Annotated in this window: 93 protein-coding genes and 3 tRNA genes (1 of these 96 running past the window's edge); 50 read left to right on the top strand and 46 right to left on the bottom strand. The window is 43.1% G+C overall.

The window, feature by feature from the left end; all coding sequences use genetic code 11:
- Position 1 precedes the first annotated feature (1 nt).
- The 3 genes from I3254_RS05970 to I3254_RS05980 all read left to right on the top strand — a co-directional run bounded on the left by I3254_RS05970 (position 2) and on the right by I3254_RS05980 (position 1,652).
- A tRNA-Asn gene (locus tag I3254_RS05970) sits at positions 2-77 on the top strand.
- 190 nt (positions 78-267) lie between these two features.
- Complete coding sequence (locus tag I3254_RS05975; RefSeq protein ID WP_057761113.1) at positions 268-597, top strand: hypothetical protein; 330 nt, start codon at positions 268-270, stop codon at positions 595-597.
- A gap of 323 nt (positions 598-920) precedes the next feature.
- The gene (locus I3254_RS05980; protein ID WP_238052077.1) at positions 921-1,652 is read left to right on the top strand and encodes a hypothetical protein; all 732 of its coding nucleotides are present in this window, start codon (positions 921-923) and stop codon (positions 1,650-1,652) included.
- Between the two features lie 105 nt (positions 1,653-1,757).
- Here the strand turns inward: I3254_RS05980 and I3254_RS05985 are convergent.
- The 3 genes from I3254_RS05985 to I3254_RS05995 form a co-directional block, all read right to left on the bottom strand.
- A tRNA-Ser gene (locus I3254_RS05985) sits at positions 1,758-1,848 on the bottom strand.
- A gap of 92 nt (positions 1,849-1,940) precedes the next feature.
- Positions 1,941-3,089: a type I glyceraldehyde-3-phosphate dehydrogenase gene (locus I3254_RS05990; RefSeq protein ID WP_238052179.1), complete on the bottom strand. Its 1,149-nt coding sequence runs from the start codon at positions 3,087-3,089 to the stop codon at positions 1,941-1,943.
- A gap of 159 nt (positions 3,090-3,248) precedes the next feature.
- Positions 3,249-5,195 carry an AAA family ATPase gene (locus I3254_RS05995; RefSeq protein ID WP_238052078.1) on the bottom strand — a complete coding sequence of 649 codons (1,947 nt, stop codon included), beginning with the start codon at positions 5,193-5,195 and terminating at the stop codon, positions 3,249-3,251.
- 507 nt (positions 5,196-5,702) lie between these two features.
- Here I3254_RS05995 and I3254_RS06000 point away from each other — a divergent pair.
- The 9 genes from I3254_RS06000 (at position 5,703) to I3254_RS06040 (ending at position 17,244) form a co-directional block, all read left to right on the top strand.
- Positions 5,703-7,229, top strand: a complete 1,527-nt coding sequence (locus tag I3254_RS06000; RefSeq protein ID WP_238052079.1) for an aldehyde dehydrogenase family protein — start codon at positions 5,703-5,705, stop codon at positions 7,227-7,229.
- Positions 7,230-7,324: 95 nt separating this feature from the next.
- On the top strand, positions 7,325-8,353 hold the full coding sequence (gene adhP / locus I3254_RS06005) for an alcohol dehydrogenase AdhP (protein WP_238052080.1): 1,029 nt from the start codon (positions 7,325-7,327) through the stop codon (positions 8,351-8,353).
- A 320-nt stretch (positions 8,354-8,673) separates the two neighbouring features.
- Positions 8,674-9,000 (top strand): DUF779 domain-containing protein, encoded by a 327-nt coding sequence (locus tag I3254_RS06010; RefSeq protein WP_110923110.1) that lies wholly within the window; start codon positions 8,674-8,676, stop codon positions 8,998-9,000.
- 218 nt (positions 9,001-9,218) lie between these two features.
- On the top strand, positions 9,219-10,847 hold the full coding sequence (locus I3254_RS06015; RefSeq protein WP_238052081.1) for a GMC family oxidoreductase N-terminal domain-containing protein: 1,629 nt from the start codon (positions 9,219-9,221) through the stop codon (positions 10,845-10,847).
- Positions 10,848-11,306: 459 nt separating this feature from the next.
- Positions 11,307-12,947 carry an ABC transporter substrate-binding protein gene (locus I3254_RS06020; RefSeq protein ID WP_201548897.1) on the top strand — a complete coding sequence of 547 codons (1,641 nt, stop codon included), beginning with the start codon at positions 11,307-11,309 and terminating at the stop codon, positions 12,945-12,947.
- A gap of 195 nt (positions 12,948-13,142) precedes the next feature.
- Complete coding sequence (locus I3254_RS06025; protein ID WP_057761126.1) at positions 13,143-14,159, top strand: ABC transporter permease subunit; 1,017 nt, start codon at positions 13,143-13,145, stop codon at positions 14,157-14,159.
- Positions 14,160-14,292: 133 nt separating this feature from the next.
- Positions 14,293-15,207, top strand: a complete 915-nt coding sequence (locus tag I3254_RS06030) for an ABC transporter permease subunit (RefSeq protein ID WP_057761128.1) — start codon at positions 14,293-14,295, stop codon at positions 15,205-15,207.
- Position 15,208: 1 nt separating this feature from the next.
- Positions 15,209-16,276 carry an ABC transporter ATP-binding protein gene (locus I3254_RS06035; RefSeq protein ID WP_238052082.1) on the top strand — a complete coding sequence of 356 codons (1,068 nt, stop codon included), beginning with the start codon at positions 15,209-15,211 and terminating at the stop codon, positions 16,274-16,276.
- The gene (locus tag I3254_RS06040; protein WP_238052083.1) at positions 16,273-17,244 is read left to right on the top strand and encodes a peptide ABC transporter ATP-binding protein; all 972 of its coding nucleotides are present in this window, start codon (positions 16,273-16,275) and stop codon (positions 17,242-17,244) included. The genes I3254_RS06035 and I3254_RS06040 overlap by 4 nt, the downstream gene beginning before the upstream one ends.
- Before the next feature lie 27 nt (positions 17,245-17,271).
- Here the strand turns inward: I3254_RS06040 and I3254_RS06045 are convergent, their stop codons facing one another.
- A complete protein-coding gene (locus I3254_RS06045; protein ID WP_238052084.1) occupies positions 17,272-18,318 on the bottom strand; it encodes an NERD domain-containing protein in 1,047 nt (348 codons plus the stop codon).
- Between the two features lie 97 nt (positions 18,319-18,415).
- Between I3254_RS06045 and I3254_RS06050 the strand changes: the two genes are divergently transcribed.
- Complete coding sequence (locus I3254_RS06050; protein ID WP_238052086.1) at positions 18,416-19,543, top strand: Shedu immune nuclease family protein; 1,128 nt, start codon at positions 18,416-18,418, stop codon at positions 19,541-19,543.
- Between the two features lie 78 nt (positions 19,544-19,621).
- Here the strand turns inward: I3254_RS06050 and tkt are convergent, their stop codons facing one another.
- Together tkt and serS are read right to left on the bottom strand one after the other, a co-directional pair.
- Positions 19,622-21,619, bottom strand: coding sequence for a transketolase (gene tkt, locus I3254_RS06055; protein ID WP_238052088.1), 1,998 nt, complete (start codon positions 21,617-21,619; stop codon positions 19,622-19,624).
- A gap of 295 nt (positions 21,620-21,914) precedes the next feature.
- Positions 21,915-23,201: a serine--tRNA ligase gene (gene serS, locus I3254_RS06060; RefSeq protein ID WP_238052090.1), complete on the bottom strand. Its 1,287-nt coding sequence runs from the start codon at positions 23,199-23,201 to the stop codon at positions 21,915-21,917.
- Positions 23,202-23,699: 498 nt separating this feature from the next.
- On the opposite strand from serS, the gene I3254_RS06065 reads away from it, so the two are divergent.
- Both I3254_RS06065 and I3254_RS06070 read left to right on the top strand, forming a co-directional pair.
- A complete protein-coding gene (locus tag I3254_RS06065) occupies positions 23,700-24,359 on the top strand; it encodes a YcxB family protein (protein ID WP_101206317.1) in 660 nt (219 codons plus the stop codon).
- A 265-nt stretch (positions 24,360-24,624) separates the two neighbouring features.
- Positions 24,625-25,110 carry a Dps family protein gene (locus tag I3254_RS06070; protein WP_238052091.1) on the top strand — a complete coding sequence of 162 codons (486 nt, stop codon included), beginning with the start codon at positions 24,625-24,627 and terminating at the stop codon, positions 25,108-25,110.
- Between the two features lie 118 nt (positions 25,111-25,228).
- Here I3254_RS06070 and I3254_RS06075 read toward each other — a convergent pair whose 3' ends face one another.
- The 3 genes from I3254_RS06075 to I3254_RS06085 form a co-directional block, all read right to left on the bottom strand.
- A complete protein-coding gene (locus I3254_RS06075) occupies positions 25,229-25,933 on the bottom strand; it encodes a DUF2057 family protein (protein ID WP_102093671.1) in 705 nt (234 codons plus the stop codon).
- Between the two features lie 87 nt (positions 25,934-26,020).
- Complete coding sequence (gene hda / locus I3254_RS06080; protein ID WP_160022557.1) at positions 26,021-26,824, bottom strand: DnaA regulatory inactivator Hda; 804 nt, start codon at positions 26,822-26,824, stop codon at positions 26,021-26,023.
- 328 nt (positions 26,825-27,152) lie between these two features.
- Entirely contained in the window at positions 27,153-28,259 is a 1,107-nt protein-coding gene (locus I3254_RS06085; protein WP_238052093.1) for an AI-2E family transporter, read from the bottom strand.
- A 517-nt stretch (positions 28,260-28,776) separates the two neighbouring features.
- On the opposite strand from I3254_RS06085, the gene purM reads away from it, so the two are divergent.
- Together purM and purN are read left to right on the top strand one after the other, a co-directional pair.
- Positions 28,777-29,838 carry a phosphoribosylformylglycinamidine cyclo-ligase gene (purM, locus tag I3254_RS06090; RefSeq protein WP_238052094.1) on the top strand — a complete coding sequence of 354 codons (1,062 nt, stop codon included), beginning with the start codon at positions 28,777-28,779 and terminating at the stop codon, positions 29,836-29,838.
- Positions 29,838-30,530 carry a phosphoribosylglycinamide formyltransferase gene (gene purN / locus I3254_RS06095; protein WP_238052095.1) on the top strand — a complete coding sequence of 231 codons (693 nt, stop codon included), beginning with the start codon at positions 29,838-29,840 and terminating at the stop codon, positions 30,528-30,530. Before purM ends, purN begins: the two co-directional genes overlap by 1 nt.
- 161 nt (positions 30,531-30,691) lie before the next feature.
- Here the strand turns inward: purN and I3254_RS06100 are convergent, their stop codons facing one another.
- Together I3254_RS06100 and I3254_RS06105 are read right to left on the bottom strand one after the other, a co-directional pair.
- Positions 30,692-32,065 carry an NAD-dependent succinate-semialdehyde dehydrogenase gene (locus I3254_RS06100; protein ID WP_238052096.1) on the bottom strand — a complete coding sequence of 458 codons (1,374 nt, stop codon included), beginning with the start codon at positions 32,063-32,065 and terminating at the stop codon, positions 30,692-30,694.
- 401 nt (positions 32,066-32,466) lie between these two features.
- Complete coding sequence (locus tag I3254_RS06105; RefSeq protein ID WP_057761159.1) at positions 32,467-33,456, bottom strand: LysR family transcriptional regulator; 990 nt, start codon at positions 33,454-33,456, stop codon at positions 32,467-32,469.
- A 698-nt stretch (positions 33,457-34,154) separates the two neighbouring features.
- Here I3254_RS06105 and I3254_RS06110 point away from each other — a divergent pair.
- Positions 34,155-35,741, top strand: a complete 1,587-nt coding sequence (locus I3254_RS06110; protein ID WP_160022549.1) for an isocitrate lyase — start codon at positions 34,155-34,157, stop codon at positions 35,739-35,741.
- Positions 35,742-35,894: 153 nt separating this feature from the next.
- Positions 35,895-37,481 carry a CYTH and CHAD domain-containing protein gene (locus I3254_RS06115; protein ID WP_238052097.1) on the top strand — a complete coding sequence of 529 codons (1,587 nt, stop codon included), beginning with the start codon at positions 35,895-35,897 and terminating at the stop codon, positions 37,479-37,481.
- A 147-nt stretch (positions 37,482-37,628) separates the two neighbouring features.
- Here the strand turns inward: I3254_RS06115 and I3254_RS06120 are convergent, their stop codons facing one another.
- A complete protein-coding gene (locus tag I3254_RS06120) occupies positions 37,629-38,144 on the bottom strand; it encodes a L,D-transpeptidase (protein WP_179799649.1) in 516 nt (171 codons plus the stop codon).
- A 140-nt stretch (positions 38,145-38,284) separates the two neighbouring features.
- Between I3254_RS06120 and I3254_RS06125 the strand changes: the two genes are divergently transcribed.
- A complete protein-coding gene (locus I3254_RS06125) occupies positions 38,285-39,553 on the top strand; it encodes a hypothetical protein (protein ID WP_238052098.1) in 1,269 nt (422 codons plus the stop codon).
- A 145-nt stretch (positions 39,554-39,698) separates the two neighbouring features.
- Here I3254_RS06125 and I3254_RS06130 read toward each other — a convergent pair whose 3' ends face one another.
- Positions 39,699-40,937, bottom strand: coding sequence for an argininosuccinate synthase (locus tag I3254_RS06130; protein WP_057761167.1), 1,239 nt, complete (start codon positions 40,935-40,937; stop codon positions 39,699-39,701).
- Positions 40,938-41,272: 335 nt separating this feature from the next.
- On the opposite strand from I3254_RS06130, the gene pyrC reads away from it, so the two are divergent.
- The 4 genes from pyrC (at position 41,273) to I3254_RS06150 (ending at position 43,902) form a co-directional block, all read left to right on the top strand.
- Positions 41,273-42,343: a dihydroorotase gene (pyrC, locus tag I3254_RS06135; RefSeq protein WP_238052099.1), complete on the top strand. Its 1,071-nt coding sequence runs from the start codon at positions 41,273-41,275 to the stop codon at positions 42,341-42,343.
- A gap of 291 nt (positions 42,344-42,634) precedes the next feature.
- Entirely contained in the window at positions 42,635-43,294 is a 660-nt protein-coding gene (gene rnt / locus I3254_RS06140; protein ID WP_238052181.1) for a ribonuclease T, read from the top strand.
- A 282-nt stretch (positions 43,295-43,576) separates the two neighbouring features.
- Entirely contained in the window at positions 43,577-43,774 is a 198-nt protein-coding gene (locus tag I3254_RS06145; protein WP_134292217.1) for a hypothetical protein, read from the top strand.
- Between the two features lie 52 nt (positions 43,775-43,826).
- Positions 43,827-43,902: transfer RNA gene (locus I3254_RS06150), tRNA-Glu, on the top strand.
- A 239-nt stretch (positions 43,903-44,141) separates the two neighbouring features.
- Here the strand turns inward: I3254_RS06150 and I3254_RS06155 are convergent.
- From I3254_RS06155 to I3254_RS06205, 11 genes are all read right to left on the bottom strand, one after another.
- Positions 44,142-44,750 (bottom strand): BLUF domain-containing protein, encoded by a 609-nt coding sequence (locus I3254_RS06155; protein ID WP_238052100.1) that lies wholly within the window; start codon positions 44,748-44,750, stop codon positions 44,142-44,144.
- 235 nt (positions 44,751-44,985) lie between these two features.
- The gene (gene ispD / locus I3254_RS06160) at positions 44,986-45,714 is read right to left on the bottom strand and encodes a 2-C-methyl-D-erythritol 4-phosphate cytidylyltransferase (RefSeq protein ID WP_238052101.1); all 729 of its coding nucleotides are present in this window, start codon (positions 45,712-45,714) and stop codon (positions 44,986-44,988) included.
- A 170-nt stretch (positions 45,715-45,884) separates the two neighbouring features.
- Complete coding sequence (locus I3254_RS06165; protein WP_057761172.1) at positions 45,885-46,193, bottom strand: septum formation initiator family protein; 309 nt, start codon at positions 46,191-46,193, stop codon at positions 45,885-45,887.
- A gap of 150 nt (positions 46,194-46,343) precedes the next feature.
- The gene (eno, locus tag I3254_RS06170; RefSeq protein ID WP_238052103.1) at positions 46,344-47,660 is read right to left on the bottom strand and encodes a phosphopyruvate hydratase; all 1,317 of its coding nucleotides are present in this window, start codon (positions 47,658-47,660) and stop codon (positions 46,344-46,346) included.
- A gap of 325 nt (positions 47,661-47,985) precedes the next feature.
- The gene (locus I3254_RS06175) at positions 47,986-50,343 is read right to left on the bottom strand and encodes a cation-translocating P-type ATPase (protein ID WP_238052104.1); all 2,358 of its coding nucleotides are present in this window, start codon (positions 50,341-50,343) and stop codon (positions 47,986-47,988) included.
- A gap of 235 nt (positions 50,344-50,578) precedes the next feature.
- Positions 50,579-50,803, bottom strand: a complete 225-nt coding sequence (locus tag I3254_RS06180) for a cation transporter (RefSeq protein ID WP_201578727.1) — start codon at positions 50,801-50,803, stop codon at positions 50,579-50,581.
- A 254-nt stretch (positions 50,804-51,057) separates the two neighbouring features.
- Entirely contained in the window at positions 51,058-51,315 is a 258-nt protein-coding gene (locus I3254_RS06185; protein ID WP_165598099.1) for a heavy-metal-associated domain-containing protein, read from the bottom strand.
- A 27-nt stretch (positions 51,316-51,342) separates the two neighbouring features.
- A complete protein-coding gene (kdsA, locus tag I3254_RS06190) occupies positions 51,343-52,218 on the bottom strand; it encodes a 3-deoxy-8-phosphooctulonate synthase (protein ID WP_201571001.1) in 876 nt (291 codons plus the stop codon).
- A gap of 215 nt (positions 52,219-52,433) precedes the next feature.
- Positions 52,434-54,068, bottom strand: coding sequence for a CTP synthase (locus I3254_RS06195; RefSeq protein ID WP_238052105.1), 1,635 nt, complete (start codon positions 54,066-54,068; stop codon positions 52,434-52,436).
- A gap of 191 nt (positions 54,069-54,259) precedes the next feature.
- Complete coding sequence (locus I3254_RS06200; RefSeq protein WP_238052106.1) at positions 54,260-55,324, bottom strand: porin; 1,065 nt, start codon at positions 55,322-55,324, stop codon at positions 54,260-54,262.
- 610 nt (positions 55,325-55,934) lie between these two features.
- A complete protein-coding gene (locus I3254_RS06205) occupies positions 55,935-58,133 on the bottom strand; it encodes a malate synthase G (protein WP_238052107.1) in 2,199 nt (732 codons plus the stop codon).
- A gap of 550 nt (positions 58,134-58,683) precedes the next feature.
- Between I3254_RS06205 and I3254_RS06210 the strand changes: the two genes are divergently transcribed.
- Positions 58,684-59,481, top strand: coding sequence for a tRNA-(ms[2]io[6]A)-hydroxylase (locus tag I3254_RS06210; RefSeq protein ID WP_238052108.1), 798 nt, complete (start codon positions 58,684-58,686; stop codon positions 59,479-59,481).
- Between the two features lie 177 nt (positions 59,482-59,658).
- On the opposite strand, the gene I3254_RS06215 is transcribed toward I3254_RS06210, so the two are convergent.
- The 6 genes from I3254_RS06215 to mtgA all read right to left on the bottom strand — a co-directional run bounded on the left by I3254_RS06215 (position 59,659) and on the right by mtgA (position 64,176).
- On the bottom strand, positions 59,659-59,859 hold the full coding sequence (locus I3254_RS06215; RefSeq protein WP_102092251.1) for a hypothetical protein: 201 nt from the start codon (positions 59,857-59,859) through the stop codon (positions 59,659-59,661).
- A 72-nt stretch (positions 59,860-59,931) separates the two neighbouring features.
- Positions 59,932-60,258, bottom strand: a complete 327-nt coding sequence (locus I3254_RS06220) for a hypothetical protein (protein ID WP_102092250.1) — start codon at positions 60,256-60,258, stop codon at positions 59,932-59,934.
- 66 nt (positions 60,259-60,324) lie between these two features.
- Positions 60,325-60,582: a hypothetical protein gene (locus I3254_RS06225; protein WP_238052109.1), complete on the bottom strand. Its 258-nt coding sequence runs from the start codon at positions 60,580-60,582 to the stop codon at positions 60,325-60,327.
- 63 nt (positions 60,583-60,645) lie between these two features.
- A complete protein-coding gene (locus I3254_RS06230; RefSeq protein ID WP_238052111.1) occupies positions 60,646-60,816 on the bottom strand; it encodes a hypothetical protein in 171 nt (56 codons plus the stop codon).
- 316 nt (positions 60,817-61,132) lie between these two features.
- Complete coding sequence (gene ppk1 / locus I3254_RS06235; RefSeq protein WP_238052182.1) at positions 61,133-63,277, bottom strand: polyphosphate kinase 1; 2,145 nt, start codon at positions 63,275-63,277, stop codon at positions 61,133-61,135.
- 212 nt (positions 63,278-63,489) lie between these two features.
- On the bottom strand, positions 63,490-64,176 hold the full coding sequence (gene mtgA / locus I3254_RS06240; protein WP_102092247.1) for a monofunctional biosynthetic peptidoglycan transglycosylase: 687 nt from the start codon (positions 64,174-64,176) through the stop codon (positions 63,490-63,492).
- Between the two features lie 297 nt (positions 64,177-64,473).
- Between mtgA and I3254_RS06245 the strand changes: the two genes are divergently transcribed.
- The 5 genes from I3254_RS06245 (at position 64,474) to I3254_RS06265 (ending at position 70,473) form a co-directional block, all read left to right on the top strand.
- A complete protein-coding gene (locus I3254_RS06245; protein WP_238052112.1) occupies positions 64,474-64,788 on the top strand; it encodes a glutaredoxin family protein in 315 nt (104 codons plus the stop codon).
- 488 nt (positions 64,789-65,276) lie between these two features.
- Positions 65,277-67,049, top strand: coding sequence for an L-lactate permease (locus tag I3254_RS06250; protein WP_101205167.1), 1,773 nt, complete (start codon positions 65,277-65,279; stop codon positions 67,047-67,049).
- Between the two features lie 91 nt (positions 67,050-67,140).
- On the top strand, positions 67,141-68,328 hold the full coding sequence (locus tag I3254_RS06255) for an alpha-hydroxy acid oxidase (protein WP_238052113.1): 1,188 nt from the start codon (positions 67,141-67,143) through the stop codon (positions 68,326-68,328).
- Positions 68,329-68,434: 106 nt separating this feature from the next.
- Complete coding sequence (locus tag I3254_RS06260; RefSeq protein ID WP_238052114.1) at positions 68,435-69,526, top strand: rhomboid family intramembrane serine protease; 1,092 nt, start codon at positions 68,435-68,437, stop codon at positions 69,524-69,526.
- A 134-nt stretch (positions 69,527-69,660) separates the two neighbouring features.
- Entirely contained in the window at positions 69,661-70,473 is an 813-nt protein-coding gene (locus I3254_RS06265; protein WP_238052115.1) for a MipA/OmpV family protein, read from the top strand.
- Between the two features lie 94 nt (positions 70,474-70,567).
- On the opposite strand, the gene I3254_RS06270 is transcribed toward I3254_RS06265, so the two are convergent.
- From I3254_RS06270 to fumC, 3 genes are all read right to left on the bottom strand, one after another.
- Entirely contained in the window at positions 70,568-70,915 is a 348-nt protein-coding gene (locus tag I3254_RS06270; RefSeq protein ID WP_238052118.1) for a hypothetical protein, read from the bottom strand.
- Between the two features lie 489 nt (positions 70,916-71,404).
- Positions 71,405-71,932, bottom strand: coding sequence for a peroxiredoxin (locus I3254_RS06275; protein ID WP_238052119.1), 528 nt, complete (start codon positions 71,930-71,932; stop codon positions 71,405-71,407).
- Positions 71,933-72,242: 310 nt separating this feature from the next.
- On the bottom strand, positions 72,243-73,646 hold the full coding sequence (gene fumC, locus I3254_RS06280) for a class II fumarate hydratase (protein ID WP_238052120.1): 1,404 nt from the start codon (positions 73,644-73,646) through the stop codon (positions 72,243-72,245).
- A 198-nt stretch (positions 73,647-73,844) separates the two neighbouring features.
- Here fumC and I3254_RS06285 point away from each other — a divergent pair, with 198 nt between their 5' ends.
- The 3 genes from I3254_RS06285 (at position 73,845) to I3254_RS06295 (ending at position 75,315) form a co-directional block, all read left to right on the top strand.
- Complete coding sequence (locus I3254_RS06285; RefSeq protein WP_238052123.1) at positions 73,845-74,495, top strand: 5-formyltetrahydrofolate cyclo-ligase; 651 nt, start codon at positions 73,845-73,847, stop codon at positions 74,493-74,495.
- Complete coding sequence (locus I3254_RS06290; protein ID WP_238052124.1) at positions 74,495-74,743, top strand: hypothetical protein; 249 nt, start codon at positions 74,495-74,497, stop codon at positions 74,741-74,743. Before I3254_RS06285 ends, I3254_RS06290 begins: the two co-directional genes overlap by 1 nt.
- A 155-nt stretch (positions 74,744-74,898) precedes the next feature.
- Positions 74,899-75,315, top strand: coding sequence for a hypothetical protein (locus tag I3254_RS06295; protein ID WP_102093054.1), 417 nt, complete (start codon positions 74,899-74,901; stop codon positions 75,313-75,315).
- A 119-nt stretch (positions 75,316-75,434) separates the two neighbouring features.
- On the opposite strand, the gene I3254_RS06300 is transcribed toward I3254_RS06295, so the two are convergent.
- Positions 75,435-76,796, bottom strand: coding sequence for a Na+/H+ antiporter NhaC family protein (locus I3254_RS06300; protein WP_238052125.1), 1,362 nt, complete (start codon positions 76,794-76,796; stop codon positions 75,435-75,437).
- A gap of 434 nt (positions 76,797-77,230) precedes the next feature.
- Between I3254_RS06300 and lon the strand changes: the two genes are divergently transcribed.
- Both lon and I3254_RS06310 read left to right on the top strand, forming a co-directional pair.
- The gene (gene lon, locus I3254_RS06305) at positions 77,231-79,834 is read left to right on the top strand and encodes an endopeptidase La (protein WP_238052127.1); all 2,604 of its coding nucleotides are present in this window, start codon (positions 77,231-77,233) and stop codon (positions 79,832-79,834) included.
- A 361-nt stretch (positions 79,835-80,195) separates the two neighbouring features.
- Positions 80,196-80,753, top strand: a complete 558-nt coding sequence (locus tag I3254_RS06310) for a superoxide dismutase family protein (protein WP_165598522.1) — start codon at positions 80,196-80,198, stop codon at positions 80,751-80,753.
- A gap of 225 nt (positions 80,754-80,978) precedes the next feature.
- On the opposite strand, the gene topA is transcribed toward I3254_RS06310, so the two are convergent.
- Entirely contained in the window at positions 80,979-83,645 is a 2,667-nt protein-coding gene (gene topA / locus I3254_RS06315; RefSeq protein ID WP_238052128.1) for a type I DNA topoisomerase, read from the bottom strand.
- A gap of 283 nt (positions 83,646-83,928) precedes the next feature.
- Positions 83,929-84,525 (bottom strand): hypothetical protein, encoded by a 597-nt coding sequence (locus I3254_RS06320; protein ID WP_179797808.1) that lies wholly within the window; start codon positions 84,523-84,525, stop codon positions 83,929-83,931.
- A 357-nt stretch (positions 84,526-84,882) separates the two neighbouring features.
- Here I3254_RS06320 and I3254_RS06325 point away from each other — a divergent pair, with 357 nt between their 5' ends.
- A complete protein-coding gene (locus tag I3254_RS06325; protein ID WP_227684749.1) occupies positions 84,883-85,422 on the top strand; it encodes a DUF2799 domain-containing protein in 540 nt (179 codons plus the stop codon).
- Positions 85,423-85,647: 225 nt separating this feature from the next.
- On the opposite strand, the gene I3254_RS06330 is transcribed toward I3254_RS06325, so the two are convergent.
- The 3 genes from I3254_RS06330 to I3254_RS06340 all read right to left on the bottom strand — a co-directional run bounded on the left by I3254_RS06330 (position 85,648) and on the right by I3254_RS06340 (position 87,933).
- Complete coding sequence (locus I3254_RS06330) at positions 85,648-86,049, bottom strand: biopolymer transporter ExbD (RefSeq protein ID WP_025651314.1); 402 nt, start codon at positions 86,047-86,049, stop codon at positions 85,648-85,650.
- Between the two features lie 126 nt (positions 86,050-86,175).
- On the bottom strand, positions 86,176-86,865 hold the full coding sequence (locus I3254_RS06335) for a MotA/TolQ/ExbB proton channel family protein (protein WP_238052129.1): 690 nt from the start codon (positions 86,863-86,865) through the stop codon (positions 86,176-86,178).
- 108 nt (positions 86,866-86,973) lie between these two features.
- Positions 86,974-87,933 carry an energy transducer TonB gene (locus I3254_RS06340; RefSeq protein WP_238052130.1) on the bottom strand — a complete coding sequence of 320 codons (960 nt, stop codon included), beginning with the start codon at positions 87,931-87,933 and terminating at the stop codon, positions 86,974-86,976.
- A gap of 486 nt (positions 87,934-88,419) precedes the next feature.
- Between I3254_RS06340 and I3254_RS06345 the strand changes: the two genes are divergently transcribed.
- The 4 genes from I3254_RS06345 to I3254_RS06360 all read left to right on the top strand — a co-directional run bounded on the left by I3254_RS06345 (position 88,420) and on the right by I3254_RS06360 (position 92,669).
- On the top strand, positions 88,420-89,472 hold the full coding sequence (locus tag I3254_RS06345; protein ID WP_101205182.1) for an ABC transporter substrate-binding protein: 1,053 nt from the start codon (positions 88,420-88,422) through the stop codon (positions 89,470-89,472).
- 228 nt (positions 89,473-89,700) lie between these two features.
- On the top strand, positions 89,701-90,639 hold the full coding sequence (locus I3254_RS06350) for an iron chelate uptake ABC transporter family permease subunit (protein WP_101211980.1): 939 nt from the start codon (positions 89,701-89,703) through the stop codon (positions 90,637-90,639).
- A 96-nt stretch (positions 90,640-90,735) separates the two neighbouring features.
- A complete protein-coding gene (locus I3254_RS06355) occupies positions 90,736-91,821 on the top strand; it encodes an iron chelate uptake ABC transporter family permease subunit (RefSeq protein ID WP_238052131.1) in 1,086 nt (361 codons plus the stop codon).
- Positions 91,822-91,898: 77 nt separating this feature from the next.
- Positions 91,899-92,669 carry an ATP-binding cassette domain-containing protein gene (locus tag I3254_RS06360; RefSeq protein WP_102093045.1) on the top strand — a complete coding sequence of 257 codons (771 nt, stop codon included), beginning with the start codon at positions 91,899-91,901 and terminating at the stop codon, positions 92,667-92,669.
- 429 nt (positions 92,670-93,098) lie between these two features.
- On the opposite strand, the gene I3254_RS06365 is transcribed toward I3254_RS06360, so the two are convergent.
- The 3 genes from I3254_RS06365 to I3254_RS06375 form a co-directional block, all read right to left on the bottom strand.
- Complete coding sequence (locus tag I3254_RS06365) at positions 93,099-94,391, bottom strand: PepSY-associated TM helix domain-containing protein (protein ID WP_269117520.1); 1,293 nt, start codon at positions 94,389-94,391, stop codon at positions 93,099-93,101.
- Positions 94,392-94,543: 152 nt separating this feature from the next.
- Entirely contained in the window at positions 94,544-96,865 is a 2,322-nt protein-coding gene (locus I3254_RS06370) for a FepA family TonB-dependent siderophore receptor (protein ID WP_238052133.1), read from the bottom strand.
- A gap of 888 nt (positions 96,866-97,753) precedes the next feature.
- On the bottom strand, positions 97,754-99,841 hold the full coding sequence (locus I3254_RS06375; protein ID WP_238052135.1) for a TonB-dependent receptor: 2,088 nt from the start codon (positions 99,839-99,841) through the stop codon (positions 97,754-97,756).
- Positions 99,842-100,344: 503 nt separating this feature from the next.
- Between I3254_RS06375 and I3254_RS06380 the strand changes: the two genes are divergently transcribed.
- The 5 genes from I3254_RS06380 (at position 100,345) to I3254_RS06400 (ending at position 104,854) form a co-directional block, all read left to right on the top strand.
- Positions 100,345-100,620, top strand: a complete 276-nt coding sequence (locus tag I3254_RS06380) for a Trp family transcriptional regulator (protein WP_238052136.1) — start codon at positions 100,345-100,347, stop codon at positions 100,618-100,620.
- A 100-nt stretch (positions 100,621-100,720) separates the two neighbouring features.
- Entirely contained in the window at positions 100,721-102,139 is a 1,419-nt protein-coding gene (locus I3254_RS06385) for an anthranilate synthase component I family protein (protein WP_179797786.1), read from the top strand.
- Between the two features lie 72 nt (positions 102,140-102,211).
- Positions 102,212-102,859 carry an aminodeoxychorismate/anthranilate synthase component II gene (locus I3254_RS06390; protein ID WP_102090496.1) on the top strand — a complete coding sequence of 216 codons (648 nt, stop codon included), beginning with the start codon at positions 102,212-102,214 and terminating at the stop codon, positions 102,857-102,859.
- Between the two features lie 18 nt (positions 102,860-102,877).
- On the top strand, positions 102,878-103,612 hold the full coding sequence (locus I3254_RS06395) for a lysozyme inhibitor LprI family protein (RefSeq protein WP_238052137.1): 735 nt from the start codon (positions 102,878-102,880) through the stop codon (positions 103,610-103,612).
- Between the two features lie 288 nt (positions 103,613-103,900).
- A complete protein-coding gene (locus tag I3254_RS06400) occupies positions 103,901-104,854 on the top strand; it encodes an EamA family transporter (RefSeq protein WP_238052138.1) in 954 nt (317 codons plus the stop codon).
- Positions 104,855-105,234: 380 nt separating this feature from the next.
- On the opposite strand, the gene I3254_RS06405 is transcribed toward I3254_RS06400, so the two are convergent.
- The 4 genes from I3254_RS06405 to I3254_RS06420 form a co-directional block, all read right to left on the bottom strand.
- Positions 105,235-105,978 carry an amino acid ABC transporter ATP-binding protein gene (locus I3254_RS06405; RefSeq protein ID WP_057761251.1) on the bottom strand — a complete coding sequence of 248 codons (744 nt, stop codon included), beginning with the start codon at positions 105,976-105,978 and terminating at the stop codon, positions 105,235-105,237.
- A gap of 59 nt (positions 105,979-106,037) precedes the next feature.
- Positions 106,038-106,781 (bottom strand): amino acid ABC transporter permease, encoded by a 744-nt coding sequence (locus tag I3254_RS06410; protein ID WP_275949675.1) that lies wholly within the window; start codon positions 106,779-106,781, stop codon positions 106,038-106,040.
- Between the two features lie 14 nt (positions 106,782-106,795).
- Positions 106,796-107,632: an amino acid ABC transporter substrate-binding protein gene (locus I3254_RS06415; protein WP_238052140.1), complete on the bottom strand. Its 837-nt coding sequence runs from the start codon at positions 107,630-107,632 to the stop codon at positions 106,796-106,798.
- A 429-nt stretch (positions 107,633-108,061) separates the two neighbouring features.
- Positions 108,062-108,817 (bottom strand): UTRA domain-containing protein, encoded by a 756-nt coding sequence (locus tag I3254_RS06420; RefSeq protein WP_238052142.1) that lies wholly within the window; start codon positions 108,815-108,817, stop codon positions 108,062-108,064.
- Between the two features lie 341 nt (positions 108,818-109,158).
- Here I3254_RS06420 and hutU point away from each other — a divergent pair, with 341 nt between their 5' ends.
- From hutU to hutI, 5 genes are all read left to right on the top strand, one after another.
- Positions 109,159-110,868, top strand: coding sequence for a urocanate hydratase (gene hutU, locus I3254_RS06425; RefSeq protein WP_238052143.1), 1,710 nt, complete (start codon positions 109,159-109,161; stop codon positions 110,866-110,868).
- A 70-nt stretch (positions 110,869-110,938) separates the two neighbouring features.
- Positions 110,939-112,303 (top strand): YjiH family protein, encoded by a 1,365-nt coding sequence (locus I3254_RS06430; protein ID WP_238052144.1) that lies wholly within the window; start codon positions 110,939-110,941, stop codon positions 112,301-112,303.
- A gap of 120 nt (positions 112,304-112,423) precedes the next feature.
- A complete protein-coding gene (hutH, locus tag I3254_RS06435; RefSeq protein WP_238052145.1) occupies positions 112,424-113,986 on the top strand; it encodes a histidine ammonia-lyase in 1,563 nt (520 codons plus the stop codon).
- 27 nt (positions 113,987-114,013) lie between these two features.
- The gene (gene hutG / locus I3254_RS06440; RefSeq protein WP_238052146.1) at positions 114,014-115,069 is read left to right on the top strand and encodes a formimidoylglutamase; all 1,056 of its coding nucleotides are present in this window, start codon (positions 114,014-114,016) and stop codon (positions 115,067-115,069) included.
- 47 nt (positions 115,070-115,116) lie between these two features.
- Positions 115,117-115,343, top strand: the 5' portion of a protein-coding gene (gene hutI / locus I3254_RS06445; protein ID WP_238052147.1) for an imidazolonepropionase. Its footprint extends 1,126 nt past the window's final position; only the first 227 of its 1,353 coding nucleotides appear in the window; it begins with the start codon at positions 115,117-115,119; the stop codon falls past the right edge of the window.

Genomic DNA, 115,343 nt, shown 5'->3' on the forward strand with positions numbered 1-115,343 from the left:
TTCTCCAATAGCTCAGTTGGTAGAGCAACGGACTGTTAATCCGTGTGTCCCTGGTTCGAGCCCAGGTTGGAGAGCCATATACTAAAAACCTTCATCATAATTTGATGGAGGTTTTTTTATTGCTGCGTCTTTTATATTTACTTCTAATAATATTAGCACGGCTGTGGTGTTCTTTTAGACATTTTTGTTGTATGGTAAGATTAGTTTTGATTGGGTTCGTTTTTGTTTGAGTGCTTCGCTCTTACTCACTAAAAGTAATGGTTTATTATGATACCTGTACGTATAAAAAATAAGTTTTCTGATCATCCGCAAAAAATCATGCGCCCGATTAGTATTCGTTTGTCTGAAGAAATGATTGGCCTATTAGAAACGACGTCATCAGACTTAGGCTTTAAGCGCATTCAAGGGCTTATTCGTCTTTATATTCGTCAGGGCTTGGATCGTGACCATCAGGATTATACGCTCGCCCATGATGAAGTATTCATCGAAACGCTACGTAAGCGCGGCGTTAGCCAGCATATTATTGATGAAGCGATTGTAGTGACTCATAATAACAACATCACTCATCCGCTATCTGAGTTACAAGACAACGATTAAACAATTAATAGTATCGTTGCTAATTAATAGTAACGCTGCTAAATAGTATTAAAATAAAAAAGACCAAGTTTGCTAACGCGAGCTTGGTCTTTTTTGTGGCTGTTATAAAAGTCTAAGCATTACTGATATTTCTCTAACTCTCCTCTTGTTATGCCCTTCTTACATTTAATCTACAGTAAGTATGTTTTTAAGTACTCTGCGATATTTGCGGTTTTAGTTAGCCATAACTAAACACAACAGATGTTTAAACAAGGTATATTAAACATATAGTCGCGACTATTTATAAGGTTTTAACATAATAAAGATCTGTAAGGAGGGGTACGATGACGGGCTTACATCAGCGTTTCAACAAAACTTTGTTTTCAACCATGACGGTAGCAATGCTAGTGATTGCAACTGGCTGCTCATCGCCGCAGACTGATCCAAGTAAAACAACCATACCGACAGATTCAGACCAATGGCAAAAAAAGCTAGGGCAAACTTTTGAGCAATTGTCTGAGGCCGATCAACAAGTACTCAGCCGATATATGCTGCGCATGAAATTGAGCGACGCTTATGAATCAGGAGCCATGCCGCGCACCACTATTAAGCAAGCGCTGATACAACAGCGTGAATACGAGCGGCTGCATCCGAACAACCCAACGGGTAGGAAAAGTCCTATTGTCAAAGGTCAGGCAGCTAATGCTACCGCACAGATGTACCCTGTCGCCCTGCTACCTGTGAAAACCAGTGATAGCGATAGCTTAAATCAAGTCAAAATGCAGTTTATGCTATCTAATCATGGCAAAGGCGCAATAAAAAGTTTTAAAGGGACGCTGACCATGAAGGATGCCAACCTGACAAAGGGCAAAAACTTTAATGTGCCTTTGACAACGTTTGATCCACCTATCGCACCAGAACAGTCTGGCAAGATCATTATTGAAAGTAGCATTGAGGATATCAATGTCATGCGCGCTATCAAAAATGCTAGTGGCATCACTATCGAGATTAATAAAGGCATGCTTATTTTAGTAGACGATCAGATAATCGAATTTGAAAACTCACTGGTGAAGTAGCTGTACAACCTACTATTGAGGATTTTATAAAAGGTACTAATTAATACTTGTATCAATACCATAAAAAAAAGCCCCAATCATTGCTGATTGGGGCTTTTTTGAATTTGGCGGAGACGGAGAGATTCGAACTCTCGAAGGGCTATTAACCCTTGTCGGTTTTCAAGACCGGTGCATTCAACCGCTCTGCCACGTCTCCATTGGTGCATCATTATATAGATATCATTTTATAATGCAAGCCCCTAAACTAAAAAAATTCAATTAATTTTCGAATACTTGTAAATTGGTGCATTATCGCTTGCTTGAGGCCAGATGTAAGCACATATCGAGCAACCTATTGGCATAACCCCATTCATTATCGTACCATGCAAAAACCTTATATTGACCACCTACTTGCATAAGTTGCTGACCATCAATGATTAGCGACTCAGTCTGATGGATAAAGTCACTAGATACCAACGGCTCATCGGTATAAGCCATGATGTCATGCAAATGTGCCTGACTGGCAGATTTAAGTACCTCTCGTACTGTCTCGACATCGACATCTGGCGTATCAAATACAAAGGTGACATCAATCGCAGCCACATCGATAGTGGGCACCCGTATCGAATGACCATTTATTTTGCCGACCATGGCTGGTAGCACCCGTTCTGTCGCAGCGATACTACTGGATGTCGTTGGGATAATATTGTAGCCAGAAGCACGCGCCCGTCTGGGATCTCGATGCGCTTGATCGAGCACCGTCTGATCGGCGGTAACCGCATGAATTTCTGTCATCATAGCGGACTTGACGCCGAACGCTTTATCCAATGTGTCAATCAACGGTACCAATGCCTGCGTGGTACAAGAAACACTAGAGATAATCGGTAGCTCAAGCGTGAGCGCATCTGTATTGACCCCCATAACGATACAAGCATCCACATCATCGAATGGTGCTGCACCAATGATTACTTGCTGTGCGCCTGCATGGATGTGTAGCGTCGCTTGCTCATACGAGCGAAAATGCCCAGTACACTCTAAAACCACATCGACCCCTAGCGACTGCCAAGGTAGGTTTTGTGGATTGGGCTCTGAGAGCATATTAATGCAATAGGTCAGATTGTTTTTGGTGAGACAGAGCTCAGTCTTGCTCATATCACCTGACTCACTCTCTACAATCTCAGCATTGACCCCTAATCGACTGAGGCGGCCATGTGTGCTGTCAAACTTCAATAAATGCAATAAGATATCCGCTGGCGCTAAATCATTAATTGCCACTACATGAATCGCACGGCCCAACACTTCAAAGCGCTCTAACAAAGCACGAAGTACATTGCGCCCTATACGACCAAAACCATTGATAGCCACTCTCAATGGCTGTGAGTGCTCACCAGTGGTACGATACGTCGCCGCTATCGGGTCAGAGGTCAATTGATAAGTAGCGCTCGAAAAATCAGGCATAACATCGGACATAAAGGGTATCGCTATAAATGGGGGTAAAAACTGAGCGTTATCACGTTGAGTGCGCTAATGATTGCTGAATACTAAAAAATAGTAAAATTAAAGCCTATAAAAATAAAGGTAACAAAGTTATAGGCAATAAAATTATAGGCAGCAAAACTATGGGGTGATAAAAATCAATGCGAGGCGAATGGTATTGTAGTCAATGCTTTGCTTGAGATGATCATATATCGGACGCAGCTTGATGCTACCGTCATCATTGAAGTCATTTGGATTATTGGCGACTTTAATGGCGACATAGGCATTACCTACGGCTGTCATCACCTCATCATCTGGACGCAGATGATCGCAGGCAAGACTCGGATCTTGTGATTTTAGCTCACCGATATGGCGCATGATGGTTGATTGTGACAATTGACGTGCTTGTGAAATCTCCGCAATGGTCAAACTCTCCTCCAATAACACTCGGGTTGCACGCAAGGTGCTTTCTGACTTATCAGAGACCTGATTGCCCTGTTTTTGCTTTTTATCTATTTGCGCTTGCTGCTGTTCGCGGCGCTTTTTTTGTAGCGTGGCATAGGCATCAATCACGGATTGACTGAGCGTACCACCTGACTTTAAGACAAACTTCTCATGTGCCTGCTGCATGCTTTCTTCATCGAGCATGGCATAGTTGGCATCAGCTTCGTCAGACAGTACCAAAAATCGCTTGTCTGCGCCGCGTGCTAATGGATCAAGTTGCAAGCTCATGTCATTCATACCCAGCAGCTGCAATCCTGCCAGCGATTTGAGGCGTGACAAGGCCACATAGCCTTGCCCAAGCTCAAAGGTACGCGATAAATCAATCTCAGCCGCGTCAAGGGTCATGCCCTGGGATTTATGGATGGTGATTGCCCATGCTAGACAGAGCGGTACTTGTAAATAACTTGCCAGCACATCGCCCGTTTCATCTTCGATGATCCATTCTTCAGGTTCAGCGATGACTTCACGTCCGGAGTTTAGTCTAACCACAGGCATTTTTTGCGTCGCCGCTTTCTTTGCTTTTGGCTTATCGGCTTCTTTTTTAGCAGCGCTTTTTTTACCCTTGGTCGTCTGTTTATCCGTGGTTTCGTCAGTATCTTCACGGTCCGCATCAATGTTATTTTCGATCAATGCCTCACTGCTGTCTTTACTGTCATCCACTTTGACGGCAGCAAAACCAATCAGCTCACCCATCGTCCCATTAGACACGCCAAGCTCGGCATTGTTTTTGATAAACATGACCTTTGAGCCAACTTTTAGAATCAACTCATCTTGCGTACGTACGGTTTTTTTCAAGGTTTCAACCAGCTTGCTATCGCCAGTGGTCGTCGCCTCAAAGCGCATCATCTCGCCATCTAGAGACGCTAGTTCTTTGTCATTGATTTTATTGACATTGAGATTATGCGTGTAGAGACGGGTACGCTTGATATCGACGCTTTGGTCATGCGTGTTCTCTAAAGCGGCAATCGCCTCAAACGTCACTTCCTGACGACGGATTTGATTGAGAATATCATCTAGATCAAGCCCGCCATTCGCCGCGTCACTGACTTGTCTATGCTGCTCTGACAGATAGCAAATATGGAACTTGGCATCGAGCCACGCCTCAGACATAAAGGCAAATTTTTCACGATTGCTCTCGCCCTTGCTACCGATGGGCGGCAACTGAAAAAAGTCCCCTGCGACAACGACTTGTATACCACCAAAGGCTTTGTTATTTTTGCGGACATGCTTGAGGACTTGGTTGACCAAATTGAGCTGCTTGGCATGTAGCATTGATATCTCATCGATAACCAACACAGCCGTGTCTTTTAGTCTGTCTGCTAAGAACTGCTTGCGTGATAAATTTGTCAAATCTCGATCAGACAGCTCATCCTTGATACCAATACCCGACCAACTATGAATCGTTGTGCCGTTCATGTGTGTGGCAGCAATACCGGTACTGGCAGTCACCGCAACAGGCACACGGCGAGCGCGTAGATAATCAATATATTGATTGAGCGTATAGGTCTTACCTGAGCCTGCTGAGCCCGTTAAAAAGACATTTTGACCTGTTTTTAAGATATCGAGAGCAGAAGATTGACGCATAGATTCAAACCAGCCAGTAATGTGAAAAAAGAGAATAATAAAACCATCATCATAATGGAAAAAAACGCAACATTTGCCTAAAATCACCTAAAATTTGCGGGCTGTGCAACCTTGAGGTATCGACAATAAAATAAACAATTGTCAATAGAATATAGATAAAAAATGCTTTATTTTTTATAAATGCAAAAAATCAATAGCTTATCTTTTAATTTTGTCCGTAAAGTATCTGCTTTGATCATAAATACCAAGCCTATGCATTCTAGGCTTTACAGCAATAAAATCATGGCCATTAAAGCAAACTTCCTGTTATGTGTTAACTCATCAGTCATTATGAAATTTTAGTATGATTATCAGCAGAAGCCGAGTAGTATGAAACGTGTACAGAGAGCAATTGATGTTAATCAATCACAACATCAACTGATATTGTTTTGCGATAACAGATATTAGGATAGATAAAATTGCGCTTGTATTATCCGATAAAACAAACAACACAACAAGGAGTGTTTCATGCTGTATGCAAATCCCAATACGGAAGGTAGCCCTGTTCAGTTCCGCGAAAAATACGATAACTTTATTAATGGCGAGTGGACCGCTCCTATCGATGGAGAGTATTTTGATAACACAAGCCCCATTAATGGCAAAGTGATCTGTCAAGTGGCACGCTCTAAAGAAGCGGATATCGAAAAGGCATTGGATGCCGCTCACGCTGCTAAAGACGCTTGGGGCAAAACTAGCGTGACAGAGCGCTCTAATATTTTGCTTAAGATCGCTGATAGTATGGAAGCCAATCTAGAAGCAATCGCTATTGCTGAGTGCTACGAGAACGGTAAGCCCGTACGCGAGACACTGGCCGCCGATATTCCCTTAGCTATTGATCATTTCCGTTATTTCGCTGGTGCCATTCGTGCGCAAGAAGGCACACTGAGTCAAATCGATAACGATACCGTCGCCTATCACTTTCATGAACCCCTTGGCGTCGTCGGTCAGATCATTCCTTGGAACTTCCCTATCTTAATGGCCGTATGGAAATTGGCGCCAGCGCTTGCTGCAGGTAACTGTATCGTCCTAAAGCCTGCTGAACAAACCCCTGCCTCTATCCTGTTCATGCTTGAGACTATTGGTATCGCTGATATCTTGCCAAAAGGCGTGCTAAACGTCGTCAATGGCTTTGGTGTCGAAGCGGGTAAGCCACTTGCGTCAAATCCGCGCATCAATAAAGTCGCCTTTACAGGTGAGACCACCACAGGTCGCCTGATCATGCAGTACGCTAGTGAAAACATCATCCCTGTCACGCTAGAGCTAGGTGGCAAAAGTCCTAATGTATTCTTCGCCGATATCATGGACGAAGATGATGAGTTCCTAGATAAAGCTATCGAAGGCCTCGTGATGTTTGCGCTTAACAGTGGCGAGATCTGTACTTGTCCATCTCGTGCCCTTGTGCATGAGAGCATCTATGACAAGTTCATTGAGCGTTGTGTCGAACGTGTCAAAGCGATCAAAATGGGTAATCCACTGGATACCGATACCATGATTGGCGCACAAGCCAGCTCCGATCAGTTAGAGAAAATCCTGTCTTACTTGGATATCGGTAAACAAGAAGGTGCTGAGGTTCTTGTCGGTGGTGAACGTGCTCAGCACGATGGCGGTATCAGCGAGGGCTATTATGTGCAGCCGACGATGTTTAAAGGCACGAACGATATGCGTGTGTTCCAAGAGGAGATCTTTGGACCGGTATTGGCAGTGACAACATTTAAGGATGATGAGGAGGCGATGAGTATCGCTAATGATACGCTTTATGGATTGGGCGCAGGCGTCTGGACGCGTAATGTGCATAAAGCTTATCGCTTTGGTCGTGGTATTGAGGCAGGTCGTGTGTGGACCAATTGCTATCATCTGTATCCGGCGCATTCGGCATTCGGTGGTTATAAACAGTCAGGGATTGGCCGCGAGAACCATTTGATGATGCTCAATCATTATCAACAAACCAAAAATATGCTGGTCTCTTACGATCAAAATGCGATGGGCTTCTTTTAGGCCTATCCATAAAGCACCTTGTCATTGGTTGATAAGGTGTATGTAAGATGTTCACAAGACATCTAAATTCAAGAAATACAACAAGGAAGAATAGTATGAGTAATAAGATGAAAGCGGCCGTATTACATGAGTTTAATCAACCATTACAGATCGAAGAGGTTGATATTCCAACGCCAGGCGCTGGTGAGATTGTCGTCAAGATGCAGGCATCAGGTGTCTGTCATACCGACTTACACGCTATCGAAGGTGATTGGCCAGTAAAGCCAAGTCCACCATTTATTCCAGGACATGAAGGTGTTGGCTTGATAACGGCTGTAGGCGAAGGCGTCACGCATGTTAAAGAAGGTGATCGTGTTGGTGTACCTTGGTTGTACTCTGCTTGCGGTCACTGTACCCACTGCTTAGGCGGTTGGGAGACGTTGTGTGAACGTCAACAGAATGCAGGCTATTCAGTTAATGGTAGTTTTTCAGAATATGTTCTGGCCAATGCTAACTATGTCGGAATCATCCCAGAAGGGGTCGACTCGATTGAGATTGCACCTGTTTTATGTGCAGGTGTTACTGTATATAAAGGCCTTAAGATGACCGAAGCTCGTCCGGGTGATTGGGTCGTTATTTCAGGTATCGGTGGTCTTGGTCATATGGCAGTACAGTATGCAATAGCAATGGGACTTAACGTCGCTGCTGTTGATATCGACGATGAGAAACTTGCGTTTGCTAAAAAGCTAGGCGCGACTATCACAGTCAATGCTAGAAACACTGATCCTGGTGAGTATCTAAAAGAAGAAATCGGCGGCGCTCATGGCGTGCTAGTCACAGCGGTATCTTCTACTGCCTTTGATCAGGCAATCAGTATGGTCAGACGTGGTGGTACTGTCGTCTTTAATGGTTTACCAACGGGTGATTTCCCTGTCTCTATCTTTGATACCGTACTCAACGGTATTACTATTCGTGGCTCGATCGTCGGTACGCGTTTAGATTTACAAGAGTCGTTGAACATGGCCGCAGCAGGTAAAGTAAAAGCAACCGTTGCTGCTGAACCACTAGAAAATATCAACGATATTTTTGAGCGCATGCGTCAAGGTAAAATCGAAGGTCGCATTGTGATTGACTACAGTATGTAGTTATAGTTGATTCAGTTTAAAAGAGAGTCAAGGCAACCGAGCGCAGATGTATATGTGATACCTCAAGTGAGGTTAACGCTGTAACTCTTTTATAGAGGATTGACTATATTGCTTGTGAGATTCTGACATTGTCTTAATGCGTCACACATTTAATCACAAACCATCAGTCGTATCGTCTTCATTCACATGCTATAAATGATGTGAGTGAAAACGATACGGCTTTTTATATTCTCATCCAGTATGACACTTATACTTAATAAGACGCTCATAGCTAATGAGACGTTTTCTACAATTACATTCTATATGATAAGGAAATCATCATGAAAGTCAAAGCGACAGAGTCCTGTATAGACTTAATCGAACTACTGAAATCCAAGCACGGTGAGCTGATGTTTCATCAATCTGGTGGCTGCTGTGATGGTAGCTCCCCCATGTGTTATCCGCTAGGTGAGTTTAAGGTAGGCGGCCAAGATGTATTGGTCGGTGAGATTGCTGGTTGTCCATTTTATATGGGCAAGGCGCAGCACAAATTATGGCAAAATACGGATTTGACCATTGATGTGGTTGACGGGCGTGGCGCCAGCTTTTCGCTAGAAATCCCTGAGGGTAAACGCTTTATTGTACGTTCAGAAATTTGCTCAATATAAATGGCTGTTAGAGCAGGCCCTTATTTCGAAATGATGATAAATACTGCTAAATACCCTCAAAAAACCTATCAATAGGCTCCTATTGATAGTCTATCTTCTCTATCTACACGCTCTAGTCATTTTTATTTTATTATTTCGGCAAAATAGTAGATATTGTAAGACGTAAGTTATTTTGAAACGCTCGTTTTTATTAGCATGGATGCTATAAGGAATATAAAATGGAATTTGACAAAGCCTTTGATTATGTCATCGTCGGCGGTGGTTCCGCAGGCTGTGTACTGGCCAGTCGTCTCACCGAAAATCCAGACATCAGTGTCTGCTTATTAGAATATGGCGGCGATGGTAAAGATTTGGCCGTGCGTATCCCTGCTGGTCTGATTCTAATGGTTCCTGGCAAACCACTTAAGCTAAACAACTGGTGCTTCCATACTACCCCGCAAAAACACTTAAATGACCGACGCGGCTTTCAACCACGTGGACAATGCTTGGGCGGCTCATCTGCCATCAATGCCATGATTTATACACGCGGCAGTGCGCTAGACTATGAGCGCTGGGTAGATCAAGGCTGTGTGGGTTGGGGTTTTGACGATGTGCTGCCCTACTTCATCAAAGCTGAAAACAACGTCCATGGCAGTAGCGAGCTGCATGGCGATAGCGGACCGCTGCATGTCAGTGACTTACTCAGTCCACGTGACATCTCAAAGGCCTTTGTAGAAGCCGCCATTGCCAACGGTCTGGATCACAACACAGACTTTAATAGCGATAAGCAAGACGGTGCAGGGCTATATCAAGTCACCCATTTTCATGGTGAGAAACAAGGTCAGCGTTGTTCTGCTGCTGCCGCCTATCTACATCCTGTCCAAAACCGCTCTAACCTAACCGTCATCACTCATGCGCAAGCCAACCGTATCATCATTGAAGACAATCAGGCGACGGGCGTGGTCTACGAAAAAGACGGCGTTGAACATACGGTCATGGCAAACCATGAAGTTCTCCTATCAGGTGGCGCGTTTGGCTCACCCAAAGTACTGATGCTGTCAGGAATTGGCCCCGCAGAGCATTTGCAGGCGCATGGCATTGACGTCGTGGTAGACGCACCTGATGTCGGTGGTAACTTGCAGGATCACCTCGATGTAGTGTTCGATTACGAGGTCAATACGACTGATGTCATCGGTATTGGCATGGCATCGATTGCGACATTGACCAAAAGTATTCAGCAGTGGAGAAAAGATGGTACAGGGCTGCTGTCTACCAATTATGCAGAAGCGGGTGCGTTCTTTAGCGTCGGTGACGATCCAAAGGAGTGGCCAAATACACAGCTGCACTTTGTCATCTCACGCGTGATAGAGCACGGTCGCGATCTCAGACGCGGATTTGCTGTCTCTTGTCACAGTTGCTACTTACGGCCTGAAAGTCGAGGTACTGTCAGATTGGACTCAGCCGACCCTTCCGATGCTGTCTTGATCGATCCAAACTATCTATCACACCCGAAAGACGTAGAGTATATGGTAGCTGGTGCCGAGCGTACTCGAGCCATTATGCAAGAGTCCGCACTCGCTAAGTACATCACTGAAGACTACCCTGCCCCTTACCTCGAAAAAGATGGCATGCTCGGCTATATCCGAAATAAGTCAGATACCATCTATCACCCAGTAGGCACTTGCCGCATGGGCTCAGATGACAGCTCTGTGGTTGATTTGGAGTTGAAGGTACGAGGTGTGAGCGGACTACGAGTTATCGACGCTTCAGTGATGCCAACGCTTATTAGCGCCAATACCAATGCGCCAACTATCATGATTGCCGAAAAAATAGCCGATCTCATTAAGGCGAATCATGGCCCTATTTGATGCTGTATTGGGCAAACTGCTTATAGCTGATTGCTTTAAAGAGACATAACTTTATCATTTCTAATTGTTTACAATTAGTAAAATTGTAACTGGCTAGCAATTTAAAGGTATGTCTCTTTGCTATTGAAAATTAACAAACATAAAGCCATAGAATTTAGTATTTAATATCTTATTGATGCTAAATACGGCAAAACCGTGCACTTTTTATCAAAATTAGTCTATTTATAGCTTGCATTACCACAGATTAAGAGAGTATATTCTAACGACTTGTTTATATTTTTAGTTTCCATCTATATAATTTAAAGTTATAACAACCTTTAATATGTTTTATTTTGTATATATGAAACATTTTATAGATAGATGCTTTAGAGGTCACTAAACGCTTTCTCATCGTATTCATAATCGAGTACGAACATATGGATACATGAGTACCTACCTACCATTACATAGGATGTAATAATGCAAAAATCACTCTTCAAACTTACGATGTTGGCGACGTTTGTCTTAGGTATCAGCGCCTGTAGTGGAGACAACAAAACTACTGACGACTCTGCTGCTAGCTCAGACGCTAAAGCTGCCAAAACATTGCTATATTGCTCAGAAGGTAGCCCTGCTGGATTCGATCCAGCGCAATATACTTCTGGTACGGATTTTGATGCGAGTGCCTTCCCTATTTATAATGGCTTGGTAGAATTCAAAAGAGCGGAAACTGAGATTCAACCAGGACTTGCGGAGAGCTGGGATATTAGCGAAGACGGCAAGACTTATACCTTTAATCTACGCAAAGGGGTTAAGTTCGGTACAACTGACTACTTTACTCCAACTCGCGATTTCAACGCGGATGACATTGTCTTTACGCTAGAACGTATCACTGACCCAGACTTTGAATTTAACAAAGCTTATCCTGCTGAATTCCCATATTCGGTCGGCATGGGGCTACCTGATATTATCTCTAATATCGAAAAGGTTGACGACTATACGGTAAAAATTACCCTTAGCGAAACCAATGCGCCGTTCCTACAGAACCTAGCGATGCCTTTTGCTTATATTGGTTCTGCTGAGTACGCAGATCAATTGCTAGCCTCTGGCAATGCTGCTGATATCAATACTAAGCCAGTCGGTACTGGACCTTTCGTCTTTACCTCATATCAAAAAGACGCGCAAATTCGTTATACCAAAAACCCAGACTATTGGAATAAAGACGACATCTATATCGACAACCTAGTGTTTGTCATCACTAAAGACTCGGCAGTTCGTGCACAGAAAGTGCAAGCTGGCGAATGTCATGTGTCCGCTTATCCAAAACCTGCCGAAATCGAATCTGTCAAAAAATCAGGTAAAGCCACTGTTCTCGATCAGCCTGGCTTCAACGTCGGCTATGTCGGTTATAACGTAGAAAAACCTCAACTGAGCGATCTTAAAGTGCGTCAAGCATTAGATATGGCGATCAACAAAGACGCTATTATCAATGCGGTTTATCAGAGCGAAGGCCTCAAGGCAACCAATCCAATGCCGCCAACGCAGTGGGGCTATGATGAGTCACTTAAAGATGCGCCTTACGACGTCGAAAAAGCAAAAGCACTAATCAAAGAAGCTGGCGCGGATAATCTTTCTATCAATCTATGGTATATGCCAGTTCAGCGTCCGTACAACCCAAATGCCAAGCTAATGGCTGAAATGCTACAAGCAGATTGGGCGAAGATTGGCGTCGATACCAAGCTTGTGACTTATGAGTGGGGCGAGTACCTAAAACGCGCTGCTAAAGGCGAGCCTGATGTCATTCTAGCCGGCTGGACTGGCGATAATGGTGATCCAGACAACTGGCTTGGCTCATTACTGTCTTGTGACGCAGTCGGTGGCAATAACTACTCGCGCTGGTGTAACAAAGACTTCGATAATTTGGTGACCAACGCCCGTCAGATTAACAATCAAGATGAGCGTGTCAGTGAATACGAGCAAGCTCAGCAGATATTCAAAGAGCAGCTTCCTTGGACGACAATGGCGCATTCGGTAGTGACGGTATTCACCGCACCAAATGTGGTCGATTATAAAATCAGCCCACTTGGCTCAATACGCTTCGATGGTGTAAAAGTTGAATAACCTTGACTGATTAATTCCGTTACAACATAAGCAATTTATTCATTTTATTCATTCATATAAGTGCGGCTGGGTCAGATACTCTGCTCCAGCCGCACTTATATGAATGATATGAACAATATGAATTAAGCACTTTGTCACGGATCTCTTCATCATCGCTAATACTCTAATCATTGAACCACAACTATTGAGCAGCCCATGCTACTTTATATTCTGCGTCGTATTGCCATTTTAATACCCGTCTATCTTGGCCTAACGCTATCCACTTTTACTCTGATTCGTCTCGTACCTGGAGATGCGGTAGAGATTATGATGGGCGAGCGTATGGTCGATCCCGAGCTACATGCTCGTGCCTTAGAAAGGCTAGGATTAGACAAACCACTCGTTGCCCAGTATTGGGATTATTTGACTGGCATCCTAACAGGTGATTTTGGTCAGTCCTTTCGTACTCGTACGCCCGTATTACAAGACTTTTTTGCCCACTTTGTTCCTACTTTAGAGTTGGCGTTATGCGCTATTGTCATCGCTAGTGTCATTGGTGTCAGCTTAGGCATCTTTGCTGCCCTGCGCCGTGGTACATGGATTGATTACACCCTAATGTCAGGCGCGTTGGCAGGTTACTCTATGCCCATCTATTTACTAGGTCCCATCCTGACTGGTATCTTCGCTCATTATTTAGGTCTACTGCCCGTCGCTGGTGTGATATCTGTCGCACAGTTTTTAGATGTGCAGCCACTGTATGGCTCATGGTTACTCGGCTCACTAAGCTCGGGAGAACCTGGCGCGTTTTGGAACGTGGTCAAACACTTTATATTGCCCTCTATTGCTCTATCGACCATTCCGTTAGCGATGATTGCACGGATGACACGCTCTGCGATGCTAGAGGTACTAGATGAGGATTACGTGCGTACAGCGCGAGCCAAAGGTTTATCTCCACGCCGAGTGATACTAGTCCACGTAATGCGTAACGCCTTGATTACTGTGGTTACAGTCGTTGGCCTACAGATGGCAACATTGCTCGCAGGTGCCATTATTACCGAGACTATCTTTAGTTGGCCAGGCGTTGGTAATTGGCTACTCGATGGGTTTTTCACTCGTGACTACCCTATTGTACAAAACGGTATTTTATTGGTCGCCACCGCTCTGATTTTGGTTAGTTTATTTATTGATATTTTGTATGGTCTGATCAATCCACGTATTCGCCATACTTCTTAATTCAACATTGATAAATACTCACATTATAAATAGTGATGATTAGCGCTCAAGTGAAGTTTTAGCAATGCTTAGTACTTTTTTATGAATAAGATTCTAAAAAATGTCACTGCGCTAGCCACTATAGGAAATGCTCATGAAGCCTTCTGTTCTCCCCTCTGATGTCAATCTGATGGCAGCCACACCGCCGTCATCTTGGCAGCTATTTTTATCGACGTTCTGCCGAAACAAAGGCGCCGTGATTGGTTTTATCGTACTGGCATTGATGGTTCTAGTTGCCATACTTGCGCCTGCTATTGCCCCTCACGATCCTTACGAGCTGTTCACCGGTCAAGAGCAATTGCCACCTGCCTTTTTAGATGGCGGCAATGCGATGTTTTGGCTAGGCACTGATGATGCAGGCCGAGATACATTGTCTCGAGTGATGTATGGCGCGCGTTATTCATTATTTATCGGTCTAAGCGCAACGACTCTGGCGATGTTGGTTGGTATTTCTTTAGGTCTGAGTGCAGCATTTTGGCCAAAGGTCTGGGGCAAGGCGGTCATGTTGGTCAATGATATCCTGATGTCATATCCGAGCTTGCTATTGGCGATTATCATTGCCGCTATCTTAGGGCCATCTATGACCAATACGATTATTACGATTGCACTGGTCTGTACACCGCCATTTATTCGGCTGACTCGTGCCACAGCAATGGTAGAGCTCCAACGTGAGTACTTTATTGCTTCACAAGTGATGGGCGCTGGCGTGCTCAGATTGTTGTTCATTACTATTTTGCCCAACTGTATGGCACCGCTTATCGTACAGGCAACGATGATTTTCTCGTCTGCTATTTTAGAAGCGGGTGCGATTGGTTTCCTAGGTTTTGGCGTACAGCCACCTGATGCCGAATGGGGCGCGATGCTAGGTACGGCACGTCAATATATTCAAAGTAATGTTTGGCTAGCAATCTGGCCGGGTGTTGCTATTTTCTTGGCTGCACTATCGATTAACCTGACTGGTGATGGCTTACGCGATGCGCTAGATCCTAAATTAAAGCAGGTGACTTAAGATGACTGAACCATTAATTAATACGCCTATCACTCATACGTCTATGAATGGTGCATCAACAAAAGACTCACCATTGTTGTTAGATATTGAGAACCTGTCTGTCACTTTTGGACAAGGAGTGCGTGCCTTTCGCGCAGTCGATGATGTATCGTTAAAGATAACCCAAGGTGAGGTCATCGCTGTCGTGGGTGAATCTGGCTCAGGTAAGTCAGTCACTATGATGGCGCTGATGGGGCTGTTGCCACCTTCTGCGACCGTACGCGCACAACGAGTGGTCTTTGATAATAAAGATATGCTTAGTATGTCAGCCAAAGAGAGACGCGGCATCATTGGCAAAGACATCTCTATGATTTTTCAGAATGCCATGTCTTGCCTAAATCCAAGCTTTACGGTTGAGATGCAGCTAGGTGAAGTGCTACGCAAGCATCTTGGTTTACGAGGCGCAGCAGTACAAACACGCATCTTAGAACTGCTAGAGTTGGTCGAAATGCCCGATGCCAAAAACCGTCTCAAAGTCTATCCGCATCAGCTATCAGGCGGTATGAGTCAACGGGTTATGATTGCGATGGCCATTGCTTGTGAGCCAAAACTGCTTATCGCAGATGAGCCAACCACTGCGCTCGATGTCACGGTACAAGCGCAGATCATGGATTTGCTGAGCCGATTGCAACGCGAAAAACAAATGGCGATGGTATTGATCACCCACGACTTGGGACTGGTCGCACAAAACTCGCGTGATGTCGCGGTCATGTATGCGGGACAAGTGGTAGAAACCAGTACCGTACCGGAGATTTTCCAAAATCCTGCTCATCCTTATACCGAGGCATTACTGCAAGCCATCCCAGAGCTCGCTATCGGTCAAGACCGTCTAAACAGCTTGCCCGGTGTCGTGCCAAGTCAATATGACCGGCCAGCTGGTTGCTTGTTGTCTCCTCGTTGCCCTTATAAAGAGCCTGCTTGCGAAGTACCGCCACCTATTTTAGATACGCCCAATGGCAAGGTGCGCTGTATTGATTCTAATATTACTTCTCGCCCCTCTCACGCTGCTACCCTGGAGTCACAAGTATGAGTAATAAAGTGGTCCTAAAAGCAGACAATCTACACAAGCACTACCCAGTATCACAAGGTCTGGGCAAAGCAAAGGCCTACGTAAAAGCGCTCAATGGCGTCTCATTCGAGCTTGAAGCTGGCAAGACATTGGCCGTAGTTGGTGAGTCAGGCTGCGGAAAATCCACCCTTGCCCGCCAGTTGACACTGATCGAATCGCCTACACATGGTGAGCTATTTATCAACGATGAAGGCACCACAGGCTATAGCAGAAAAGCGCTAAAAGAGCTGCGTACTGAAATTCAAATGGTCTTTCAAAATCCTTATGGTAGCTTGAACCCGCGTCATACCATTGGCTATCAATTGACAGAACCATTGGATATCCATACCAAACTGTCTAAAGAGGAAAAGCGTGACAAAATCAACGAGATGATGAGACATGTCGGTCTACGTCCCGAACACGCTGGTCGTTATCCACATATGTTTTCGGGTGGTCAGCGTCAACGTATTGCCCTCGCCCGCGCCATGATGCTCAATCCTAAAATCGTCGTCGCTGATGAGCCAACTTCCGCACTCGATGTATCAATCCAAGCGCAAGTCTTAAATCTATTTATGGATTTGCAGGATGAGTATCGCACCGCTTACGTCTTTATCTCGCACAATTTATCCGTCGTGCGCCATGTGGCTGATGATGTGATGGTGATGTACTTGGGTCAGGCCGTCGAACACGGCCCCAAAGAAGCGATTTATAATGCGCCAAAGCATCCCTATACCATCGCGTTATTGGCTGCTGCCCCAACGGTAAATGGTCATAAGAATGATTTAACCCTACAAGGTGAGCTACCAAGTCCGCTCAATCCACCAAGTGGTTGCGCCCTACACAAACGCTGCCCCTATGCTAAGCAGCAATGCAGCGAAGTAGAGCCACAACTGCGCGAATGGGATGGTCGATTGGTTGCTTGTTTACGTTTAGAAGAGATATATGGTTAAGATGATTAAGGTTAAGATAATTAACGATTAATCAATATTCACCACACCGCGACACTTAGGAAATTTGCTACAACCAAAAAAGGCCTGCCCTTGATTCAGGCCTTTTTTTGCCACGCGCTTGATCATCTCACCGTTACATCTCGGGCAGGTTGGCGTTTGAATTAAATCAGCTGTATGGTCTATCACCTCAACTGTCGCAGAGGAACTCGCTGCTAATTCAAGCTCTACAACCTCAAACGGCGTAAGAAAAACCTTATCAGCAATATCGTGCGATGTAATTGTATGCTGAGTGCCTGCCTGCTGATTGTCCATACTATCAATTGGTAACGCGCTAGATTCAATCTCAGTCTGACCAGACCATCGATGCACTTCTCTACTTTTTAGAATAGCTCGTTTAGCGGTTTCTTCTACTATCGGCTCTGATACAGGCTTATTAGCCACTTTAGCAGTTGGTTTATCATTAGCGTTACCGCTAGGCTGCTTATTCGTATTCTGGCTTGGATTGCTATGCTTGGCTTTTAGATAGGCTTTATGCTCTCTATTGGTACGCCAAGACTTACTAAATCTATTGCTATTAATCTGCTCAACAATGGATGTGACCTCGTCTTCAGTCAGTAGCTTATCTTGCTTTTTCTTCACATACGAGACCATACCACTCGTCAATACATGCTCGGGTAACTCATCGCGGGTTTTTAATTCGCACTCACCGATAAAGGCAATCATCGAATGGAAGTAGCTCAGCTCCAAGCCTAATAAATCTGCGAGCGTCTTAATGTGCAAGTAGTTTTGGCGCAATGGGTTTTGGAATTTGAATTTACTTCCATTTTGGAAAACTTGTGTCCACTGTCTATGGTTCTCGCTACCATATATCCAGTCTTTATAGTTTTTCGTCTCAATCACAAAAATGCCGTACACAGAGACGATGATATGATCGATTTGTGTACTACCACCATTGGCCCTTGGTAAGGTAATACCGTTTAAACGGTGGTAGACGTCTTTTTCAAGCTTTAGCCACATGGCGACGTTGATGACGGTCTCGCCTAGGAAACCTTTAAAGCTGGATTTTAGGGACATCTCTTTCCTTAAACTAGAAAAATACTTAATACTATCGAGCATACTTATGATACATTCTAGTATAAACAATAGTCTATAAAAAAGAGATAAACCAATCATGTTTGATTTAACAAAACCCAATGAAGAAGAAATTATTTTCAATTCAAAACTGGATACAATCTATCAACATGAATTTGAAGGGGGAAAATTCTTTTCAATAATTTCTGAGGAAATTATTGAAAATGGATCAACTTACTTGATCAAACTCGCTTCAAGAACTCAGATAAAAATCATATTTAGCAAAAATAGTAGTGAAGCTCGAACACTGGAAATAGCAAAATTTGTTGGAGGAAAAGAAAAAGAAACTTTGCGTTTAAATAAAATTTGTACTGATCAACTTAAAGCCTTTTTATCTTTTCTAATTGATATTGATGTTAGTAGCTTTAATGAAAAGCAAACAACTCTTTCTTCAAATAACGATAATGCAGAAATATTCAAAAATTTTATGAAAATAATGGAAAATGGAGAAGGTGAAGATATTTTGAAGCAAATATTAGCATCTGATAATATCACATCTCATGACATTGTTAGCACTGGATATAGAAAATCCCAATTAGAAATATTTAGAATGCTATTAGATGAAGACTATATGTCTGAATATAAAAGAGAGGTTTTAGACAAACCAAACACAAAAGATGAAACAGCTTGGCAGGAATTTTTCACTTTAAACCAATGGATATTTGGTTACGGACTAGACTACCGATTCCAAGGTATATTGCAGAAAGAATTTCATGCTTCTGATACAGATGACGCGGGTAAAGACGGGGTAATATCAGATTTTTTACTTGGTGATAAGAGATTTACATCCTTCGTAGAAATCAAACTTCCTACTACTACTTTGTTCAAGAACTCTCAAAATCGAGCTGGTTGCTGGAAATTATCTCCTGAGTTACTTGACTCTTACTCACAAATTCTTGAGCAAAAAGCTTGTGGTGAAATAAAGGTAGAACAAAAAGAACTGTTTGACGAGGATGGAAAAACAATTACACAAAGTGCGTGCGACTCTAAAACTTTCTTAATTATTGGTTCGTTAACAAATTTAGAAGAGAGTAAAAGCTCTGACAAAGAAAAAAAGATAAAACTGAAAACTTTTGAATTATTTCGTAGAGACTCTCGAAACGTTGAAATCATTACCTATGATGAGTTATCTGAAAGAGCCAAATTTATCGTTGAACACAAATCGTAATTTTCCTACTGTATAGAATTGAAAAAGCCCTAAGCTGATCTAATTAGCTTAGGGCTTTAAAGTTATTCAAATAGTTTATTATACCAAACTATTTACCGCTTCAACCACAGCATCAGTCGTAATACCAAACTCTTTATATAGATCGCTAGCTGGAGCAGATTCGCCATAAGTGGTCATACCGATGACTTTGCCATCTAGACCAACGAACTTATACCAGTAATCTACATGCGCGGCTTCGACTGCGACGCGAGCACGGATATTGCTTGGCAATACCGCTTCACGATAGCTAGTATCTTGCTCAACGAAAATCTCAGCACATGGCATAGACACTACACGTACGCCAACACCATTTGCGCTCAATGCTTCGTACGCTTCCATCGCTAGGCCAACTTCTGAACCAGTTGCGATGATGATGGCTTGTAGCTCGCCCTGCTCTTTCGCCAGTACATAACCACCTTTAGTGATGTTCGCTACTTGCTCACTGTCACGTGCTTGATGTGGCAAGCTTTGACGGCTAAAGATCAATGCTGATGGGTTGTTTTCAGATTTGATTGCTTCTACCCAAGCGCTTGCAGATTCAGTCGCATCACACGGACGCCATGTACGTAGGTTTGGCGTGGTACGTAGGCTAGTCAATTGCTCAACTGGCTGATGCGTTGGGCCATCTTCACCAAGACCGATAGAGTCATGGGTATAGACGTGGATGACGCGCTGCTTCATCAATGCGCCCATGCGTACTGCGTTACGTGCGTATTCCATAAACATCAGGAACGTCGCTACGTAAGGGATAAAGCCGCCATGCAATGCGATACCATTGGCAATCGCAGTCATACCGAACTCGCGCACACCGTAATAGATATAGTTACCATCAGCGTCTTTTTCGATACCTTTAGCGCCTTTGAATAGCGTGAGGTTTGAGCCAGCTAAATCTGCTGAACCGCCCAATAGTTCTGGTAATAATGGCTGCAAGCTATTGATAGCATTTTGGCTCGCTTTACGACTAGCGACATCACCGCCCGCTTCTTGCGTTTGCTGAATATAGGCCTGTGCTTGGCGGTCAAAGTCAGCAGGCAACTCGCCATTTAGACGGCGTGATAGTTCTGCAGCAAGCTCTGGATAGGCTTTTTTATACGCTTCAAAGTCAGCGTCCCAGTTCTTTTGCTGTACATCGCCTTTGGCTTTAGCATCCCATGCTTCATAGATTTCGTCATCTAATTCAAATGGAGCATGCTTCCAAGATAGTGCATCACGGGTCAAGGCAATCTCGTCATCACCAAGTGGCGCACCATGACTAGCCGCTAGACCTTGTTTGTTCGGGCTACCAGCACCGATTGTGGTTTTGCAAATAATTAAACTTGGCTTAGCAGTCTCTGCAATCGCTTGCTCAGTTGCTTGCGTGATCGCATCGGTATCATGACCATCGACTTTGATCACTTGCCAGCCGTATGACTCGAAACGCGCTTCGGTATCATCAGTAAACCAGCCTTCGACATTACCGTCGATTGAGATGCCATTGTCATCATAGAAGAATACCAACTTGCCAAGCGCCAACGTGCCAGCGAGCGAGCACACTTCATGACTAATACCTTCCATCAAGCACCCATCGCCTAAGAATGCATAGGTATTATGGTCAACGATATTATGACCTTCACGGTTGAACTGTGCGGCTAGGGTTTTTTCTGCAATCGCAAAACCAACGGCATTAGCAATACCTTGTCCTAGTGGACCAGTCGTCGTTTCTACACCAGGCGTATAACCAAGTTCAGGATGCCCTGGGGTTTTTGAATGCAGCTGACGGAAACCTTTAAGGTCATCAACGCTCACATCATAACCTGATAAATGTAGCAATGAATAAATAAGCATCGAGCCATGACCGTTTGACAGTACAAAGCGATCACGGTTGTGCCAATTAGGATCAGCTGGATTGTGCTTCAAAAATTTGCGCCACAAAACTTCGGCAATATCAGCCATACCCATTGGCGCACCCGGATGTCCAGAGTTGGCTTTTTGAACCGCGTCAAACGACAGTACACGGATGGCATTGGCTAGTTTACGTTCGCTAATTGGAGCTGGCATAGAGTGTCCTAATATTCGAATGAGTCGTATAAAGATAAGAGGAGAGTTTACTCAGAGGATAATCCATCAAAAACGCGACAGGCGTCCTCAATGGATAAGCTATAAAATAAAAGTGCAATATTAACATATTTGCTATGAGCCAAGCCAAAAATGCGGTGACAAGACCGTTTATATTTAGCAATGACTCACATCAGTTTTGTTAAACGATAAGCAATGACGGACTTTGATTTAAGTTATAAATAACAAGCTGCGAGTGACCTAAGTGACAAGCAGCTCATTACTTATATTCAATCTATTAAACTGAAATAGTCTCAGCACCGCCCATAAACGGACGCAATACTTCTGGAATCATAATGCTACCATCAGCGTTTTGATGATTTTCCATCACTGCCAGTAGCGTACGACCCACGGCCAAACCTGAACCATTTAAAGTATGAGCTAAGCTGGTTTGCTTGCCATCTTTGATACGCGTACCCATACGGCGCGCTTGGAAATCACCACAGTTAGAGCAGCTAGAGATTTCACGATAGGTATCTTGGCTTGGCAACCATACTTCGATGTCATAAGTCTTTTGTGCGGCAAAACCCATATCGCCAGTACATAGCTGTACCGTGCGGTATGGCAAGTTCAACTGCTGCAAGATATATTCAGCCTGCCCTGTCATTGCCTCAAGCAAGTCATCAGATTGCTCAGCGGTACCGACATTGACCATTTCAACTTTTTCAAACTGATGCTGACGAATCAAGCCGCGAGTATCACGCCCGTGTGAGCCAGCTTCACTACGGAAACATGGTGTATGCGCCGTGAATTTTAATGGAAGCTCTTTAATATCCAAACGCTCGCCGCGTACCAAATTGGTCATTGGCACTTCAGCGGTTGGAATAAGGTAAAAATCCATCTCATCGTTATTGGTGTGATTGCTTAGCTTAAACAAATCATCTTCAAACTTAGGCAGCTGACCCGTACCTTTTAAGCTATCGCTATTAACGATATAAGGCACATAGGTCTCAAGATAGCCGTACTTCATCGTGTGCGTGTTCAACATAAATTGAATCAACGCTCGATGCAATTGCGCCAATTGTCCTTTAAGCACGTTAAAACGGCTACCAGTCAATTTGGTCGCTGCCTCAAAGTCCAACATACCAAGTGTCTCACCGATGTGTGTATGATCTTGAATTTCAAAATCAAACGTACGCGGCATGCCCCACTTACGCACTTCTACGTTATCATCTTCTGACGTACCGACTGGTACATCCGCCGCCGGAATATTCGGAATTTGCAAAGCCGCTTGAGTGATGCGCTCTTGTAGCGTACGTAGCTCGTCTTCCGCAGCTTTAATCTCACCGCTAACGCTTTGCATCTCAGCCAATAGCTCACTGGCATCTTCGCCTGATTTTTTTAGGGCACCTACTTGCTTTGCACCAGCATTACGGCGCGATTGCAACTCTTCGGTTTTGACTTGTAGAGACTTACGCTCGTTTTCAATCGTCTGCCAGAACTCCATATCAAGCTCATAACCACGGGTGGCTAGCTGCTGTTGTAGGTCGCTTAAATCGCCGCGTAAGAGTTTCGGATCAATCATAGTAGTTGCCTGTAACACTAAAGGTGAGTAAAAGGTTTAAAAGTATTATTAATAGAGTAATTGCCTAGCGCATCGCTATCACGGTCTTTGTGATAACCGGCTATGACGTTATGTTTTATATCAACATATCTGGTAGTCGCTATAATACCAAGACACGGCAGATTTGACCATGTTTTGGATATCTTTGACTGCTTTTCCCTGTTTTTGGCTGACTTTCTTTAGGTTTTGTTCATTATGCTAATCGCTTATAGCAAGCTATTCTGTTTTTAATTGCTCACTTTTGCTTTCGTCTAGTCTGAATAAACTGAGTATAGAGCGTGAACTACGTCATTAATATAACATCTATCCGTGAACAGTCTTGCTTATATGTTTCATTTAGGAGTACTTTTCGGTAAGATAAGCGCATACCTTTATTCACTTCTAGCCAAGTACAGCATTGCTGCTTCGCTTTGGCAGTTTTAATCCAACGCTTTTAATATAAGTATTTGAGAAACCTTTATGGCCTTGTACCCCTACACGCTCCAACCTGTCGCCTTAAACCTAACTGAGGCTGAATTCCACCAAGCACAGTATGAACTGTTTGCCAGTGCCAGCCCGTCTTTTGGTTTATCAAGCTTTAAGACCAAAGAGTGGATCATCATGGCAGTGGTTGTGGTACTTGCTATTGCAGGACTTATCTTTGTAACAGGCTATTCAACCATTATCTTTTGGTTAATGCTGGTTGGTGTGGTGATATATCTATTGGCGCGTACTTTAGGTTTTAAATGGTACGTAAAAAGAGAGTTTGACAAACAAGTGGCCGACCAAGAGATGCCAGATGAAATGCGCCAAATGAAGTTAGGTGTACAAAAGCATGGTCTAGTCATGGCGATGCCAAGCAACCAGCCTGATATGATGAAAAACTCGCAAATGCGCGGTATGCAAATGCGTGCAGGCGCAACTCAGCAAGCGGTTATTCCTTGGACCTCTATCAAGAGCTGGGATGAGACTGACGACTATATCTTTATGATGTTTGAGCTAAAAGGTCAGCAAGGTAGCCAAATCGTACCGAAACGCTTGCAAGCACAGAAGTTTCCTATCGATACGATACGTCAACATTTACAAGAAGTGGTTCCCGTTAAAGGCTTAAATCCTGAAAACTTGCAGCCACCAGCGTAAATGTAATGAGGTCTCTCTATCGTTTAGAAAAACAGTAAAGAGACTTGGTTTTAGTTTTATAAAACCAATCGTAAAATTGTATTTATTAAATTTAACTTATTAATAATAGTTTGCTATTATTATAAGCATCAAAGGAAGAGATAGAGTTTATATTGATAGGTACAGATAAAAACTAAAGTATTTTCGCTGTATTTCAATTGATTAGAGTCTTTATTCTTCTTTATTTATTATCATATAACTACACTCACACTATAAGGACAATACTATGAGCAATTCTAATAACGCTACTAACCAGATCGGTCTAGAAAAGGCAGACATGAGCGAAGTCATCGCCCAATTAAACAATCTACTATCAACGTATCATGTGTTTTATTTAAACGTACGTGGATATCATTGGAACGTAAAAGGTGAGCACTTCTTTACCTTGCATCCAAAATTTGAAGAGCTATATACGTCACTACAATTACAAATTGATGAAATCGCTGAGCGTATCTTAACTTTGGGTGGTACACCACTTCACGCTTATAGCGATTTTACGCAGCATACTAGTATTAGTGAAGACAAAAACGTCAAAGATGGCACAAGCTGTGTCAAAGGCGTAGTCACTGGCTTACAAGCGTTAATTGCAGAGCAACGCCAAGTATCAGCGTTAGCAGAAGAGAGCGAAGACCAAGGTTCAGCTGACCTAATCGATGCTTACGTACAAGAGCAAGAAAAACTGGTATGGATGTATAACGCGTTTTTGGGTTAAGAATCGTTAGATTTTACTAGGCTAAATTTTAATAAGCCTAATGATCATCAAATACTAAATAATAAAAAAGCACCTAATTAGGTGCTTTTTTATTGTCTATCTTTTAGAAAAGACTGTTTTATTTTTCGATCCATTGACGCATTTTTTCACGTTCAGCAGGCGTGGCTTGTAGCCATACTTGCATAAACGTATCTAACGTACTAGTAGAAGTATTTACGCTAGATGTTTGCTTAACAGTGGTCGTGCCAGTGTTGACGTTGCTAGTAGAATTTACTACTGGTTGATCTAAAGAGGCGATAGCACGTTGGTTCTGTAACTCTGCATCACCTGCACCGCCGAACACGCCGCCTAGCGCTTTACCAAGGCCTGAAAATAGACCACCTTGGTTACCGGCCATACTTTGCTGGCTAGCAATGACAGTATTGTTTTGTTGCACAGCGAGCGTAGGCTGCTTGGCATATTCTCTAGCAGCTTCATAATCTTCTGGTTGATTAGGCATAGTCAAACGATATGTTTGATTGTCGGCCAATTGTGCCGTCACACTGACATTACCTGAACGCAAATAATCATGCTCATCACGACGCAAGTTATATAAACGGTCATACTTAGCAGTAATAGCATGTTGTCCAGGCTGTAACGTAAATGTTTTCTGCAGCGGCTGAAAAGCGCTCTGCTGAATTTCCTGTCCATTAATAGCGGTTACTTTGATATGGTCATCAACCTGTAGGGTCACTGCTGCCTGTGACAACATAGAGACCGAGGCAGCCCCCACCAACAACGTGCCTATCGTTAATTTTTTTAGCAAAGAAGCATTCGATTTCATAAGTTATTCCATTAATAGTAAAAGCGAGTTGGACAAAAGATTCGTATTCTTACGGTTATTCATTTTTTGCTGCTAAAAGTCTTGCTGCTAAAAATCAAGTGGCATCGTATGTTGGTCTTGATCAGGCGTGTCGTTATCTACTTGCGTCTCTTGAGCGATATCCGCCAACTCTGCGGCAAGCGTTTGCTCATCAATGGTACGCAGAGCATCACTTATGACTGCTTTTGAGATGTTACTGCGACCAAGGTTAGAGAACATTGGTTGAATATAATTAAGTACTTCCATCATCGCACCGATACGATGCGGTCCATCAGTTAGTAAGTGATCAATAATTCGATCGTCAAACTGCCATCCGCGCCGACGCAAAATAGACTGTAATAGTGCTTGTCTATCTGCAAAATCATGACCAGTAGGCACTTTAAAGGTTGGTGCTTGTGCCAAACGCGTCATTAAATCTCTTAACTGAAATGGTAAATCATCAGCGGGTTTATTAGCGGCAAACAACAACTGGCGTTGCCCTTCTCGACTACGATTGATCAGGTGAAATAAAGCTTCTTGCCACTGACTGCTTTGCTCAAGCACTTCCAAATCATCAATGGCGATAAGATCAAAGTTTTCTAAAGATGATAGTACGTGGACATCTGTATGAATCAGCTCATTAAGGGACAAACAGATAGCCGATTTGTCCATCTCGACAAATGACTCGCAAATAGCAGACAGCAAATGAGACTTACCTGTAGCAGGGCTACCAAACAGATATAGTTGACCGATCAGGCCGACATGTAACTGCCGTACTGCATCAATAATCGACATCCAACCGGGACCGGCAAAGTCGCTAAGACTTGCATCGTGCTTAATGTCCAGATTGAGACTTAGCTGTGCTTCTGCCATGAATCATCAACTCGTGTTACGTAGTGCAATGGAAAAATATAATAAAAAAGATAGATTGTTTTGAGCTGTATTCATTATTATCAATACTAGCCGATACAACTGTAGTTAATGGCCCTATATCCTTTGCAAAAATAGGTCAGTCACTTTGTCGAAAACAACGTTAGCAAAACTGGTACTAAAACGGTTGATACTATCAACACTGCGCCTATATATAACATATTTACAAAATAACTGACAAGTCTTTTACCCATTAAGCCTTATCAATCATTGCGTTCCTATCTTGATATTACATATCAATCTTTATCTAGTGCATTCAATAATAAGATAATTATCTTTTTTCAAACAATGCCAGTTGTTTACGACCTTTATAAAAGTCAGTCGTTCGATAATAGCTGTATAAATGGCGGAACAACACATTTAAGACAGCCGACACAGGTAAGGCAATAAGCATACCGACAAAACCTAATAGGCTAGCGCCTGCCAATACAGCAAATATTACCCATAGTGGGGATAGACCAATCTTATCACCTAAGAGTAACGGCTGCAGGATATAACCCTCTGCAGCTTGTCCAATCAAGAACGCACCTACGACCAATGACAAATACGTCCAGTCCAATCCGAACTGAAATAGGCAGGCGATAATAGCCGCGATAAAACCAATACCAAATCCTAAATACGGTACAAAACTGGCAATGCCTGCTACCATACCAATGATAAGCCCAAGCTCCAATCCAATGAGCTGTAACTGTACGGCATAAATAGCGCCTAGCAACACCATCACCAGCAATTGACCTTTGATAAACGCCATCAATGCCAGATCACATTCTTTAGCTATTTCAGTCACTTTTTGACAATAAGCCCCTGGTATCGCCATCTTCCAGTTATGCAAACGCTGATCCCAATTAAATAGAAAATAAAAGGTCAAAATAGGCACCAATACAATCAGACCTGCATTATTGATGAAGTTCATACTTGAGGTCAGTATTTGGCTCATCATGGTACTAGCATCAGCGAACTTATAATTCGTTTGCATATAATCGACGAGGGTATCAGAAAATTCTTTCGACTCTAGTTCAGGCAGTTTGATACGAGTATTACTATTGAACCACTCTCGTACGACTTGGTTATACCAATTAAATATCTTTGGCAAATAATCCCACGCCGCTTGCAGCTGATGCCATAGTGTCGGTACTAACCACCATAATAATAACGCCATCCCTAAAGTAATCGTCGAGTAGACAATAATAATCGCGACCCAACGCTTGATATATTTTGATAGGCGCTTGACTAGAGGGTTAAATAGATAAGCCAATATGAAGGCAAAAACGAAAGGCACGATGACGGGCATCATTAAATACAAGAGAAACACAGCCACCACTAACGCCACGACAATAAATAAACGCCGAAAAAAAGGATCTATTGGTTGATTCATCATGGCAAGTAATCCCATAGTTGGACGAGGTTAAAAAAGTGACAGGTTTGAAAAAGTGACAGGGAGTCAGTAATAGCGATTTCTAAATGATATAACTACAGCCATCACTATGTATCACTAGGCGAATTTCCTTCTTTTCTCATTAGTTTTAGCTAGCTAAACTGAGACGTATCAACGTTCCTAAAAAATCTAATTTTTGATAAATTTATGTTTAGTAGTTTTTATTCTGTCAATTACATTTGAACTTGTATTAAGGTCATTATTGACAATAAATTTAGCGTTCTATTATCGCAGAGTACAACAAAAAATCAGTCATTTTTTGTTTCTTAACGGCTTATTTGCCACTTAATGCAAATCTTAGTCAAATATTGGCAAGTTGCTTTGCGAGTACGGTCTGTTTTTGGGTATAATGCGCGCACTGTCTTTAAACTTTGCTTTTGAACTTTATAACGCTAATTTTTGCGTGCTCAATTACTTTACCTTCTAATCCCAATTATCTATCCCCAACTGTGAGATGACTATGAGTGACAAGCCTTCTTTAAGCTACAAAGATGCCGGTGTTGATATCGATGCAGGCGATGCTTTGGTTCAGCGAATCAAGTCCGTTGCAAAAGCCACTACTCGTCCTGAAGTCGTGGGTGGACTTGGCGGTTTTGGTGCGTTATGCCGCATCCCAACAGGTTATACTTCACCATTATTGGTTTCTGGCACTGATGGCGTCGGCACCAAACTAAAATTGGCGCTACAGCTGAACCGTCATGACACGATTGGTATTGATTTGGTCGCAATGTGCGTCAATGATCTACTGGTTTGCGGCGCAGAGCCATTATTTTTCTTAGATTATTATGCAACTGGTAAGCTCGATGTCGATGTAGCGGCGACTGTCGTGACTGGTATTGGTGATGGTTGTAAACTTGCTAACTGTGCGCTTATCGGCGGTGAAACTGCTGAAATGCCAGGCATGTATCAAGATGACGATTACGATCTAGCTGGATTTTGCGTAGGCGTGGTTGAAGAAGCAGAAGTCGTCACTGGTGAAAATGTCGCAGAAGGCGATGTACTGATTGCACTTGCCTCAAGTGGCGCGCATTCAAACGGCTATTCATTGGTTCGTAAAGTCATCGAAGTTAGCGGTGTGGATGTTACGAGTAGCGACGAGCAACTAGACGGTCAGCCTATTCAAGATGCTCTAATGGCTCCTACCCGTATCTATGTAAAAGCAATCAAGGCATTACAAGATACGCTTGGTAGCTCAGCTTTACATGCGATGTCACACATCACAGGTGGTGGTCTAACGGACAACCTGCCACGTGTACTACCTGATAACCTAGCAGCGAGCATCGATACCAATAGCTGGCAGTTCTCAGAACTATTCACTTGGCTACAGACCCAAGGTAATATCGCGCAGAGCGAGATGTACCGTACCTTTAACTGCGGCGTTGGTTTTGTCATCGTTATGCCAAAAGACAAAGCAGAAGCTGCTATCCAGACCTTGACTGATGCGGGCGAAACAGCTTGGCAACTAGGTGAAATGATCAAACGCAGCACTGATGGCCAGGCGGATGCAGTGGTGTACCGTTAATGTCAACTGATAATGCAAGCCAGCCTATCAAACCATTACGCATTGCTGTTCTAGTCTCAGGAAGTGGTAGCAACCTGCAAGTGTTAATCAATGCAATGCAAGCAGGTGCGCTACCGATTGAAATCGTTGGTGTCATTAGTAACCGTGAAGATGCTTATGCTTTGACACGTGCTAAAGATGCCAATATTCCAGTTGCGGTATTGTCACACGTTGCTAATGGTAAACGTATGGGCATCAAAACATTTGAAACCCATGCCAATGAGCAGCTAATAGCATGGCAACCTGACTTAATCGTCTTGGCCGGATTTATGCGCGTACTAAGTGGCGCATTCATCGATAATGTACCAGCGCCCATGATTAATCTTCACCCTTCTCTACTTCCGGTTTATAAAGGTTTAGATACTCACAAACGAGTCATACAGTCTGGTGAACGTCGTCACGGTTGTAGTATTCATAAAGTCACAGCGGAGCTTGATGCGGGTCAGGTATTGACTCAAGCTGTATTGAATGTCGATATTAACGACACTGCAGAGAGCTTACAGTCACGGGTACAGAAACTTGAACATCAATTGCTGCCTTGGACGATTTTACTACTAGCAAAAAACGTATTATCACTTGAAGCAAATAATACACCATCGCAAACGGAGACTTACCTACCGACGTTACCTTTGCAATTGCTTATAGATGGATAAAAATCTCAGCTCATTAAGCTGCTTTTAATACCACTTTATATAGCGCAATAAAAAGCCCAGCTACTCGTAATGAGTAACTGGGCTTTTTTATTTGATAACTATTTATTATTTAAAATCGTAAATAGTTATTTATTTAGCTAATTCGTCTAATCAGTTCATTCTTAAAATACGTGAACTGCTTTAATGTTGACAAATTCTTTGATACCGAAGCCACCATGCTCACGGCCATAGCCTGAGTTTTTCACGCCACCAAATGGTAGTGCAGGATTGGCAAGACCATAACCATTGATATAGACCATACCAGTATCGAACTGCTCACGTGCTAGACGCACGGCTTTCTCTTCGTCTTTTGAGAAAATCGCGCCACCTAAACCATAACGACTGTCGTTAGCGATGCGCATTGCGTCGTCTTCATCTTTGGCACGAATCAACGAAGCGACAGGGCCAAATAGTTCGTCATCATATGCAGGCTGACCTTTTTCGACGTTCTCTAGGATAGTTGCTGGATAGAAGCTACCTTTACCTTCAGGTACTTTACCGCCAACAGCAATCGTTGCACCCTTAGCAACACTCTGCTCTACTTGCTCATGTAGCTGCTCACGCAAATCTGCACGTGCTAATGGACCGATATCTGAGCTGTCATCCATTGGATCACCCGCTTTGGTACCTTCAAATTTCTCAACGATACGCTTGCGGAATTCGTCATATACGCTATCGACTACGATAAAGCGTTTGGCTGCTACACAAGTTTCACCGTTATTAATTAAACGTGCTTGAGTACAAATTTCTACAGCAGTTTCGATATCAGCATCTTCTAATACGATGAATGCATCATTTGAACCTAGCTCTAATACCGCTTTCTTAATCGCCTTAGCTGCTTGCTGTCCAACGATCACGCCTGCTTTGTCACTACCTGTTAGTGTCACGCCACGTACTTTGTCATTGCCAATCAATGCTTCTGATTGATCATGGTCAATGATAATCGTACGGAATAAATCACTTGGTAATTCAGACTCGTGAAGAATTTTTTCAATTAATAGACCAGAACCCGTGACGTTAGATGCGTGTTTTAGCAGAACACTGTTACCCGCCATCAAGTTTGCAATGGTATAACGGAATACTTGATACGCTGGGAAGTTCCAAGGTTGCATACCATAGATGACGCCGATTGGTTGATAAGTCACGATACCTTTTTTCATGCTTTCGATATCTCGCTCATCATCTGCAAGCGCAGCAACACCGTTTTCAGCAGTGTAATCACAAATTGCTTTACAGAGATCTACTTCTTGCTGACTTTGACCATAGAGCTTACCGCGCTCTTCGGTCATAAGCTTAGATAGCTCCTCCTTATACTCCATCAGTTTGTCACCGATGGACTTGATGACACGCCCACGTTCTTCATGACTCACAGTACGCCATTCTAAGAATGCATTATGTGACGCGTCGACAATCTTGTTAACTTCGTCGTTGCTCATGTAATCATAATTTTTAATGTCTTCGCCCGTTGCTGGGTTAACAGTAGTAATATCTGACATGTAGATGTCCTTATTATTCAAATTTATATTTGGGATTTATAATCGGGTTTATTGCCACTTGTAGTTATTTTGCTGTGACAGTTTTAATTATTAAATTTACGTCGATAGCACAGTCTATTGGTAGCTCGTTTTCTATCTGCCGTTATCTTAACAAGCTATTTGATTAAGAGTTTTACAATATATTGTGAAGTGTGTTGAAGATGTTAATAGTGTGACTGACTTATTAAGTATAACTGAATATTATATATTAACTACTAAACGCTAGAACACAAAAAACCAGCCTAGTGGCTGGTCTAATAACTATATAGAGTGGGATCTAAAGAGAAATACTTTTATTAAAGATTCAGATAATCAGGAATATTCCGCTCTGATAAAAGATAAGTCCAACTCACACAAACCAATCAAAACAAATGGTTAATCACCGGTATCTCTTGTGGTGGATTTTCTTCTTCAGCAACGACTTGTCGTGCCACATGCATAATTAACTGACGTAACCAACGATGGGCTGGGTGATGCTGCAATAGAGGTGACCATGCCATCGTAAGCTCAAACTCAGGAATAAAAAACGGCGGATCTTCCATCATGATACTGTCGTTATTTGCCTGCATTCTTGCCACACGCGTAGGCAAAGTCGCTATCAAATCTTTATTTGCTGCAAGCATAGCAGGCATTTGATAATGTCGAGTAAAGACACTGATTTGGCGTTTTTGCCCAAGGCGCTGCAAGGCCTGATCGATAGACCCTAGTCCACCAGATTTCTCTGGATTAACCCCAAAGCCCACGCCCATCCCTGTTTTAGATACCCAAACGTGCTGTGCTTTAAGGTAGTTTTTCAAATTGAAACGATTCGCATAAGGACTGTCAGAAGATAATAAGCAACTAAAAGTATCACGCCATACTAGAACCTGATGAAAGCTTTGAGGTATCTCATTAAAACGGTTAATCGCTAAATCAACTCGTCCCTGCTCCATATCTCGATAAGAGACGTCTGATGGAGTCAAAAAGTCCAAAATCACATTAGGCGCTTCAGAACGTAGTGCTTTTACTAGCTTAGGTACTAGGGTCGCTTCGGCATAATCCGATGTCATAATACGGAACACACGAGAGGTACTATAAGGGCGGAATTCGGTACGTGGCTCCAACACTTGAGTCAAGTCAGCGAGTATCTCACGGATACGTGGCTGTAGCTCAAGGGCGCGTTCAGTCGGCGTCATACCCTCAGATGAGCGTACCAATAATGGATCATTAAACAGCTTACGCAAACGGCGCAAGATATTACTCATAGCAGGCTGAGTAATCCCAAGCTGCTCGGCTGCGCGAGTAACGTTTTTTTCTCGTAGCAACACATCTAGATGGACTAATAAATTTAAATCAACCCGCTGCAAATTCATATTTGGTTCTCTTGGCTTTTGAATAAACGCCATATTAAGGCTGGCATTTGTAGTGCTGCTACGGTGATTTGTGCACTATCACAGCATAATTTCATTATTTTTTACTAATTTGGTTCTAGTTTTTCCTGATAGATCTGCATTATAACTCATTCAACCTATCGTAAGACCCTGTTATATAAACATTATATCATACAGAAATACCAAAGATAACTATCATAAATTAGATAAATCTTGGTAAGGTGGTTATAGTGAGTTCTATAAAGGATTTGCAGCATAGAGGACGAACGTTAGGTTCATAAGCTGTTTTTATCCGATTAAATATTATCGCTAAGTAATATATTAATGGTTTTTATCAGTCGTTAAATACGGTTAATTGACCTCATTATTGTAACATCTCTTGCTACCAATTATGACATCACTGCCTATTAAGTATTCAGATACCTTTTAGATATATAGTGAGAATCGATAAATATTTATAAACCAGCAATTATTTTCAACTGTTGAGTTCAGCAAATTTCTTGTAATAGCCTAGCGGTTTGTTTAGGGTAAATAGAGCTTCGATAGATAAAAGATAGACCAAATTTTGAATATTACTTTTTAGTACAAAGGTTTTAGTAAAGCGGATTTTAGTAAAACGACAGACCCATTATTTTAACAATTAACTTATTTGTTTTTACACCCCACCAAGGAGACTATAAATGTCAACTGCATATAAATCAGCGATCGACTTAGTACGTGAATTAAAGCAAAAGCACGGCAACTGGCAGAACATTAGCGAAGTTGATGCTGCACGTATGATGTCACAAAACCGTTTCAAAACGGGTTTGGATATCGCAAAATATACTGCAAAAATCATGCGTCAAGACATGGAAGATTATGACAATGATACGTCTCAGTACACGCAGTCTTTAGGTGCATGGCATGGTTTTGTGGCACAGCAAACTATGTACGCTAAGAAAAAATATTTCGGTACGACCTCTAAAACTTACATCTACCTTTCAGGTTGGATGGTAGCTGCCCTACGCTCTGAGTTTGGTCCACTACCTGACCAATCTATGCATGAAAAAACGTCAGTACCTAAGCTAATCGAAGAAATCTACACCTTCTTACGTCAAGCAGATGCTAAAGTATTGAACGACTACTTCCGTGAGCTAAACGCTGCTGAAGAAGCTGGCCAAGATACTTCTGCTATCCTAGAAAAAATTGAAAACTTTGATTCACATGTTGTGCCAATCATCGCTGATATCGATGCAGGTTTTGGTAATGAAGAAGCTACTTACCTATTGACTAAGCAAATGATCGAAGCTGGTGCTTGTGCTATTCAGGTTGAAAACCAAGTATCTGATGCTAAGCAATGTGGTCACCAGGCTGGTAAAGTAACTGTACCGCATGAAGACTTCATCTCTAAGCTAAACGCTATCCGTTATGCATTCCTAGAGCTTGGTGTTGAAGACGGCGTTATCGTTGCTCGTACTGATTCTGAAGGCGCATCACTAACGCAAAAAATCCCAGTATCAAATGAGCCAGGCGACCTTGCTTCTAAATACATCGATTTCATCGAAATGGAAGAAGTAACGCTAGAGAATGCTCAAGAAAACGACAGCTTACTTAAGCACAACGGCAAACTAGTACGCCCAGTTCGTCTACCTAACGGTCTATATCAGTTCCGTGAAGAGACTAACATTGACCGTGTTGTACTTGACTGTGTAACAGCTCTAGAAAACGGCGCTGACCTACTATGGATCGAAACACCGACTCCAGACGTAGAACACATCAAAATGATGGTTGACCGTATTAAAGAGCAACAGCCTAAAGCCAAGCTTGTATACAACAACAGCCCATCATTCAACTGGACGCTTAACTTCCGTAAGCAAGTTATCGCTCAGTGGGAAGAAGAAGGCAAAGACGTCTCTGCATACAATAAAGATGACTTGATGAGTGCTGATTACGACGGTACTGAACTTGATGCAGCCGCTGACGTAGCCGCTAAAAACTTCCAACGTGATGCGTCACGTGAAGCTGGTGTATTCCATCACTTAATCACGCTACCGACTTACCACACGACTGCTCTTAGCGTTCATGAACTTGCTAAAGGCTACTTCGGTGAAGAAGGCATGCTTGCTTATGCAGCTGGCGTACAGCGTAAAGAAATCCGCGAAGGTATCTCTTGTGTTAAGCACCAAGCAATGGCTGGTTCAGACCTTGGCGATGACCACAAAGAAATCTTCTCAGGCGATAACGCTCTGAAAGCTGGCGGCGGCAAGAACACGATGAACCAGTTCTAATAACTGACAGACTAGCAGTATTTATCAAAAAACCGCCCTACATCATGTAGGGCGGTTTTTTATTGCGGTTTAAATAATCAGAGAATGGTAGACTAATAATTGTTTATCACAACCATCGATCAGAGCCATTAGTCAGAATTATTAGGAGCTAATATGCAAGAGATAGAGCTGAAGTTTTTGGTACCAGAGTCACGACTAAAGGGATTAATGCGTCAAACGCACGTTAAATCCTCACAAGTGATGCAACTGGCTGCACACTATTACGATACGCCTGACCAACAGCTTGCACAGGCAGGTATCGGTCTGCGTATTCGCAAAGAAGGCGATACATGGGTACAAACCATTAAAGCTGGTGGGGATGGTATCGCGGCACGCTTGGAGCACAATGCCGTACTCGATAATGAGCAAGTACAAGCGATGCTCGATAATAATGAGCTGATGCCTGATTTAGCGGTATATCAAGACACTCCAGTCGCTGCAGCATTGGCTGACTTTAAACTTAAAAAGCTAGCGAAGACGCTAACACGACTTTATGTTACTGACGTCAAGCGCACTACGCGGTTGCTAACAGAAAGTAATGAGGATGAAACCGATAATTGTATCGAAATGGCTTACGATCAAGGAGAGATTATTCATGGTACTGATGACTCGCTACGCAAAGCCATTCAAGAGATAGAGTTTGAACTGGTATCAGGAGATTTAGATTTTCTATTTACGACTGCCAAAACATGGTGCAAGCGCTATAAGCTGTGTCTATCTACCGTGACCAAAGCTGAAAACGGTGGCTTACTTATTAACGGACAAAATCACAGTCCAGCGGTCAACGCAAATCTAAGTCAATTGCAAATAGACAAAGACAGTAGTGCGCCTGCCTTTATACGTGCGGTCGTACACAATTGCTTATTGCAGATACTACCAAACAGCAGTGCTATCGTCGCTGGAAGCATTGATGACGAGCATGTTTTGCAGGTAAGCATTGGTCTTGAGCGCTTGCAGGCTGCGTTAACAGCATTTGATAGCTTTTCTGACGAGATCAATCCTGACTGGCTACCGATACTAAAGCAAACCTCGTCGTTGCTGGACAATTATTACCAACTCACTCATATCAATACCTATATCGAGCCTGAGCTACAGGCACTCGGAGCCCCTGCTGTTGATTGGACGACAGATATCGAGAACATAAAAATCACACCGATCAATACGCTGCAAGCCAATGACTTTCAGATAACCTTGCTAGAGCTGATTGCCTTTACTATGAGCGACCCCAGCATTGAACCTCAGACTGATCAGCTTGCCCGCGATAAGCTAACGAAAGTCCTTTCTAAACAATATAAAAAATGTCTTAAAACCAATAGAAAAGCTGACGAAGTAAGTGTTGCTGAGCTTGTGAGCGATGACACAAATGTAAGCACAAATGTTGCTGATAATGACCAACCTGAAAGCGACCTGCTTAGTCAATTAAAAGATTTGCGTTACATCAGTGAATTTTCCACACCTTTACTAAGCAAGAAAAAAGCTAAAAAGAAAACCAAACGTTGGCTAAAACGGCTAATAAAAGCGCAAAAAGCGTTAGAACAACTGAACGATGATAATCAATATCAGCAGTTTTATGAATTGAAATCAACAACAGATGCTAATGCTTTATATGGTGCAGGTTGGTTCGCTGCCATACTGACTGATGACCAAAGTCATATTGATGCACGTTTAGCAAAATTTGCAGACAGCTCAACGTTTTGGTAGAAGTAGGAATATTACGTTTATGACGGATACTGATTTCATAAAGTAAAACCACTCCATAAAAAAGACAGCTTGTTATATAACAGGCTGTCTTTTTTTATTGTGTTGAAATAATTTCTGTCAGCGCCATGGCTAAATGGGCAACACGTCCTAATTAGCCACAATCGTAACAGGCATACCCTCTTCTACTTGCTCAAATAATTCTACAATATCTTCATTACGCATACGGATACAGCCATGTGATAGCGGAATACTCATTGGTTCAGTATCTGGTGTACCGTGAATATAGATATAGCGCTCATAAGTATCACAACCACCTTGGCCATTGCTACCTTTGTTTAACCCTTCTTCAAGACCGCTTAACCAAAGAATACGGCTCAATATCCAGTCACGCTTGGGATGTAGCTCACCAAGATTTGCATCGTATATCTCACTTGTCGGCACACGCCCGACAAATACCGCATTCATAGGCTCACTACCACCTATTTTCTGTTCAATGACATGCCTACCGAGCGGCGTGCAACCACTATCCTGCTGACTACCAATACCATTCTTTGCAGTGGAGACTACGTATCTCGCAACCTCAGTCTGCTGCTGGTACATCGTTAATGTTTGCTCAGCGATATTAATCATGAGTTGTTTATCAAGCGTCTTATTATTGGTCATAAATGCTTCCGACTATCAGTCATTCATCAGATTACTATCAAGGTTATTAGTAAAATGATTGAAAATTTCTATTATCAAGGGATTGTATCAAGACATTTGGCACCGTAATATAGGGGCACACTTTTTGATGCTAGCAGATTATGACGACTATTTCACCGACACGTGTGTCGATGTATGATTTTTTATATCATGATACCCAGCCTATGCTGTCACTTTTGGCCGATGCGGCACAGCTCTCTCTACCGCAAGCTCGCTTAGGGATGGATGCCAGTCTACAAGCCATCGTAAGTGCATTGCTCGCCTATCAGCAGCGTCATCAGGGACAAGCAGTCAGCAAAAAGCTGTTTAGTCGTAGTGCTGTCAAAGAGTTACGACAGTATAACTCAATGAACTTTGCAACCATTAGCGCCACACTCTACCATCGTCACGATGCAGCAGATGCTGTATTTAGTGATAACGCCCGTGTCATAAAGGCAAGCGAACATATCGCTGAGAAGATTGATGCAACGATGCAACAGGCTCAAACTCTACTCACCTCATTGTGCGTGATTGTGCTGCGTGAATTGGCTATCCTGACAGAATACAGTCAACTAGACAGTGATGAGATCAATAAATGGTTTGCGCTACAACCACAGTTTTTATCAGCGGCACGATTTAGCCCAAAGCATGCGCATACTTCATCTGCTGAGACAGAAAGCAATAGTGACCTGCCCAAATCAACTACTGAAGCTGTTGAAGCGATAGAGAACAACTCAGAGAGTAATGCGGAGCGTACGTTATTAAATGCTGAGCAGCTATCAAGCACTCCACCTTCTTTTGATCCTTACTGGTATGAGCTGACTGGATTCAAACCTGAAAACTATGAACCTGTGCAAGACATGCAAATGGCAACAGGCAATTACCTAAAAGCCATTGGGCGCTCACCTGACAATCTACAGCAGGGTCGTCACAACGATATGCTGGTATTTACGGAGATGCATGCCGTTGCCTTACCACATCAACGTTGGTTGTTACAGTTGGCCAAAATCTCAGATATCTATCTCAGCCGAAATCGACTGCGCGTTAACTCTGAACCAGCCAATCCGCCTAAACCGCCTTTAGTAAGTTTGGGATTAATCGGCGGCAATAACGACAATACACCGACCACCACTAGTGAAAAGCCCATCGAGTATGAGGCTTCCACACCGCTATGGAAAAATCCTGTCATTCTTATCATCATACTTGTCGTTGGTGTCCTTGGTGCACTCGCTACCTTGAAATACCAATCGCAAAAATCTGACGGTGCGATCCTGGCAACTGAAGAAGTATTAGAACAAGATGCCATTGATGAGCGCCAACAGCAAGATGTAGCCATTGTAATGGTAGACGAAGATGAATCTAACGTTACAGAGACAGAAAAAGCTGAGTAAAAATCTTTACTATTAAGACAGCTATTCTAAAAGTGATGGTTTTAGCAATCATTTACTAACCATAAAAAAAGAGACCCTATCAACATAGAGTCTCTTTTTTATTATGCGATCTAAGTTATGAATTGGCTATCAGTAGCCCAAAAACTTACTTAGATAAATCGCGACCACGGCTAGCTTCGATAGCTAGACGTAAGCCATTTAGACGGATAAAGCCTTCTGCGTCTTTTTGATCATAAGCGCCCGCATCATCTTCGAAAGTAGCAATTTTTTCATCAAATAATGAATCGTCAGACTTACGACCAACAACGCTCACGCTACCTTTATACAGTTTTACACGTACGGTACCGTTGACGTATTCTTGTGACTTGTCAATCAATGCTTGTAGCATCATACGCTCAGGGCTGAACCAATAGCCATTGTAGATGATTTTTGCGTAGCGTGGCATGAGCTCATCTTTTAGATGGGCAGCTTCACGATCAAGCGTTAGTGATTCGATACCGCGATGCGCTTTTAGCATAATAGTACCCGCTGGCGTCTCGTAGCAACCACGTGACTTCATGCCGACGTAACGGTTTTCAACGATATCTAAACGGCCGATACCATGTTTGCCGCCGATTTCGTTCAGCTTAATCATGACTTCATAAGGCTTAAGTGCTTCACCATCGATAGCAACGATGTCGCCTTTTTCGTATTCTAGTTCTAGATATTGCGCTTCATCAGGTGCTTCTTCTGGGCTAACAGACCAGCGCCACATATCATCTTCTGCTTCAGTATACGGTTCTTCTAGGACACCGCCTTCATAAGAGATATGCAGTAAGTTAGCATCCATTGAGTAAGGAGATTTTTTCTTATTGCCCGCATAATCGATTGCGATATCATGCTCTTCAGCATACTTCATCAAGCTTTCGCGGCTTGATAGATCCCACTCGCGCCAAGGAGCAATAGTTACTACGTCTGGTGATAAGGCGACTGCACCTAGCTCAAAACGAACTTGGTCATTGCCTTTACCAGTCGCACCATGACTGATAGCATCGGCGTTATGCTCTTTAGCAATCTCAACCAAACGCTTGGCAATCAATGGGCGAGCAATAGACGTACCTAGCAAGTACTCACCTTCGTAAATGGCGTTAGCACGGAACATAGGAAATACATAATCACGAGCGAACTCTTCGCGCAAATCTTCGATATGGATATGCTTGATACCCATTGCTTGAGCTTTGGCTCGTGCTGGCTCAACTTCTTCGCCTTGACCGATATCAGCGGTAAAGGTGATTACTTCCGCATCATAAGTTTCTTGTAGCCATTTAGCGATGATTGAGGTATCAAGACCACCTGAATAAGCCAAGACGATTTTATTGATATTTTTTGGATCAAGTTGAGCCATGAAGAACTCCCATTATGAAATATAGTTTTAGAAAAGGCGACGATCAAATCAAAAGCAAGTCGAACGATAATTACCTGCTCAGTGTACATCATATTTACTATGGGCAAAAGTCTAACTGCCATAAGGCGTGCGCTTTTGACTTAAATTCTAGTCAACCTCATTTTTGCCATTAGAATTTAAACATCGTTTAACGACAAGATATTAATCTTAGCTCGATGAATTATGTACAGATATCTAGCCTTATATTTAGTCAAGTGGGCAAATCTGTTATGATAGACCCACAGTATTACTCCCTTTTGTTTCCTTTATTTGACGATATAGAGCGCTTTGACACTATGACTGATTCGATTAGAGAATTGACCATCCTTCAGCCAGATGACTGGCATATTCATTTGCGTGACGATCTCGCTTTGAGCACGACCGTACCTCATGCAGCAAGCAGCTTCAACCGTGTCATCTGTATGCCTAACCTTGTGCCTCCAGTCAAAAATGCGCAGGATGCGATTGCCTACCGCGCACGTATCATGGAGAAATTAGCAGCAAGTGATTTAAGTCTTGAGCGCAAGTCAGCTTTTGATCCACGTATGACTCTATACTTAACGGATAATACCACTGCCCAAGATATTGAGTTGGCAGCGCAGTCAGGTATCGTACAGGCAGTCAAACTCTATCCTGCTGGGGCGACTACCAACTCCGCAGACGGCGTCACCAATATCAATGCCTGCGTCGATGTCTTTGAAGCACTAGAAAAGTACAATCTACCTCTACTGATACATGGCGAAGTAACCCAAGACCATATAGATATCTTTGATCGTGAAAAGCGTTTCTTAGACGAAGTATTAGCACAAATTATCGTGAAATTCCCTACGTTGAAAATAGTAGTAGAGCACATCACTACCAGCGATGCGGCAGATTTTGTATTGTCACAAGGCAACCATGTTGCTGCCACTATTACGCCGCAGCATTTGATGTTTAACCGCAATCATCTATTGGTTGGTGGTATCAAACCGCACTTTTATTGCCTGCCTATCTTAAAGCGTGAAAGCCATCAAAAAGTGCTATTAGATGTGGCTACTAGTGGTAATCCAAAGTTCTTCTTAGGTACTGACTCTGCGCCACATGCGACAGACAAAAAAGAAGCCGCTTGTGGCTGTGCAGGTTGCTATAGTGCAGCCACGGCGCTGCCTTTGTATGCGACCGCCTTTGATAGTGTTGGAAAAATAGACAAGCTTGAAGGTTTTGCCAGTCGTTTTGGCGCTCAGTTCTACGGCTTACCTCTAAATGAAAGTACTATCACGCTTGTTAACACGCCTATGCAAGTACCGACTGACTATCCTTATTTTGATGGCGCATCATTGACGCCCTTGATGGCAGGTGAGACGTTACCTTGGTCAATTAAGGCTTAACGCCTGCAAAGCTTAGCATTCAATAAACGACCTATTATTTTATCCTATGATATTAATGATACCTTTGTAGTAGATTTCTTTGTACTAAAGGTGCAGTTAGTATCATAGGATGCTTATTTCTTATTCAATATATTAGTACGACTGATAAAAGTGATTTAACTTTATATGACCAATCGAAACATAGCGACCTTGCCTGACCAAGACTTATCACACCCTAAATCTGCCAGTCTTAATGCTACTCTAAATACTTCTCCGAAAGATGCAGCTTCAGAGACAGATGAGCAAGCGCCTATGGCCTTGAAAGACCGCTTTCGCAAGTTCTTGCCTGTCGTCGTCGACGTGGAAACAGCAGGCTTCAACGCCCAGACCGATGCCCTGTTAGAAATTGCCTGCATTCCCGTCTTGCTAAATGAGCAAGGTGTATTTCATCCAGGTGAAGCTTTTAACGCTCATATCGAGCCTTTTGAAGGCGCAAACTTAGAGCCAAGCGCCCTTGCCTTTACCGGTATTGACCCTAAAAACCCAATGCGCAAAGCCATTGCTGAAGATGAAAAGACAGCATTGCGCCGAATCTTTAAAGGGTTAAAAGACGTACGCCGTGATGAAGAATGCCGTCAATGTGTCTTAATTGGACATAATGCCCATTTTGACTTGGCCTTTTTGAATGCAGCTGTGCTACGAACCAATAGCAAAAATCACAATCCATTTCATAACTTTTCAGTATTCGATACCGTAACCCTATCAGCTTTAGCATTTGGTCAAACCGTCCTAGCACGCGCTTGTAAAGCAGCAGGATTGGAGTTTGATGGCAAGAATGCTCACTCAGCTCTGTATGACACTCAAAAGACTGCTGAGCTATTCTGTCATATACTAAATAACTACCCTATGTTGTCCAATGCGCTGCACAATGAAGACGCGAAAGAAGAGTCAGCTGATAGCGACAGTCAATAAGTCACATATCCTATATTGCCAATCATACATAATAGTGCTATTTGTAATACTTGATGACTTTGACATCTTGATTTGGCAATCAATAGGGATATGATTGATATCATAATATATAGACGGAACTATTTTAGTGATGACAGACGTAGTTTTTCTATTCGATACGAATAACTGTCTGATGATAAAATATCACATCTTAAACGATGTAGTTATATCCTATAGATGGTTTAAGTTGCTCACACTGTCTTGATAGTAAGCATTATCAAGATTAATAGGAGGGACTTTATTATGGATCCACAGCTCAAGTTATGGGGCACCATTCTCGGCTATATGCTTCTTGCATTGACGATTAGCGCCTGTACTTCTTTATGGATTCGCTATCATTTAAAGCGAAATGACCTACATCCTCGTCGCGCAATTAAAAAAAGATATTTAATTTTAAAAAGACGTAGAAAAAGGCTTGACAGGAAGCGCCGTCGCTATTAAAATACGCACCACTTCAGCATAAATGGTGAAAGCAGTTGAAGTGTTGTTACTAGTCCCCATCGTCTAGAGGCCTAGGACACCGCCCTTTCACGGCGGTAACGGGGGTTCGAATCCCCCTGGGGACGCCACTATTTGGCGTCACTTGTTAGCACTATTGCTTAGCATTAGATTAGACTAACAAGCGTACCACCAAAAACCCAGTTCATGATTTATTATGAACTGGGTTTTTTTATGTCTGTCATTAAAAGCCAACTTATTCCTTTAAATAAAAAAGCCAGCATCAATTGAATGCTGGCTTTTTCTTTTGGTTGTCTTATTAATTATAAATATAGCTTGGCTCAATGGGAAATTTATTCATATCTATCGATTACAAGAGTAACCATAGCAACGTAGCCACTATCATCAATCCCAATATCGTCTGGATTAAAAAGAACGCCTGATGCTGCCCTACAACTTTACTTAGAGTCACCCCTAGCGTGCTGTATTTGACAGGAGGCGTATCAACGTTACCTGTTCTCGTTTGCTCTTCATAGTAGCCTTGCAATATGTCTAAGAACTTCTGCCACTCATTAGAATCCCATTCATACGGCTTAAATGGCATTAACTTTTTAAGCTCAGGCTCTTTAGTCATCCAACGCTCAAGGGCAATCGAACGTAATGACCAACCGGCAAAACGGCGTTTGGTAATTTCAGAAAAATCTAAAATCTTTAATTCTTTATGTCGATCATCCACCAACAAACGATTTTTTAGATTGGTTAGTGCCTGCTCTGAGCCTTCGACACACTGTAAAAAGTAGCCATTGCCATAGCAAAGAATACCTGTGATATTATCTATTTGATTGCGTTCAACCGCGGTCTCTGAGATATCATTAAGCGTGCTAGGACTTGAAAGACCAGTAGAGGTAATCCGGCTTATATATACAAGCTGGCAGAGATCTGGCGTTACTGGATTTGTTGAATCGTTGATTGTTGACAATCAGCTTCTCCCTATTATCAGGTAAATGTCGCTAAAACAATCATACTAACTTCAGAAAAAATATAGAGACAACATAACTAAGCGTAATGAATCGGTCTGATATATTATTGATTTTATAAGTTTTTATATTAATTGTATTAAGTTAGTTACATCATAGGTTAGTTTGGTCATTAAAGCAACCTATTACTGGACAAAGGAGTAAAGCTGATGCTCGTTAGCGGAAGCAGAGTTGAAACTAAGACTGAAGCGCCATAATCGCTGTTAACAGTACCGCATCATCAGGATAGGTCAGTTTTATATTTTGGCGACTACCAGATACTAAGCGTATTGGTAAACCTAGTTGTTCAAAAGCACTGGCTTCATCTGTGATGCTTAGCTGATGTTCAAACACATGATTTAGGACTTTTTTTAATTGACCTAAGCGGAATACTTGCGGGGTTTGTGCTTGCCACATGTTGATACGATCAATAGTAGATTTGGTATAAGAATGTGGACGACTCTCTTCTGCGGAGGTAGCTTGCTGATAGGAAGCTTTTAACGTATCGGCCACTGGTGTCGCTAGAATAGCGCCGTAAGGCTCCAGCATCGCTGCTTCAATCACTTGATCGATATCTGAACTTGGTACAGCAGGACGTGCTGCATCGTGAATAAGCACCAAATCTGAATCATCAGCACCTGTCTGACTAATCGCTTCAACGCCCGACTGTACTGACTGCCAACGCTCTGCTCCGCCGACTGCATAGCGTATAGGAAGTGCAAACTCTAATTGTTGAGCCATGCCGTCATCGGCTGATATGACCAATAGACACTTGTCAATGTAATCACTACAAGCAAGTCGTGCCACGCTATGCTGCAATAGCGTCTGACCTTCTAGCATTGTATATTGCTTGGCGATAGACGCACCAAAACGGCTGCCGCGACCAGCTGCGACGATCATGGCATGTATATTAGGGGTTGTATTCATAGTGATGTACTCATGGTTTGAGCCCATGACAGTATATGTAAAGAGGAATAAAGCAGATGTTAAGTATGATGAATGGTGTTAGATAATAACAACATTATGATGCTGCATCATGAAAATTAATTCATGTCGTAAAAATTAGTGTATTCGTGAAAGCTAGTGTACTTATAAAGCTAATAGTTGCTGTGCGTGGTGGGTGCGGTGGATACTTGGACAAAAGTCTCATTGGGTTTGATTAAACCTAAATCTAAGCGAGCATGCTCTTCTACGGCCTCAAGTCCCGTTTTTAAATCTTGAACATCGGTGCGTAGTAAGTTGTTTGCTGCAACTTGATTGTCATTCAAACGTTGTTGCTCTTCGATTTGAGCTGTCAACTTATTGTGTTCAAATCGGCCATTTTCACCCAACCAATACTGATATTGCAATCCTAAAAGCACTGCAACGGCTAAAGCAAGTAGTATAAATTGGCTAAAATATTTCATAAGGTGATAACGCCAAACGGTATAAAAGAGGATAGTAAAATTTAAGCTGATTAGGCGATATACAAATGATTATATATCGCCCAAATATTGACTTCAGCTAATGAGTCTAGGCTTTTCAACGTATATTACGCTAAAAAGCCAGTCAGACTCTTAGCCACGTAGACCGATAAACTCTTCACGGCCACGATAGCTTGCACGTACTTGCTGCTCGATACGTAGCAATTGGTTGTACTTCGCTACGCGGTCTGAACGACATAGTGAGCCAGTTTTGATCTGGCCTGCCGCTGTACCAACTGCCAAGTCTGCAATGGTGCTGTCTTCCGTTTCACCTGAACGATGTGAAATGATGGTTGCATAGCCATTTTTCTTAGCCATATAAATCGCATCTAGCGTTTCTGACAAGGTGCCAATTTGATTAAATTTAATCAAAATAGCATTGGCAATATGCTTATCAATACCTTCTTGCAAGATTGTAGGATTGGTTACAAACAAATCATCACCAACCAATTGGACTTTATCGCCAATCTGCTCGGTCAAATACTTCCAACCATCCCAATCCGACTCATCAAGACCGTCTTCGATAGAGATAATAGGATATTGACGTGCTAGCCCAACTAGATAGTCTGAGAACCCTTGGCTATCAAAGGCTTTATTACCTTCACCTGCCAAGACGTATTGACCGTTTTTGTAAAATTCACTAGCTGCACAATCTAGCGCAAGATGAATATCTTCACCCGCTTTGTAGCCAACCTGCTCAATCGCTTGCATGATAACCGTGATGGCTTCTTCGTTGCTACGTAGGTTAGGTGCAAAACCACCTTCATCACCAACGGCAGTGTTGAGACCTTGTGATTTCAACACAGACTTTAAGCTATGAAAAATCTCTGTACCAGCACGCAGCGCTTCTGAGAAGCTAGTGAAGCCTACAGGCTCAATCATAAACTCTTGAATATCAACGGTGTTGTCCGCGTGCTCGCCACCGTTCAAGATGTTCATCATCGGCACAGGCATGGTCAACGACGTTTGATTACGTAGATTGGCAATGTATTGATGTAATGGCAGATTCTGTGACTTGGCTGCCGCTTTGGCCGTCGCAAGTGACACAGCTAGCATGGCATTGGCACCCAAGCTTTCTTTGTTTTCTGTACCATCTAGCGCAATCATGGCATCATCAATGGCCTCTTGCTCAGTCACATCTTTGTCAATCAAGGCACTGCGGATTTGACTGTTGACATTAGAAACGGCTTTTTTGACGCCTTTACCCATATAGCGAGATTTGTCGCCATCACGTAACTCAAGCGCTTCACGTGAACCTGTTGATGCGCCACTTGGCGCCGCAGCACGGCCGACAGTGCCATCAGCTAAGATCACATCAGCTTCGATAGTTGGGTTGCCGCGCGAGTCTAAAATTTCACGAGCGCGAATGTCTTTAATTGCGGTGACGTTGTTGGTTTCTTCAGCGTACATAATGTCTGTTAATTCCTTTGGTCATGCCAAGTTTGTGAGATAAATAACGGCAGCTAGCATACAAAAAAGATAAAGAAAAATATCATATAGCCAATACACCTAGAATCCCTTCAAGCCTTTCTGCCATATGACTATATTTGCATATGATGGAAAGCTTATTGAACAGATTAACGGTTGGCTATCGTGCTTGGCATCATAGCATATATTTTATCAAACTTCCCTTATCTTACACTGACTTGCGATCATAAATATCATCATAGATAGGTATATCTCATATAATTGTTTGGTCTGCGTTGATGAAATATCAGCGCTACTATAGCAATTATTATTTCGCTAAACGCGTTTCATTGGTGTGCGGGGCAGATACCGTATTATCTAACTCAACCTCTGTCTTAAACCGTGTCAATCGTAGTGCATTCATGAGTACTGAGATGGAGCTAAGCGCCATCGCAGCGGCAGCAATCATCGGATTTAAAAACCCAAGCGCAGCAAGCGGAATACCAAGACAGTTATAAATAAAGGCAAAAAATAGATTTTGCTTAATATTGTGTAGCGTTGCTTGAGCGATTTTTTGTGCCGCATCGATATGCATGAGCGACTCACCCATGAGACGTGCAGAAGCACTATGCTGAGCGACATCAGTCCCCTCAAACATCGCAAAACTGGCATCAGCAGTAGCCATCGCTGGCGCATCGTTGACGCCGTCTCCTGCCATCGCTACCTTATGACCAGCAGTTTGCAATAGTGCAATTTGGCTGGCCTTGTCACGTGGGCTCATCTTGCCATAAGCCTTATCAATACCCAACTGCCCTGCTACATGATCGACGACGGACTGCTTATCACCACTCATCAGAATCACATTAATACCTGCATTTTGTAGTGCAGCGATTGCTTGCGGCGTATCTGCCTTTAAGTCATCGGCTAAGGCAAATGCACCTAATGGCTCATCATTGATACTAATCGCAACGGTACTAGCAATTTGCCATACTTTTGGCATGAATCTTGGCAACGTCAAGTTCGCAAACTCTGCCGTACCCACTTTTACTAATCCAAGCCCTTCGATATTTGCTTGTATACCAGCGCCTTTTATCACACTGATGTCAGTCACATTAAATAGATTTAATTGACGGTCTTTAGCTGTGTTTACCAGAGCAGTTGCTAATGGATGACTGGCATGCGCCTCGACACTGGCTGCAATCTGCAATACATCGTCCACAGCAAGCGATTTATCCACCATGACATGATCGACGATAGTAGGTTTGCCAATAGTCAATGTGCCTGTTTTATCGAGTACTACCGTATCGATATTACCTGCTACCTCAAGACTTTGTGCATCCTTGAACCACACACCATGACGCGCGGCAACGCCCATACCAGCCATGATCGCCGCTGGCGTGGCCAGACCAAGCGCACAAGGACAAGCAATAACCAACACCGATACTGCGTGCATTAGTGCAGTATCAACCATACCTGTCAGCCACCATGTGACTCCAAAGGTAACCAACGCAATCGTTACCACTACAGGGACAAAAATAGCCGTTACTCGATCCGCGAGTCGCGCTAGATTGGCTTTTGAACCTTGTGCATCACTCAATGCTTGCACCATATCACCCAGCTTAGTATCACTGCCCTTCGCACTGACACGGTATAGCAGACTGCCATTCTCTACCAAAGCACCTGCCAGCAATCCATCGCCTTGTTCTTTTTTGAGAGCTACCGACTCGCCAGTTAAATGACTCTCCACGCACCAGCCGCTGCCTTCTATGACGGTACCATCTGTAGCGACACGGCTGCCTTGTTTTGCACGTAGGACGTCATCCACTTGCACATCAGATAACGCAATATTATGAAATTCACCATTTAACTGCTGCTGCTCTACTTCATCAGGTGTCAGTGACAATAATAAATCAATACTGTTTAGGCTGTGCTTCTTGGTACGTTCCTCAAGATATTTACCTGTACGCACAAAGGCAATGACCATCACCCCTGCTTCAAAATATACGGCTGGGCTGTTAATGGCACCGTGTCCGCCCAGATGCCCACTTTGCAATAGGCTGTTTAAAGTACCATCGCCATGCGTGAGCCAAAGATAAGTCGAATACGCCCATATCGTCACGGTACCAATGACCACCAGCACATCCATATTGGCAAGGCCACCTTTTATAGATGCCCATGCGCTCTTATAAAACGGTAACGCTAAGCCAAACTGTACTACAGTCGCTAAAATAAATTGCACCCAGACTGGCGGCATCCACACCATACCAAAACCCGCCAACATACCTGCCATACCCACCAAAAATGGCACCAAACAAACCCATAATCCGATTAAACGCCATGGGTATTGAGTGGCAGTATCTTCGTCAGTCTGAGCAAATAAGCTATCGGCTGCCTGCACATTAGCCACAAAGCCTGTTTTATTCACCCACTCTGTCACCTGTTCGGGCGTCGTCTGGGTTGGATCATAATCAACATTGGCGGTCTCGCCAGCGAAACTTACACTTACCTCATACACCGAAGGCTTTTTGTTAAGCACCTTCTCGATTCTTGAGGCGCAGGCCTGACAAGTCATGCCATCAATCGCCAATTGCAAATGCGCGCGTTGCGGTGTCAGTGGCGTGTTGGACTCAACATCAGTTTCGATATCATAAGACTCATTTTTGGTAGTACGGGTGGTATCGTTCATAAATAAAACTCGTCATGGTGCCTATAAATTTGTAGGAACCACGATAAAATATCAGTGGGTGGGCAAAAAATTCAAATAAAGCAATTGGGTAATATCGTATTCAGTATGATTACTTTAGAGAAGTAGCAATGTATTAAAGTATCGAGACTGAAGACTCATAATCGTTAATCATTAAAAAACCAGCTATCATGCGTGTAATAACATGTTAGCTGGTTCTGTAAATAAGTGATGAGATTTATGAATTAGCAACTGTCGCCTCAAATCCTGCATCATCAATAACTGAAGCAATAGCCTCTGCACTGGTTTTGCTATCATCAAAGGTTATCGTCGCTAGGTTATCAGCTAGGTCAACGGTAATAGTTTCTAATCCATCAATATCAGCTGTTGCTGTATGTACGCTTGCTACGCATCCGCCACAAGTCATACCGTCAATTTTAATAATACGTGTTTGATCTGCCATATTGGGCTCCTTATTTTTATTAGTAATGAGCAACTCTAATAGTGATTCTGTTAATGCTTACTTTGATATTTTTTAAGTTATCAAAGTAAGAGCAACTATCAAAGCTACATTAAATAAGCATAAGCCCTATTATCCTCGACAACAAGGCCGTTTGGTTGTTGCTTTATTAACGAAATGCTATTAACGAGACAGTAACTTATTAATAAAAACGTAAAAGAGCGCATCAACAAATTTATAGCAATAGCTATTTGTAATTATAAATCGTTATGGTGCGGGTTCTGTGGTGAATCAATCGGAAATGGCTGAGTCACATAGTCCACCATACTAATCGCTGCTGTTAAGGCATGGATACTAGTATCTGTATCATCATAGCTTACCGTTGCGACATTATGCTTAGGATCCAAATTAATAGCCGTCACGCCTGAGATGTTTTTAAGCACAGTCATTACGCTATCTAAGCCTTCTTCATCGTCAATATTTTCGATGCTTACTTGCGCCATCTGAATTGCCATTGTATAGCCCTCTTATTACGTACCGTATCAATGAGTATCCAATACTTCAAAACCTTTGACCAAATCATCAATTTGCTTAAGCTGACGTAAGAACGGCTCTAGTTGGCTCATACGCAGCGCACATGGACCATCACATTTTGCAGTTTCTGGGTTTGGATGCGCTTCTAAAAACAACCCTGCCAACCCTGTAGCCATACCTGCACGGGCAAGCGTTGTAATCTGCTCACGACGTCCACCAGCGCTATCACTACGTGCACCTGGCTGTTGTAAGCTATGCGTCACGTCAAAGAATACCGGTATATCCATCTGCTTCATGGTATCAAAACCAAGCATATCCACGACCAGATTATTATAACCAAAAGCACTACCACGCTCACAAAGTATCAATTTATCATTACCACCCTCTAGGCATTTATTGACGATATGACGCATCTCGTGAGGAGCCAAAAACTGCGCCTTTTTGATATTAATAATGGCATCTGTTTTTGCCATCGCATGCACTAGATCTGTCTGACGCGACAAAAATGCAGGTAGCTGAATAATATCGGCCACTTCAGCGACGGGTGCTGCTTGATGTGGTTCATGCACATCAGTGATAATCGGTACTTGGAATTTTTCTTTGATCTGACCTAGCCAATCGATACCCTGCTCTAAACCAGGCCCACGATACGAATGCAGACTTGAGCGGTTGGCTTTATCAAAGCTCGCTTTAAAAACATAGCCGATACCCAAGCGCTGGCAAATATCAACGTACTGCTCAGCAATCTCAAATGCCAATTCTTTAGACTCTAAAACATTCATACCACCAAACAATACAAAAGGCTGGTCGTTACCAATTTTAATCGTATCGTTATTAGGAGTGTTGAGCGTGATATGTGATTGTGCGGTCAATAAATTTTCCATGAAGCCACTACCTCTTATTTTGTTATTAATATCTCTATCCCATATTGTAACCGATAGGCTGATTAAAAAAAGTATGCAAGCGTAATTAGAGATTATTAATGAGGATATTGACTGTTTAATAATGTCCAGCAGCTTGGATTAAGCAAAAAAAAGACCAATCCGAAGATCAGTCTTTTTTATAATAAACGCTTTCAATATACATTACATTTTGAGAGCTATTTTGCTTCGCTATGGTTCTTAGCCGCTTTTACAAAGCTGTTAAACAATGGATGACCACCACGTGGTGAGCTAGTAAATTCAGGATGGAACTGTACAGCAACAAACCATGGATGCTCAGAAATCTCAACCGATTCTACTAAATGCTGCTTGGCAGAATAACCAGATATCGTCATACCTGCTTGCTCTAGCGGCTCGATATAACGGTTATTCATCTCATAGCGATGGCGATGACGCTCAGTGATATTGCTCGCACCGTAAATTTGGCTTAGCTTACTACCAGAAACCAGCTCTGCTTGCTGTGCGCCTAGACGCATCGTGCCACCAAGGTCTGAATCATCACTACGAATCTGTAGCTCGCCGCGCTCATCTAACCACTCAGTGATCAGACCAATGATAGGCTCAGCTGTCTTACGATCAAACTCAGAAGAGTTGGCGTTAATATTAAGTACGTTACGTGCGTACTCAATCACAGCCAGCTGCATACCAAGACAAATGCCTAAATATGGAACATTGTTTTCACGAGCATAAGTGATGGCTTTTATCTTGCCCATCGTACCGCGCTCACCGAAACCGCCTGGTACTAAGATAGCATCAGCATCGTTTAGCTGCGCAAGTAAAGTATCATCATCTTCTAGACGTTCAGCGTCGATATAGTCAATCTTCACATCTACTTTATGAGTGATACCTGCGTGTAGCAATGCTTCGTTGATAGACTTATAAGCATCTGGTAGCTCAACATATTTGCCGACCATCGCAACAGTCACTGTTCCTTCTGGATTCAACTGTGCTTCAACCACTCTGTCCCAATCGCTCAAATCAGCTTCAGGCACATCAAGACCGAAACGCTCACAGATTAGATCATCAAGATCTTGCTCATGCAATGTACGCGGTATCTGATAGATACTCTGCGCATCTTCACACATAATAACCGCACGCTCTTCAACGTTAGTAAATAGCGCAATCTTGCGACGGTTGTCTTGTGAGATATGATGGTCAGAGCGGCAGATTAAGATATCAGGCTGTAGGCCAATAGATCGCAGCTCTTTTACTGAATGCTGCGTTGGCTTAGTTTTGGTCTCACCCGCACTAGCAATATACGGTACCAAAGTAAGATGCATTAGCATGGCTCTATTGCGGCCAAGCTCTACTTGCATCTGACGTACGGCTTCCATAAACGGAAGTGATTCGATATCACCAACGGTACCGCCAATTTCGATAATAGCGATGTCATACCCTTCGCCACTGGCAAGGATTTTGTTTTTGATTTCATCAGTAATATGCGGAATAACCTGTACAGTACCGCCTAGATACTCACCACGGCGTTCTTTATTCAATACATTCTGATAAATACGGCCACTGGTAAAATTATTACTCTTACTCATTTTTGAGTGACGCAAGAAGCGCTCGTAATAACCCAAATCTAAATCGGTCTCTGCGCCATCTTCAGTGACGAATACTTCACCATGCTGAAACGGGCTCATTGTACCTGGATCAACGTTAATATACGGATCCATTTTGGTCATCGTGACAGTCACGCCACGTGCTTCTAAGACCGCTGCAAGAGAAGCTGCGGTGATACCTTTTCCTAGTGAGGACACTACCCCACCGGTCACGAATATAAACTTGGTCATAGTACTCTGTCGGTAATTGGTAAAGAAGGATTTTACTAAAAATACGCCATAAAATATAGGGCAAAAATGCAAACTGTCTGAAACTCTTATGTTTTCGTGCTGGTAGCAAACATTTTTCTATTATTAAAACGCTACGCAACAAAAAACTCACCCCGAAGGATGAGTTTTTTATTCAGATTCTAATGGTTAGATTAGAATAAGTATTCTAGACCACCACCAACTACTACTACATCAACATCACCTTTACCGCCTACATAAGGCTTATCGTCTGTACCTGTAGGTTGGACGTTTTCAGCTTTGTTCATACCCGCATAAGCATGAGCGATGATGTTGTCTTTGAAGAAGTATTTACCCCCGACCACTATTTGGTCTGAATCAGCGTTGTCGACGCCATCTAGGTTCGAGGTATTGTTGTACTGAGTATAGATGGTTGCTGGACGAGCAAAGTTGGCTAAACCCATTGCTGCACTAAGAACAAAACCTTTCTCTTTTTCGGTATCACCCTCGTAGTCAAAATCTGCTACTTGATACAATGCACCTAAAGTAATAGGAGCGGCCATGTATTTACCTAGATCGACAGTCGCTGTACCACGGATGATATCACCATCGATGTTTTGATCTTTATCATATGCCACACCAGCAGTAAAGCCAGTACCTTGATCAAACATCATTGCAGCGCCGAATCCGTCATCTTTGTTGCCATTTGCTTCATCAGAACTATACATTACAGAAAGCTGTAATGGTAGGTTATTATATTTTGGAGTCTTCCAAACAATTGAACTCTTAATACGGCTACTATCAGCCATATTTAAGCCACCTTGCGACTCATTTGACTCAAGTTTGTTACCACCTAAATTATCCCAGTAACCGTCATTTACGATTACATTATTTACATAATCTAAAGTAGATTGGTTTTTACCAGCACGGATCTCACCAAAGTTTTTGTTCACGACACCAAGATATGTATCACGGTTAGTGAAACCATCTTTATCACCGTCAACACGAGTACCATACTCTAGCTGATAGATAACGTCAGTGTTGGCAGTTAAGGCTTCAGAGCCTTTGATACCGATACGTGAAGAGTTAGAGTTAATCTCTACAGTGTCTTCATCATAATCATTCGTGCTACCAGCTGCATCAAACTCAGCATTTACATAGTCGGCAGTAACAAATGCTTTACCATATAAGGTAGGAGCGGCATTGGCTGCAGAAACAGATAGAGCAGCAACGGCTGTAGCTAAAAGTAGTTTTTTCATGGGGTATCTCCACTTTACAATTGTAGTAATGAGCAAGCTGTTATTAGCTGGCGCCCATAATGGTATCGTCACAAATCCTCAAAGATATAATGTGTAACTGGCTACCGAGATTAGTCAGAAACAAGTGTGGCGAAGTTCTATTACAGTAAGATGAAAAAAACCATGATTTACATAACTGGGATTAAAAAAGTAACTGCCATGTAATCTTTAGTTTTTATCCTTCCATTGCGTAACATCCGTTACCAAACTCATACTTCGAATACAAGCATAACAACTTTGACATAATTTGCAACATATTTTTTTGCCTTTTCGATACAACTATTATCAAATAACAGATACTTTATTTTATTTGAACGATTGTGAAAAAACTTCTACTTACTCAATTAGATACAAATAATATTGGTTAATACAATTACTAATATTCTTAAATTTTTATAATAGACATCGAATAATAGTCCAAAATAAAGCGCTACTTACTAAAAAATAAATAGCGCTAATTAAGAAGTTAATAATCTATTTGAGCAAATTTATCAGTTACAAACGAGCAAGACTGACTGGCATACTTGCTCACCAAATGTGCTCAAATACCTGTCATATTTAGTCTATTGTTCTAAGCGTTTGCTTTGAGATCCAAACGTGCTTGATGCAACAATGGCTCAGTATAACCACTAGGCTGTGCGCGGCCTTTGAATACTAAATCACAGGCGGCTTTGAATGCATAAGAGCTATCCAAGTTATCTGCCATTGATTGATAGTCATCATCGCCTGCATTTTGCTCATCGACGACCTTGGCCATGCGTTTCATCGTATCCATCACTTGCTGCTCACTAACCACGCCATGATGCAACCAGTTGGCAATATGTTGGCTTGAGATACGCAAAGTAGCACGATCTTCCATGAGACCGACATCATTGATATCAGGCACCTTGGAGCAACCAACGCCTTGATTTACCCAGCGTACGACATAACCCAAGATACCTTGAGCATTGTTTTCAAGCTCTTGCTGCTTTTCTTCATCAGTCCAATCGGTATTTTTCGCTAATGGAATGGTCAAGATATCATCCAAGCTAGCACGCTCGCGTGATTTCAGCGTGTCCTGTACATCAGCTACGCTGACTTGATGATAGTGTATGCTATGCAAGGTAGCGCCCGTTGGTGATGGTACCCATGCAGTGCTAGCACCAGACTTAGGATGAGCAGCCTTAGTATCCATCATCTCTTTCATCTCATCAGGCTTGGCCCACATGCCCTTACCGATTTGCGCACGACCTTGTAGGCCTGTCTCTAGACCGATATCGACGTTCCACTGCTCGTAAGCAGGCTGCCATGCTTGCGACTTCATCTCGCCTTTTGGTACAAATGGACCTGCATTCATGCTGGTATGCATCTCGTCACCAGTACGGTCTAAGAAACCTGTGTTAATAAAGATAACGCGCTCTTTGGCTTGGCGGATTGCTTCTTTTAAGTTGACCGTCATACGGCGCTCTTCGTCCATGATGCCGATTTTGAGCGTATTGCGTTCTAGACCTAACAGATCCTCTGATGCATTAAATAAGTCATTGGCCATTTTAACTTCTTCAGGGCCATGCATTTTTGGCTTCACGATATACATTGAGCCTTGACGCGAGTTTGATAGCTCGTTTTTGCCTTTAATATCATTAAGTGATAATAGGGGCGTGATTAGGCCATCCATTAAGCCTTCAAATATTTGCTCTTGGCCCTCGCCTAGATCGACTAAGATGGCAGGGTTCTGCATTAAGTGACCGACGTTACGAATCAACAATAGCGAACGACCTGGTAAGATCAGCTTGCCACCATCTGGCGTGTTATATTCACGATCTGGATTTTGCTTACGCGTACGCGTTTTGCCACCCTTTTCAAAGGTTTCCTGTAGGTCGCTATTCATCAAGCCAAGCCAGTTACGATAGACTTCGACTTTTTCTTCTGCATCTACCGCAGCGACTGAGTCTTCACAATCCTGAATGGCTGTCATAGCCGACTCAAGCAGTACGTCCTTGATGTTTGCTGGATCGTCTTTACCCACTGGATGATTACTATCGATTTGAATCTCAGCATGCAAGCCGTTGTTCTTTAACAGTATACCTGTAGGAGTTTCAGCGTCACCGACAAAACCGACAAACTTAGCCGTATCTTTTAGCTCGGTACTGCTATCACCTTGTACGACTTCTAGCTTGCCATCGACTACTTTAAAACCAGTCACATCATTGTAAGAACCTGATGCTAGTGTAAAGTGCTCATCTAAGAACGCTTTAGCGTAAGCGACAACAGCAGCACCGCGAATAGGATTATAGCTACCACCCGCTTCTTGACCATTTTCACTACTGATAACATCGGTGCCATACAAAGCATCGTATAAGCTACCCCATCGCGCATTGGTCGCGTTAAGCGCATAACGAGCGTTACGAACTGGTACGACTAGCTGCGGCCCTGCGATGTGTGCAATTTCGTCATCGACGTTTTTGGTATCAACCGTAAATGCTTCGCCTTCAGGTAGCAAATAACCAATTTCTTGTAGAAATGTCTTATAAGCTGGATAGTCGATTTCGCCATCTTTTGCAGGATTATCTAGATGCCATTGGTCAATTTGCGCTTGAATCTTGTCACGAGTCGCAAGTAACGCTTTATTACGCGGGGTAAACTCTTTAATAACCTTTTCGAAACCTGACCAATAATCGTCTGAATCCACACCGACTTTCGGTAGTACTTCGTTTTCAATAAAGTCATATAACTGCTGATCGATGGCAAGACTGCCTTTTTGAATACGATTGGTGTTAGAAGACTGGCTCATATTGTTATCCTTATCTGTTCGTGAGGGGTACTAATACTGAGTTGTGACAGTAACTGTTTAAGATTTTTTAATCTTATGAGGTTTAAACGTTCATATCTCATTCGTTGTGGAATATTTGATTCTCTAATTTTTCTGAGAAGATATATCTGCAATTTTTATGTTCTAATGAAAGGCAATCTATTGATATCAGGTTTATTCTTTACTAAGAGCGAATCATAAAAGTAAGACGAAATGCTTAAAGAGCAAAATCTCATCCTACTATCAAATAATAAAATTAACAAGGAAACACCATTCACTAAGTAAATACTTAGGCTGTTTAATAATGATAATGTATAAGTGGCCTACTCTAGAAGCTATAATCATCATCCAGGAACTAGATGCCGCAAAGTTAATATAAACAGTAAGTAATCATTGATATCTTTAATTATGCTTAATCGTTATCTATTAATAAACACCTATTGATGACTGTCAGTTATTTAGCATCGTATCTAGGTCAGACTAACGATATAATTACTGGTATTACCATTCATAAATAAAGCTTCCTTAAACTATGACTATCAATCAACAAGACCTCGCAACATTACAATCAATAGCAAATACTATAGATAACGATAGTATCGAAAAAAAATCTGTCGAAGAAAATGTTTCTCAAACTGTAAATAATAGTACTAGAACAGATTTAATCGAAAAAGAGCTGCCTGAAGAAGACAGTGTCGATATTACGCATCTACGTACTCCTATAAAGGTAGACTTATCTCCTGTTTATAATTTCTTAGGTGCTCGAACCACGCAATCTTGGGTAAATGCCGCGATTGCAAACCTACCTATGATTATTCAAGACCATGCCAACTGCGAAAAAAAGGCCGCTGGTACTGCGATGAATTTGATATTTCGTTATGAGTTCTCGTATGACTTGCAACGTAAACTCGCACAGCTGATACGCGAAGAGATGCTGCACTACGAGCAAGTACTGGGTATCATGAATGAGCGCGGCCAAGAGTGGAAATATCTAAGTGCTGGACGCTACGCCAAAGGTATGTTGAAGCACAAACGCACTTACGAGCCAGCAGCGATGGTCGATGTATTGATAATCGGGGCATTTATTGAGGCGCGCTCTTGTGAGCGTTTTGCAGCATTGGCCGAAGTCATCGATGATGAACGCTTAGCGAAGTATTATCGTTATCTACTCAAGTCAGAGAGTCGTCATTTCGAAGATTATCTTGCACTCGCTCAATCATTATCAGATGAGAATATCGATGAGCGAGTTGCTTTCTTTAAGGAAGTAGAGGCTGAATTAATCAGTAGCCCAGATGCTGAGCTACGTTTTCATAGTGGTACACCTGCTTAAAACCCACGCCTTACCTAAATATGTCTACCTATATAATGTAGAAAGTAAAAACATAGTAAGCAAAAAGGCACTGTGTTTGATACGAGTTGTATACTCTTACCAAACACAGTGCCTTTCTATTTATATACAAATGCGTATTTATGTACAAATACTAATAGCTATTGATGTAGTGAGTTTTTACTTTTTATCTTCCATCAATGGACTGTCATACTGTTTGTTACTCTTGGCGACATTATGCGGATCATGATCTTCCGTAGCCTTTTCTGCTGCGGCTGGATTTGCTTTTTGTAATGCATCATCAGGGACAATACCATTATTGTCATCTGCATCTTTTAAGTTATGATCACTATTGACGCTTTCATTATTTGAGTTATTCATTGGTACTCCCTACTATAATAATTACTCGTCTAACCCCAGAAACGCTATATATCTATCGAAATTGACACATTTTTAGTCTTTCTCATCAGGATTTAAAATACGAGTCTGTGCGTTATCGATATTGGCATAACGATTTAGATCATTAATACCTTCACTCTTCGGTGCTGCACTACCGACAGTATCTTCATTGATATTGTCATCAAACGCGGTACTGCCCTCTTGATCACGGCGATCTGGTTGGCGCGCTGGATTGTCATTATCATTTACGTGTTCTGAGTCGACCACAGATTCATCAAAAGTATCAGTCCCTTTGTTCTCAGTAGTATTTCTTTCAATTGCACTATGATCGTCAGATCCTAGTACCTTTGTCTTGTCTATTGCTGAGTCTTTGGCTTGCATTATCATATCCTCTTTTTATATTTATAATTTTATCGATTTGGTTGGCCCGCTGTTATCTATAGTCCTTTACTCATTACCTTTTTGGCTCAAGTCGTAGGCACTTAGTTCTGCTGCGTTCTTGCCACCTGCTGGAAGATTCTCTTCTTTACGTGGATCAGCATACACCTCGTCAGTCTCTTGCGAGTCTTGCTCAGGGCCATCGATTTCAGGCTTATGCTTGCGCCCTGCATAGCTATCTTTAGGGTTTTCTAGTTCACTAGCAGCAGGGTCATCCACGATTACTTTTTCTTCTGTATCTGTTGCTACTGGTTCTTGCATAGTCATGGCGTATCCCTCGCTTTATTATTGGTTATTATTAATTATTAGGTCGATGTTTGATGTCGTAGATTACTTATCAGTACGTAGATCATCATCAATAAAAGGCGTTTGCTCTTCTTCGCTTAACGATTCAGGGGCGTCGGCTTTTTTATTCTCTGCTAAGTTTTTTTCAACTTCCTGACCATTTACCTGTTCTGCAGCTTGCTTGATATCTGAATTGTCATCGTTAGTAGTACTCATGGTTTATTTCCTATTCTTGTGATTTGATTAGACGGCTTTAGACAGTCAAATAGATATACATTTTGAACTTATACTAACGCCCAAATGAGTAACCAATACTTCTCAAATAGCGTCGGAATTGATATTAATTATAGGTATGACCTTGGGTAATGCACCAGTGTACTGCCGTATCAATATGTGAATAATTGTGAGGTTGCAAGTCAGTTTGTAACTTTTGCAATTGGTGAGCACAAAAAAACCAAGCACCAGTATTTACCAGTGCTTGGTTAGATAGACAATCGAATAGCTGATTATCGCCTAAAGGTGCTTTTACGAATTAGCTAGACTCTTCGACACGATTGATCGTTTTTAATAAATGCTCTTGTGCGACGTGTGGCTCCTCACCTGCTGCTGGCTGTGATTGCTGCCAAACGCCAGTGCCATCAAGTGTCCACGCTTGCGTATTATCCTGTAAGTAGTTAATTAAGCCATCTTGATAAATCTGCTTAAACAGTTTCTTGTTCTCAATCGGGAACGCCACTTCTACGCGATGGAATAGGTTACGATCCATCCAGTCTGCACTACCGCAGTATAGACGCTCATCGCCATTATTATAGAAATAATAAACGCGCGTATGCTCCAAAAACCGACCGATAACAGAACGTACTGTAATATTTTCAGAGAGTCCTTTTACTTGCGGACGTAAACAACACATAGACCGTAAAATCAGCTCAATCTTAACGCCTGCCTGCGAGGCATCATATAATTTATCAATGAGGCGGCGCTCAGTGAGCGCATTGGCTTTTATAATGATATGAGAACGTTTACCCGCTTTGGCATGAGCGATTTCATCATCGATAAAGCTCATCAATTTCTCATGCAAAGTAAACGGTGCATGTAATAGTTTTTTGAGGTTGGCAGGCTTACCCATGCCGGTTAACTCTTGGAATATTTTATGAACGTCCTCTGAGATATCAGGATCGGCGCTAAACAGACCATAGTCCGTATAGACTTTGGCATTGGCCGCGTGATAGTTACCAGTGCCTAAATGAACATAACGACGGATTCGATCGTCCTCGCGGCGTACGATTAGCATGAGCTTGGCATGGGTCTTGTAACCTACGATACCGTAGACCACGACCGCGCCTGCTTCTTGTAGATAGTTAGCAACTGCGATATTAGACGCTTCATCAAAACGCGCACGCAGCTCAATAACAGCCGTGACTTCTTTGCCATTACGAGCGGCGGCGGCAAGTGCTTTGACGATTTCTGAATTGGTGCCTGAGCGATATAGCGTTTGTTTAATTGCCAATACTTTGGGATCGCTGGCTGCTTGCCAAAGTAAATTAATAATCGGCGAGAACGCATGAAAAGGATGATGAACCAACACATCGCTTTTACGCATGGCGGCGAACATACTGGTCGATTTATCTGATTTATCCATTTCTCGGCGAAATGCCTTTGGCACGACATGAGTAAATGGCTGGTAGCGCAGCGCAGGAATATTAAAGTCAAACAGCAAACGCGTTAGATTGACAGGACCATTGACACGGTATAGCTGATTGTCATGCAACTCAAACTCATTGAGCAGATACTCACTGATATGCGTTGGGCAATCGGTTGTGACCTCAAGGCGCACTTTATCACCGAAGCGGCGGTTTTCAAGCTCGCCTTCTAGTGCTTTGGCAATATCTTCGACATCATCGGCCAAATCTAAATCGGCATTACGTGTCAGCCTAAATTGGTGACAACCTGTCACACTCATTCCAGGGAATAGCTCACCGATATGCTCATGAATGATAGCGGATAGCATCACATGATGCTCTTTGCCACCAGTTAGCTCATCTGGCAGACGAATCACGCGCGGCAGACTGCGCGGCGCAGGCACAATCGCTAAGTTGATATCGCGTCCAAAGGCGTCTTTACCTTCCAAGGTAGCGATAAAGTTTAAGCTTTTATTTACGAGACGTGGGAATGGATGCGCCGGATCAATGCTAATCGGTGTCAATACAGGTACGACTTGCTCCGTAAAATAGCGCTTCATCCATGCAGACTGCTCAGCGTTTAGCTCATCACGTTTGAGATAGCGAATATCTTCGAGCGCGAGCGCTGGCAAGATGTCCTCATTGAGAATACGGTACTGCTCACTGATTGCCGCATGAGTAATAATAGATATCTCGTTTAACACTTCGCTAGGACGCATTCCATGAGCACTGGTCGATACATCACCGATGTTGAGCTTTTGCATGATGCCAGCGACACGAATCTCAAAAAACTCATCGAGATTGGATGAAAAAATAATCAAGAAAAATAAGCGCTCAAGCAGTGGGTGACGCGAACTAGATGCCTGCGCTAATACTCGCAGATGAAACTGTAGTAAAGACAAATCACGATTGATATAACTGCTCGGTGAATAGCTGCCATCTTCTGAGCGTTGCCAGTCGATGTCGGTCAGATCATTATAGTTACTGCTTATGCTCATATTTTTACTAACGTTTTCGTTGCCATCTTCACTCACACTATTAACGTCGATCATCTCGTTCATATCACCGCTGTTCTGATTATTATTTATCTCTACCACGTTACTACTCCTTTTGCGTTATCGATACGCCGTCGTCTTTATACTATCGTCTTAAAGGTTATTAACTATTATTCTTTCCCGTTATTCTTGTTGTTAAGGCTTCTTTTAAAAGATTAAGACGCTTGCGGTAATACCGCATTTTTCATACGTTTTTTGATAATACGTTGCTTGTTGCGCAAACGCTTATCGCCTTGATTGTCTTCGTAGTACTTTGGATTGGTAAGCATCGCAATCAGAAGTGCTGACTCATCTCGGTTTAGATTGGCCGCAGACTTATCGAAATAATGATGCGCTGCCGCGTCGATACCATAGATACCATTGCCAAACTCCGCCACATTTAGGTAAGCAGTCATAATGCGCTGCTTGTCCCACAAGGTCTCAATCATCACAGTGATGACAGCCTCTTCCGCTTTACGCACATAAGAGCGATGCGAGGTTAGGAACAAGTTCTTTGCCAATTGCTGAGTAATCGTTGAGCCGCCAGCAGACATTTTGCCTGTCTCTTCATTTTTCTTTTGCGCCGCTTTGATACCTTTAAAGTCAAAACCGCTGTGCTGACTAAACGTCGAGTCTTCACTCACAATCGCCGCTTGCTTGGCAGATTTGGCAATCGCATCATATTCAGCCCACGTTTGAGTGACTGTGCCGCCCGTTAGGCGATGCGTCAACATAAACATACTGTTGTTAATTGGCTGTGTTTTCCAAATTAATAATAGCCCAACGACCAATATATGGAATGCGACAACCAATAGCATAATTGCCAATAACAGACGTTTGATAAATGTGCCAAAACTTGCCATGCGCGATATCCGAGTGGTTAAAAAAGTAATAAGATAAGATAGATACTCTATCAATGACTATGAGACATCAACTAAGAATCAATGATTATAAATAGGCTATGTATAGCCAATCATTAACTGTTGAGCATTCGTCATTAATAATAATCAATAGCAGGTCATCTTACCTAATCTCACAATCGCTGTCATTATTTACCCCACTTCTTTATGATGTAATGACCGTTAAAGTATTTTATGTTTTAAATAAGCGCGTGCTGAGCATCAGCGCTTTGCAATCCGTATGAAGATAAGAGACTACCCATGCACGATGATAATATAGAAGTATTACGAGCGCGTGTTACTGCAGCAAATCCAAGCCTCAACACTGCTGAAAATAACAATCAATGGTGGCTACTAGGGACCTCTGGTTGTCATTTGTGTGATATCGCTGAGCAAATACTTGCACAGTTTCAGTCGGTACAGCCAATCACTTACCAAAATGTCGATATTGCAGAATTTGATGAGGCGCTTATGATGGATTTTGCCACGTCTATCCCTGTGATTTTGACTCCATCAAAACGATTAGACTATCCATTTTCGGTGATGGATTTACAGCAACTGTTAGCTCACAACTAACGGCACTTTGTTTTGATGTTATAGAGCTTTTAAATTTCTTATATTAGAATATCTACCGCTAATTTTAGCTAGTATGGTATTTCAATATTTGCTAGACTACTTTTATATTTTGTTTGGTAAATTGATTATACTAATGCTAATGATTTACTGATCAATAATCTCAACTCTCTAACCTTGCACTCTGTTAAATCATATACATACAATTCTCAGCGAAAGCACCTAAGAGCAACTATTAGGGCGTGTTTAACACGCCTTAATAAATATAGTTAGCTGAATGTAAAACTGTTATGGATTTAAACGCGCTACTGGTATAAATTTTACTTGCGTGCTGCGTTCCCAGAGGCTGCGCAAAATTCATCCCAGTAGCGCTATGACATTTTTAGAGTGTATCGACTATAGTAATAACTTAGTATGACTTTAAAACCAGTAAAAAATAAGCTGGTATACACAACAATAAGGACTGTTAATAACAATAAGGACTGTTAATTATGTACACTTTCTTAGCCTTAGCGCCAATTCTCGTTGTATTCATACTACTCATAGTTATGCGCCTGCCAGCTAAGATAGCTATGAGTATTGCCTATTTGGTGACAGCTCTGCTAGCCTTTTTCATTTGGCACGCTAGTGGTGCTCAGGTAGCGGCTGCTACTGTTAATGGGATTATTGTGGCACTTACTATTTTATTCATTGTATTCGCAGCTATTTTACTGCTGAATACGCTGAAAGAAAGCGGCGCTCTTGTCGCCATACGTAAGGGCTTTATGGATATTTCACCTGATAGGCGCGTCCAAGCGATCATTGTGGCATGGTTGTTCTGCTCTTTAGTAGAAGGTTCATCAGGATTCGGAACACCATCTGCAGTGGGTGCTCCGCTGTTGTTGGCTTTAGGCTTTCCAGCGATGGCATCGGTCATGGTTATTCTTATCATTCAATCTACACCCGTATCATTCGGTGCAGTTGGTACGCCTCTACTACTTGGCGTTTGGTCTGGTATTACTGATAAACAAGATTTAGCACAGTCCATTGCCCCTACTACTGCCGAAAATTATTTATTACAGATTACAGCTAACGTAGGCCTTGTACATGCGCTTATTGGGTTTTTGATACCTTTAATTTTAAGTGCTTTTTTGACAAGGTTCTTTGGTGAAAAACGCTCCTTCATAGAAGGGCTTAAAGTATGGCCATTTGCCATTTTTGCAGGTCTTTGCTTTACTATTCCTTATTTTTTGGTTGCTAAATTTCTAGGGCCTGAGTTCCCTTCACTCATTGGCGGTTTCATTGGGTTGTTAATTGTACTTCCCGCTGCTAAGCGTGGTTTTTTGATGCCTAAAGATACTTTTGATTTTGCCCCTCGCGCAAAATGGGACAAAGACTGGCTGGGTACTTTAGACGAGGTAAAATATGATGATTCAGCAACCCCAAAGTTCTCTTTAATTCGTGCATTTTCGCCCTATTTCATTGTGATTGCCTTATTGGTCATAACTCGAGTGATTGCACCACTCAAAGCTTTTCTGGTAGGGGATTTAACAACCATTAGCCTTACTAATCTTTTTGGTACAACAATCTCTAGTAAGATACAGCTCGCCTATTCTCCTGGTAGCATTCTAATTATTACTTCTTTATTATGTATTTTACTGTTCAAAATGAATAGCCAAGCGGTAAAGCGCAGTTGGAGTAACTCGGCAAAGACCATGGTTGCTGCCGCACCAGCTTTGCTATTCTCGGTGCCTATGGTACAAGTATTCATTAATTCAGGCTCAGCCGCTGAAGTCGCTACTGCGCTACCGGCTATGCCAATATTACTGGCTGAAAGTGCTGCCGATGCTTTTCAAAATGCGTGGCCGCTAGTGTCTCCATGGATTGGGGCAATGGGTGCTTTCATCGCCGGTTCAAATACTATTAGCAATATGATGTTTTCATATTTTCAATGGTCAACAGCCAATCAGATCGGACTCAATAGCGACCTTGCAGCACAAGTAATAGCCTTGCAAGCTGTGGGTGGTGCGGCTGGTAACATGATTTCGGTGCATAATGTGGTAGCTGCTTGCGCAGTAGTCGGCTTGGTGGATAAAGAAGGCTATGTGATTCGCAAAACACTGCTAGCGATGATTTATTATGTCGTGCAAGCAGGTTTGATCGGTATGGCTATCATCTTCGGTCAAATATGGTGGTGGGCTTTAGCCGTTCTCTGGCCCATAACATTCTTTGGACTGATGTCTTTTTGTGGCAAATTTTCCCGTAGAAAACTGAATGGACGATAATCAGGCAAGCTGACGCTATTAAACTAGATCTAGTAGCGTTAGGTTAAGGTTGCCTTCTAGTTAAAACATAACAGCAATAAGAGATAAACCTATGAAAGACTTAACTAAAATCACCGAAATCGAAGATCTGCGTCGCGTTGCTGAGCGTAAAGTGCCGCGTATGTTCTATGACTATGTCGATTCAGGCTCGTGGACTGAGACCACCTATCGTAATAACGAGACTGACTTTGACCGTATCAAGCTGCGCCAGCGCGTATTGGTCGATATGGATAACCGCAGTCTGGCAACGAGTATGATCGGTGAGCCAGTCAAGATGCCTGTAGCCATCGCCCCAACGGGTTTTACCGGCATGATGTGGGCAGATGGTGAGATACATGCCGCACGCGCCGCTGAAAAATTCGGCGTGCCCTTTTCACTATCGACCATGAGTATCTGCTCTATCGAAGACGTCGCTGAAAATACCAGTGCGCCGTTTTGGTTTCAGCTTTATGTCATGCGTGATCAGGACTTTATGGCCAATTTGATTCGCCGTGCCAAAGCAGCAAACTGTTCTGCGTTGATTTTGACTGCGGACTTACAGGTGCTGGGACAACGTCATAAAGACATCAAAAACGGTCTATCCGCACCGCCAAAACCCACATTGGCTAATATTTTAAATTTAATGACCAAGCCAGAATGGTGTCTTAATATGCTCGGCACCAAGCGCCGCACCTTTGGCAACATCGTCGGTCATGCACAAAATGTTGAGGATCTGTCATCACTCTCTGCTTGGACGGCAGAGCAATTCGATCCGCGTCTGAGCTGGGACGATGTGGCGCGTATCAAAGACATGTGGGGCGGTAAACTTATCATAAAAGGTATCATGGAGCCTGAAGATGCTATTATGGCAGCTCGCAGTGGCGCGGATGCCTTAGTCGTCTCAAACCATGGCGGTCGTCAATTGGATGGCGCGTTATCTTCTATCTCTGCCCTCGCAGACATCGTACAGGCAGTACAAGCCGAAAACAGCGATATCGAGGTATGGCTAGACAGTGGCGTTCGCTCTGGTCAAGATGTACTAAAGGCTATCGCATTGGGCGCAAAAGGCACGATGATCGGTCGCGCTTTTCTCTACGGATTGGGAGCGTATGGTGAAGACGGGGTGCGCCGCGCGCTTGAGATTATCTATAAAGAGTGTGATATATCTATGGCATTCTGTGGTCATACCGATATCAATACTGTCACGGATAATATCTTGGTAAAAGGCACGTATGAAAACCTCAAAGTGGGTCGTTTTTAGAGCGGCTGATTGTAGAACAATCAACGTTTAAAACCGGCTACACATAACATAATTTGCTCATACCCTTTATACTGTCTCTATAACTTTTTGATGACAGTTAGCCTTTATGACCATTAAACAATTATTAAAAACAGCGCCCGTCACTACCCTGCTATTAGCCAGCTTTATCGGGCTATTTGTCATGCAGCTAGTCACGGGCGTCGATGCCAATAACCCGTCAACTGAAGCGTTAGTTAAATGGGGTGCCAACGCCTTACCCTTAACGATGATGGATGACCCATGGCGCTTGGCCAGTAGTGCGTTTTTGCACATTGGTCTCATGCATCTACTATTTAATGGCTTTGCCATGTATTTCTTTGGGCAGATTGCCGAGCCGCTGTTTGGCTCAGCCAAGTTTTTGGCATTGTTTTTGTTGGCAGCCATCGGTGGCAACTTGCTCAATAACTATGTCACATGGCAAAGTATCATAGAAAGAACAGGACAGCCCGGCCTATCAGCGGGAGCTTCTGGTGGTATCATGGGTATCGGTGCGGCGTTACTGATCGCTGCCCTGTTTAAAATATCGGTCAATGGCATGGTACTCAATCTCAAGAGCTTGATCATCATCATGGCGATCAACTTGGTTTATGGCTTTGCCGTACCGGGTATCGATAATGCTGGTCATATCGGCGGCGCGATCACAGGGCTTGTTATTGCCTTAGCTTTTGCGATTGGTTACCGTCAGCGTCTCGCGGTCGCTATGCACAATGCCGCTACTCAGCAAGCGCAGCGTCTCCACCCTTATCAAACCACCTATCACTGCGGTGACCAAGGCAGCAATCAGTATAATAGCCAGCACCATGAGACGCTCGATAACTCAGGCCATTATGGCAGCAGTCCTATTGATCAATCATTTTCCTTCAATACTGATTCGATCAAGCAAAATGCTGAATTGGATAACAATGACTCTAGACTGAATAACCGCGATATAAATATGCCAGATGTGCACGGCAGTGATATGGAAAAAGTTACTGCTGTAAATTTAGCCTTAAACGACAATGCAACTCACAACACAGTCGAGTCTAAAGACCCTATTAAACCTTCGTTTATTTGGCAACTATTGCCATGGCTTGCGATGCTGATTATTAGTATTGGCTTTGTCTGGTGGTGGCAAGATATTCATCAGCAAATCCTACAAGTACTAAAAGCCATTGAGTAAATGCTCATACTTATCTATCATTGCTATATAGCTCCCAAAAACCGCATACTGATTCTTTTTATTGCTTCCTATTTTGAACACGTTTTGCCCAATCGCACCACTCAGTTATCTATACTCACTTACGAGACCCAATTATGTTAAATCTTGCCGCGCTCCCTAACATCACTACACGTACTATGGTTAGTGCGTTAACCGCTACTGCTCTACTCAGTGTCGCTAGCTTGTCTAACGCCGCACTTTTTAATGAAAACTTACCGACTGACAAGGACGCTGAGTTCAGCGTTGGGGTCAATGTCATGGCAGTCAACTCAGCCTACGATCTTGAAGACAACACTGAAGTGCAGGTGCTACCAGGTGCATTTTATGACAACAATCGAGTTTATCTGCGCGGTGCTCAAGCCGGTGTCTATGCGATCAATGATGGCGTCAATCAGTTGTCTGCCTATGCCAAGCTTGCTGGTAGCGAGTTCGATCCTGATGATGCCAATGGTGCGCTTCAAGGGCTTGATGAGCGTAAGGCATCGGCAGAGGCAGGTCTGAGCTATCAACGCCGCACCCCTATTGGCGGCTTTCGCGCTCAGATAGGTACAGACGTGCTCGATCGTAGCGGTGGTAATACAGCTCGCTTGACGTATCTTGCTCGAATCACCAGAAACAAGCTCACCGTCTATCCAAGCATTGGTTTTGAATATCATGATGCTGACTACAATGAATACTATTATGGCGTCAGTGAAAAAGAGTCAGCCGAGACAGGCGTTGCCGCTTATAAATCCAACTCAAGCTTGAATCCTTATGTGAACATCAGTGCCAACTATGATTTCAATGATCGCTTTGCAGGATTTGCCAATCAAAGCTTGAGCTATGTACCAAATGAACAATACGATAGCCCAATGGTAGATTCACGTGTTGAAGCAGCGACGACGCTTGGTTTGCTTTATAAGTTTTAATTGAGATTAGAGTTTTGATATAAAAAAGACCTTACTACGTGATGTGGTAAGGTCTTTTTTGTTTAACACTCTATTTTCAACAATCGTCATAGTATCAGTCCTCGGTAATATTGGAGGGACTGATGGTGTTGCCAAAATTACCTAAATAATTATAGATAAAAATCTTACGTCCTATTAATAAAGGGATCTCTATATATTCTACAGGATGGCACTTGTTCTTTTCAGTTTCTAAAAAACTATCGAAAGCCTTGTAATCTTTGCCCTTCCAGTTTTTATTACGAGGAAATCCAGTCGTAAAAATATGAATATCTTTACCTTTGTAGCCATCTATAGATACAGTCAAAATCTTCATATTTATTTTTTTATCAACAAACGTACTTTCATAATACATGCATCCTTGTTTGAAATTACTTGGATCTTCGGCTAACTTATCAGTTATCATATTAAAGCCCCAGATCTTCATAAACAAACCCAGATAAATCAAAAAAAATATAATATAAACTCCAACTTGTTGAGACTTAGTGAACTGCTTTATATATAGTCAGTTCAATATAAAAGAGGTACGTTTAAAATAGTGTTCTGCTAGTATAAACTTTCCTCGCTTGCTGTGTGCTTCGCACTCCAGAGGCTTCGAAAAATTTATCCTAGAAGCACTGTATTCTTTTTAAATTGAATCGACTATAGTCACGTAGATTTACTATCACTTTATATTCGCTCAAAAATATGTCGTCGTAACTTATATATTATATTCACTGTTGTCTTGTCTAGTTTATTAAATATAAAAGGGGTCTAATATAGCTCTAACTGCAGTGGTATCCTACTGATTTAGATGAATAAAGAACACAGCCAAATCAGAAAGCAAAAAAGACCTTGCCACATTCTCGTATAAGAAGTAACAAGGTCTTTTTGATTGCTAACTTCTCAATAGACTCTAAGCATTACTTTTTAAATACGCTAACATAGTGTCTGCATCTGATACTTCAAATGGGTCTATTGGACAGTTGTCGCCAAAGTCAGCTTCCTTAAACACTTTTTTAACTTCTTTATTGTCGACAACCATCGAATAACGCCATGAGCGCATACCAAAGCCAACATTACTCTTATCAACAAGCATGCCCATTTTACGAGTGAATTCACCATTACCATCAGGAAGTAAGAAAACGTTTTCACGGTTTTGCTTTAGACCCCATTGGTACATGACGAACGCATCATTGACAGAAATACAAACTACTTCATCTACGCCCAATGCCTTAAACTCATCATAAAGCTCTTCATAACGAGGGAGATGGCTGTTTGAACAAGTTGGTGTAAAGGCACCTGGTAGAGAAAACACAACCACTTTTTTATTGGCAAATAACTCATCTGTGGTTAGATCATACCATGTGAACGGGTTGTCTCCGCCAATAGAGTCATCACGAACACGAGTTTTAAAAGTCATATCAGGAACATGGGTAATCATTATTTACTCCGATTTAGGTTATTGTCTTTTTTTCTAAAATCCTGCAGGTATATAATAATAGTTATACTGGTCCATAAGCAATCTTTGAGATTATGTCCCCTAGATAAAATATAGCGCTAACTTGAAAAATATAGACAAAAAAACCTTGCCACATTCTCTTATAACTCTTATAAGAAGTGACAAGGTCTTTTTATTTCTAAATTCTCAGTGGAACAAGTATAACACTGCTACCAGAAAGACGAGTGCAAATAGTACTTATCGTACATTAAGCGAGTCTGACGCCGTAGCAGATCATTATTTGGTCTACTTTTTACTTAGGATGTACCATATCAGCAGGAATGACCCACTCATCAAACTGCGCTTCAGTTAGTAGCTCTAGCTCAACCGCAACTTGCTTCAAAGTTTTGTTTTCTTTATAAGCAGTCTTAGCGATTTTCGCCGCATTTTCATAACCAACATGACGGTTCAATGACGTTACTAGCATCAATGAGTTGTGCAAGAAGTCATCGATTTTGTCTTTTACTGGCTCGATACCAACGGCACAGTTCTCGTTGAAGCTGTTGCAAGCATCGCCAAGCAGCTTGATAGACTGTAACAAGTTAAAGGCGATAACTGGCTTATACACGTTTAGCTCAAAGTTACCTGATGCGCCAGCCATGCTGATAGTTGTGTCGTTACCCATGACCTGAGCGACAACCATGGTCATTGCTTCTGACTGCGTTGGGTTTACTTTGCCTGGCATGATAGAAGAGCCTGGCTCATTTTCAGGAATCGTCAACTCGCCAAGACCACAACGAGGGCCAGATGCCAACCAACGTACGTCGTTAGCGATTTTGTTTAAGCTGCCCGCTAGCGTTTTTAATGCGCCTGACGCAAATACTTCTGCATCACGAGCCGCTAGTGCTTCAAATTTGTTCGGTGACGTAACGAATGGCAAGCCAGTTAAAGTCGCTAGTTGCGCAGCTGATTTTACTGCATAGTCAGGATGGGCGTTTAGACCAGTACCAACCGCAGTACCACCTAGTGGCAATTCATATAGGCCTTGTAGCGCGTTGTCGATACGAGTCAATGAATGGTCAAGTTGGCTAACATAGCCGCTGAACTCTTGACCTAACGTTAATGGAGTAGCATCTTGTAAATGCGTACGACCGATTTTTACAATGCTATCGAACTCTTTGGCTTTAGCCGCTAATGTGTCGCGTAGTGCTTTTACCGCAGGAATCAATAAGCTGTTGATTTGACGAGCAGCAGCTACACGAATCGCTGTTGGGAAACTGTCGTTGGTAGACTGCGCATGGTTTACATGGTCATTTGGGTGAATTGGCGTGTAGCTGCCGCGCTCAGAACCAGCGATTTCGTTAGCACGGTTGGCCAATACTTCGTTCATGTTCATGTTTGACTGGGTGCCAGAACCTGTCTGCCATACAACCAATGGGAACTGATCGACCAGACCACCATTGATGATTTCGTCAGCGGCTTGTACGATGAGATCACGCTTGTCGCCTTCGATACGCTCTAGGCTTGCATTGGTAATCGCAGCGGCTTTTTTGACCAGTGCCATCGCTTCAATCATTGGACGCGGCAAAGTCTCGCCACCAATTTTGAAGTTTTCGCGGCTACGCTGAGTTTGCGCACCCCAATAAGCATCAGCTGGGACTTCTACGTTGCCCATGGTATCTTTTTCGGTACGAGTTGCCTGATTCTGTGTCGACATAACTACCCTCTTTACTGGTTTGTTGTTAAATAACTGAACGATAAAAAGTGCAACAGCTGCTGCACATAAACGGAAATACGATGTAAAGTGGCGTTATGATAGCATGACTAAGGCGTGTTGAATATTCACAAATAGCCATTGCTGACGTCTAAAAGCACCAGTCACCATCAACTCAATAAATTATCGGATAATATAACTATGTATCCTGAACCAAAAATCTCAGCGTCAGAGGAATCGACAGTTAGCAACCCGCCCAGACGGCTCTTTACTCGCCAGCGCCGCCAGTTAAACGACGGCACGCGGAGACAATTTTCTCAGTTTGCAGGTTTGCATCTAACCAAGTTACAGCAGCGATTGCCAACGAATGCACGCATTGGCTTATATTACGATGGCTTTGGTGAGCTACCTACTCAGCCAATATTAGACTGGTGTCAACGCTTAGGCTATTTACCTTATTTACCGGTTGTCGGTTCACTTGGTCGTACTAGCAATGGCAATGACGATAAACGATTGCGCTTTGTGCCTGTTTATCACTCAAAACTGGTTAATGTCCCCACTCGCATTCATCAATTAGGTATGAAACAAAACCACAGTCGCGCTCTATTATGGGCATCAGAACTAGACGTGATTATTTGTCCGTTAGTCGCGGTTGATCTAAACGGTAATCGTATGGGCATGGGTGGCGGGTTCTATGATACGACGCTTGGGAAAAGCTATCGATCAGGGGCTTCAAGGCCGTTAAAGATAGGCTGGTGCTATGATTTTCAAGTGGTTGAACAATTAGCACGTCAACCGTGGGATGTGCCATTAGATGGTTTAATTACGCCAAGCGGCATAAGGTGGTTTTAATGAAAGACGATAAACAGTTTGAAAAAGACTCTAGCGCTGCTGATTCCAGTGCAGACAGTGTGGATGAGTATTTGCAGACATTAGGCAATGAGGACGCTAGAGAGATACGTTACTACAGTCAAGAGCAGCCCTTTAGCGCTGAAGAAATGACACGGCTCGTCAATGAAGAAAGGTTAAATGAGCTGCTTGCGCAAAGTGATGCATTTTTGAGTAGTTTGAATAGTGAGATTGGGGATTTTGATGAATAACATATATAACTGATAGAGCATAATTTGAAGAAACGCGGTTATATGTTAGTTTGATTTGATCGACGTTTTCTTTTTATTGCCAAACTATTGTTTCTATATAACCTATAAACTATACTTATCGCAAATAATTATCATTACAGTATAGGTCGTTGATCGTGGACAAAGTAAAAAAAGAGTTTATGTCGCCCGCTTCGCTACAAGTTTGTTTTTATTTGTTCGTGCTATTACTACTGGCCACGCCTGCGGCTTATATTTATGATTACGACGGCTTTGATTTTGCTGAACTAAGAACCTTTTTGCTAGCGCTTGCAGCATTTTATACCTTCGCGCTTAGCACTCACATTGAAATGCGTCATATAAAGTCCTCTAGCAGCACATCTTTTCTACATTTTTTGATCCCTATATCTCAATGCTTTTCTTTGATTCTACTATCTTTGTTTGCGTTGGCCACTATTGAATACATCAACGGTGATTTGAGGCTAGATCGTGTTTATGACCCATTCATTACACTGTTTTTCGTATACCTGTTGCGCAAAAATATAGAAAGTATAAAGCAAGATATCGGTACTTAAGATAACCGTCTAATTTAATTATTCTAACAATCCTATAACTAATGCAAAAAAAAGACGCTTACCGATAAGCGTCTTTTTTGTTAGATACTTGGATTGAGTTAAAGGGCTGACCAAATCACTTATAACACCATCGCTGCAATCCAACCAAATGCGAGTAGCGGAATGTTGTAATGCAAAAATGTTGGTATCACACTGTCTTTGATATGGTCATGTTGACCGTCGATGTTTAGACCAGAGGTTGGCCCCAATGTCGAATCTGACGCAGGCGAACCCGCATCACCCAGCGCGCCAGCCGTACCGATAATCGCCACAGTAGCCAACGGCGAAAACCCTAAAGAGATACACAGCGGCACATAAATCGCAGCCAAAATAGGAATGGTCGAAAATGAAGAACCAATGCCCATGGTCACAATCAAACCGATTAGTAGCATAATAAATGCCGCCATCGCTTTATTACCAGCGAACAGTGACGCTGCCCCATCGACCAATGGCTGAATTTGCTCAGTGGCTTTCATCACTTCAGCAAACCCTTGCGCGGTAATCATAATAAAACCAATCATCGCCATCAGCTTGATACCGTCATTAAAGACGCCATCAGCATCACGCCACTTCACCACGCCAGTCGCCATAAACACACCAAAGCCAAACATTGAGCCAAGTAGTAGCGAATCAGTATATAGCTGCACCACAAAAGCCGTCACGATAGCAGCCAGTGCAACCAGTGTCTTTAGCTTGCTTTGCGACTGTGCACCAGCAGCAGTTTTGCTTAATGCATCACCTTCTACGACGGCATCATGCGCTTGCTGATCTATCGCAATCTGCTGATATGCGCGTGGCTTACGGTAGCTGATAAATACGGCAACCAGTAAACCAATTAGCATGCCCAATGCAGGAATCGCCATGGCTTGCACCACAGAAATATTGGCAACATCAATGCCCGCTTCACCCACGTTTTTTAGCATAATCTGATTGAGGTAGATATCACCAAAGCCATAAGGAATAAACATATAGGTGGTGACTAGTCCGAAAGTAATCAGACAAGCAATCAGACGTCTATCAATCTGCATTCGATTGAATGCTAGTAATAGTGGCGGTACCAGTAGCGGAATAAAGGCAATATGAATAGGGATTAAGTTTTGGCTAAAGCAGCTCATGGTAATGAGGCCTGCAAACAGCATGTACTTAATTATGCCACTCGTGCCAGCAGCATCAATACGCTTGATGACCGCGCCTGCCAACGATTGCGGCAAGCCCGAATGAGCAATCGCTACCGCAAACGCCCCAAGCAGTGCATACGACAGCGCAATTTCTGCGCCATTACGGATGCCTTCTTGAAAAGCATTGAGCGTATCAGTAATGCCGAGACCGGCTAGCAGTCCACCTGCCAGCGCGCCGATTAATAAACTGAGCACCACGTGCACTCGCGAAAGTGACAGTCCTAGCATAATAATAACTGCTAGCAATACTGCATTGATGGCCATGTGTTGCCCCTTGTTCTTTATACTTTGGTCTTAGTGAGACCTATGAATATTGAAACTAATGAATATCGCCCTGTTGTCTAAAACGTCTCAATATGAGAGCCTGTTTTAGACGCGCGCCAGTTTACCTTATTTTGGGTATAAAGCCTACGCATAGAACCGATTAGACATCATCATAGCTAGCCAAATATCACCTATACATCTAAACCCTCTTCTATAATTTCTGACTGTCTTTATCCTTCACAGACCAGTCACACTAATGACAACACATCGTTACCCACATTAATTGCATTAATAACTGGACGCTCAGACAACTATTTAACAAAGATAAGCAGACGACTTCACCATTCAGCCTTGCAATTTTTTTCCTGAGCACCATTTATCTAAACATGAACCACGAACTTGACTTTACAAGTCTGGGGAACGAGGAAAAATATATGAGTGAACATAATATTGATAAAGACAACATCGACATCGATGTATCATCTGCCCTGAACACTGACACGACGTCTGACGCAAATACTGACACTGACGCTAACATCAGTGCTGACGCGAATAATGAGACAGAAAGCTCATCTACGGATGCGTTAAATGCTTCGTCTGACGCTGTTAAAGACAATGAAGATGAAAGCTATCTGCCACTGCTAGCATTACGTGACGTCGTCGTCTATCCACATATGCAGATTGCATTGTTTGTGGGACGTGCGCCATCGGTGAAAGCGGTTGAGTTGGCACAGGCTGAGTATGGCAATAAAGTATTGGTAGTCGCGCAAAAAGACTCACTGACAGAAGATATTGATCAAGACAACTTGTATCAGTACGGTACGGTGTGCCGCATCGTCAGCACTATGCCACACGATAGCGATGAGAACTGCATTAAAGTATTGATCGAAGGTCAATACCGCGCTCGTGTCGATAACATAGAAGGCCATGACGATTTATTGATGGCGAGATTTGAGCGTGCCGACCTTGATGTCAGCATGGATGAGAGCCAACAGAAAAATACCATTCAAGCGTTAACCACATTATTCGAAAGCTATGCAGATGCGCGACTTCGCAATGCACGTGAGCTGACTCGTGTGGCTAAGCGTATCGACGACTTGCTTGAGTTGGTTTATTTCATCTCAACTCGTGTGTCGATGGACCTTGATATCAAACAGTCTTTCCTAGAAGAAGACGATATCAAAACGCATATCAACACTTTGACTGAATATTTAGTCAAGCAAAGTGCTGAGCAAAACATCGAGCAGGACATCCAAGATGCTGTCCGTCAGCAAATGGAAGACAATCAGCGCGAATACTTCTTAAATGAGAAGATGAAAGCCATTAAAAATGAGCTGTCAGATATGAATGACGGTGCGTTCGATGGTGAAGATGATGTGGCTGAGCTAGAGCAGCGCTTAGAAGATGCTGACTTGCCAGAAGACGTGCGCAAAAAAGCTGAGCAAGAGTTTAAAAAGCTCAAAATGATGCCACCTGCGTCAAGTGAATCATCAGTGGTACGCAACTATATTGAATGGATTTTGGACACGCCGTGGAATGCGACGACCAAAGTCTCGATCAATTTAGACAAAGCCAAAACAGTATTAGACGAAGATCATTATGGTCTACAAGATGTAAAAGACCGCATCTTAGAGTACCTCGCCGTGCAATCACGGGTGAAGAAACTTCGTGGCCCGATTCTATGTCTCGTCGGTCCTCCGGGTGTCGGTAAAACTTCACTAGGCGAATCTATCGCCCGTGCCACGGGTCGTAAGTTTGTGCGTATGGCGCTTGGTGGCGTACGTGATGAAGCAGAAATTCGTGGTCATCGCCGTACTTATATCGGTGCGATGCCAGGTAAAATTGTTCAGTCACTTGCAAAAGTAGAAGTCAAAAACCCACTATTCTTATTAGATGAAATCGATAAGATGGCGCAAGACTTCCGCGGTGATCCAGCATCAGCATTGCTTGAAGTATTGGATCCCTCACAGAACGATACATTTAACGACCATTATTTAGATATGGACTTAGATTTGTCGCAAGTGATGTTTATCTGTACTGCCAACAGCATGGATATTCCACCTGCACTGCTTGACCGTATGGAAGTTATTCGTCTGCCGGGTTATACCGAAGAAGAAAAAGTTAATATCGCACAGAAATACCTAGTGCCAAAAGCGATTAAGCAAAACGGTCTCAAAGAAGGTGAAATTGAGATTGTTGAAGCAGCATTGCACAGCATTGTGCGTAGCTATACGCGTGAAGCAGGTGTGCGTAACCTTGAGCGTGAAGTGAATAAAATTTGCCGCAAAGTGGTTCGTGGTTCGGTTGAAACTCATGGTGCGCGTGCTCCGAAAAAAGCAGAACGTCAGCTAGTGACAGTCGATGACAAAAACATCGATGACTATCTGGGTGTACATCAGTACGACTACGGTCTGGCTGAAGAAGAGCCTGAAATTGGTCGTATTACTGGTCTTGCATGGACTCAGGTCGGCGGTGAGCTGCTCACTATTGAAGCGGTCGCTATGAAAGGTAAAGGCGAGCTTAGCTTTACCGGTTCACTAGGCGATGTGATGAAAGAGTCAATTCGCGCAGCTATGAGCGTGGTTCGTGCTCGCGGTGATAGCTTAGGTATCGACTACGAGACGTTTAAAACAACAGACGTCCATGTCCATATGCCAGAAGGAGCCACGCCAAAAGACGGCCCATCTGCTGGTGGTGCACTGACGACAGCGCTAGTCTCTGCGTTGACAGGTATCGCTATCCGTCCAGATATTGCGATGACAGGTGAGATTACCTTACGCGGTAAGATATTACGTATTGGCGGTCTTAAAGAGAAGCTACTCGCGGCACATCGCGGTGGTATCAAGCACGTCTTGATCCCAGCGACCAATGAGCGAGATTTGGCTGATATCCCTGATAACGTGAAAGAAGGCCTAACCATTCAACCAGTCGCCACGATTGAGGAAATCTTAAAGGTTGCTTTGGTCAGTATGCCAACACCAATCAAACCTGCAAAAGTTACGGTTGATAAAACCTCTGGCAAAGCACTGCATAATTAATTGACCCTTTATTAAGCCAGTTCTATAGCTTAGGAAGCCGCTCATCACTATGATGGGCGGCTTTTTTATACCTGTTTGTTATTCATTTGCTTGCAGTTCATAGCTTTCTTAGTAGTTCTCTCACGCATTTAAAGCCATTTAATTTTGAAAAACATTTATCTTAGTTCGTTTTTCAAACCCATACGATACTTACATTTATTAACTGATTGTTGCGCATTTTATGAATAACTATAGAGTTAGCTTGGCTATACTGACTCCGATGTTAACGAATATTGACGCCGATTTTTATAGAACAATAAAGATAGATATTCGTGGCTTTAATGAAGATTAAAAATAACAACTCAAACAATTGGAGATAATGATGAATAAGACATTACTTGCAAGTACCCTATTATGCGGTTCAGCGTTAGCAATGACTGGTTGCCAAACGGTAGAAGGCCAAATGCAAACAGGCAATCCTTTAGCACAGCCGACGCTAAAATCAACCATACAAACAGTAGATGGTGAGAAGAAAGAAGTTGGTCAAGTTTTCTTACGTCCAGTTGATGGTGGCGTCCAAGTTTACGGTAAACTCACTAACTTACAGCCAGGCAGAACTGTCTCATTACATATCCACGAAACAGGCAGCTGTGACGTTATGGGTAAAGCGGCAGGCGGTCACTTCAACCCAGATAACAAGCCACACTCTAATCCAGATGATATGAATGGCCATGCTGGTGACTTGCCAAACTTAACTGCTAATGAAGATGGTGTTGCTACTATTAACTATGTGAATAAGAAAATCGCAGCGACTGAAGCAGGTAAATATAGCGTAAATCGTTTGGCCTTTATCGTACATGCTGGCGTTGACGACTATACCAGTCAGCCTTCAGGTAATGCAGGCGATCGTATTGGTTGCGGTATCATTGTAAAAAACTAATACTGTCCAAATCTATTAATTTAGGTTAATTCTATAAATATAGAAATAGCTTAGAAGAAATATTACAAGCATAAAAAAACCCTCTTAAATTATAAGAGGGTTTTTTATTGGAAGTAACTATTAGGTTTGTTGAAGCCAATACAAGAAAGACAAATGTAAATTGTACCTGTAGTACATTAAATGAGTCTGACGCTATAAAAGCACTATATTAGTTTTAACTAATAGTTACTCCTCTACCCATTCACCATTACGCCAGTAAACACCCCAACGTGTGGCCTTACCGTTTTTCTCAGAACCGATGTACTGCTCTTTTTTCTTACGCGACCAACGCAAGATGGTTGGGTTACCTTCAGGATCTTCATCTGGCCCTGCAAACAGATACTGAAACTTATCTTCCATTTTATCTTTGATTTCTCGTAGCTCAGCCAGTTTTGGCGGACGTGTCTCGCGCACTTTCGGGAACTTAGACGCTGCTAAGAACATCCCAGCCGCCCCTTCACGCAAGATGAAGTAATCATCATGCTTGGTCGACTTTAGCTCTGGAAGATGGATTGGATCCATACGCGGCGGAGCTGCTTCGCCTGTTTTTAGCACCTTGCGCGTGTTATCACAGTTCTGGCAAGCAAAGTACGGACCAAAGCGTCCTGTTTTAAGCTCCATCTGCCCATCGCACTTATTACAATCAATGGTTGGTGCATCTGAGCCAGGAACTTCAAACTTGCCTTCTTCTAGTATATAACCATCGCAATCAGGGTTGTTACCGCAAATGTGTAGTTTGAGACCACCATCTACGATGTAACCATTCATCGCCGTGCCACATTTCGGACAGCGTTTTTTCTCCATCAAATCTTTAACTTCTGCCGCTTCGTCATCACCTTCCGCATCATCTAGATTGGCGAATGCTTCGACTGGCATTAGATTTTTGGTGCCTTTACAGCGCTCTTTTGGCGGTAGATTGTAGCCAGTACAGCCTAAGAATACGCCTGTTGACCCTGTGCGCAACTGCATCGGACGATCACAGATATCACAATGGACATCTGGCACGTCAGTCGGATCGTTTGGACGCATGCCGTCTTTTTCTTTGGCACGCTCTAGAGTGGTTTTGAACTCGCCATAGAAATTATCAAGCACATCTTTCCAATCTTGATTACCTTCTGCCACATGATCGAGCTTATCTTCAAGCGCAGCAGTAAAGGTATAATCCATTAAGTCTGGGAAGCTAGCCGTCAATCTATCAGTAACGATATCACCCATTTTTTCAGCAAACAGACGCTTGTTCTCTAACTTCACATAACCACGATCTTGAATGGTTGAGATAATTGAGGCATACGTCGATGGACGACCGATGCCTTTTTTCTCAAGCTCTTTTACTAGGCTAGCTTCTGTATAGCGAGGCGCAGGCTTAGTAAAGTGTTGACTCGGATCTAGCTTATCTAGATTTAACTTATCGCCTTTTTTGACATCAGGCAGTAAGGTGTCGTCAGTCTTGGCTGGTGGCATAACTCTTGTATAGCCATCAAATACCATGGTACGACCACGGGCTTTTAGCTCGATATCATCTGCGCCTACAAACAGGTTCACTGATAGATATTTGGCAGGTAACATCTGACACGCCACAAATTGACGCCAGATTAGCTCGTATAGACGTATCGCATCACGCTCAACACCTTTGAGCTGTGTTGATTTCGTATTGACATTAGAAGGACGAATCGCTTCATGCGCTTCTTGTGCGCCTTGCTTGTTACCATAGAAATTTGGTTTTTCTGGTACATATTTTGCACCATAGCTGTCTTCGATATGACCACGGACAGCAGCAAGTGCGTCGCCTGATAAGAATGTCGAATCGGTACGCATATAAGTAATATGACCCGCTTCATATAGACGCTGCGCCAAAATCATGGTTTTCTTAACAGAGAATCCTAAGCGCGTGCTAGCAGCCTGCTGCAAGGTCGAAGTAATAAATGGCGCGCTTGGGCGTGATTGCGTTGGTTTTTCTTCACGCTCTTTAACAATAAAATCGCTTGCTTTGAGTATCTCTAAGACTTTATCGGTTTGCTCTTTATTACCAAGCTTTAGGGTTTTGCCACCTTGTTTGGTCGCCTCTAAGCGTATACCGATTTGCTCAGCGTCTGAGGTTTTTTTGGCTTTGCCATTGGCGATGTGTGTATCAGCATGAATCTGCCAGTACTCTTCTGGAATGAACGCGCGAATCTCATGCTCACGCTCGACGACCAAGCGCATAGCGACTGACTGTACACGGCCTGCAGACAGTCCGCGGGCTATTTTTTGCCATAATAGCGGCGATACCATAAAGCCAACAACACGGTCTAAGAATCGACGCGCTTGCTGTGCATTCACGCGGTCAATGTCTAATTTCGAAGGCTGTTTAAACGCACTTTGAATAGCTGATTTGGTAATCTCGTTGAAGACCACACGTTGATATTTACTATCAGGGCCACCGATGACTTCTTTGAGATGCCAAGCGATCGCTTCTCCTTCTCTATCCATATCCGTTGCTAGATAGATTTTATCAGCGTCTTTGGCTAGTGCTTTAAGCTCTTTGATGACTTTGGTTTTGTTTGGTAGTACTTCATAGACTGCCGCCCAATCATGCTCTGGATCTACACCCATGCGGCGTACCAGTGCTTGCTGCGCTTTTTCTTCTTTGGTCAGACTGTCATCTTTTTTAGCGGTCGTTGCTTTCTTTGCGCTTTTGCTCGCACTGACCGGCAAATCACGGACGTGACCGATACTTGAACGTACGATAAAGTCATCACCAAGGTATTTATTAATCGTTTTTGCCTTGGCTGGTGATTCTACAATCACCAAAGACTTACCCTTCGGGCTGTCAGCAGCTGGTGCTGGACTTTTTTTGGTTGTGGTTTTTGCCATGTTTGACGACACCATAATATAAGTAAATTAAAAGTAAGGTTAAATTCAGCAGCACGGCAATTTATGGAAGCTGATACTCATGGTTTGACCATGGTTCAACTATTTATAGTAATAATCGCTGCTGATAAAAAAGGTTATAAAACAAATAATAACCATAAAATAAAGATATAGTTATAAAGACGTTACACTGCTAAGCGTTAAACTGTCAACTTTAAATAATTTGAATATGACAAACCGCTTGCATATTGCCCTTTAATGGAGACGAAAAAACGCTTTACTAGGTTTATGCTTGTTTTTGCATCTGTAGCGCCCATTTCTCAAGGTTTTCTTTGAGCACTAATAAGTCCGCTTCAATCCGTTTTTGATGGTACGTAGGATTAGATGCTGGACGTACATAAGCAATATCTTCCCAATAAATAATAATGCTATTTGCCTTGGTCAATAGACCTTTAACAAACGGTTCGATACTTACTGGCAGCTCTAACGGCACTTGATCCAAGCTAAAATCAGTTTTTTTGACCGTCGGATTATTGCTGATTTGACTAGAACGAATCGCACTGGGAATAGTAAGCGTCTTATCATCTGTACTGGTATCGACAAAACTGCTGTCTGGTCGCCACTGCCCATCAATCACTTGATAACGGGTATGCGGCAGTTTAGTGTCTTCAAATATCAGGCAGTACTGCCCAAGCATACCGCGGCCATACTCATTGTCACGGCCTTTGATCCAATCAGGGCACGAAACGAGCTTTGGATTGAGCTGTAAACGACGCGCGGTCATACGCAGCTTATCCAAACGCTGATCGATACCGTTCGGTTTGAGCGCCATCATACTCCCTAATACGAATAGTACAATGATAACGCCAATCAATGTTCCCATGATGGTCTGGCCTTTTGACTAAATGAAAAAGATACTAAGAGATATAGCGGTAAGTATCGCTAATGAACCGTTATTTATAAATAGTACATATAAATTTGCGATTAGCACGATAACAAACAACGATATATAGGGGCTTATAATGAGCACGAACCATTAAAAATCAAGCGTTGTCGTCCAATCGCGGTGCAACGAGTGCTTTTAAAGCATATGACAATTTAGCAAGTTACGCTATTAAATCAGTTATTTAGCGTATACAAATTTACCGAACACAGCACGCTATAAAAACCAGATACGAAAAGTGGTTAGCGCAAAAAAGTGCTATGATAAACCATAATTTTAAACGCGCGCAGGTTTATTATGAATTATCTTATTAAGTCAAACTCATCGGACGCTTATCACGCTCGCAAGCTGACAAGTAAAGTCTCGAGCAAAACAGGCATGAGTCTATCGCTACTTGGCGCGGTCGTACTGACATTATCAGGCTGTGCCACGACTCAGAGCCTAACGCCGCAGCAATGTCAAAGCAGTAATTGGCAAGAAGTCGGCTATGCTGATGGCTCGCAAGGACGTTCAGGTGCTTACTTCGGTCACTATACCAATAGCTGCGCCAGTGTTGGCGGAGCTAGTCCTAACCGTATCCAATGGGAACAAGGCCGCCAACAAGGTCTCAAAAACTACTGTACCGAGCTGAGCGCTTATAAGCTCGGTCGCGAAGGCTATGACTGGCAACCTGTTTGTCCATTAGAAGGTATTGAGAAGTTAGAAGAAGCTTACTCTCAAGGGCGCTACTACTATCTCCGTCAGCGCGATCTCGACTACTTACGCTCTCCTTACCCATTTGGCTACAGACATGCAGGCTTCGGTTATGGCTATCGTCCGTTTGGCTATGGTTGGTAAAAAAAGAAAACCTCACTAACGACTTAATTTGAGGTTTAAGTAGTTAATGAGGTTGGAGAAAATTTTATTATTTTAATTGTTTTTATTATAGCGGTTCTGGTTGTTTTACTGGTTGGGCTATTGGTTTATCTAGCCAGTTTTCTACTATAGGGCTAAACCTATTAGCACTGACTCACAGTGCTTAAACTATTCAATGCTTAAGCTTTTCAGTATTTAGCTACTAAACTATTCATTCACAAATGCGATTTTGGTCAGTCCAGCGTTACTTGCCGCTGCTAAGACTTGAGCGACCGTATCGTACTTACCTTCTTTATCTGCACGTAACTGTACCGCTGGATTCTTACCAGTCGCGCCTTGTTGCTGCAAGCGTGTCTCTAATTCTTCCATGCTGATTGGGTCGCTATCCCAGAATATCCCCGCATCTTTATCAATACTGACTTGGATCGCTTCTGGCGGCGTCTCATTAAGCGCGGCACTGGTCTCTGGCAAATCTAAAGGCACCGTCGGATTCAGCACGGTCGCTGTCAATAAAAATATAATCATCAATACCAGCATGATATCGATAAGCGGAATGAGGTTCATCTCATCCATGCTTCGTACGTCATCATCACCCAATTGAAATGCCATAGTTACTCTCAATACTTTTGGTTATTTTCACACAGCCAAGCCGTTTTTCGACGGTTTTTCGACTTGTCGTTTGAGCCTTTACAGACCTAGCATCTACAGAATCAGTATCTGTAGAATCAGCAATATCTATAGTTGCTTTGGCACAGAATTACTGTAGTTGCTAGTATGCTGCGTCTCGCTCGTCGTTGAACGACTGCTTGTTGCAGCGTGCACTTGTGAAGCGCTAACAGCATGGCTCGCAGTTACCTTGGTAGTATCCACAAGACCCGTTGATTGCGCCAATAAATCATGTGCTCTGTCGTTGGCTTGATACATTATGCGGCGATTGATACGTACTGCAAGGTTATAAAACACCACAGCTGGAATCGCTACTGCAATACCAAGACCTGTCATAATTAGAGCTTCACCGACTGGCCCTGCAACCTGCCCCAATCCTGCCTGACCACTCATACCGATATTGTGCAAGGCATGGAAAATACCCCATACCGTACCAAACAAGCCGATGAACGGTGCAATCGCTGCCGTCGTACCAAGAATCGGCAGACCGCGCTCACTAGCAAAGCGATAGCGACCGATATGCTTGAGCAAAGTCTGCTCAGTCACCAAGCGGCGAGTGGCAGCATCAGTACCAGCTAAGTCAGACTGTTTGGCTTGTAATTGCTGACTCAAATCATCTGCTACATTGGTCGCCAGCTTACGGCTTTGCAATACGCGGACGATACCTGTCACCCAAGAGAGAATAGATAACGCAAGCAACAAAAAGAACAACGTTTTTGTCACCATGTCGCTGATCTGCCAGTATTGCATAAAGTCCATGTCAGACTCCTTAATGTGTAATGCCATTACATGATACTGAGGTAAATATCATGTTTAGTTTTATAATGAAAAATGATTAATAAATACGTTGTTATAAAATGTGAGCTATCAAGGAACCGCGTAACTGATCGGTAGAGTTACATCACCTACCACGGGTACGCCATTCTTAGTAAAGGGTTTGAACTTGCCAGATCGAACTTGACGTCGGGCTTCTTTGTCTACTAGCGGATTACCTGATGATTGAGCCACTCGCACGTTATCGATGCCGCCTTGTTTGTTGACTCGTAATATTAAGACAACGTTGAGCGTATCACCAGAACGAGCTCTACGTGCGGCGCGCTCAGGGAAACTAAAGTTTGGCGCAGATGCCCAGTTGGCAGAGCTAGCAGTAAAGCTCACAGGCTCATTACTCTGTGCTAAAGCAGCTGCTGCTTCTGCCTCAGCTCTTGCTTGTGCAGCGGCGGCCTCTGCGGCAGCCTTCGCCTGAACGGCAGCTTTGGCATCAGCAACCCTTTTGGCTTCTTGCTCTGCCCTAGCTTGTGCCTCTTGCTCAGCCTTTCTGGCTTGTCGCTCTGATTCAGCTTGGGCAGCTGCTTGACGTTGTGCTTCAGCTGCTGAGTTATCAACCTTCGGTTTCGGTAGCGGCTCTTTTGGGGCTACTTTTTGACTGATATCAGGACGAGGCTTTTCTGACGCTATCACAGGCGTCACTTTCGGCTCTATATTTTTTACAACAGGCTCTTTTGGTTTTACTGGTGTCTCTTTTGGTTTTCTAACCGGCTCTTTAGGCTTTGGTTCAGGTTGCGGCACTGGCTGAACTTGTACCTCAGGCTGTACTTCTTTTTTGGCTGTGACTGTTTGCTTTTCTACTTCAGTTGAGAGCGTTTTTGCCGGTAATGACACAAACTTTATCTCAAGTGGTGACATCTCTTTTTTTGGCTCAGGTTTGAGTTCAGGCGTTTTTATTGCCACTAGTGCAATTGCGGCAAGCACATGGAGTCCTAAGACTGCAACAATAGCTAGCAATAACGATTTAAGTGGTGGCGCGTCTAAATCCGTTGAACTCATAACAGCCTAATGTTTATTACTCAGAGTAGAATGGCGTAGATAATAATGCAAACGATAATTATTATCAATAATAATTTACAATATTTTCGCTATTTAATACATCTCTGACACGTGACATTGCTTAGTAGCCTTATTTATCAGAACGCTTATTTCTATGAACGTTACCTACTTTTATACCTCACTACTATGAATCTTATCTTTACATCAAATGATACGTTGCGTTTAATATAACAAGTGCTGTTAATAAAAACCATTATCATTTATATTGATAATGAGTCTCAACTACTTTATTATAACCGCTGTACTGTCTACCCATACTATTTTTATAAAAACTATTCGTATAAAAAGTTAGTAATTGGTACTAAGTAGACTATTTATTTTATGCTTTTTATCTCAAGCATCTTTCAGACTTAATATTTTTAGCGTTATTCATTTGCAATTATTTTAGACAATTGCTTAAACATTTTTTTATAGACCGAGTTCATTATGCCGACACCCTTATTATCTAGCAGATCTACCGCCTCTTTTTTCAAACGTCCATTACTGACTGCTGCCATGACAGTGTTATTAGCTACGGTAGTGGCAGGATGTAGCTCGCCTGAATCTAATGATTCTGAGCCAGCAGACGCCAAAACTGAAAACCCAACGGCTGATGAATCACAGAATGTTGCCAGTAATGACGCTGTATCTGCTGAGAAAATCATGGTCAATACCGTAAAAGGTGATGTTGAGCTGGCTATGAACCCATCGCCACTTGTCGTCTATGACATGACGTTGATGCAAGACTTGGCCGCGCTAGATGTGGCGGTCGATGGTATGCCTGGTGGTCTATTACTAAAGAACCTACATTCAGAAACACAGCCTGATCCAAAATCGGTAGGTACTGTATTTGAGCCAGATCTTGAAGCGTTGAATGCAATGCAGCCACAAGCTATTTTGGTTGGTTCACGCATGGCAGAAAAATACGACGAGCTATCAAGTATCGCGCCAACGTTAGACATGAGTATTGATACAGCTAACATCTATGAGTCAAGCAAGCAGCGCCTACATGATCTAGGTGCACTGTTTGGTAAAAGCGATCAGGCAGCTAAGCTACAACAAAATATCGATGGACTCATCACTGAGACTAAGAGTCTGACAGAAGAGAATAAAGGCACTGGCCTAGTCGTCATGGTCAATGGCAACAAAATGTCAGCCTATGGTGACAAGTCTCGCTATGGTTTTATTCATACCGTATTGGGTGTCCCAATGTCAGATGACAAAATTGCCGATGCGCCTCACGGTCAACCGATATCTTTTGAATACATTCAAAAAGCCAATCCAGATTGGTTATTTGTCATCGACCGTAGTGCCGCGATTGGTGAAGATGGTATTGGTGCCAAGGCCGTGTTAGACAATCCATTGGTTGCTCAAACCAATGCATGGAGCAAACAGCAAGTGGTCTATCTAAGTCCAGACTCTTACTTAGCATTTGGTGGCTACTATCAATGGATGCAGGATCTAACGACAATCAAAGATGCTTTTGCTAGTGCTAAATAACGTTGTTTTCTATGCAAACTATTGTTGCACAAGTAGGTATTATTACCGTTAACCCTGCTCATTTTTAAGCCAGTAGAGATTATGTCGTTATTTTCACACCGTACTCATGCTAGGCTCAAATCCAGTACTGCTACATCAGCGTCAAGCTGGCAAAGCGGTACTGGCAATGCGTTACATCGACGTACTGTCATACCACCGTGGTTCATCAATATAGCAAGCCTCATTCTTATGGGGCTTTTGGTGTTATTGAGCTTATCTATTGGGGTGGCTGACTTTTCGTGGTCAGGTATCTTGCAAAGCCTTCTGACCCAGAGTGCTAATTCCGATAGCTCGCTGCTATTGGTTAGCCGTATACCGCGTACTATCGCCATTATTTTGACTGGTATTGCGATGGCAGTGGCTGGGATGATTATCCAAGTAGTACTAAAAAACCGCTTTGTAGAGCCATCTATGGTTGGTGCGACTCAGAGTGCTGCACTTGGTTTGCTGGTGGTCAGTTTACTGTTCCCTGCCAGTGCGCTCATTGTCAAAATGGGCGTGGCAACCATCGCTGCCGTTTTTGGCATGATGCTATTTATGCTGCTGATTCACCGTATTCCGCCCACTGATTTTTTGATGATTCCACTGATTGGCATTGTCTTTGGCGGCATTATCGAAGCAGTCACTACCTTTATCGCTTATCAAACCGAATCACTACAGATGCTGAGTGTTTGGCAGTTTGGGGATTTCTCAGGCGTATTGGCAGGGCGCTATGAGCTGTTGTGGCTGACGGGTGGACTGTGTGTGCTGGCTTATATTATTGCCGACAAGCTGACCATCGTCGGCTTGGGTGACAATATCGCCTTGAATTTGGGTATTAGTAAGCGTCAAGTCACTTGGATTGGCGTGGGTATGGTAGCCATGATGAGCGCTGTCGTGGTTGTGACTGTAGGCATGATTCCTTTTATTGGGCTGGTCGTGCCAAACATTGTGAGCCGCCTAATGGGAGATAAGTTGCGTCGCAGCTTGCCAGCAGTGGCCCTACTTGGTGCTTCAGCTGTGTTGCTATGCGATATTATTGGGCGCTCTATTCGCTATCCATTTGAAGTACCGGTCGCCACCATTTTTGGTGTGGTTGGTACGGTGCTGTTTTTATGGCTGTTATTACGTGCGCCAGCTGAGCAGTAGCACCATGTTCACTAACTATGTATTAATTTTCAACACTCGCTTACCGTCGTTCATTTTTTGCCTTATTAGATAAGCTTGGCACCATAGGATTTTTGTATGTTCTCATCAACTAAGCTTACTTCCACCAAGACTGATGCTACCAGAACCAGCACAGCGGTAAATAATTCATCTTCAGCAGATGGTCAGTATTCAGCCGCTGCACAAGGTCATTTGGCAAAGCTTTGGGCATGGATAGCTGCCCATCCAAAATCCATAGCAGCTATTATTCTACTGATCTCGATGACCTTGTTTATGACGCTCAATGTCAATGGCTATTGGGACTTTGCACTACCATTACGCGGCAAAAAACTGCTGGCACTGATGGTGGTTGGCTATGCGATTGGCGTGTCGACGTTACTGTTTCAGACGTTGACTCACAATCCAATTTTAACGCCCTCCCTACTCGGTTTTGATTCACTCTATGTTCTGTTGCAGAGCTTACTGGTTTTCTTTTTAGGTGCGATTAGCTTTACCAGTCTCGATCCTATTGTTAAGTTCACGCTAGAGATTGTCCTGATGTTTGGGGCATCTTTATTATTATTTAAGCTATTATTTTCTAAAAGCAGTCAGGATCTGACGCGGCTAATCTTGGTGGGCGTTATCTTTGGCGTATTGTTTCGCAGCTTATCAGCACTCATTGCACGACTGATTAACCCTGATGATTTTGTGGTCGTACAATCTGCTAGCTACGCACAGTTCAATACGGTCAACCCTCAGCTACTAGGCATCAGCTTATTTATCTGTGCTATCACTGCAATATTTGTATGGCGCTGGCGTTACCAGTGCGATGTGTTGATGCTCGGACAAGCACAAGCCCTCAACCTTGGTATCAACTATCAGCGTCTAGCATTTGGTCTATTAACTGTCATCGCTGTACTGGTTGCCACGGCTACTGCACTGGTCGGTCCAGTGACTTTCTTTGGTCTATTGGTTTGCGCATTGACCAATCGTATCGCACGACATATGTATCACACCGAGCGGCTGATATTGGTCAGTTTGGTCGCTATGATTTGCTTAGTGCTGGGTCAAACACTCTTTGAGCAAGTGCTAGATATGGCAGGCGTATTGTCAGTGGTGATAGAGCTAGCGGGCGGATTGATGTTCTTAGCATTGATATTTATGTCTCAGCGTCGTTCTTTATGATTACTTAGCTAACATTCTTTATTTAGCTGATCCTGTTGATAGAGAAAACCCTAAGACTTTTTTAAATAAGACTGACTATGATTAAACTAAATAATATCTCTCACCATATTGGTAAACAACAAATCTTGCATGACATTACGTTGTCCCTCCCAACGGCGCAGGTGATTGCTTTGATTGGGCCTAACGGCGCTGGGAAGTCTACGTTGTTTTCTGTCATGGCTCGCTTGCAACCACTACAATCTGGGCAGGTGAGCTTCGCTGTAGATAATGAGGAACGTGACATTGTCAGCTGTCAGGCGCGCACACTGGCCAAAACTGTCGCTATGCTTGGGCAAGACAATCATGTGCAAGGACGTCTGCGCGTACATGAGCTACTGATGTTTGGGCGTTACCCTTATCATCAAGGGCAACCGACCGCTGACGATCAGCAAAAAGTGCAAGAAATCCTCGAACGCTTTGAGCTTGAGCCACTTGCCGAGCGTTTCTTGTCAACGCTATCGGGTGGACAGCGACAGCGCGTGCTGATCGCTATGATTGTCTGCCAAGATACACCCTATCTATTGCTCGATGAGCCACTAAATAACCTAGACATGTATCATGCTGGTCGGCTGATGCGTGAGCTACGTCAGCTTAGCCACAATCAGCAAAAAACCGTGGTGATCGTCCTGCATGATATCAACCAAGCGGCACAGTTTGCAGATACAGTAGTTACGATGAAAGCAGGAGAAGTGACGGCTGTTGGTCGCCCTGCTGATGTTATTACTAAAGAGACGATGAAAGATTTATACAACGTCGATGTCACTGTCCTAAATCATCAGGGTCGTCCAGTGATTGTTGATACGGTTTAAATAAAGAACTTTGCAAATAATAAAAGAAGTTATAGATGCATAGAGCGCTATTAAATAATCGATGGATAAACTACAAGAACTTATCTCTACTAGTTTTAGTAATTAGCTTTTGCTTATTCATTTTTAATGCTTTAAATAAGGAGATATCAAATACCTTTTTTTGGTTAGGAATGACCTTATATGGTCTAAGATTGGTGGTTATTCCTATGGATTTTACTCAAGACATCTCTTCAGTAGATTACACAAAGAACTATGATGAAAATAATAGTTGGCATAGATGGGTCATGATAGGTGAAACGTTTGCTTTCTTCATTTTTACTGTCTCGATAGCATACACAATATTCTTGCAATTAAATTTATAACTAGGGCATACCTTTGATTCGACAGATAGCTATCTAAATAAAAATATACCCTAGAAATATCACTATATTACCTACCCTTTTGCGATGCTTTAAGTCGTTGCTGTCGACCTTTCCACCACAGATAGACGCCCGTAACTGACAACACTGTCACAGCCAAACCTACCAGTGCTAGAAATATTTGATACAGTAAGTGACCGATGCCATGGCTAATATGACCCATATGTAAGGTCAACAACCAATTATTGGTTTTACTGCCAAATGATGAGTTTTGGTAGCCAAAGTTTACCTGTTCAACGCTACCCGTTTTTGCATTGACCGTGATGGATGATGCACCGCCTTTTTTACCAATATCCTTATCTGTCTTAAAGCGCAGCTGCCATTGACCCTCATCTTCAATCCAGCGTATGCCTAAAAACTCTCGTACTAGCATACCCTTGCTTTGGGCAGCGGTGTTTGCCTGCTCACTTAAATAGGCAATGCTATTGGCTTTGTTGACCACATCAATAGCTTCATTATTTACAGCCTTAACCCTAGTCGCTGTTTCTGATGGTTTTCTTGAGTTCTCCGGTCTTTCACCTCTTCCTTCAAGCCCTACGACAGCGTGCATCACAGGTTGATAGACCTCTCTTAGGTTAAAACCAACACTCGACCACGCGATGACAAATAAGATCCCCCAAAGCCATAATCCAAAAGCATGATGTAGATCATAATTCAATTTAAACATATTACTTTTGGTACGAATTTTCCATGCAGGTAACCAGCGTTTAAAAAAGGAGGCACGTTTTTTAGGCGAGGTTTTGTTCTGTGCTTTTTTCTTTTTAATCGCTCTAGGAAACGTTAAGTAAAAGCCAATAAAGCAATTAATTGTCCACACGAGCGCGACAATCCCTAGTAGCAATTTTCCAATATCACCCAGTAGTAAATCGCGATGTAACCAAAACACTTTCCACATAGTGTTTTGCCATGCCCACTCATCTCTATCACGAGTACCAATGATATCACCAGTGTAAGGGTGGACATAAACTTGTTGAAACGGTGCTTTTGGCTGGTTTTGGGCTGCTTTGCCTCGGGCTCTATCTACCGAAAATACGGCCGATCTCTCTGTCGCTATCGAGGTTGGCATGCTAGAAAAAGTATATTGAGGATATGCGCTAATGACCTTGTTATGAAGCTCTGCAATAGGCAGATGTGATGCGTTTTGTTTCTCAACCTGAGCCAGTTTATGGTTGAAGATATCGTCTAGCTCGTCATGAAATGCCAATAATGTACCAGTAATACCAGTGATAATTAAAAAAGCTGCCATGGCAAGCCCAGTATAACGATGGAGCCAAAGACAGCTATAGCGAAGGTTAAATGACATAAATAAATCTGCTGTTATATTGTGATAGTTGTTTACTAAATGATTATTTATTGAATGGTTAGAAAAGCGTGTTAAAGGGAGTTACTAACAGCATAAAAGGTCTAAGCAAATAGCTCAGACCTTTTATATTGAACAAACCCTATGTCTAACTATTAAAAGTCAACGCTAACGTCGAACACATAAGTACGACCAGGCTCATTAAACGTACGTGCACCAGCATTCGTAGCGGTACCCTCACGATAAACACCCGTATCAAATAAGTTTTTGATACCAGCTCCAACAGTAATCACTTTTGTCAAATCATAGCGAGTGCTCACGTTGGCAATGGCATACGGTTCGCGATCAAGCAACGGGTCACCACTATCTTCTCCAGTCGTAACTGAAATCGTAGGGGCTTCAATCGTGCCGTAGTAGCTCACATCAAAGTCGGCATTCCAGCGAGGCGTAATATCCCAATCCACACCCGTGTTCACAGTGAACTTAGGAATGAGTGATAATGGCTCGCCATTGTCTTTTCGCTCTGAGCGGATGTTACTGGTGATATTGGTAGACCACGAAACCTTGTCAGTGACTGGTACTTGTACAAAACCTTCTAAACCTTCGACAATTGCTTCACCTTGATTGTCCCATTGAAAGATAGAACGATTTGTCGCTGTATCTACCGCCACACGATCCGTACCAGCGCCAATGCGGTTATCATAGGCATTATGGTAATAAGTCAAGCCTGCATTCAGTCCAGTACCATCATCATAAGTAAAGGTGATCTCTTTATTCCAAGATGTCTCATTTTCTAGGTCAGGGTTCCCTAATACGTGGCAACCTCTTTCATCAAGAGGTACCCAAGATGGACAACCATTGCCACCAGTATAGTAAATATAGTTTGGATCAAGCTGATATAACGATGGGGCTTTAAACGCACGACTGACGCCGCCTTTCACTGACCAATCAGGACTAAAGTGCCAAGTAGTATTGATACTAGGCGACCAATTACTACCAGCCTCGCTATGATAGTCGAAGCGTAGACCTGGAGTCACATACCAGTCAGGTGTGATCTCGTAGTTATCTTCTAGATATACACCAATAAGATAAGCATCTGAAGTTGGATCACGCTGTTCAGGATCGGTCTCTACATCACCAAAATCAAAACCATCTGCAAATGCCAAATCAGATACCACGGGGTTATCTAGCTTTTCGCCGCGAAACTCTGCACCAGCAGTCAAGGTATGACGATCAAAGTAAATATCCCATTCTGATTTGGCATTTAGCGTATCGTAAGTCGCCTCTGTCCACTCAAAATCTTCGCCATCGTCAGGTATGACAATCTGTCCTTCGCCACCACCCGCACTACCTTCACCCAAACGCTCATTAACTGTCCGAGTATACTCAATGAAACTGTTACTACTAGCGTCATCATACTCACCGCGATGTGTGATCGCCGCGCCATAGCGTTGCATTTTGCTCGTTGTTTCACCTTCTAACTCATCTAACAAATTTTGGTTCACGGTTTGGAACAATGAATCACCCGCCCAGCGGTTTTCTTGACGGCTATAATTCACTTCAAAACCGACCGTATTCATCGCATCCATCGCGTATTCAAACAATTGGCGCACATCGATATTTTCGACACCTTCAGTACCTGCCGCTACCGAGGCAGCCGGACCACTGCGCCCGTCAACAATCTGTGCATCTTTGGCATTGATATAAGGATCATCGCCTTCACTATCGTGATAACCAAGAGTGGTACGCGAGGACAGTTTATCCGTCAATGCACCTGCCATATTGATATTGGTACGCCAGCTACTGCCTTCTAGATCGCTCTCTGGTGCCTCATAGTGACCACTGATAGAAAACTCTGGCTCAGTCGGGCTCTTAGTAATGATATTTACCACGCCGCCCATACTACCAGAGCCATAACGAGCTGCTGCAGGACCGCGCAATACTTCGATGCTTTCGATAGCGCCTGGTGGTACCCACTGCGAGTCACCACGCGTGTCTTGCTCACTGCCACGACTAGGTCGTGAGGAATTACGAGAAGTGACAGGACGACCGTCGATTAAGATAAGTGTATTGTTTGGCCCCATACCGCGCAAATCAATTTGACGCTGGTTACCACGCTGACCTGACGTTGAAGAACCCGACAAATTCACACCTGGCATCTTACGTACAATCTCTGAAATATCATTAGAAACTGATGCTTTTTCGATGGCCTCTTCACTAATAATAGACAGCCCTGCTGCTTGTTCTAGCTCGTCCCTTGCTGCCCGCACCACAATTGTATCCAATGTAGCTGTAGGCACAGCTTCTTGGTCGGTCGCCCCTTGCACAGCTACCTCATCACCCTCGGCAGCAAAAGCGGTACTACTAAGAATAGAAGTCACAGCGATACTTAGTAAAAGCTTACCAGTCACGACGCGTTGAAGTTTTTTTGGAGAAGTGATGACTGAGAAATCAGAGCAACCTGATTGGTTTGACATAAGTAATATTCCTTGAAGCGCACAATTTCGTTAATACCTGTTTATCTCATCGTCAGTGAATGGTTTTAGCCACTTTTTATGCAATGCTTCGGATGCATTCTCGGTGCAAGTACACATAAATAAACGTCTAAAATTGACATACGATGGTCGGATAGACGTGTCCGTAAATATATGTGTTATAAAAACATGACTAAAATATCGCCAAGAGGCTTAGCTATTGAGAGTAAACGAATAAGGGTATGTACTGAGTAGGGTTAAAAGTTTGATGACGCTGTAACTGTCATTAGTCAACGAATTAAATATTTAGCGTAAAAAAGTCTCTATAAATAGAATAGAGCAAAGAGCCATTAACTGTTCTGTAATGAACGAAACACACTTTAGCAAGATACATATAAGAATGCAAACATTAATGATAATTATTATCATTAATGTTTGCATTCTTATATGTGGTTCAGTTAACGGTTTAATGGATGCTCAATATATTTATAGAAATGCCTGTTAGTTTCAGTTGTATAAGCGCTACACTGTCAAACCTTATCGATATTTCCAATATGATAATTCGGCCAGTTAAAAACATTATGCGTCAGCTTCAGAATTTCGACGTTTGATTACTCTATGCCCGTATTCATTCACAATCATTTCCTGATAATTTGAAAGATATAAATGAGCTTCGATGATAGCTCGCTGTTGTTTAGAGTATTGGCATAGTGCTCGCATAAGATTTAACTCATATACTATTTATACGGTAGCCTCACCTTCTACCAAACGAGCAACTTAACATCTACTCTTAGATAAATCGCACTCTCAAAAATCTCGTAAAAAAAGCCAGCTCCCGTATAAGACAGCTGACTTTATAAGTACGATTAGACTTAAATTCGATAAGCTAGATTAGAACTGATAAGTTAAAGACGTTTTGATATTACGCCCCATTTCAAAATCAGTATAGGCATCATCGATAGAGTTACGTGACGCATGGCTTGCATAAGTCTCATCAAAGATGTTGTATACACCTAGCGTGGCCTTCAAACCTTCGATTTGAGTTGGCGTGTAAGTCATGAAGATATCGTGCACATCATAGCCTGGTTTTTCGTTGTCATCACCAGCGGTATTCGGTGTCACATCGGCGACATAAGTACTGCGCCAGCCAAGCTCAGTAGTATTGGTTGGAGCGTAACCCAAGTTGACCATGTACTTATCGCCAGACTCAGAGCCACTGCCACTGACAGAAGAGATATTGTAACCTGTATCTTCGCCTTTGCTACGTGCACGAGCATAGCTTAGACCCATGTTGAAGTTATCTGCGCGATAATCGGCTGATAGCTCTACACCTTTGATTTTGAAATCTTCATCATTATTGATGACACCTTGGCAGGCTTCAGGGGCAGCACTTGTACCTAGTTGCCCAGTTGTGCAATTCATGCCAGTTCTACTACCACCTGCACGTACAAACTCAATATAGTTTTCGATATTGGTTTCAAAGTACTTAGCACTTAGTTTTAAAGAGTCATCAGCCATAGTCAGACCACGCAGCGTTGTAGCAATACCGACTTCTGCATTGTCACCTTCTTCTGCTTTTAGGTCATTGTTCACATACGTATCAGCGCCATCGGTGTTAAAAATCGTTTGGCTAAGATCTGGACCATTAAATAACTGAGTATAGCTTGCAAATAGCTGGGTGCGCGGTGCAATCTCATAGCTAGCAGCCAATGCGCCAACGACATTGTCATAAGTCTTGCCAGCCGATACATACTCTGGAGACTCATAACGGTCATAACGGACGCCTGGCGTTAAGCTAAGCTTACCCATTTGCCATTGGTCTTCTAGATACACTGAAGTATTGGTTGCCTCATCAGTGCTCGCATTACCAAAGTCACGTGTCATCTCAGATTCTTTTTTGTAATGCTCAACCCCAGCGATTAACTTGTGAACCCCTGGCACACCATTGATAATACTACTATCGATGATACTGGTGTTTTGTACTTTTGCACCTGTGGTTTGGACTTCTGCATCAAACTCAAATCCAGGTAAGCCATCAGAGTTACGCAAAATCTGCGTGCTAGTCTGATATACATTGGCGTCTACATTGACCAACTGGTTGGCAGGACTATATGCGTAGTCAAGCGCATAGGTATCGCGTTTGACTTCCTGCGGGATGATTGGGTTCCAGCCACCAGCAGGAAAATCTGGACGTAATGGGAACTTGCCTTTGTTTTCGGTACGGCTAAAACTAGCGCCTACATGATGATCACTACCGACATAAGCACCAGCTTTTAATAGGATGTTTTCGCCTTCGCTGTCTTCCGTTTGGATTTTACGGCCTTTACCGTCTTCACCAGCGTCCGCATTGCGTTTGCCATAATAAGCCAGTAAATCAATATTTTCTGTTGGCGCACCATACACAGTGGCAGAAGTTAGCAGTTCATCATTGTTGCTAGCATAACCTGTATGCAGCTTAGCACCTACCTTTTGACCTGGCTTAAGTAAATCTGCCGCGTCGACTGTCTCAAAAGCAACCGCACCGCCGATAGCATCATTGCCTAGCGTCACTGAGTTATTGCCGACTGATACTTCTGCTTGTTTTAGCAGATCTGGATCAATAGTGACATCACCCATATGGTAGAACAATGCGCCTTCTTGACGTGCGCCATCAATTGTGACTTTTAGATTGGTATCATCAAGACCACGTACACGAATACGTTGGTTGACCGATGAAGTACCGCCCACGCTTACCCCTGGTACAACGTCCAGAAAATCACTCAAATGGCTGGCTTGTGCAGCTGGGGTGTAGTCATCTATGTAGACAGAGTCTTCTTGTACAGCGTCACGTACTGAGCTATTCGCTGTTACAGTGATAGTCTGTAATGTCGTGTTTGGCATATCTGCTGCCGTTGCGGCACTGGCAGCTTGCGTCCACAATACAGCGGCGACACCGATAGACAATACTGTCAATTGACTAGATAGCTTTACTTCGCGCATAACACATTTACTCACTTTGTTTACTGTCAGAAATTAGAATGTTTAGAATTATTTTTAAAGGCTGTCGTCAAACAACCCTTAAAATAGTGCCTACCAGAAGATGGAATATCTTGAAAACGCTTAAGCCTATTGTGCGAATAACATGATTAATATTAATGATAATGATTAGCGTTTAAATAATGAGAGGCATAATAACGAAGTATTAACACTTTGGCAATAATTAATATAATAAATTCTCAGTTTTAGCTCTCAATATGCTGAGAAAGCACAAAAGTGTTTCTGTACTAGTCGTAAATATAGCATTCAATACAATTCTGGCTACGTATTAAAGCTGTATGTAGTCAGGCGTAGGAACTTATCACGTTTATAGCAGTCTGTTATTAACTTGGCTCATCACTTGTTTTTCTTGTACTACTGTACTAGAATACTGAAACAAGATAGTTCTCAGCGAAAAATTGCTCAATAAACGACCTATCTATTTTCTTTGGCTAAGATGACCTATTATGACTACCGATCCTTATCAGAGCTTAGTGAAACATTTGACCAACTGTACTGATAGTGCAGATATCGAAAAACTGCTCAGTGCCCTGCTGACCGATAAAGAACAACATGACATTGCCAATCGTATTCGCATTTTTGACTTGCTAGATCGTGGCATCACCCAACGTGATATCTCAGAGAAACTAGGTGTTGGTATCGCCACTGTCTCTCGCGGTGCCAAGGCCAAGCAAAGCCATGATGTCAGCGCGTTATTGGCCACTCATAGAGACTGCTCTTAGCCTCTAACGACGATACTATCTAGCTTTTTACTGACGACTCTCACACTTATTAATCGAAACTTATCAATCAACACATATTTGAACCATTTCGGACTTTGTTATGACCTCTAGCACTCGCACACAGACCAAACCTGCTCCTATCGATATCCCGAGCAAACCACAACGCATCAAACTGACGCAAGATATCGATTTTTTTGCATTATTCAAACGTATTGAAAGCGCGTTTGATACCTGCTATTTGCTCGAATCATTAGGTGAAGACAGCCACATCTCGCGCCATCATGCGATTGGCTTTGATCCTGTGACGACTATCGCCGCATTAGACCGCAACACGCTTGCGATTACCGATAATAAAACTGCTGAAACCAACCATTATCAGACCGACAACCCTTATCAGCTACTGCGTGATATAACGCCGCAGCATGTCATCGCTCGTGATCAAAGCGGTGGTCTGGTCGGGTATTTGGGTTATGACTGCGTGAACTTCTTTGAACCTAGCCTTAATGCAAAAGCCAGTGAAGACTTTGAGCCATTTAAGTTTGGCGTGTATTTAGATGGGTTGACCCTAGATAAGATGACTGGGGAAATCTTTTATTTTTATTACCCAACTGCTCAACAAGAAAACCGCATCGAGCAAATCAAAGCCCTACTCGATGAGCCAACGCCTAGCTATGAAGCGCCTAAAGTTGAATTTTTAGGTGATGGTATGAGCCAAGAAGAGCATGCCAATGTCGTTATGCAAGTCAAAGAAGACATCATCGCTGGGCGTATTTTTCAGTGCGAGGTAGGCTTTAAATCTAAATATCGTATTGCCGGTGACAAAATGCCGATTTATGAAAAACTGCGCGCTGTCAATCCATCACCGCACATGTACTTTATGAAATTTGCGCAGCAGTGCATCATTGGCGCTTCTCCTGAGCTGCTATTTCGCTTGCGCCAGGGTGAAATGGAAACCTATCCGCTAGCAGGGACTGCCAAGCGCGGTGCAGATGTGATCGAAGACCGTAAGCTTGCCCGCGCCTTACTCAACGATGACAAAGAAATTGCCGAGCACAATATGCTAGTCGACCTACATCGTAATGATATTGGCCGTGTGGCTCGATTTGGTACAGTAAAAGTACGTAGCTTAATGGATATCAAACGCTTCTCTCACGTGCAGCATATCTCTTCTGAAATCGTTGGTATCTTGCATCCTAACGAAGATATGTTTAGTGCCCTTGCCAGTAACTTCCCTGCTGGGACACTATCAGGCGCGCCCAAGGTAGAAGCCATCAAAGTCATCAACGAGCTAGAGCCTGATGGTCGCGGTGCTTATGGCGGTGCATTAGGCTCGTTCAATTTTAATGGTGATTGTATCTTTGCCATTCCTATTCGCAGCCTCTTTATCAATGGCGAGTCTGCCTACGCTCAAACTTGCGGCGGCAACGTTTACGACTCAAACCCAGCTGATGAGTACTTAGAGATTCAGCGTAAACTGTCGGCAATGAAAGTCGTATTAGACAGCTTTATGCAATCATAATTGAAGCTAAACGTACTGAATAAATTGACCATATTTTACCTAGCACTATTTTTACAAAAGAGTTTATGACCCATGAATGTTCTAATTATCGATAACTACGACTCGTTTACCTTCAATCTCTACCAATATGTGGGTGAGATTTTGCAAACCTTAGACAGTGATAAAGAGGCCAGCGTCATCGTTAAACGCAATAACGAAATCACCCTAGCAGATGTGCAAGCGATGAATCTTGATAGAATTATCATTTCACCTGGCCCTGGCTCCCCTGACGATCCCGCGTACTTTGGTATCTGTAGCGAGGTCATTGAAACACTAGGCAAAACTGTGCCGCTACTAGGCGTTTGCTTGGGTATGCAAGGTATTGCTCATGTATTTGGCGGTGATGTGGTACGCGCTAGTGTGCCGATGCATGGCAAAGTCTCATCGATTCGCCATGATAATTCAGGTATCTATCAAGGCTTACCACAAGAGCTTGAGATCATGCGCTATCACTCACTGGTGGTAAAAGCCGACACCATCCCAAGCTGTCTCACGATTACCTCAGTAGTCGCCAATGATAGCTGTGCTGAATTGAGCTTTGCTGAGTCAGCATTGACTGGTGATGAGATTATGGGACTGGCGCACAAAGAGTACCCAATTCAAGGCGTACAGTTTCACCCTGAGTCGTTTGCCACTGAGGGCGCTAAGCGATTGCTGAGTAACTTTTTATTGCAGGTATAAACCTATATGGCCGTCTCCATGTCTAGCTCAAGCCTAAATACCTCCAGCTTACTCAGACGTACTGCGTTGCTCTTGAGCTTAACGCTAGTGACATCTGTCAGTTCGGCTGTAGCTCCTGTACAGGCAAACTTTACCATGGGCATGGACATCCAAGGCCAACGTCTTAACCTTTATGAGAGATGTGCAGAAGGAAGCGTTACTTGCAACAATATGCTACTGGTCGCTCCCGATTTAGGACAACTATTGCAGACAACACCAGAATCTAGTAAGTCGCCCTACGCTGTCAAATACTACTCTGCGGAAACCAAGCATAGCTTATGTAAAGATGGCGTGACCCCGTGTCGATTTCAGGGTTATACCTTTGAGGGCGAAGATTTTGATGGGTTTATAGATACCTCGAACCATGAGATATCTATAAGAAGTAAATGGACAGTCGATACCTATAGTGCCACCTACAAAGAAAACGAGATTTATCTGCCATTAGCATCACAAGCTGATTTGGTTGATCAGATATACAACACGTCTGATAAAGCATTGAATGAAAGCTACAGAGTAACGCGAAATGAAGTCAGACGCCTGTACGGTGAGGATATGGCGGCTAATCTTAAAAAAGAGCAGACTCAGTGGATAAAACAGCGCTCAAAAAACTGCGGGGCTGATACGGATCATTTACCAAGAACCCAATTGGAAAAAGTGTGCTTTATTCAGCGAAATGCTCTCCGAGAGCAAACATTCTTTTTATGGATTGATTAACAGAGACTACAAATCATGTGGACATGGATATAATACATTCAAGCAATTGATATTGTTTATATTATCTATAAAAATTCAACTAATTTTAGCCTACCTAAATAACGCTCGATTGAATTTAGCACACGACCTAGTAGCCACTTATTATCTTTTAGTGATAGACTCAAAAGAACAAACAAAAGACAGCCTTTAATCAGGTTGTCTTTTCTTATTTCAGTATTGCTTAGAGAGATTGTATCAATAGCAATCTTACAACATCTTGTTTCACTTAGATCGTAAGAAGAAAACAGTATGGCAAACATCGACAACGGAATGACGACCCATTCGCATCAATCATGGCTAGGCACCATTCAAATCATCACGGCTGCTATTTGCTGGGGCACGTTGGGTATATTCTCGACTTACCTAAACCAAATTGGATTTAGTGGTTGGCAGGTAACGATATTACGCATTGTCACGGCGGCCTTTATTATTTTAGCCATGCTACCAAAACTATGGCCACACCTTATCAAATTACAGCCAAAACAGTGGCTTGGACTGGCGATGCAGTCGTTGATAGGTGTCCTTGGCATGTCGGTCTGCTATTTTTTTGCGGTCAGTTATGTCGGTGCCGGCCCTGCCGTTGCCTTACTCTATACCGCGCCCGTATTTAGCTTATTGTTCTCGAAGTTCTTACTGAGCGAGTCCATTACTCGGAAATCAGTTTTGCTAGCACTAATGGCGGTGTTTGGTGTTGGATTGACGATGTTAGGTGAGCAAGCGAAAGTTAACTGGGGTATTTTACTCGGTCTATCAGCAGGGATGTGTTATTCGTTATATGGCGTATTGGGTAAACGTGCGATGCATTACGCTCATCCTGCCCCTCTGGTATTTTTCACTTCCATTATCATTAGTGCTGGCGTACTACTGCTCTTGCCTGAGACCTATAACACTTATGAGCAGCTAGTGAGTCTGCCCTTAATGACTTGGGGCTATGTTTTGGGACTGTCATTATTGGGGACCGTCGTGCCATTTGGGCTATATATGAAGGCATTGGAAAAGCTGCCCGCCACTCGTGCATCGGTATTTACGATTTTTGAGCCATTGACTGCAATTGCACTCGCGATGTTTTTACTACATCAATCTTTGTCTTGGATTCAGTATTTGGGCGTGGCACTTATTTTGCTGGCGGCTTTATTAAATGCTGTGTTGAACGGTACCGCCACTCGCGTACCTCGCTGGTTAAAACAACGACAAAAAGTATAGTTTACTGTCTATTCAGTTAGGGTCTGTTGAACATTCAAATATTAGGGCTGCTGATTGCTAAAATTGCACGAAATTAGGCGCAAGCCGACGATAATGTCGAGACCTTAACTAGGATTTCAACAACGTTTGGGGTGATTTTAGCATCAGCCTTTCAGGGCAGTACTATTTTCTGCCAATATATGGCGAAATTATTTAACCTAGAATGACTAGGTGTCAAAAATTTCACTGCATATTGTCTAAAAAATAGTGACTGCCAGCACCACATTTGAATGTTCAACAGACCCTAAAATACGTCCCATTTATTGCGATAAAAAAAGCCCCAACCATGGCATCATGATTGGGGCTTTTTTGTTTGATTACTTACGCAAAAACAGACGTTTTTACTGCTCAATACGTTGCAAAAATGCCTGCGTACGAGGATGTTTTGAGTCCTCAAACAGCTGCTTGGCACTGCCTTCTTCGACGACATGACCGTCTTCAATCAGTACAACATGATCGGCAACGTCGCGGGCAAAGTTGATTTCGTGAGTCACTACAACCATCGTCCAACCTTCAGAGGCGAGCTGCTTCATCGTCTCAAGCACATCTTGTACCAACTCTGGATCAAGCGCAGAGGTTGGCTCATCAAACAGTAAGAGCGATGGCTCAATAGCTAGCGCACGGGCAATACCAATACGCTGCTGCTGACCACCAGATAGCTGGAACGGATAGAGATCTGCTTTGTCCGACAGTCCAACTTTCTCAAGTAGTACCAATGCCTGCTCACGGGCTTGCGCTTTGCTCTGCCCTTGTACGACCGTAGGCCCAAGCATCAAGTTTTCAATGGCTGTCTTATGTGGAAACAAGTTATAAGACTGAAACACCATGCCTGATTTACGCTGTAAAGCTAGTAGCGTTTTTTTACTTGGCTTAGTCGCAAAGTCGACGCTCAAGCTATCGTCATCAAAAGCAATCACACCTTGATCAGGAATCTCTAGCGCATTTAAACAACGCAAAAATGTGGTTTTACCCGATCCTGAAGGTCCTAATATTACAACCACTTTGCCTTTATTAATGGTCAAGTCGATGCCTTTTAGCACCTGATTGCCACCGAAGGCTTTATGAATATTAGTGACTTTGATCATAAAAATTCCTGTTGTACTAGGGCGTGTCTATTGAGCCATAATTTATTTTACTACGTAGCTTATTTTGCCACATAACGATCTAGCCTAGTTTCAAGCTTGCCTTGGATAAAGGTCAAGAACAGACAGATACCCCAGTAGATAATTGCCGCTTCGGTATAGACCAGCATAAACTCATAGTTACGAGCTGTGATAATCTGCGCTTGTTTGAACAGCTCAGTGACCAGTACCAATGAAGCAAGTGAGGTATCTTTTACCAGACTGATAAAGGTATTAGATAACGGCGGCACCGACACTCGAAGCGCCTGCGGTAAAATCACATGACGAAACGTCTGTAGATACGTCAAGCCAACCGTCGAGCCTGCTTCCCACTGCCCTTTTGGTATCGACAAAATCGAAGCACGCACTGTCTCCGATGCATAAGCACCGATGTTCAGTGAGAACGCAATAATCGCTGAGGGAAAGGGATCGAGCTTCACCCCAACACTTGGCAGACCATAAAAAATAATAAACAGCTGAACCAGCATCGGTGTACCGCGAATGGCGGACACATAGACACGAGCGAGCCGATAGATGACTTCATGGAACCAAGTAGCACGCGGAATGATACGAATCAATGCCACTGTCAGTGCAATGGCCATACCAATCGCAAATGAGATCAACGCCAGCGGTATCGAGTAATAGATACCGCCTTTGAGCATTGGCCAAAACGACGAAATAACAATCTGCGCTCGATCAGGACTCATAAATGGCAATACTGCCAATAAGTCTGCGAACCATGATGTAGACATTACAGAAGCTGACATGATAGAAACTGACATTATTTTTGTTGACTTATATCAGCACCAAAGAACTGTTCGCTAAGCTTAGTTAGCGTGCCTTCAGCCGCCAATTCAGCCATTGCTTCATCCAGTTTCGCTACAACTTCATCATCACCTTTGATAAGCACTAGGCCTGAACCACGTAACTCACTAGCAGGTGCAGTCAGTTTAATCTCAAGATCAGAATCTGGGAACTTTTTGAGATAATCCAATACCGCTAGATTGTCATTCATCGTAAAGTCAGCACGGTTCTGCTTCACTAATTGAATTGCTTGCGCCATACCATCGACAGGAACGATCTCTGCGCCATAACGCTCTGCAAGCTCACCATAGTTACTGCTAAGTGATTGCGCCGTACGTAGGCCTTTTAGACCTTCCCACGAGCTATAACGGTTGTCATCAGTAGGTGCCAATACGACCGCACCTGACCAACTATAAGCCATTGCTTTGTCATACTTTGCTTTACGCTCAGGCGTGGTCAAACTAACTTGGTTAGCCACCATATCAAAGCGTTTTGAATCCAAACCAGCTAGCATCGCATCCCATTGGGTTTCTTTAAACTCAACGTCTACGCCTAGTTTATCTGCGACTGCACGCGTTACTTCAACATCATAACCCGTTAGTTTGCCGCTCTCATCATGGTACGTGAACGGAGGATAAGTACCCTCTGTACCGACGTTGATGGTGCCGCCGTTGTTGATACGTTGTAGCAAATCAGAACCGCCTGTTGCAGCGCTATCAGTTGCACTGGTATCGGCTTCGTTGGTAGTAGATTGACCACAAGCGGCAAGGAACATAGTACTGGCAGCAAGGGCTAAGAGAGTACGACGTTTCATAAGACGTCCTTATAAGAGTGAATAAATAAAGTAAAAACGCATAATGCTAATAAAATATACGGTGCTAATAAATAGGACAAGCCGACACAGAAGAACAATATAAGCTCTTCTATGATTTTCGGCTTTGGTTGCCCGATTTGAGGCTATTCGGGCTATTTTTCAATACTGTTTCTATATTATATTTTAATTTTTAACGATTGTTCAAATATTCTGATGACTTTAATTAACGCCAATTGCTATCTTATTAAATAGCAGCTTATGGATATAGTATCTCACTTTAGACAGAAAAACGTACACAATCAGTGAGCATACGTAAGCTATAGTCAGTTCAATATAATTTCGATACAAGGAAACCGAGTGCAAGTTATACATTAGTATGCTTAGCGAGGATGAGGATGTAGCGGATTGATATAGGCTTGACTATATCTACTATAACTCGCCAGAAAACTGGTAGCGATCACCCGCATGCCACATTCTTACAAAGGTAACGACTTGGCCGGCCGAATAGGTCTGCCGGCGCAACACAAGCGTTGGTGACTGCGGCGCAATTTGCAAAAACTCAGCAATTTCATCAGGAGCTGCCAATGCTCGGATGGTATAACTGCCACTCTCTAGAGGGCTTTTGGCAATCAAGTAATCACTGGTATTGACCACACTAAAATCCTGATCAATAAACTTCGGCACTTTTTTGGCATCGACCCAACGTTCCTCAAACTGTATGGGCTGACCATCAGCAAAGTGAATGATTTTTACTTCATACAGGACAGCTTCATCACTAGCATCTGTCTGAGCGCTTGTATTAGCAGGCACAGACTTTTCATCAATACCAAACTTACGACGCAATTCATTATCGAGCATAGCAGCAGTCACGGCGCGCTTGCTGACGACCTGTGCCTCATAATCACGATTGGCAGACTTTAAATCCTCAGCGATGTTGCGTACCTCAACAAAGGTATGATTAAACTGCTGCTGCGCGACAAACGTGCCCGACCCTTGTCGACGCTCTAACACCCGCTCCTCGCTCAGCTCTTTTAGCGCACGGTTGACCGTCATTCGTGACACACCAAATTCTTCAGCCAGTGCCATTTCTGTCGAAATCGCATTACCCGCTTGCCACTTACCAGAATGGATGTTGTCTAGTATGGCGTTTTTTATGCGTTGATACGCCGGAATCGTCTTTGTCATATCCGCCTTTGACCGTCAGTTTTGCTAATAGGAATGACCACATAATATCACGAGACCACCGTGCAAGCCTTAGTCAAAATGTCTGAGCGTTCAGTGTTGACTAGGGCGTTTTTCAACTCACTCGGTGTTATCTAAATCGACTGAGTAAATAACAAAAATAATCAGCTCATGAAAAAAAACCTTGCATGAAAAAAGTATCTTTGATAATTTGTATATACAACTTTATGACAGTATCAATAATTCAGCACATTTAGCAAGCAGCTAGGTGAACGCTTAACCTGAACGTAAACCACTCAATTTGATTGCCCAATCGACTCAAAAGATTTCACAAGGATTTGACCATGACTACTGATAGCAATAGCAACAAACCTAGCCGCCGTGATGAGAGCCGCGAAATCGCCGCGCCTATTGGCTCCACGCTACATTGCAAAAGCTGGCTAACCGAAGCGCCTTACCGCATGCTGCAAAACAACCTGCATCCTGATGTGGCAGAAAACCCAAAAAGCCTGGTTGTGTACGGTGGTATTGGACGCGCAGCACGTAATTGGGAAAGCTATGATCAAATCTTAGAATCGCTAAAAGAATTAGAAGATGATGAGACATTATTGGTGCAGTCTGGCAAACCAGTAGGCGTATTTCAAACGCATGAAAATGCACCGCGTGTCTTGATTGCGAACTCAAACCTTGTACCGCGCTGGGCGACATGGGAGCACTTCAACGAGCTCGATCGAAAAGACTTAATGATGTATGGTCAGATGACCGCCGGCAGCTGGATTTATATCGGTACGCAAGGCATCGTCCAAGGTACATATGAGACTTTTGTGGAAGCAGGTCGTCAGCATTATGATGGCAGCTGGGCAGGCCGTTGGATTTTGACTGCTGGTCTTGGTGGTATGGGTGGCGCACAGCCACTAGCTGCAACCTTCGCGGGTGCAACTTCATTAAACATCGAGTGTCAGCAGTCTAGTATCGATTTCCGCTTGCGCACGGGTTATGTCGATAAGCAAGCGGACAATCTTGACCACGCTTATGAGCTAATCAAACAACATACTGACGCTGGCGAAGCTGTCTCTATCGCCCTACTTGGCAATGCTGCAGATATCTTGCCTGAGATGGTCAAGCGCGCTAACGCTGGTGGCATGAAGCCTGATTTGGTCACTGATCAGACCTCAGCGCATGATTTGATTAATGGCTATCTACCAAGTGGCTGGACAGTGGAAGCATGGAAAGCAGCACAAGAAGATTCAGAGCAACATGCAGCATTGACCAAAGCCGCTGCTCAGTCTTGTGCCGTACACGTCCAAGCGATTTTAGACTTGCAAGCGATGGACATTCCAGCGACTGATTACGGTAATAACATCCGTCAGGTCGCTTTTGATGAAGGTGTCAAAGATGCCTTTAACTTCCCAGGTTTTGTCCCTGCGTATATTCGTCCGCTATTTTGCCAAGGTAAAGGTCCATTCCGCTGGGTAGCGTTATCAGGCGATCCAGAAGATATCTATAAGACTGATCAAAAAATTAAAGAGCTATTCCCTGAAAATAAACATATCCATCGCTGGTTAGATATGGCAAAGGAACGTATTCAATTCCAAGGTTTGCCTGCCCGTATCTGCTGGTTAGGGCTTGGTGAACGTGACAAAGCAGGTTTGGCATTTAATGAAATGGTCAAAAACGGCGAGCTAAAAGGCCCGATCGTTATTGGTCGTGATCACTTAGACACGGGTTCTGTTGCCAGTCCAAACCGCGAAACAGAAAGCATGAGAGACGGCTCAGATGCGGTATCTGACTGGGCATTATTAAACGGCATGCTCAATGTGGCGGGCGGCGCAACTTGGGTATCGCTACATCATGGCGGCGGTGTAGGCATGGGCTACTCGCAGCATTCAGGTATGGTCATCGTCGCAGACGGTACAGACGCCGCAGCCAAAAGACTGTCACGCGTATTAGTCAACGATTGCGGTTCAGGCGTTATGCGTCATGCCGATGCAGGTTATGAGCTAGCGATTAAGACAGCGAGAGATTATGGTTTAAATCTGCCAATGATCAAATAGTTTGTTCCTTGTCCTTATACGCTGTAGCTGGGTATAAGGACATAATCGGCGTCTTATCAAGGAGGATAATATGATTGAACAAAATACAGCATCTAGTCTGAACGATGAAAATACAACGACATCATCGAAAAAACTACTATCAACCCCTATTGCATTAATACAGCTGATCGTATTCAGTACGATCGGTTTAGTGATGTTTTTTGTGCCATTTACCATTGGTGAAAAAAGCACGATTTTGTTCGATCATGGCGCAACCTATCTAGTCACTCAGCAGCATACCTTGTCCGTGACGCTATTATTTTTACTCATCCTCTATGGCGTGAGTAAGCCATTTATCGATGGCTCATGGCGTAAAAATATCACTCACATGATTATGACTGCCTTCAAAGCCATTGGTCTGATATTGGCGGTGATGTATGTGGCTGACATGGCACCTGCCTTTATGATGGAAAAGGACATGCTACCGTTTTTATTTGAAAAATTGGCTCTACCAGTCGGTATGATTGTACCGCTTGGGGCATTGATATTGGCATTCTTGGTTGGTTTTGGCTTATTAGAAATGGTTGGTGTGCTCATGCAGCCAATCATGAAACCTATTTGGAAGACCCCAGGTTCATCAGCGATTGATGCCGTGGCCTCCTTTGTCGGTAGCTACTCTATTGGATTGCTCATCACCAATCGTGTGTACTTGCAAAAGCAATATTCAGCGCGTGAAGCCATTATCATTGCGACTGGGTTTTCGACTGTATCAGCGGCGTTTATGGTAATTGTTGCCAAAACGCTTGGGATCATGGAATTTTGGAACCTCTTTTTTTGGTCAACGCTAGTGATTACTTTTATTGTCACTGCGATTACTGCTCGGATTCCGCCCATCAGTCTGTTTGATGATAAGGTGGAGCGTCCAACCCTCGATCACGCAAGAGGCAAACGACTAGCAGCAGCATTTGATTTGGGTTTATCCACTTCCCGCCGTGCAACTGACCTCAAACAAATATTATGGTCTAATTTTCGTGATGGCCTGACGATGGCAGCGGCTATTGTGCCCTCTATCATTGCGGTCGGTTTGACTGGATTGCTATTAGCAAAATATACACCCGTGTTCGATGCCTTAGGGTTACTGCTTTATCCATTTACATGGCTTGGCGGCCTGCCAGACCCGCTGGTCGCTGCCAAAGGTATGTCAGCAGGATTGGCTGAGATGTTCTTGCCAGCACTACTACTGAGTGACGCAGATGTACTGACGCGCTATGTCGCAGGGGTCATCTCCATTAGTAGCGTGCTGTTCTTCTCAGCCATGATTCCATGCGTGCTTGCGACCGAGATTCCTATCTCCATTGGCAAAATGGTCATCATCTGGTTCGAACGCGTGGTACTTAGTATTTTATTGGCTGCGGCTTTCGGACATCTGGCTATGTATTTCAACTGGATTGGCTAAAAAATTCAAACCTGACAATCCCTATCACGATCGCTAAAAATACTTAAAACACGCCATTTTAGTAAAGATATGAATTAAAAATAATATAACCCCTATGGCTATGCAACTAGGATGACCCCTATGAACAATATCAAACAACTAACCCTACATCCTCGCCAGCTTAGCTTTGAGATGCTACGTGATATCTACGAGCAACCTGTCATATTGACACTGCCTGAGAGTGCTTATGAAGCGATAGATGCCTCGCACGAAGATGTACGTACCATCATTGCACGAGACAAAAGCGCTTATGGTATCAATACCGGTTTTGGCCTACTTGCTAAGACACGTATCAGTGATGATCAGCTTGAGCTACTTCAGCGTAACCTGATCGTTTCTCACTCAGTGGGTACTGGTGAAGCGTTGCCAGACGGTGTAGTTCGATTAATTATGGTCATGAAAGTCGCCAGTCTGGCGCAAGGTGTCTCTGGTGTACGCCGCGAAGTGGTTGATAGTTTACTTGCCTTAATCAACAATCAAATCACACCCAATATCCCAGCCAAAGGTTCAGTTGGTGCCTCTGGTGACTTAGCGCCATTATCACATATGACACTTGCAATGATGGGCGAAGGTGATGTGTTTGTTGACGGTAAAAAAATGCCTGCCGCTGACGCTCTAGCCCAGCATGGACTTGAGCCTATTACTCTTGCAGCCAAAGAAGGCCTTGCGCTGATCAACGGTACGCAAGTCTCAACTGCGCTAGCATTACGTGGTTATTTCTTAGCGCGTGATTTACTTGAGACCGCCACTATTGTTGGCTCGATGTCGATTGATGCTGCCAAAGGCTCGGACTCACCATTTGATGCCCGTATCCATGAAGTGCGTGGCCATCATGGTCAAATCGAAATCGCCAAAGCACACCGTCAGCTAATCAAAGGCAGTGCTATTCGTGCCTCACATGACGGTGAGCAAGACGATAGAGTGCAAGACCCTTACTGCCTACGCTGTCAGCCGCAAGTCATGGGTGCCTGTCTTGATATCATCAACCAAGCAGGGAAAACTCTGCTAATAGAATCCAATGCAGTAACTGACAATCCACTTATCTTTAATAACGAAGATGGGCCAGTTGCTATATCAGGTGGTAACTTCCATGCTGAGCCAGTCGCTTTTGCCGCTGATATTTTAGCCTTGGCAATCGCTGAGATTGGCTCTATGTCTGAGCGCCGTGTCGCTTTGCTGATTGATGCGACTTTGTCAGGTGGCTTACCGCCATTCCTAGTGGATAATGCTGGGGTAAACTCAGGCTTTATGATTGCGCATGTGACCGCCGCAGCACTGGCATCAGAAAACAAATCTATCGCCCATCCTGGTAGCGTCGATAGTATCCCGACTTCTGCCAACCAAGAAGACCATGTGTCTATGGCCACCTATTGCGCACGCCGCCTATACGAGATGGCGCAAAACACTGCGACCATCATTGGCATTGAGCTGCTCGCCGCTGGTCAAGGTATCGACTTCCATCGTGGCCTAGATACCTCAGAGCCGTTGACAGTCGCGCATCAGAAATTACGTGAAAAAGTGACTTTCTATGATAAAGATCGCTACCTCGCCCCTGATATCGAAGCGGCCAAACAGTTGGTATTAGACGGTACGCTTGCCGAACATTGGCAGTCACTACGCAGCGATTGGTACGAGTCTAAATAAAGATCAATGAGTGAACGGAGAGCAGCGATGACAATAGTGAGAACAGCAGCAACGACTACAAGCATCAGCCATACACCTGCTGATATAACCCAGTGGACAGGACGTGCAGAGCCATTTGAGACTGTGCGTGCCCGCTATTGGTATCAACTTGCTCAGCCTTACGAGGATCAAAATATTGGGCTAATTGGCTTTGCATGTGATCAAGGCGTCAGACGTAATCAAGGCCGCATGGGTGCTAGAGCTGCTCCGCCATTGATTCGTCGAGCTTTTGCTACGCTGCCAGTCATCGCTGATTTACAACAACGTTTTGATGGTCAATTATCAACTTTATTGGGTGATGCTGGTGACATTCATTGTGATGATAATGATGGCCTTGCCGAGAGCACCCTTGAGCAAGCTCAGATTAAATATGCTGATGCAGTGAGCACTATCGTCAAGCAAGGTGGATTACCCATCGGACTTGGTGGTGGTCATGCCATTGCTTATGGTAGTTTTTTGGGATTATGGCAGGCCTTAGAAAATACAAACGATACAGCTATCAGCACAAACACAGCGCCTACTATTGGGATTATTAATTTTGATGCTCATCTTGATATTCGTCAGTCGGATGTAGCGACTTCTGGGACACCATTTCGCCAGATTGCCGAGCATCTTGACGCACATGGTCAACCCTTTCATTATTGCTGTATTGGCGTCAGTCGATTCTCTAATACGGCGGCGCTTTTCGATCGTGCCGAGCAGTTGGGCGTACAGGTCATCAGTGATGAAGACTGTCATTATCAGCCTTGGGATACACTTGCTGAGCGGGTCAAAAGCTTTGTAGATCAGGTCGATACAATATATCTAACCATCGATATGGACTGCTTACCATCTAGTGTCGTCCCAGGTGTGAGCGCACCTGCCGCCTTTGGCATTGAGCTGGGTTTCGTTGAGCGTATGGTCAAAACCATCATGGCATCAGGCAAAGTAAAAATGGCAGACATTGCTGAGATTAACCCTGCTTTTGACGTTGATAGTCGTAGCTGCAAAGTTGCTGCGCGCTTACTAGCCACTATTATAGAGCAGCACTTACTTAGCGCTTAGATCTTGCCAACAAAGATCACCGACTTCACAAAAATCAGGAGCATATTATGAATGAATTAAAGAACTCCGTATCGAAAAATCCTATAGAACAAACGCTATATGTATCTACTACGACATCTTTTGATCACGTTATTATTAATGCCAATATCGCCACCTTTTCAGCGCAATACGGATTTGATATTGAGACAAGTGATGATGGAGATGAACACGCTGATAGCATCCCATACGGACAGCTACTGAACGCGGCTATCGGTATTAAAAGTGGCAAAGTCGC

Source organism: Psychrobacter sp. Ps2, assembly GCF_022129405.1.
In the GTDB taxonomy this organism is placed as follows: domain Bacteria; phylum Pseudomonadota; class Gammaproteobacteria; order Pseudomonadales; family Moraxellaceae; genus Psychrobacter.

What these genes read in the sequence shown, in the direction of transcription:
- I3254_RS06165 (WP_057761172.1), bottom strand. Translation starts at nt 46,193, where the DNA reads ATGAAATATTTTAGCCAATTTATACTACTTGCTTTAGCCGTTGCAGTG.
- I3254_RS06250 (WP_101205167.1), top strand. Translation starts at nt 65,277, where the DNA reads ATGTACACTTTCTTAGCCTTAGCGCCAATTCTCGTTGTATTCATACTA.
- I3254_RS06070 (WP_238052091.1), top strand. Translation starts at nt 24,625, where the DNA reads ATGAGCAATTCTAATAACGCTACTAACCAGATCGGTCTAGAAAAGGCA.
- hda (WP_160022557.1), bottom strand. Translation starts at nt 26,824, where the DNA reads ATGGCAGAAGCACAGCTAAGTCTCAATCTGGACATTAAGCACGATGCA.
- eno (WP_238052103.1), bottom strand. Translation starts at nt 47,660, where the DNA reads ATGTACGCTGAAGAAACCAACAACGTCACCGCAATTAAAGACATTCGC.
- I3254_RS06255 (WP_238052113.1), top strand. Translation starts at nt 67,141, where the DNA reads ATGAAAGACTTAACTAAAATCACCGAAATCGAAGATCTGCGTCGCGTT.
- purN (WP_238052095.1), top strand. Translation starts at nt 29,838, where the DNA reads ATGTCAACTGATAATGCAAGCCAGCCTATCAAACCATTACGCATTGCT.
- I3254_RS06340 (WP_238052130.1), bottom strand. Translation starts at nt 87,933, where the DNA reads ATGAGTTCAACGGATTTAGACGCGCCACCACTTAAATCGTTATTGCTA.
- I3254_RS05975 (WP_057761113.1), top strand. Translation starts at nt 268, where the DNA reads ATGATACCTGTACGTATAAAAAATAAGTTTTCTGATCATCCGCAAAAA.
- I3254_RS06025 (WP_057761126.1), top strand. Translation starts at nt 13,143, where the DNA reads ATGCTACTTTATATTCTGCGTCGTATTGCCATTTTAATACCCGTCTAT.
- I3254_RS06355 (WP_238052131.1), top strand. Translation starts at nt 90,736, where the DNA reads ATGTTCTCATCAACTAAGCTTACTTCCACCAAGACTGATGCTACCAGA.
- tkt (WP_238052088.1), bottom strand. Translation starts at nt 21,619, where the DNA reads ATGCCAGCTCCAATTAGCGAACGTAAACTAGCCAATGCCATCCGTGTA.
- I3254_RS06120 (WP_179799649.1), bottom strand. Translation starts at nt 38,144, where the DNA reads ATGACCAATAATAAGACGCTTGATAAACAACTCATGATTAATATCGCT.
- I3254_RS06420 (WP_238052142.1), bottom strand. Translation starts at nt 108,817, where the DNA reads ATGACAAAGACGATTCCGGCGTATCAACGCATAAAAAACGCCATACTA.
- I3254_RS06335 (WP_238052129.1), bottom strand. Translation starts at nt 86,865, where the DNA reads ATGGACTTTATGCAATACTGGCAGATCAGCGACATGGTGACAAAAACG.
- I3254_RS06300 (WP_238052125.1), bottom strand. Translation starts at nt 76,796, where the DNA reads ATGGCCATCAATGCAGTATTGCTAGCAGTTATTATTATGCTAGGACTG.
- I3254_RS06225 (WP_238052109.1), bottom strand. Translation starts at nt 60,582, where the DNA reads ATGACTATGCAAGAACCAGTAGCAACAGATACAGAAGAAAAAGTAATC.
- hutU (WP_238052143.1), top strand. Translation starts at nt 109,159, where the DNA reads ATGACTACTGATAGCAATAGCAACAAACCTAGCCGCCGTGATGAGAGC.
- rnt (WP_238052181.1), top strand. Translation starts at nt 42,635, where the DNA reads ATGGCCTTGAAAGACCGCTTTCGCAAGTTCTTGCCTGTCGTCGTCGAC.
- I3254_RS06385 (WP_179797786.1), top strand. Translation starts at nt 100,721, where the DNA reads ATGACCTCTAGCACTCGCACACAGACCAAACCTGCTCCTATCGATATC.
- I3254_RS06430 (WP_238052144.1), top strand. Translation starts at nt 110,939, where the DNA reads ATGATTGAACAAAATACAGCATCTAGTCTGAACGATGAAAATACAACG.
- serS (WP_238052090.1), bottom strand. Translation starts at nt 23,201, where the DNA reads ATGATTGATCCGAAACTCTTACGCGGCGATTTAAGCGACCTACAACAG.
- hutG (WP_238052146.1), top strand. Translation starts at nt 114,014, where the DNA reads ATGACAATAGTGAGAACAGCAGCAACGACTACAAGCATCAGCCATACA.
- I3254_RS06365 (WP_269117520.1), bottom strand. Translation starts at nt 94,391, where the DNA reads ATGTCATTTAACCTTCGCTATAGCTGTCTTTGGCTCCATCGTTATACT.
- I3254_RS06370 (WP_238052133.1), bottom strand. Translation starts at nt 96,865, where the DNA reads ATGTCAAACCAATCAGGTTGCTCTGATTTCTCAGTCATCACTTCTCCA.
- I3254_RS06105 (WP_057761159.1), bottom strand. Translation starts at nt 33,456, where the DNA reads ATGAATTTGCAGCGGGTTGATTTAAATTTATTAGTCCATCTAGATGTG.
- I3254_RS06040 (WP_238052083.1), top strand. Translation starts at nt 16,273, where the DNA reads ATGAGTAATAAAGTGGTCCTAAAAGCAGACAATCTACACAAGCACTAC.
- I3254_RS06045 (WP_238052084.1), bottom strand. Translation starts at nt 18,318, where the DNA reads ATGTCCCTAAAATCCAGCTTTAAAGGTTTCCTAGGCGAGACCGTCATC.
- I3254_RS06215 (WP_102092251.1), bottom strand. Translation starts at nt 59,859, where the DNA reads ATGAATAACTCAAATAATGAAAGCGTCAATAGTGATCATAACTTAAAA.
- I3254_RS06010 (WP_110923110.1), top strand. Translation starts at nt 8,674, where the DNA reads ATGAAAGTCAAAGCGACAGAGTCCTGTATAGACTTAATCGAACTACTG.
- I3254_RS06330 (WP_025651314.1), bottom strand. Translation starts at nt 86,049, where the DNA reads ATGGCATTTCAATTGGGTGATGATGACGTACGAAGCATGGATGAGATG.
- I3254_RS06065 (WP_101206317.1), top strand. Translation starts at nt 23,700, where the DNA reads ATGGCCTTGTACCCCTACACGCTCCAACCTGTCGCCTTAAACCTAACT.
- I3254_RS06320 (WP_179797808.1), bottom strand. Translation starts at nt 84,525, where the DNA reads ATGGGAACATTGATTGGCGTTATCATTGTACTATTCGTATTAGGGAGT.
- I3254_RS06265 (WP_238052115.1), top strand. Translation starts at nt 69,661, where the DNA reads ATGTTAAATCTTGCCGCGCTCCCTAACATCACTACACGTACTATGGTT.
- I3254_RS06175 (WP_238052104.1), bottom strand. Translation starts at nt 50,343, where the DNA reads ATGAACGATACCACCCGTACTACCAAAAATGAGTCTTATGATATCGAA.
- kdsA (WP_201571001.1), bottom strand. Translation starts at nt 52,218, where the DNA reads ATGGAAAATTTATTGACCGCACAATCACATATCACGCTCAACACTCCT.
- I3254_RS06230 (WP_238052111.1), bottom strand. Translation starts at nt 60,816, where the DNA reads ATGAGTACTACTAACGATGACAATTCAGATATCAAGCAAGCTGCAGAA.
- I3254_RS06325 (WP_227684749.1), top strand. Translation starts at nt 84,883, where the DNA reads ATGAATTATCTTATTAAGTCAAACTCATCGGACGCTTATCACGCTCGC.
- I3254_RS06050 (WP_238052086.1), top strand. Translation starts at nt 18,416, where the DNA reads ATGTTTGATTTAACAAAACCCAATGAAGAAGAAATTATTTTCAATTCA.
- I3254_RS06210 (WP_238052108.1), top strand. Translation starts at nt 58,684, where the DNA reads ATGACTATCAATCAACAAGACCTCGCAACATTACAATCAATAGCAAAT.
- I3254_RS06400 (WP_238052138.1), top strand. Translation starts at nt 103,901, where the DNA reads ATGGCAAACATCGACAACGGAATGACGACCCATTCGCATCAATCATGG.
- mtgA (WP_102092247.1), bottom strand. Translation starts at nt 64,176, where the DNA reads ATGGCAAGTTTTGGCACATTTATCAAACGTCTGTTATTGGCAATTATG.
- I3254_RS06145 (WP_134292217.1), top strand. Translation starts at nt 43,577, where the DNA reads ATGGATCCACAGCTCAAGTTATGGGGCACCATTCTCGGCTATATGCTT.
- I3254_RS06015 (WP_238052081.1), top strand. Translation starts at nt 9,219, where the DNA reads ATGGAATTTGACAAAGCCTTTGATTATGTCATCGTCGGCGGTGGTTCC.
- I3254_RS06000 (WP_238052079.1), top strand. Translation starts at nt 5,703, where the DNA reads ATGCTGTATGCAAATCCCAATACGGAAGGTAGCCCTGTTCAGTTCCGC.
- I3254_RS06115 (WP_238052097.1), top strand. Translation starts at nt 35,895, where the DNA reads ATGCAAGAGATAGAGCTGAAGTTTTTGGTACCAGAGTCACGACTAAAG.
- hutH (WP_238052145.1), top strand. Translation starts at nt 112,424, where the DNA reads ATGAACAATATCAAACAACTAACCCTACATCCTCGCCAGCTTAGCTTT.
- I3254_RS06410 (WP_275949675.1), bottom strand. Translation starts at nt 106,781, where the DNA reads ATGTCAGCTTCTGTAATGTCTACATCATGGTTCGCAGACTTATTGGCA.
- ispD (WP_238052101.1), bottom strand. Translation starts at nt 45,714, where the DNA reads ATGAATACAACCCCTAATATACATGCCATGATCGTCGCAGCTGGTCGC.
- I3254_RS06245 (WP_238052112.1), top strand. Translation starts at nt 64,474, where the DNA reads ATGCACGATGATAATATAGAAGTATTACGAGCGCGTGTTACTGCAGCA.
- I3254_RS06205 (WP_238052107.1), bottom strand. Translation starts at nt 58,133, where the DNA reads ATGAGCCAGTCTTCTAACACCAATCGTATTCAAAAAGGCAGTCTTGCC.
- I3254_RS06415 (WP_238052140.1), bottom strand. Translation starts at nt 107,632, where the DNA reads ATGAAACGTCGTACTCTCTTAGCCCTTGCTGCCAGTACTATGTTCCTT.
- I3254_RS06030 (WP_057761128.1), top strand. Translation starts at nt 14,293, where the DNA reads ATGAAGCCTTCTGTTCTCCCCTCTGATGTCAATCTGATGGCAGCCACA.
- I3254_RS06390 (WP_102090496.1), top strand. Translation starts at nt 102,212, where the DNA reads ATGAATGTTCTAATTATCGATAACTACGACTCGTTTACCTTCAATCTC.
- I3254_RS05990 (WP_238052179.1), bottom strand. Translation starts at nt 3,089, where the DNA reads ATGCCTGATTTTTCGAGCGCTACTTATCAATTGACCTCTGACCCGATA.
- I3254_RS06350 (WP_101211980.1), top strand. Translation starts at nt 89,701, where the DNA reads ATGGGGCTTTTGGTGTTATTGAGCTTATCTATTGGGGTGGCTGACTTT.
- I3254_RS06395 (WP_238052137.1), top strand. Translation starts at nt 102,878, where the DNA reads ATGTCTAGCTCAAGCCTAAATACCTCCAGCTTACTCAGACGTACTGCG.
- I3254_RS06185 (WP_165598099.1), bottom strand. Translation starts at nt 51,315, where the DNA reads ATGGCAATTCAGATGGCGCAAGTAAGCATCGAAAATATTGACGATGAA.
- I3254_RS05980 (WP_238052077.1), top strand. Translation starts at nt 921, where the DNA reads ATGACGGGCTTACATCAGCGTTTCAACAAAACTTTGTTTTCAACCATG.
- I3254_RS05995 (WP_238052078.1), bottom strand. Translation starts at nt 5,195, where the DNA reads ATGCGTCAATCTTCTGCTCTCGATATCTTAAAAACAGGTCAAAATGTC.
- I3254_RS06260 (WP_238052114.1), top strand. Translation starts at nt 68,435, where the DNA reads ATGACCATTAAACAATTATTAAAAACAGCGCCCGTCACTACCCTGCTA.
- I3254_RS06275 (WP_238052119.1), bottom strand. Translation starts at nt 71,932, where the DNA reads ATGATTACCCATGTTCCTGATATGACTTTTAAAACTCGTGTTCGTGAT.
- I3254_RS06085 (WP_238052093.1), bottom strand. Translation starts at nt 28,259, where the DNA reads ATGATGAATCAACCAATAGATCCTTTTTTTCGGCGTTTATTTATTGTC.
- I3254_RS06360 (WP_102093045.1), top strand. Translation starts at nt 91,899, where the DNA reads ATGATTAAACTAAATAATATCTCTCACCATATTGGTAAACAACAAATC.
- I3254_RS06310 (WP_165598522.1), top strand. Translation starts at nt 80,196, where the DNA reads ATGAATAAGACATTACTTGCAAGTACCCTATTATGCGGTTCAGCGTTA.
- I3254_RS06220 (WP_102092250.1), bottom strand. Translation starts at nt 60,258, where the DNA reads ATGCAAGCCAAAGACTCAGCAATAGACAAGACAAAGGTACTAGGATCT.
- pyrC (WP_238052099.1), top strand. Translation starts at nt 41,273, where the DNA reads ATGACTGATTCGATTAGAGAATTGACCATCCTTCAGCCAGATGACTGG.
- I3254_RS06285 (WP_238052123.1), top strand. Translation starts at nt 73,845, where the DNA reads ATGTATCCTGAACCAAAAATCTCAGCGTCAGAGGAATCGACAGTTAGC.
- I3254_RS06200 (WP_238052106.1), bottom strand. Translation starts at nt 55,324, where the DNA reads ATGAAAAAACTACTTTTAGCTACAGCCGTTGCTGCTCTATCTGTTTCT.
- I3254_RS06180 (WP_201578727.1), bottom strand. Translation starts at nt 50,803, where the DNA reads ATGGCAGATCAAACACGTATTATTAAAATTGACGGTATGACTTGTGGC.
- purM (WP_238052094.1), top strand. Translation starts at nt 28,777, where the DNA reads ATGAGTGACAAGCCTTCTTTAAGCTACAAAGATGCCGGTGTTGATATC.
- I3254_RS06375 (WP_238052135.1), bottom strand. Translation starts at nt 99,841, where the DNA reads ATGCGCGAAGTAAAGCTATCTAGTCAATTGACAGTATTGTCTATCGGT.
- I3254_RS06345 (WP_101205182.1), top strand. Translation starts at nt 88,420, where the DNA reads ATGCCGACACCCTTATTATCTAGCAGATCTACCGCCTCTTTTTTCAAA.
- I3254_RS06380 (WP_238052136.1), top strand. Translation starts at nt 100,345, where the DNA reads ATGACTACCGATCCTTATCAGAGCTTAGTGAAACATTTGACCAACTGT.
- I3254_RS06035 (WP_238052082.1), top strand. Translation starts at nt 15,209, where the DNA reads ATGACTGAACCATTAATTAATACGCCTATCACTCATACGTCTATGAAT.
- topA (WP_238052128.1), bottom strand. Translation starts at nt 83,645, where the DNA reads ATGGCAAAAACCACAACCAAAAAAAGTCCAGCACCAGCTGCTGACAGC.
- ppk1 (WP_238052182.1), bottom strand. Translation starts at nt 63,277, where the DNA reads ATGAGCATAAGCAGTAACTATAATGATCTGACCGACATCGACTGGCAA.
- I3254_RS06270 (WP_238052118.1), bottom strand. Translation starts at nt 70,915, where the DNA reads ATGATAACTGATAAGTTAGCCGAAGATCCAAGTAATTTCAAACAAGGA.
- adhP (WP_238052080.1), top strand. Translation starts at nt 7,325, where the DNA reads ATGAGTAATAAGATGAAAGCGGCCGTATTACATGAGTTTAATCAACCA.
- I3254_RS06100 (WP_238052096.1), bottom strand. Translation starts at nt 32,065, where the DNA reads ATGTCAGATATTACTACTGTTAACCCAGCAACGGGCGAAGACATTAAA.
- I3254_RS06125 (WP_238052098.1), top strand. Translation starts at nt 38,285, where the DNA reads ATGACGACTATTTCACCGACACGTGTGTCGATGTATGATTTTTTATAT.
- I3254_RS06110 (WP_160022549.1), top strand. Translation starts at nt 34,155, where the DNA reads ATGTCAACTGCATATAAATCAGCGATCGACTTAGTACGTGAATTAAAG.
- I3254_RS06075 (WP_102093671.1), bottom strand. Translation starts at nt 25,933, where the DNA reads ATGAAATCGAATGCTTCTTTGCTAAAAAAATTAACGATAGGCACGTTG.
- fumC (WP_238052120.1), bottom strand. Translation starts at nt 73,646, where the DNA reads ATGTCGACACAGAATCAGGCAACTCGTACCGAAAAAGATACCATGGGC.
- I3254_RS06405 (WP_057761251.1), bottom strand. Translation starts at nt 105,978, where the DNA reads ATGATCAAAGTCACTAATATTCATAAAGCCTTCGGTGGCAATCAGGTG.
- I3254_RS06020 (WP_201548897.1), top strand. Translation starts at nt 11,307, where the DNA reads ATGCAAAAATCACTCTTCAAACTTACGATGTTGGCGACGTTTGTCTTA.
- I3254_RS06290 (WP_238052124.1), top strand. Translation starts at nt 74,495, where the DNA reads ATGAAAGACGATAAACAGTTTGAAAAAGACTCTAGCGCTGCTGATTCC.
- I3254_RS06195 (WP_238052105.1), bottom strand. Translation starts at nt 54,068, where the DNA reads ATGACCAAGTTTATATTCGTGACCGGTGGGGTAGTGTCCTCACTAGGA.
- lon (WP_238052127.1), top strand. Translation starts at nt 77,231, where the DNA reads ATGAGTGAACATAATATTGATAAAGACAACATCGACATCGATGTATCA.
- I3254_RS06130 (WP_057761167.1), bottom strand. Translation starts at nt 40,937, where the DNA reads ATGGCTCAACTTGATCCAAAAAATATCAATAAAATCGTCTTGGCTTAT.